Genomic DNA, 115,343 nt, shown 5'->3' with positions numbered 1-115,343 from the left:
CCAGCCAGCTTCCGGTCCTCAACTTCGCGGGAGACTTCGGCGATCTGGGCACCACCCCCGGCCACTCCCACAGCACCTTCACTGGGACAGGACAGCTCAGCGCCCCCATCCTCCAGATTGCCAAGACCCGCGGTCAGGAGCAGGTCGCCGAGGCTCAGTACGAACAGGCTCAGGCCCGCCTCTCCGATCAGGTTCAACAGGTCAACGCGGACGTCCGCGACAGCATCCTCGACGTGCAGGCCGCTGCGAAGCTTGTGGAGGCAACGCACTCCAACGTCGAGCTCGCCACTGAGGCTTTGAGCGAGGCGCAGCAGCGCTTCCGCGCCGGCGTCGCCGACAATCTGCCCGTCTCGCAGGCGCAGTCGCAGTCGGAGCAGGCCAACGACCAGTACATCAGTGCTCTCTACCAGCACAACATCGCCAAGCTGTCCCTGGCGCGTGCCCTGGGCGTCGCGCAGACCAATTACAAAGATTATCTCGGAGGGAAGTAACCGTGACTGAACAAGCAGAGCAGCAGCGAGAACAGACTGCACAACCCGGAAACAACCAGAGCAACACCGACAACGAAGCGCCGGAAAAAGCCTCTGGCCGCAAGTTCATCATCATTGCGGTCGTCCTGGTGCTGATTGTTGCCGCGGGCTTCTTTTACTGGCGCTCGACCTTCTCGGAGGACACCGACGACGCGCAGGTAGATGGCAATCTGTATCAGGTCAGCTCCCGCGTGGCAGGCCAGGTCATCAAGGTCTACGTTGACGACAACCAGACCGTGCAGGCCGGTCAGCTCCTGGTCGAAGTCGACCCCAAGGACTACCAGGTCGCCCTCGAGCAGGCCGAGGCCAACCTCGCCAGCGCCGAGGCCCAGTATATCCAGGCCACCGTCAACGTCCCCATCACCCGGATCACGACCGGAACGACCGTCACCAACAGCCGCTCCGATGTCCGTGGGTCCAGCGCTTCGGTCGCCCAGGCGCAAAAGCAGATCGAGGTCGCCCAGGCTCGCGTCGATCAGGCGAAGGCCAACGCCGAAAAGGCTCGCCTCGACGTGGAGCGCTACACCCCCCTCGTCCAGAAGGACGTCATCTCCAAGCAGCAGTTTGACGGCGCGGTAGCCACCGCTGCCGCCACCCGCGCCTCGGTCCTCGAGGCGGAGGCCCAGGTTCTCTCCTCGCAGGAGGCCCTCCGTCTCTCCCAGCAGCGTCTGGCCCAGTCCAACGCCCAGGCCCAGCAGGCTGCACAAAACGGCCCCTCGCAGGTCAAGGCCGAGCAGGCCGCCGCCAACGCCGCCAACGCCAACGTAAAGCAGGCGCAGGCCAAGGTCGATCAGGCGAAGCTGAACCTCTCCTACACGCAGATCAAGGCGCCCGTCGCCGGCATCGTCAATAAGAAGAACGTCCAGGTCGGCGGCAACCTCAGCATCGGCCAGGATCTTTTGACCATCATCCCCCTGACCGACCTGTGGGTCACGGCCAACTTCAAGGAGACGCAGATCCAGAAGATGCATCCAGGCCAGGAGGTTGTCCTCAAGGTCGACGCACTTGGAGGCCGTAAATTCCACGGCAAGGTCACCCAGATCGGCGGCGCGACCGGCTCCAAGCTCAGCCTCTTCCCGCCGGAGAACGCCACTGGAAACTACGTGAAGGTCGTTCAGCGTATTCCCGTCCGAATCGACTTTACCGACCTGAAGGATGAAAACAAGGACTTTGCCCTAAGGCCCGGCTACTCCGTCACCCCGGACGTCGGCGTCAAGTAGCAAAAAGTTCTTACGATAAAATAAGCCTTCGGCCAGGCGTTAGAGAGCATCGTTCTAACCTCCTGGCCGAAGGCTTTTCCTGTCGTCTGCGTTCATCGTAATAAAACAAACCGTGCCGCGGCATCTGGCATCGAATCGGTTGTAATAGAAATCTCGAGGTGAGACATGGCTGTATCCATCAAAAAAGCAAGTGTAAAAGATCTCTCCACTCCGAACTGGCACGCACAGGCCAAGGAGGTCCAGAAGTACGGCGAAGTCGCCCAGGATCTCCCCCACCCCCTCGACGCCAAGGTTCGCGCCGACATGGTCGGAAAGCTCAATCAGCTGCTCGCCGACTCCATCGTCCTTCGTGACATGTACAAGAAGCACCACTGGCAGGTGGCTGGACCGACCTTCTACCAGCTTCACCTCCTCTTCGACAAGCACTTCGACGAGCAGATCGAGATGGTCGACACCATCGCCGAGCGCATTCAGCTCCTTGGCGGAGTTACTATCGCCATGGGCGCGGATGTCGCCGAGATTACGCAGATTCAGCGTCCTCCGCGCGGTAAGGAAGAGGTTCCGGTACAGATCTCGCGTCTTCTGGAGGCCCATAAGATCATCATTCAACAGTGCCTCGACATCTCCGAGGCGGCTGACGACGCTGGGGATCAGGGAACCAACGACCTCGTCATCAGTGATATTCTGCGTCCCAACGAGCTGCAGGCCTGGTTCATCGGCCAACATCTGGTCGAGATGCCTCTGGTGCTCGCCGAGTAGTCCACCGCCAAAACAACGGATCGGACGATACCCGGCCTGCTCTGGACAGCAGGCCGGGTTATCATTTAAACGATCAAACTAGCATCGAACGCTTCTTCGCGCTCATCTATCGAGTACTGCCACGAGAGTCTGAGCCATGCCTATAGCAATCGTCTTCTTCGTCCAATACGCCTACGCGATCCTCTTCCTGTGGGTATTGGTGGAGCAACTCGGCATTCCCATCCCGAGTATTCCCATCCTGCTCACGGCGGGAACCCTCAGCGCGACCCATCGCGTCAGCGGCACCTATGCGCTCCTCGCCGTCCTTTTAGCCTGCGCGATCTCCGATAGCCTCTGGTACGCCTTGGGCCGCCGCTATGGCGGCAGCGTCCTCCGTCTCCTCTGCCGCTTCTCCTTTGAGGCGCAGACCTGCGTCAGCAAGACGGAGGGTTACTTCACCCGTCGCGGCCCGGTCACTCTGCTCTTCGCCAAGTTCGTCCCCGGACTCTCCACCGTCGCCGCGCCCATCGCCGGACAGACCGGCATGCCCTATGGCCGCTTCCTCATCTACGACATCGCCGGCTCCATCCTCTGGGCCGAGGCCTACCTTCTCGCGGGCCGCTTCTTCGGCGATATCGCCCAGCGCAGCGCGCCGTTCTTCCACTTTCTCAGCCGCTTCGCCTTCTTCATCGTCGCCCTCATGGTGCTCGGCTTCATCGTCTACCGGGTCTTGAAGCAGCGCAAGTTCCTCACCCAGGTTCGCGCCATGCGTCTGGAGCCGGCAGAGTTGAAGCAGATGCTCGACACCGCCGCCGAACACGGCAACATCCCTCCGTTCATCGTCGACCTGCGCCATCCTCTCGACTACCTGCCCGACCCGCGCGTTCTGCCCGGAGCCCTCCGCATCGGCCCCAACGAGCTCACCCAGCACAGCGAGGTCATCCCCCGCGATCGCGACGTCATCCTCTACTGCACCTGCCCCAGCGAGGAGACCAGCGCCAAGGTCGCCCTGCAACTCCACAAGATGGGCGTCTACCGCGTCCGTCCCCTGCGCGGAGGCTTCGACGGCTGGAAGCAGGCCGGCTACCCCCTCGAGGACTACGTCAAGGACGTCCCCACCTCCCCCGCCGGAGTTGACCTGGTAAAAACGGTCTCAGGGGTAGTAGTCACGGCTCCATCCCTGCCTGTCCTCGTAAGCAGTCAAAAAAAGTAATCAAAGCTCAACAAAATTACTAAAACAAATAAAGAAGGATAAAAATCGATAGGAGTGGAAGCGAGCCCATCAGCCCAATCCACTCCTATCAGGAGTTATCCCTCGAATCACCGTTACGCCTTAAATCGGTGTCATCGGCGGTAATCGGTGTTAAGCCTTCCTCTCCCTAACTCTGCAGCTTGAAGTTCACGGTGATCGTCGTCTGCACCTCCGTCGGCTCGCCGTTCAACTTGAACGGCTGATACCGCGCCGCACGGATCGCCTCCATCGCTGAAGCCCGCAGCATCTCCGGCCCGCTGACGACTCGTAGCCTCTCGATCAGTCCACCCTTGGAGATCACGGCCTCTACTACCACCGTCCCCTCCACCCTGGCTGCCTTCGCAATCACCGGATAGACCGGCCGAATCGGTGCCATCAGCAGTCCCGCCGAAACCCCGGACGAGATATTCAACGGCCCGCTCCTGGCTCGTGCTGGAGCTACCGTCACGACTCTTGCAGGCCCATTCCCAACCGAAGCGATCACCTCCGGCACTCCGCTCGGATCGCCCATCCCCGTGAAGCTCTGCACCGGAGCAGCACCGTCATCCTTCGCAATGTCCTTAGGGATAATCCGTGGCGGTAGCAGGGAACTGCCCTGCACCGGAATCGTCGGAATAGACGACAACGCGGTCGCCGCGGTCCGCTCCACCGTCACTGGCTTCACCTTGGGAACCCGCAGCTTCGGCAGAAGAGCGTGCGGCGCATCGTCACGGAACGGTATTCCTTCGGGATGCAGCAGAGGTAGCGCGATCAGAACCGCAGCCAGTCCAACCTGCACTGTGATGGAAGCAAGAGCAGTCCAACGCTGCCCCGCCGACGCATGACTCTGCTGGGAGATCACAAGACTTCGCTCAAACATAAGGCACCCTCCGAAACTCCGAATCAGGTGCGCATCTGCGAGGAATGCGTCCACTACGTTAGACACCCAGACCCACCAAAGGTTCCATAGAGCCAAGAGACGAATCCGGGTGCCCCACCCTTTTTGCAGCTTCATCGCAAATAGGGTGGGGTATCGTGCGAAGCACGACCGCCTTCCTTCCCCAACCTCAAATCTTCGGGTTCCCATCCCGAGCCCACCCGATCGCGCGATGGTTGGAGAACCACAACCCTCCCTTGCAGTTGCTTGTTCTACGCCGTCATCCTTCACTCAGTGAAGGGCCACTGTATTTGCCATTACTGTCACCATTGGGATTAAACCTAGGACTTTAGCCCTACGAAAGCCTCAAAAGAATCCTCTCGACGCGATGAACCCATAGCATTCAAACCAAACCTGAGCGATGATGGACACCATGCCCGGCGAAACCCTTGTGCCCTCACCCCGCGTCCTCTCGATCGACGTACTCCGTGGTCTCACCATCGCACTCATGATCCTGGTCAACGACGCAGCCGATGGCAACCACGTCTACTGGGTGCTCGAGCACGCTCCCTGGAACGGATGGACCCTCACCGATCTCGTCTTTCCCACCTTCCTCTTCCTCGTCGGCTGCTCCATCGTCTTCTCCATGGCGGGCCGCCTCGCCCGCGGAGCCGACCGCCCCCGCCTTGCCCTTCACGTTGTGCGTCGCAGCGCCATCATTCTTCTCCTCGGCTGGTTCCTCACCCTCATGCCGTTCTTCCATCTCACCACGCTGCGCTTCTACGGTGTCCTCGCCCGTATCGCCGTCTGCTACCTCTGCGCCGGACTCCTTTTCATCTGGGTCCAGCGTCCTCGCACCCTCGCCATCATCACCGCGGTGCTCCTTATCGGTTACTGGCTGCTGATGCGCTTCGTTCCGGTTCCGGGCGCGGGTATCCCAACCCACGATGTAGCGATCCTCGACCCCGACCAAAACCTCGTCGCCTGGCTCGACCGCCATGTTGTTGCCTTCACGCAGCAGTGGTTCCACACCGGCCGCCTCTACGAGAAGGTCCGCGACCCCGAAGGCCTCCTGAGCACCCTGCCAGCAGTAGCCACTACGCTCCTCGGCATCCTCACCGGCCTCTGGATGCGCTCCACTCAGACCGCGACCCGCAAGTTCGTCGGCATCCTCTCCTCAGGAGCGGTGCTGGTCGTCGCAGGCTATCTCTGGTCCCCCTGGTTTCCCTTCAACAAGAAGCTGTGGACCAGCTCCTACGTCCTGCTCTCCGCAGGCTTGGCGCTCCTCGCTCTCGCCCTGCTCTATTGGCTCCTGGACGTTCGGCAAGCCCAGACCCGCTCGAAGCTCGTAGCCGCCCTGATCTGGCCCTGGCGGGTCTTCGGCTCCAACGCCATCGCCGCTTACACCGTCTCCGTGGTCTTCATCAAAGCCCTCATCGACATCCACGTCGGGACGCAGCCCAACGGAAGACCCCTCGCCGCCATGGGCTGGGTCTACCGCAACGTCTTCGCCCGGAACGGATCAACCGAACTAACCTCCCATGGATTCGCTCTGGCCTTCACCATCCTCTGCTTCCTCCCCATCTGGCTCCTTTGGCGCAAACGCATCTTCCTCAAGGTCTGACCCCCACCGCCATGAAGCTCCACCCTGGCCTGATTGCTCCGCATCCCAGGCGCAGCCAAAACCCCTGCGTCGAATAAGGTCACAGCACACTTACAAGCTAAACTGAGAAGTGTCGAATCAGTAGAGACGAACATCAGAAAGCAGAACAGGGGAACAGGGAATTGGCCTACACCGATCTACGCGAATGGATCTCGCAACTCGATAAAACAGGCGAGCTGAAACGCATCAAGCAGGAGGTCGACCCCATCCTCGAGATGGCGGAGATCGCCGACCGCGCCTCCAAGCTTCGCCGCAACGGCGTCCAGTCTGGCGGCCCCGCGCTCCTCTTCGAGAACGTCAAAGGCTACCCCGGCGCCCGCGTCCTGATGAACCAGTTCGGCAGCGAGCGCCGCATGAACCTCGCCCTCCAGACCGACTCCCTCGACGCCATCGCCGACCGCATCCGAACCCTCATCAAACCCCAGACCCCCACCAGCTTCATGGACAAGCTCAAGATGCTTCCCATGCTCGCCGAAGTCGGCAACTTCTTCCCCAAGGTCGTCTCCGCCAAAGAAGCCCCCTGTAAAGAGGTCGTCCACCTGGGAGACAAGGTCAACCTTCTCGACCTCCCCATCCTCAAGACCTGGCCCCAGGACGGAGGCCGCTTCATCACCCTCCCCTGCGTCGTCACCAAAGATCCCAAGTCCGGCAAGCGCAACGTCGGCATGTACCGCATGCAGGTCTACGACGGCCAGACCACTGGCATGCACTGGCAGCGCCAGAAGGTCGCCGCCGAGCACATGCGCGACCGCCTCCGCGCTGCCTCCACCGACACCACCGCCGCCGTCGACCTTATGGCCCTCACCGCCGGAGGAACCACTTCCGCGGCCTCCCTCGACTCCATCCACCACACCACCCTCACGAAGATCCGTGGCGACCGCATGGAGGTCGCCGTAGCCATAGGCACCGACCCCGCGACCACCTTCTCCGCCATCGTCCCCGCCCCACCCGACGTCGAAGAGTATTTAATCTCCGGCTTCCTCCGCCAGAAGCCCCTAGAACTCGTCAAAGGCGAGACCGTCTCCCTCGAAGTCCCCGCCCACGCCGAGTACATCCTCGAGGGCTACGTCGAGCTGGGCGAACTCCGCACCGAGGGACCCTTCGGCGACCACACCGGCTTCTACACCATGCAGGACGACTACCCCGTCTTCCACCTCACCGCCATCACCCACCGCAAGAACCCCATCTACGCCGCCACCATCGTAGGCAAGCCGCCCATGGAAGACGCCTGGATGGGCAAGGCCGTTGAGCGCATCTTCCTGCCCCTCATGCAGCTCACCCTACCCGAGATCGTGGACATCAACCTCCCCTCCGAGGGTGTCTTCCACAACCTCATGATCGTCAGCATCCGCAAGTCCTACGCCGGCCACGCCCGCAAGGTCATGAACGGCATCTGGGCCATGGGGCAGGCGATGTTCACCAAGTGCATCATCGTCGTCGACGAGGACTGCGACGTGCAGGACGTCGCCGAGGTCACCCTCCGCACCACCAACAACATCGACCCCGAGCGCGACATCCAGTTCACCCTTGGCCCAGTCGACTCCCTCGACCACGCCTCCCGCCTGCCCAACTTCGGTAGTAAGATGGGCATCGACGCCACTCGCAAGTGGGCCGCCGAAGGCTTCAATCGCCCCTGGCCCCCCATGCTGGCCATGGACGCCGACGTCAAAACCCGCGTCGACGCCCTCTGGAAGAAGCTCGGGATCGAGTAACCAAAAGCGGCTAGGCCTTCACGGCTCCCATCGGCGAGATCAGCGTAAACGTAACGCTCCCCGAGGTGCTCCGCTTATGCGGAGTATTCCGCGGAATCACCAGCGTGTCGCCCTTCTTCAACGTCACCTTAGTGGCTCCTTCGGAGATCGGAGCGAGCCACTCGCCGGGCTTGGTGTTCCGCCCGTTCTTCGGGGTTCCACCCACCTCATACACCGTGGTTCCCTCAAGGATCTGCAGGATATGATCCCGGCCCTCATGCCACTCGAACTCCTTGGCGCTCTTGGCCGTCTCGGTGGTCAGAACCATCGTGAAGGGCAACGCGTCGGACTTGACCAGGCTCTTATCTCCAGGAGCGGCGTGCAGCGCCTTCTCCGCATCCTCAATCGACTGCGCGGTGAACACCTGAAACGGAACCGGGGCTGTAGCGGAAGCACTCTGTCCGCTATCGGCAGGCAAAACCGAGGCTGACAAGAATTGGTCAGTAAGAGAAAGGCTAACCGCTGCGGCGAGAGGGGCCGTGCGTAGGAAGGTGCGGCGAGTATGTGCGTTGACCATGTGAAAGTGAACCATAACTCCCGTGCGAAAAGCTAGACCCGCTTAAAAACTTTGCCGCCTCTCGCTTGCACGTCCACGAACCGCATCCGAATGCATGACAACAGGGGACATTGACCCTATGCGTGGCAGATTGTTCCGCAAGGCGATGCAGGCAGCAGTGAACCGTGGCTGGCGCGGATTCTTCGTGCTGGCCTTGCAGGGCGTCGCCCGCCGGCTGGGACTACGCAGCGCCCCAGCGACCCCAGAGCCCCAAACAATCTCCACCTTGCCTGCCGACAGCCTCCATCCCTTCGACGTGGAGTATGGGACGGATACGAGCGGGCTCGTATGGGGCGAGGACCTGCCCTCCGCGCATCGCAACGCTCTTTGGAGCACGGCCTACTACGGCGTCTCCCCGACCGGCTTCCGGCAGGTCATGGAAACCCTCGCCCTCGACTGGACTCGCTTCACCTTCGTCGATCTGGGCTCAGGGAAGGGACGGGCCTTGCTACTTGCCTCACGATTTCCGTTTCGCAGAATCCTCGGCGTGGAGCTGGTTCTGGAGTTGAGCGCCGTCGCCGCGGCCAACATCGCCCGGTTTTCAGCCGACTGGAAGAGGTGCGATCGCATCGAAGCGAGAAACGGCGATGCGACGGCCTTCGACTATCCTGCGGAGCCGTTAGTCATCTATCTCTATCATCCGTTTCTAGCTCCGGTGCTCAAGCGCTGCCTCCGGAGTCTGCGCCGCTCGGTAGAGCGGCATCCACGAGAGGTGTACATGGTCTACTTCAATCCAGCCTTCTCCGGTGTGGTGGAGAAGCAGTGGCCGGAACTGAAGCTCGTCTGGGAGCGCACCTTCTCGATGACAAAGGAAGATGCAGCGGCGGACCGGTTTGGATCGGCGGAAGAGAAGGTCGTGCTGTTCCGGTATGCGCCCTAAAAGAGCACTCAAATCATGAGCCAACAAGCTACGGGAATGGAAAGCCAGCGCTTCGCGATTTCCTCAAGTCCAATGGAATTTTCCTCGAATCTCCTTGTTTCTTCTGAAGCCGTTATAAACTGAGCAGCAACGGAGATCTCATGTCGTCGTCGACCCACCCCCTCTCTCCCGCCACGTCTTTCGAATACACTCAAGCGACCGACCGTACTCGAACATCGGCACGAACGGGCTCCATCCCCTGGTACGTGTGGCTCGGCGTTGCGGCGATCACCTCCGCCACCATCGGTGGAACTTGGGACGTCTCGTGGCACCGTTCAATCGGACGCGACACCTTCTGGACCCCGGCTCACGTCGCTATCTACGCTTGTGGTGTTCTGGCTGGCGTCATCTGCAGCTACTTGATCCTCGTCACGACCTTCAACAAGTCCGCCCCGCTCAGGCCTGCCTCGGTCAACGTCCTCGGCTTCCGCGCCCCTCTCGGAGCGTTCATCGCGGCTTGGGGTGGCATCGCGATGCTCACCTCTGCTCCCTTCGATAACTGGTGGCACAACGCCTATGGCCTCGATGTCAAAATCGTCAGTCCACCCCACACCCTGCTTATTCTGGGCACTCGAGCTGTCACAGTTGGCGTTCTCTTTCTCATCCTCGCCGCAATGAATCGTGCCTCCGAGGCCGGTCGGACTGACTTCAAGTCTCTCCAGCGGCTCTTTCTCTATGCGGGCGGAATCCTCGTCACCGGCCAGATGTTCTTCCTCTTGGAGCCCACCCGCAACATTAGCCTCCATTCGGTTCTGGCCTACTTCGCAATGTCCATTGCTGTTCCTCTTGTGCTTGCAGTCATCTCGCAGGCTTCGCGTTACCGCTGGGCCGCTACCGCCATCACTTCGATGTACATGCTCTTCGCCATCGCGGAGATCCTGATCTTTCCTTTATTCCCTGCATCGCCGAAGCTCGGCCCGGTATACTTCCCGGTCACGCACATGGTCCCCACGAAGTTTCCCGTCCTCCTCTTCGTGCCCGCGCTCGCCCTCGATCTCTTGTGGCAACGCACATCCTCCTGGAAGTTTTGGAAGGTTGCAATCGTCTCTGGCGTTCTCTTCGTCGCCGTCCTCTTCGCAGTGGAGTGGCCCTTCGCTAACTTTCTGCTCTCCAAGGCCAGCGAGAATCGCTTCTTCGGCACCATGTACTTCAGCTATGCCACACCCGCAGATAGCTTTAACCGCATGCGTCGGTTCGCTGATCCCGATCACGGGATGACACTTTATTTCGGACTTCTTCGCTCTGCAGTAGTTGGCGCGATCGGCACCTGGATTGGCCTGAGCTTCGGCCGTTGGATGCGGAGCGTCCAACGATGAAGTCGCTCCACCGCGTTCTAGGACTTCTACTACTTCTTCTCTCTATCCCACAACTCGCTCATGCCCACGTCGGCAGCAAAGATGTCTTCGAAGAAGCGACTGCTGGACCTTATAAGCTCTACGTGACCATTCGGATGCCAAACGTCATCCCCGGTCAGGCGGTCGTAGAGGTCCGTTCCAGCGGCGCACCTCTCAGTGGCGTTCACCTCACCCCTCTCCCGCTCACCGGCGAGGCATCGAAACATCCGCCCACCTCCGATGTCATGAAGGTCTCGGCGGACGATCCCGCCTTCTACACCGCCTCCACCTGGATCATGGCCGCTGGCTCCTGGCAGATCCGTTTCGACCTCGCGGGTGCTGCCGGCGACCGTACCACCTCGGTCCCCGTCCCCGCCGTTCCCATCTCCACCCTCCACATGGGCCGGGGCCTCGGCTCTCTCCTCACCGTGCTTGGCCTCTTTCTCGTGCTTAGCATGGCCGGTGTCGTCGCTGCCTCCGTCCGCGAGGCGCGGCTCCAACCGGGACAGAAGCCGGACGCCTCGCGTCGCCGCCGCGCCGTCTTCGCACTGGGAGGCAGCCTCGTCGTGATGGCTGTGCTCCTCTACGAGGGAGCACAGTGGTGGAACGTAGATGCTGCCAGCTACGACCAGAACATCTACCGGCCCATGCAGGTCACGCCGCAGCTTACCGGCAGTCGTCTCGACCTCAACATCAAGCGCTTCGAGTCAGAGGACGTCCACCGCGTTCGATCCAACAACGACTTCCTCCTCGACCACGGCCACCTGATGCACCTCTACGCCATCCGTCAGCCCGGCATGGACGCCGTCTTCCACCTTCACCCAGATCTCGCGGCTCCCGGCGACTTCCGTCTCGCCCTGCCCGCGATGCCCCCCGGCAACTACGCTCTCTATGGAGACATCGTTCACGCCAACGGCTTTCCCGAGACCCTCGTAACCACGCTGACCATCCCTGCCGGTCTGCCCCCGGCGCCTCCGGGCGTCGACGACGCAGCTGCACAGACCCAGCCACTCTCCGCGAATCTGCTCGGCAGCTCCTTCCGCCTGCCGGACGGCTACACCATGGTCTGGGACGCGCCTGCGAACCTCACCGCTGGAACCGCCTACAGCTTCCACTTCCACATGCTCGATCCCAACGGCAAACCTGCCACGGACATGCAGCCTTATATGGGCATGGCCGGACACGCCGCCTTCGTCAAGACTGACGGCACCGTCTTCGCCCACGTCCACCCCGAGGGCTCAGCCGCGATGGCCGCCCTCATGCTCGCCAACCCGTCTGCTATGGGTAATCCGGACTCCATGGCCGACATGCCCGGCATGACCGGGATGTCCCATCCACCGGGAGCCACAGCAAACTCCACCGACAACACCGTCGAGTTCCCCTACGGCTTTCCCACCCCTGGCCGCTACCGCATCTTCGTCCAGATGAAGCACAGCACCACCGTAGAGACCGGCGTCTTCGACGCAACCGCCCGCTAGAGGCTCTAACGGAGCAGCACACCGCGGGTGCCCCATCCTTTTTGCAGTCTCATCGCAAATAGGGTGGGGTATCGTGCGAAGCACGACCGCACTCCTATCCCTACCCTCATCGCCAGGGGGTGTCCCCCCTTGCCCGGGCGTAAACGGAATGGATGCAACGAGATGCGAGGTGGAATCCCCGGCAAATTATTCCAAATAAAAGGGTTACGGCCAAATAAGTGCAGCGGTTGAAGTTACGTGCTTAAAGAGCGAAGCCCCGGTTTAGCCGGGGCTTTCTTCTAATTCCTGTACCTATTTTATCAAGTTGTCCATAACTAACATGCCACTTTGGTTTATTTATTATCTCGTTTATTTTTATGGGTTTACTGGATTATTTCGATATTTGACGCTTGACAGTTTTGTCGGCGATTTTGGGTTGGCTGAGTGTGATGGGTCGGGATAGAGTGTCTGGTTACCTGGGTGGTTAAGCTGCCTCTAGACAGGACCTGAAGATTTGGGTGGTTGGGAAAGGAGAGCGGTCGTGCTCCGCACGATACCCCACCCTATTTGCGATGAGACTGCAAAAAGGATGGGGCACCCGGATTGTGCTGCTTCGTTGGGATGGCGACTGGCTCAGACGAGGTGGTCATGATCTTGCCGTCTACTCCGCTGTTTTCAAGGTGAGAGCCGTGAGATTCCGGACCCACCGCTGCGGTTTCTTATCCTCGCTGGCTACTAGTTTGAACAGGCCGTCCTCGCCCAGAGGCTTGCCGTCTTTTGCGATCGCGACGATGACGTCGCCGTTATGTTCCGAGCTCTCGATCTCGGTCGCGGAGTAGAGTACCCAGTACTTGTCCGTTCCGGTCGCGACGAGGTAACTGCGCAGCATTTTGGTGTGCGTCGTCTTGTCCACCGGGAAGTCGTACTTTGCCAGCAGATCTCCCAGCGGCACACCCGAGTAGCTCTCGTCGGTCTTCGTATGCTCGTTGTGGACGGCGATGGTCTTCTGCGGCATCGCCTGCAGCTCCACGGCCGAGAGCGTCGTAGCCTTGCCATCGACGGTCACGGTCAGGCTGGTCGACTGCGGACTCGCCTCGTGGGCGTGTGCTGTCATCGGTCTCTCGGCGGCCTGCGCATTTGCCCATGTGGGATTGGTCGTCGCCACGAAAACCCACGCTGCGACGGCAGCCAAGCGGGAGAAGGAACGGATCGCTGAGTTCATGGCTTTCAGCCTACCGCGCAGCCGTCGTATACTCAAGGAATGTCTATCGTCCGCGACGCCGCCGCCATTGCCAAGGGTATGAGCATCACCTTCAAGGAGATGTTCCAGCCAACCGAAGTCGAGAACTATCCCGACGGCAAGGGGCCCATGCGCGGCGCCAAGTTTCAGGAGCGTTTTCGAGGAAAACACCAGCTCCAGCGCGACGAAAACGGCCTCGAGAAGTGCGTCGCCTGCTTCCTCTGCGCCGCCGCGTGTCCTTCGAACTGCATCTACATCGAGGCCGCCGAGAACACCGAGACGGTCCGTATCTCCTCGGCGGAGCGCTACGCCAAGGTCTACAACATCGATTACAACCGCTGCATCTTCTGCGGTTACTGCGTCGAGGCCTGCCCGACGGACGCCATCACCCACGGACACGGCTTCGAACTGGCCTCGCTGAATGCAACGACCCTGGTCATGCGAAAGGAAGATCTCCTCGTGAGCATCCTCCCCGCCCCCAACTTCGTTCCAGGCTCCGCGCAGGATACGGCCGACTCCTTGCGCTAGCCGCGAAGCGAGAAGCGATTTTGTCGTGTAGCATACATAAGAAAGTCCCGACTTCTACTAAAATTGAAGAATAGTTCAAGACAGACACCGGTCGGCCCCTCGCAAGCCATCCTTATAGAAAGGCAAAAGGTTCGTGTGGGAGGTGCTCGTCGGTCGCTGTAGAAAGCATGGATTTTTTTGGAAGGTCTTCGGCCCGTTCTTCTACATATCTGTCGTCGCGAGATGCTTCGTCCTCTCCGCGACCAGATCCTTCGCCGCTCCGGCTACGAAGTAGACTCGACCCTCTCTCACGCCGAGGGTCTAGTTATGTTCAAGAATCGTCCCTACAACCTGGTCTTGATCGACGTGGAGGGCGAATCAGGCATCCACGACGCCGAGAACCTCTGCTCCGAGATCAGGACGCATCATCCTGGCCAACTCGTCGCCTTTGTCTGCAACTGGCGCGTCGCGGTTCTTACCGACTGCCCTGACGAGGTCCTGCGCACCGAGTTCGATCCGCAGGCCTTCGTCGACGGTGTTCATGCGATCGTCCCTCCGTCACAAGCCTAGAAGGCATACTTCAGAGAGAACTGGAAGAAGCGCGAGTCCGGAGTATTGCTCTGGAACAGGCGCGCCGCGGTGAGTACACCTCCGTTGGACGAGATGGTCGCATTGCCTGTAGTTGGATTGCCGTACCCCGGTGTGTTGAGTGCGTTGAAGATGTCCGCGCGGAAGGTCAAGTTCTGCTCCCGAAAAGAGGGAAAGGACTTGAAGAGCGACATGTCGACGCGTTCGTATCCAGGTCCGTAGGTTTGGCCACGCGGACTGCCGAGGTAGGCCAGCGCTGCCATTCCTGAGACTGAGCGGGGAATCAGAGTTCCATCGGGGTATCTGGAAGTGGTGTAGCCGATGTCGTCCGCCTTCGGGTTGGCGAAGGCGCAAGGGTTATACCAGTTGGTGACGGTACGCACTTTGGGAGCGCAGGTGATGCCTGGGTTGGAGCTGTTCGCTGAGCCACCTGCCGCGTTAGGATCGCCGATGCGGATCGCCTGGGCGGTCGCTCCGCCGGGACTGATGAGGCTGTTGGTGCCGATGGTGATCGGCTGTCCAGTCTGCGCGCGGAAGACGAGGCTGCTCGACCAGCCGCCGACGAGGTAGTTCACAGGACCACCCTTGTTGAGGAACTGGCGTCCCTTGCCGAAGGGAACCTCGTAGTTGCTGTTGAGGGTGAACCGCTGACGAACGTCGATTGGGGAGTTGGAGTAGTCGTTGCCGATGGGAACGATGTTAGTGCCGCGGTAGCCGGGGTCGTTCGTACTGCCGAGTGGAGTGGGAGCGTCGTCGAGTGTATGGGCGAAGGTGTAAGTCGCGAGGAAGCTGATGCCGTGAGAGAAGCGACGTTCCAGCTTACTCTGCAGGGAGTTGTAACTCGCTACACCGTCATAGGCGGTATAGGCGAAGCCCTGGAAGTGAGGGAAGGGCCGGAACGGATTGACCTTGTCTCCGGCTGCCGTAACGTAGCCGGTGAAACCGTTGGGGGTCAGTGCGGTCTGGCCGTTGGGGTTGGGGAACTGCTGGAGATGACGAGCGACCGAACCGACGTAGGAGAGCGTCGCTACCGTCGAGTTATTGATCGCATACTCTACCGTGAGGTTGTATTGCTGGCTGTAGGGAGTGCGTACCTTGGCCTCTCCGCCACGTAGTGTTGGCTGCTGGATAGAGTTGATCAGACCGGCGGCGAGCGCGGCGCTAAAGCCTGACGACAGCGTCATTCCGTTGTTGGGGCAGGCTCCGCCAGCGGTGCAACTGGGCGCGGCAAATCCCGAGTCAAACGCAAAGGGTACGTTGACGCCGAGGTTTGGATAGTAGCCCACGCTCTCGAGGCCACCGAAGAAGATGCCATATCCTCCGCGAACGACAGCTTTTTCAGTCAGCGTATAGGCGAAGCCGAGGCGAGGGGCGAAGTTTACCTTCTGAGGATCAATCAATTTGCGGTTGTCAGTGTACTGGACCGTAATGTTGTCCAAGGCAAGATACCGGGCGAATGAGGCAGGCAGGGCAAGACCTTGCTTGCTCTTCGGCAAGAGGTACAGACCTGTGCCCTGTCCGGCGACCGGTGCGCTGGTCATAATGAAAGCTGCCTGGTTGTCATGCCGTTCCAAGTAAGGCTCCGAGTAGTCGTAACGGACGCCGTAGTTCAACGTCAATTTCTGGCTGGCCTTCCAATCGTCTTGCAGATAGGCGGAGCGGTTCCAACGGACGTTGTCCGTGGTGAAGAGGTTGGAGATGCCAGCGTTGCCGAAGTTGCCAGTAAGGAAGTCCGCAGTGCCAAAGCCAGTGTTCGCTGTCCCAACCTTGCCGGTGTAGAAGTTCGATCCATTGTCGCTTGGTCCGCGGAAGTCGTAGGTGCCACGTCCCTGATCGGGCTGCAAGGTGCTGAAGCGGACGCGCTGAAAGTTCACGCCGGCTTTAAGGGTGTGGTTGCCCAGGACCTTGGTGATGTTGTCGAGGATCTGATAGACGTTCTCATACTCGTTGGTGACGTAGTACGTCGGTGAGCCGAAGAAGGAGAGACCGGTCACGTTGAAGGCAGGGAGTCCTCCGTTTTGTGGGCTGAACGGAATACCGCCCAATCCAAGCGTTGGGGCGATGTTGGTGTTGCCGTTTACCTGGAGGCCTCCGAAGTGGCCGTAGTTGTAACCGAAACGGAACTCATTGGTGAGGGTCGGAGAGAAGGAATGGGTCTCGCTGCCTGCGAAGTTTTCGCCGAGAGAGATGATTTGACCTGTGTCTCCGAAGCCACCTCCATCGAGGATCGGGCCCAAAGGTGGGGGATGGGTCGCGGGCTCGTGGTTATAGCTGAAGCGGGCGAAAGCCTGGTCCTTGGTGCTGGCGTTCCAATCGATGCGGACGTCCCACTGGAAGGTGTTGTCGATGGTGTTGGTTTGGCTGGTGAAGTTGTTGTACGTCTGTCCGGGGACGCCTACGTTGGGATTGGGGAAGAGGCTGAGAAGTCTGAGAGCGACCGGGTCGAGAGGGATTCCCGAGAGATCGAGACGGTTGTTGGGGATGGGCGTTGTGCCATTCGCTGCTGCGTTTGGCCGGTAGAGTTGGGCAGTGTTGCCGTTGACCAGACTTGGGTTTAGCAGCTCACTGAAGTTACCGGTCCGCATGAGTGCTGTAGGAACGCTGAGACCGCCGTGCGTCTCGCCAAAGACGATGCGGTCTGCTTCAAGATCTCCGAAGAAGAAGAGCTTGTTTTTAAAGATTGGCAGGCCGAGAGTTGCGCCGAACTGGTTCTGACGATACTTCGCGATCGGAGAAGAGCCTTGGAAGAACTCACGGACGTCGAAGGCGTCGTTGCGGATGTACTCCCAGAGGCTGCCGTGGATCTGATTGGTGCCGGACTTGATGCTGGCGTTGACGACTGCTCCGGCGGAATGGCCGAACTCAGAGTTATAGGCGCCGGTCTGTACCTTGAACTCGGCGAGCGCATCCGGTGGAGGACGCACGATGTAGCTGGCGGCGTTGAAGAAGTCGACGACGTTCACGTTGTTATCGACGCCGTCCATGATGTAGTTGTTCTGCTCGGAGCGCTGACCATTGGCAGAGAAGTCGCCTTTGCCCTGGCCGCGTGATCCGTTGGCGGGAGCGACGCCGGCGGTGAGTTGCGCGATAAAGATCCAGTTGCGGCCGTTGAGCGGAGTCTCATTGATCGTCTTGGATTCGATGACTTGTCCGGTGGATCCTTCCTGGGTCTGCAGAAGGGGAGGCGCCTCGGTGACAGTGATGGAGGTGTTCGTCTCACCTGTCTTCAGTTGCACGTTGATCTGGAGGTGATCCTGCACATGGACCTGGATATTCTCCTGCGTAGTCATGGAAAAGCCAGGCGAAGTGGCACTAATCTTGTAATTGCCGATCTTGATAGGGGAGAAAACATAGACGCCACTTCCATCGCTCTGTGCCTTCAAGGCAAATGCAGTATCCGTATTTGTCAGCGTTACCTGCGCACCTGCCACAACAGCACCCGAACTGTCTTGGACGATGCCACTTATGGCTCCTTGGTCTACTTGAGAGAAGAGGGGCGCCGATGTTGCTATAGAAAAGAACACCAGTAGAAGTACGTACATCGCCTTACGTATCTGCCTCGCATCAGCTTTTTGCCAGTGCCTAGTCATGGTTTGTCGTCCTCAGCGTTCAATCTGTGTGGTTCCATCGGATGTCGTTCTGGAGCAAAATATCGGGGAGTGGATGTAATCGATTTCAAAGACACCCGGCACACTACTTGTGGTCGTAGAGTCGTGTCAAGAAAAATATTGAATTGCAGAATTCGAACGCGTAAAAATGTAGCCGACAATTTTTCGAGCTATTACGGACACGACGCTAGATGCGAGTAGGCTCTCCGACAGGGGGCGTCGGCGGACACTCGCGTTTGTCGTTGCGCAGATTTGCGGACGTAGCCAAAAATTGGCAGCAGCCATCATTGACCCTGGCAAACTACGATTTGTATGGGAATCGATGCGTGTGTCAGCTAAGGCGGAAACCGGGAGAGGACAACGTTTTGACGCTTGCGATATATCGCTTCATTTATCGAAGCGTCAAAATGACGACGCAGTAGGGAATCGAACCTGCGGCCAATCTTCTCTGGTCTACATGCCAGCCTCGCCAGTCACCATCGGCTGCCCGGAGTGGAGGTCGACAAGCTATTGAGACTCCGCTCCTGGGCGGACGATGGCGACGTGACATCCTAGTTTGAATCTGGCGCTGTAGAGCGCCTGGCATCATTGTCCGAAACACAAAGACTATTCAAGCCTTGAGTAGAAAACGATTTCAACGAACTGTGTCCGTTTACGTATGGACCGCAGTCCGGTCTACTGCGCTAGTTCCTCTTCAAGGCACTCTCAATGGCAGCGATGACCTCAGGAGAATCGGGCTTGGTAGCTGGCTCAAAACGGCTCACCGGTGTTCCGTCGCGTGCTATAAGGAACTTGGTAAAGTTCCACTTGATATCGCCCGGTCCCGAGGGATTCGTGGTTTTGTCCGTCAGGTAGTGATACAGCGGCGTCTGGTCTGGACCGAGAACTGAGACCTTCGACATCATCGGAAACGTCACATGGTACTTGCGATTGCAGAAGGTCTTGATCTCTGCCTCCGTTCCCGACTCCTGGTTGGCAAAATTATTCGCTGGAACACCGATGACTACAAGCCCCTGGTCTTTGTACTTTTCGTACACGGCCTCGAGCGCGGAGTACTGCGGAGTGAATCCGCAGGCGCTCGCCACATTGACCACAAGCAGTACCTTCCCCTTGTAGGTCGCGAGCGAGGTCGGCTGCCCATCGATCGTCTTAAGTTTGTAGTTGTAGACCGGCTTCGCCGTTCCGGCAAACGCCGCGATAGTGGAGCCAAGCAATAACAGCATGAATCGTTTCTGCACTAGATTCCTCATTCCGCTGGCCAAGATTGGCCGGCTACGGGGATTATAAATCTTGCTTTTTCGAGAGGCGCTGCTCGCCAGGCAATGCGTATGAGTGGCGCGTTACTTATGGGTTCGTATAGCGGTTTTCCTCAGATTGCACTACTCGGTATCGGTCCTGACATGTTTAGTGCTGTATATATGGTCCATCCCCCGATTGCGAGCGAGATCCTTCGATGAAGGGCGTCGACCGCTCTCATGAAGACGGCTTCTGGGTGAAAGCGGAGAATCGGCTTCTAGCCATGATCGAATCTAGACCTGTGGCTCTCCGGGCTTTGTTCTTGACAATGCATATCTTGCTCCCGTAAGTTTTCCTTTACGGTAACGTAAACGTTATTTGATTCTCAAATGCTTTATAACGGGCCCCGCTTCAACGTGGTCCATTGTGCGACTAACTGGGATCAGGGAATGGGATATGCAAGAGCGGACGAATTTAGAAACTACCGGAAGTGTCGCCTCCAAGGAGGAGATGCGAACCAAATTGGTGCTTCCCAGTTCGCCGGATACGGAGAAAGGCCCCGTAAAGGCGTGGGAGGAGCCGGTTGTTATGTGGAGCTACATGCCAGCCGCTCCAGATCGCAATCCTTTATTCCTTGAGAAACGGGTCTATCAGGGGAGCAGTGGCAAGGTCTATCCGCTTCCGGTGATCGACAGGGTTGATACTGAGCCTCGGCTGCACTCCTGGAAGGCTGTTCACATCGAGAACGAAGCCATCCGTCTCATGATTCTTCCGGAGATCGGCGGGCGTATCCACGTCGGTTACGACAAGCTCAATGGGTACGACTTCTTTTACCGCCAGAATGTGATCAAGCCGGCACTTGTCGGTCTCGCTGGTCCATGGATCTCCGGTGGTGTGGAGTTCAATTGGCCGCAACATCATCGTCCTGCTACGTTCATGCCCGTTGAAGTTACGATCGAGCGCGACCCCGATGGCTCGGTCACGATCTGGTGCAGCGACCATGATCCAATGGTGCGGATGAAAGGGATGCATGGTTTGTGCCTCCGCCCGGGCAAGGCGTTTCTCGAGCTCAAAGTTCGACTGTATAACCGCACGCAGGACACTCAAACTTTTCTTTGGTGGGCTAACGTTGCGACGCGTGTCCACGAAAAGTATCAGTCCTTCTTTCCAACGGATGTACGCTTTGTCGCAGATCATGCCAAGCGTGCTATCACCGAATTCCCCCTGAGCCATGGCAAGTATTACGGAATCGATTATGGTCAGCGGGGCCTCGAGGGGGTTGCTGAAGAAGAGAAGCCGACGAAGTTTTCTCCGGATGGCTCTTACCCGGCGAACGATCTCAGTTGGTACGCGAATATCCCCGTCCCCACCAGCTATATGGTGGCCAACTCAAAGGGAGACTTCGCTGGTGGTTATGACCACGCGGTTGGCGCCGGTATGGTGCATGTTTCAAACCATCACATCGCGCCTGGGAAGAAGCAGTGGACGTGGGGAAATCACGAATTCGGCTATGCATGGGATCGAAGCCTAACTAACTCAGACGGACCGTATATCGAGCTTATGGCGGGAGTCTACACAGACAATCAACCTGACTTTTCCTTTCTCGCACCCGGTGAGACCAAGACCTTCAGCCAATACTGGTATCCGATTCGTGAGATCGGAGTGCCGGATATCGCAAACCTGGACGCTGCATTACGGATAGAGAGAGATGTACGTGGGGTGATCGTTCATTTGCTTGTTACGCGTGAGATATCCGATGCCATTGTCTCCCTGAGTAGCCACGGGAAGGATGTCGCTGAGTGGCGCGGGGAACTCGAGCCGAGCCGCCCATTGCATCTTGACTTTCCGGAGCTCGGAGAAGGCGAAGACCTCGAATTTTTGTTGAGAAGTGGTGGAGCACATGAAGAGATAGTGTTGCGTTTTGCTCCTAGCGAGATTGTTGAGGCCCCTGCACCATCGGTTGCAGTTGAGCCCGGACTGCCTGAGGAGATTAGTTCTAGTGACGAGCTTTATCTCATCGGGTTGCATCTGGAGCAGTATCGACATGCAACCCGGAGCCCAGAAGCTTATTGGTTGGAGGCGATCTCCCGCGACTCCGGCGACAGTCGCTCGAATCATGCCATAGGTCGATGGCACCTGAGGCGAGGAGAGTTCCAGGAGGCGGAGCAGTATCTTCGTACAGCGATTTCCCGCATGACGGAGAGGAATCCAAATCCGTATGATGGAGAACCGTATTACAACCTTGGGTTGTTGCTGAGTTATCAAGGCCGGACCTATGAAGCATATGAAGCTTTTTACAAATCTACTTGGAATGCTGCCTGGCGCGGGCCAGCCTATCATCGTCTAGCGGAGATCGATTGCAGTCGCCACGAATGGGCAAAGGCTCTCGACCATGTAGAAAGGTCGTTGCGTGCCGATGCAGATAATCTCAACGCTCGTAACTTGCGGGCAATTGTATTGCGACGATTGGGGCGTGGGAAGGATTCGGAGGACTGTGTCAGGGCAACTCTTGAGCTCGATCGACTGGATAATTGGGGGCGTTACCTCGACGCTGGCACAATTCCTAGCGACGGCCAACAGAGACTGGATCTGGCATTCGATCTCATGCGACCCGGCCTTCTGGAGGATGCGCTCAGTGTTCTCCGTAGCGACTTTGTGTCCAGGCAAGATGGATCGGAAGCGATGCTGCTCTATGCTCTCGCCCATGTCTACAGCTTGCTTGGGTTGGATGAGGAGAGCGCAGCAGCCTACAGACTCGCGGCCTCAGCGGATGCGGCTTATGTCTTCCCGAGTCGCCTGGATGAGATGGTACTTCTTCAGGCTGCAATTGAGAGGAACCCCACGGATGCCCGCGCGGAATACTATCTCGGGAACTTGCTCTATGATCGCCGTCGTCACGAAGAAGCCATCCAGCACTGGGAGAGGGCGGCGGAACTCGACCCCGAGTTTCCGACAGCTTGGCGAAACCTCGGCTTCGCATATTACAACGTCAGGCGAGATTCAAAGAAGGCGCTTCATTGCTTCAGACAGGCACGAGCCTTAGCTCCGAACGATGCCCGCATCGCTTATGAAGAAGATCAACTTTTGAAGCGAACGGGGGCCAGCCCCATATCTCGACTCAATGCACTTGGGGAAATTGCAGCTCTGGTCTCGACGCGTGATGACCTTACAGTGGAATTGGCTTCGCTCTATAACCAGGTAGGCCGGCCCAGTGAAGCGTTAGAGGTTTTACTGTCCCGCAGATTTCAGCCCTGGGAGGGCGGAGAAGGACTTGTTCTATCGCAGTATGTCCGTGCGAATTTGCTCCTGGGTCAGAGAGCACTAGCAGAAAATGATGCGGTGAAGGCCATCCAGAGCTTCGAAGGTGCGTGGAATGTGCCGGAGAGCCTAAGCGAAGCGAAACACCTTCTGATGAATTTAAGCATGGTTGACTATTGGCTCGGTGTCGCACATGCCGCAAATCAAAATCGAGAGCAGGCAATCCTGCTTTGGAATCGCGCCGCGGAGCAACGTGGGGATTTTCAGCAGATGCGGGTTCGCGATATCTCAGATATGACTTATTGGAGCGCGCAGGCGCTATCGAGTTTAGGACGTGTTGACAAGGCGCGAAATCTGTTCCAAGAGATCTACGACTATTCTCTGGAATTGGAACAGGAGACACCAAAGATCGACTATTTTGCCACGTCTTTACCTGCGTTATTGCTCTTCGACGAGGACCTGGGTCTCAGGCAGGAGATCTCTGCGAAGTTTTTGCGCGCGCAGGCTTTGCTGGGGCTCGGCAGATCAGAGCAAGCGGCGGCGTTGCTCCATGAGGTGCTCCGACTTGACCAAAATCACACTGGCGCTGCGGACCTTTTAACGATTATTGAAACGGCCGTGAGCTGAACGATGCAGATAGCTCCAATCAATTCTCGCAGCAGTGAGTCAGCCCCTGATGCTGAACATACGATTTATGTTTGGGGAATCGCTCTCGCAGCGGCGATGGGTGGCCTGCTCTTCGGCTACGATTGGGTTGTAATTGGTGGCGCTCGTCAGTTCTATGAGGCGTATTTTGGTCTCACTTCGGAGTATCTCATTGGATGGGCAAACAGTTGTGCTCTGGTTGGCTGCTTCCTGGGATCCTTTGTCGCGGGATATTTGGGAGACCGATTTGGCAGGAGGAGAGTTCTTCTTGTCTCCGCTATCCTGTTCGCCATCTCCTCGGGGCTGACCGGTTGGTCGTATTCGTTTTCGTCTTTCATTTTCTGGCGAATCGTGGGAGGCACTGCTATTGGGCTCAGTTCCAATATCTCTCCGATGTACATCGCTGAGATAAGCCCCGCACAGATCCGCGGACGGCTGGTCAGTCTCAATCAGTTCGCTATTGTGGTGGGTATCTTGTTGGCGCAAATCGCCAATTGGCGGATTGCACAGCCTATCCCTGAACACATTGCTCATGTGGCTTTCCTGCAGACATGGAACGTTCAATTTGGATGGCGATGGATGTTCTGCGCCGTGGTAGTCCCGGCTATCGCATTCACGATCATGTCTCTATTCATTCCAGAGAGTCCTCGTTGGCTGCTCTCAAAACGCATGGATGAAGCTGCATATTCGGTACTAACTAAAGTGGGTGGGCCGTCCTATGCGCTTGCCGAGGCTGACAGTATAAAGAGGACCATTCAGATGGAAGCAGGTAGTTCGGCGTCCTGGAGTGATCTCTGGCTTCCAGGCGTTCGGCGAATCGTGCTGATTGGAATGGCTCTTGCAGTCTTGCAGCAGTGGACGGGCATCAATATCCTCTTCAACTACGCTGCAGAGGTATACCGCAGCGCGGGGTATGGGGAAAACGACATCCTGCTCAACATTGTGATTACGGGGACGATCAACCTGATCTTTACTGTGCTCGCAATGTTGATCGTCGATCGAGTCGGACGTCGGCCCATGATGCTGTTTGGTTGTATCGGCATAGGCTTGTCCCACCTCTTTTCTAGCTTGGCTTACAGGCAAGGATGGCACGGAAGTGCGGTCCTGATTCTGACGCTCAGCGCGATCGCATGCTATGCGCTTACGCTCGCTCCGATTACATGGGTCTTGATCTCTGAGATTTTCCCTAACAAGGTGAGATCACAGGCTGTATCCGTAGCTGTGAGCGCCCTGTGGATCAGTTCTTTTGCTCTTACTTACACATTCCCACTTATCAATCGAGCACTCGGGAGTTCTGGAACTTTTCTTGGTTATGGCATTGTGTGCATCGTAGGTGCGCTCTTTGTTTTCTTCTACGTGCCAGAGACAAAAGGGAAGACGTTAGAGCAGATCGAGGCGAAGGTTCTTTCCAGTCGCTAGGAAATGAACTAGGAATTTATGTATCTGGCGCTTTGCTTTGTTTGAGGAAACGTACACGAAAATGTGAGCCGGATCGCCAGATTTCCTAATATGCCACGCGTTGGCTCCATCGCAAAAATTTAAATGCACTTGACAGTCTTTATATCGAAGGCATACGGTGATTTCCGGTAACGTACACTGCCACCCAGGGAAATCTTGATTCGTGACAAGCAGAGTTGAAAGTGTCCGGTCCTAAGAGACCTGTGTTGTCGGAGTTCATAGATTGATGCGGGGAGGAGTAGGAAGATGAAGAAGGGCAGCTTTCAAAAAACTAGATATCGGATCACGAAGAGTTGGGTGGGGTTGTTATGTATTGTCGGGATGGCTTTTTCAAGCCGAGTTGGAATAGCCCAGGTTGATCAGGGCGCAATTACAGGGATCGTGCAGGATAATTCGGGGGCTGTAGTTCCGTCAGCGAAGGTGGTTGTTACGAATGTCGATACGGGCCTGGTGCTGGGCGGCAGTACCAACGGGAGTGGTGTCTATGTGTTCTCTCCGCTCAAAATTGGAAATTACACCGTCAGCGCTTCAGCGCAGGGCTTTCAAACAACGACGCAGCAGAACGTCCATCTCGATGCCCAGCAGCGACTGAATATTGTCATCGCTCTCAAGCCTGGCTCCGTTTCTGAGACGGTGACTATCACTGACGCTCCACCCCTTCTCGAGACGCAGACGAGCGGAGTATCACAGGTAATCAGCAGCGAGACGATCAATAACACGCCGTTGAACGGCCGTAACTTCGTCTATATTGCCCAGTTGACGGCGGGTGTTGCTCCTCCCTTCGGAAACACGCGCGGATCAGGGTCGGGAGACTTCGTTGCGAACGGACAGCGGTCGACGCAGAACAACTTTATTCTGGATGGAGTCGACAACAATACTAATCTCGTCGACTTTCTAAACGGCTCCACCTATGTTGTTCGTCCGCCTCCAGATGCCTTATCGGAGTTCAGTCTCCAGACAAGTAACTTCAGCGCCGAGTTTGGGCATTCTGCCGGTGCGGTGTTGAGTGCCAGTATTAAATCCGGCACCAATCAGATACACGGTAGTGTATGGGAGTATGTCCGAAATACGAGCCTGGACGCAAAGAACTGGAATGCACTGACAATACCCGTGTACCACGAGAATCAGTTTGGAGCGACACTGGGCTTTCCGATTTGGAAGAACAAGCTCTTTTACTTTGGTGATGCAGAAGCAAACCGAATCGCCTTCAGCAATCCGGGGGTCTATTCCGTACCCACAGCACTGATGCGGCAGGGAAATTTCTCAGAGCTGCTGAACACAAATCTCAATGGTCAGAGCGTTCAGCTTTACCAGCCTAACTCAGGTGGTGGTGCCGCCAATAAGTTGTCATGCAACGGCCAGAATAATGTGTTTTGCCCTGGCCAGATCAACGCGGTAGCACAGCGCATCTTGAATCTGTACCCCTTGCCCAATACAAACGGTGGAAAGACGTTTAGCAATTATGTTGTCAATACTCCCACCCACAACAATACGTTCCAGTGGGATCAGCGTCTGGACTGGAATATTAGCGCGAAAGATCAGGCCTATGCGCGTTACAGCTACGTACATCAGATCACGGTCAACGGCCTGCCGTTGGGCAATCCTCTTGATGGCAGCCCATATGGTGGTCAAAATGACGTCAATCTGGCTCAGAATTTTGCAGCCAGTGAAACTCATATCTTCACGCCGTCGCTTACCAATGAGTTTCGCTTCAGTTTCAACGCGGGCAGATTCTCTTTTCTTCAGCCAAACGCTAATACCAATCTCGCGCCAACCCTCGGGCTGGGAGGCATTCCGTTTACGCCGAATGAGGGAGGCCTCCCACTGGCAACAGTCTCCGGATTAAGCAATTGGGGATCACAGGGAACGTCGAATGAATCTCAGAATGTTTATCAGATCCTCGATAACATTTCGAAGACTTGGGGAAATCACTCTCTAAAATTGGGTGTTTCGTTCCAGGCGATTCGATTCTTTGATCGGTACGCGCCATCGAATCTTGGTAACTACAATTTCAATGGGCTTTACACCAGCGATCCTAAGTCAACTACTACTTCGGGCTCTGGCATTGCGGACTTCTTAGCTGACCAGATGAATTCGGGATCCATCTCGAGCGCTCCAAACATCAATGACGCCCAATGGTATGACTCTGTGTATTTGCAGGACGATTGGAAGTTATCTTCGCGACTGACACTCAACCTCGGGGTAAGGTATGACTACTACGAGCCCCTCAAAGAGAATTCGGGAAGGCAAGAGAACTTCATTCCCGGTTCTCTGGGGATTGGCGCCGGAACCGGTACGGTGATTCTCCCTAAGAAGATTGAGAATTCTGTCGCTCTCGGTAGCGTGTTCCTGGGTATTTTGGCGAAGGATGGTATCGGGGTTCAGTACGTCGACAACGAACGCCTCGCAAGCGGTCAACTGACGAACTTTGCGCCACGCGTGGGACTCGCCTATCAGTTAGATCCACTTACCGTGATCCGCGCTGGCTATGGAATCTTCTACGGAGGACTGGAGAGCAATGGTGGAACGAACATTGGCGACAACTTCCCATTTCGCGGCCAGATCAACATCAATCCCAAGTCGTGCAGCCTTGGGAACTGCCCATCAAACGGCATTACCCTGGAGAGTGGGATGTCGGCCTTTCTGGGCAACGGCATCCTGAACGCAGTAACCTCGCCCGGTTTTCATGCCGTTGATCGTCAGATCAAGACGCCGTACACGATGAACTATAACCTATCGTTTCAGCGGCAGATGACTTCCAATTTGGCAACAACCATTAGCTATGTTGGAAACTCTTCGCGCCACCTCGGAACGTATGCCGATCCCAATGCGGTTCGAGCATTGTATCCAGCTGGAACTAGCACACAGCAGTTCCAACCCTTTCCGGATCTTGGGGGAATCGGCACAATTCGTTATGGCGGTGTGAGCACATATAACTCGCTCCAGGCGAAGGCGGAAAAGCGCGCGTCGCACGGCTTGAGCTTCCTCGCCACTTACACTTGGGCGCATGCCATGGATGATACCGGTTCCGCTGGAGGCCTCTCCAGCGGCATTGGAGACCGTCAACGCGCTCTTATTCCAATCATCGACGAACTGACTAATTCGGTCTACGACGTTCGGAACCGTTTCACGCTCAACGGCAACTATGTTCTCCCATTTGGTAAGGGACGCGCGTATCTGAACCATTCCGTATGGGCTGACGAAATTGTAGGTGGATGGTCGTCGAGTCTGACCTGGGTCGCCCAGAGCGGTACGCCTTTCACCGTATACGCGAACAACACTGGAGCGGCCGGCGCCACTGACACGAGAAGAGCGAATCTTGTGGGAAGTGCGTTCGCACCCGGTGGCTCACCAGACCCTTCCAATCCATCGCTGGCTGCTGCGGATTGTCCAACCTCCGTAAGGAACCGTACAAACTGGTATAACCCTTGCGCCTTTGCGAATCCATTGTCGGGCAACCTGATCACCACTCCCGTGACAGATCAAGCGACCGTGATTCAATATCTGGGCGGGAAGTCCAACCAGATCTATGGGCCGGGATACTACGGTATCAATATGTCACTGTTCAAAAACTTCAGAACGTGGCGTGAACAGTATCTTCAGTTCCGCGCAGATGGATTCAACGTACTGAATCATCCAACCCTCGGCAATCCGTCGACAACCAACAACAGCGCCAATGCGGGCAATATCACTGGGCCAAAGACATTTCAGAACAACACCCCGGATGCTCGTTTCTTTCAACTGTCACTTAAATACGCGTTCTAACTCATGAGCTACGCCCATAAAGTTGGAGTAACTCGAAAAGGGGTGAAGGGCCTGGGCGAAAACTCCCACCCTTCGCCCCGAACTGCTGCCTCCGCGCCGCTGCCATTTATCGAAAGGCTGTTCCTATGAGTTGGTCCTTGAAGAATTCGCATCTTGCCTTGGTTTTTCTCGCGACAACGCTGGCTTATGAATGCTTCGCGCAGTCGATCCCAGTGACCCTGTCGTCGCCGGATCAGCGATTGGCTATCCAGTTCACGACAATCGCTGCAAAGGAATCATCTTCTTCTGGCGGGAAGCTCGTGTACTCCGTGACATTTCGCGGGAAGCCGGTGCTTGATCAATCGGCCCTCTCTTTAGAGTTGGTTGGGCAACCTGCGCTCGGAGCCAATGTTCACCTCGTTGAGGCGGTCCCGGCGAAAGGGAGTGACGACTATAGCTTGCTGGCAGGCAAGGTGAGCAGCGTTCACGATCAGTACAACAGCGTGTTGCTACGAACCTCCGAGACTGGCGAACCTCACCGATTATTGAACATCGAAGCGAGAGCCTACAACGATGGCGTGGCCTTCCGCTACGTATTGCCCGAACAGGATGCAATGAAAGAGGTTCGTCTCAAGCAGGAGAATACCGAGTTTCGTATTAGCACCGATGCCACGACGTGGGCGTTGGCGCTTCCGAACTACCGAAGCAGCTATGAGAGCGAATACGTGAAGCTACCTATCACGGCCTTTAGCAATCAAGGTGGCGTATCGAGCAGCTTTCTCATTGGTATGCCTTTGTTGATGCATTCGCCCGGTATCGCGTGGATGACTCTGACGGAAGCAGATCTCGAAGGCAATTCCGGTATGTACGTGACGAACCCTTCGGGAAACTGGGCTGGTCACTATTTCGTATCGAAGCTTTCACCGCGGTTCGACGATGCTAACCTTGCTCTCTCAACGACACTTCCGCATCACTCTGCATGGAGAGTCCTCATCGTTGGAGACGAGCCGGGAAGGCTGATGGAATCGAACATTGTCTCCGATCTTAACTCTCCGAACCGCGTGCAGGATACGAGCTGGATTCGTCCTGGCAAAGCTTCCTGGAATTGGTGGGCCGGAGATATCGGACCGGATGGGAAAGCCGCTTACACAACGAAGAACATGGAGTACTACGTTGACTTCGCGGCTCAATCTGGCTTTCCGTATATGCTGCTCGATGCCGGATGGGCGGACGGGCGAGACATCCTGAAGCAGCGCGGCAACGTCGATGTGCCGGAACTTGTTCGCTATGCTGCTGCGAAGCACGTCAAGGTATGGATCTGGCTCTATTCGACGTCTGTGATGGATCAAATGAAAGATGCCTTCCCGCTCTTCGAAAAATGGGGAGTGGCCGGCGTCAAAATCGATTTCATCAATCGTGACGATCAAGAGGGGATCAAGTTCTACTATGACGTGGCTAGCCTGGCGGCGGAACACCATCTCATGGTGGACTTTCATGGCGCCAGCAAACCTTGGGGTATTGAAAGAACCTATCCGAACGTACTTAGCTATGAAGCAGTCCTAGGAGCAGAGAATAGTAAGGTGGCGAGACGAGACTCTCCGGTCGATCGGACAGTATTTCCTTTTACGCGCATGGTCGCGGGACCGCTCGACTATACGCCCGGTGGCTTCAACAATGTAACCGAGGATGAGTTCGTCGGGCGTGACCAAAGTCCCATGATTATGGGCACCCGAGCCCAACAATTGGGACTCTATGTTGTCTTTCAGACTCCGTTTCAGATGGTGTCTGACAGTCCCCAGGCGTATGCTAATCAGCCAGCCTTTAAATTCATTCAGGATGTGCCGACTCAGTGGGACGCAATGCACGTAGTGAACGGCGAGCCCGGGGAGTTCGTGACGATCGCCCGCAGCCATGGAAAGGAATGGTATCTCGGAAGCATCACGAATTGGACCCCTCGCGAGCTTCATGTGCCGCTCGACTTCCTTGGCTCGGGACGCTATACCGCGGAGATCTACGAAGATGCCGCGGATGCGGGAGTGCATCCGAAAAATGTCGCGATCAGAAAGCAGACCGTCCATAAGGGAGAGCAGTTGACGCTGCATTTAGCTTCGGGAGGGGGATGCGCTATCCGCTTCATCCCTGAGGCAGGGAAGTAAAACAGATCAGCGAGACCGCCAGACTATACCTGCGCGGTCTTACGATCGTCCCGGGTCAGCAAGACCGTCTAACCGATCCGTGAAGAGCGGGAGATTGCTGCGGAAGATAATATGCGGTGCAAGACGAATCATGGGAGAGGTCTTCCTCTCTTCGAGCAGATGGGTGATAAGGCTCTCGAACGCGACCTTGCCCTGCGTGTATGGGCGCTGGTACAAGGTCGCGAGAATCTTCCCAGTCTCAATCATGGGAACCAATTCCTGGAAAAGATCGGTAGTGACGACCTGGATCTTCCCAAGCAAGTCTTCTTCCTCAAGTGCGCGGAGGACAGGGAGGCTGTTCGCAGTGCTGATATACAAACCCTGCGGCTTCGTTTCTCCGTGGAGCAAGGCGATGGTTTGCCGGTACGCTTCCTTGGGACGTTCATGAGACTCGACCACAGGCAACAAACTGAGATGCGGAGCAAGCATGGCAAGGGTCGCGGCGAATCCCCTAAGTTTCTCGGCATGGTCGAACGTCGTCAACTCGCCAGTGATTGTCGCAACATGCGTCTTTCGCGAAAGTTTGTGGGACAGGAGTTCCGCGGCCAACGCGCCGCTGCTGTAAGCATGCGCGGAGACAAGACCGATGCGACGGCTGCCTGGGGCGTCGCTCGCGACACAAAGCACCGCAGTACCATGAGCGGCCAGTCGTTGAATGATCGACTCGAGTTTCCTGGGATTGCCGGGGGTAAAGATGATCCCGTCATACTTATCCTTCAATCTGGCTTCGAGCAGTTCCAAGTCGCCTTGTCCGAGCCGTGGATACTCGTAAAACGTGACTTTGATATGCATGCCGACGGTCGCGTCTGCGGCGGCGCGAATACCCGCACGCAACGGGTCAAAGAAGTGAGAGATCTGCTTCGGAAGAACAACGGCGATCTCCAAGCGTCGGTTCAGTTTCAGTGCTTGAGCAGCGAGGTTGGGCTTGTATCCCAATTTCTCTGCCATCTGAAGGACGCGTGCTTTGGTCTTTGGACTAACGCCCGTTCGCTCGTGCAGGGCTCGATCCACCGTGCCAATCGATATGCCAAGGGCATTGGCTATGTCTTTAATTCCGGAACTCTTGGAAGGGTTGTTCATAGGTCTCAATGTTCGAGTTATAGGCACGTCATTTATGTTGCGACGAACGATTCGTATAGTTTGGAGCAATTGCTCACGCCGAGCCTATCGGCAAAAAACACCACTCGTCAATGCTCGCACGATTAGCACAGCATGTAGGGAATAATTTCAGACTCGAGCGTGCTCGATAACGTCGAAGGAATCTGGTTTGAGGGTAAGAAAAATGGACTCTACAGAGAGAGCAATGATAGTTTACAGGCGGTCCAATGCGGGGATGCCCAGCGGAAAACTGGCGCAAGCCACCAGGCAGTTGTTCCTGATTCTGGTAATGGCAATATCGGGAATAACGAATCCGTTGCAGGCTCATTCGCAAGCTGGCGGCACGTCGATTCGTTTCGACAAGCAAACAAAGGTTTTTCGCATAGATGCTGCCGGGATGTCTTATCTCTTCGGGATCAACGAAAAAAAGGAACCGCAAACTATGTATTGGGGGAAGCGGCTACCCTCAATGGACAGTTTTGCTGCGCCGCACTCGGACGGCGGGCTCTCTTCCTTTGACGACTCGATCAATACAACGCGGCACGAGTTTGCGGGTTGGGGAGGCGGTCTCTATGTCGAACCGGATCTGAAGATCACGTTCCCGGATGGAAATCGCGACCTGGTGCTGGAGTATGTTTCTCATGCCATCGCTGGGGACCAGCTAACCATTTTGCTCAAAGACATATCTCGAGAAGTCTATGTCGAGTTGCTCTACCAGGTAGACCCTAAGACGGGCATCCTGCGGCGATCTGCACAGCTCCAGAACAAGACAGCAGAGTCCTTGACTATCGAACAAATGGCGTCCGGCACTTGGAATCTGCCGCGCGGAGTCGACTACAGATTGCGATACCTCACAGGCCGCTGGGCGGGAGAGTGGAGTCTACATGAGCAGATGATCCAACCAGGAAAGACCATTCTCGAGAGCCGTAGAGGTTCAACGGGCGATCAAAACAACCCCTGGTTCGCAATTGACCGTGCCAGTTCGAACGATCAGGATCAGGGTGATGTTTGGTTTGGCGCTTTGGGATGGAGCGGATCGTGGCAGATCAGTGTGGAACAGGATCAGCTACAGCAGATCCGCGTAACTGGAGGGCCGAATGCCTTCGACTTTGGCTATCGATTGGTGCCTGGCCAGCATCTTCAGTCGCCTGACTTTTACGCTGGTTTTTCGGACAAGGGAGTAGGCGGTGCGTCAAGGCTCCTGCACCGCTTTGAAACTTCCAGCATCCTCCCGCACGCGCCAAGCCCGAAGCTTCGTCCGGTTCTCTACAACTCCTGGGAAGCGACTGAGTTCAAAGTGGATGAAGCGGGGCAAGAGACTCTTGCGGAGAAGGCTGCCACGATCGGTGTGGAAAGGTTCGTAGTCGACGATGGCTGGTTTGGCAAACGAGTGAATGACCGTGCGGGTTTGGGTGACTGGTATGTGAACCCGGTGAAGTTTCCCCACGGACTAAAGCCATTGATCGATAAAGTGCATTCACTCAACATGGACTTTGGTCTATGGGTCGAACCGGAGATGGTGAACGCAGACAGCGATCTCTACCGAAAGCACCCCGACTGGGTGCTCAACTTCACCGGCCGGCCACGTACAGAGGGCAGAAATCAGATGATGCTCAATCTGGCTCGTCCCGACGTGCGCGAATATATCTATCAGTTTCTCGACAAACTCCTGAATGAAAATGATATCGCTTTCCTGAAGTGGGACTACAACCGCAACTGGTCCGAACCCGGATGGCCAGCCGTCGCAGTCGAAGATCAAAAGAAAGTGTACGTTGACTATGTACAGAATCTCTATTCGATCCTTGCGGAGCTGCGAGCGAAATATCCGAAGGTAGAGATTGAAAGTTGCTCTGGTGGCGGCAGCCGTGTTGATCTTGGGATTATGAGACTGACGGATGAAGTCTGGACCTCGGACAATACGGACGCCTTCGACCGCCTTCTGATGCAAGATGGCTTCAGCTATGCTTACGCTCCAGGTGTAATGATGGCGTGGGTTACGGACTCTCCCACCTGGGTCAATCAACGTGTGCTCTCGCTTGAATATCGTTTTCTCTCCGCTATGCAGGGATCCCTTGGTATCGGAGCGAATCTCAATAATTGGAAGCCAGAGGACTTCGCTACTGCGAAGAAGATGGTGAATCAATATAAGCAGATTCGCGAAACCACACAGCGTGGTTCGCTCTATCGGTTGATTTCACCCCAGAAGGGAAGCGAACAGTCTGTGACGGAAAGTGTCTCCGAAGATCAGGGCCGAGCTGTCACCTTTGCGTTTCTGCACTCGAGTCAAATGCTTTATCGATACCCGCGGATACATCTCAGGGGACTGAGACCGGACCAGCTGTATAAGATCACCGCTCTCGATGGTAAGTTATCTGCGAATACTCCATCTGTTGCCAGCGGCGCTTTCTGGATGCAGCAAGGAGTGGACGTTGAACTGCGGGGAGACTTTCAAGCTGCGGCCTTCTCGCTCGAATCGACTAATCGCTAGTTCTTTTTTTGATGACTCTTCGTCAGTCTGACTCGTTCGTTACTTTGGTGTCACAGGAGCTTCGGTAGGAGGTTGGGCAGGAGGTGTGGATGGTTTTGCCGGATCGGGTGTGGGAGGCTGGCTCTGTGGGGCTGGCGCAGGGTGGCCATCGGGAGCTGTGTTCGAGTCGGGTGATGGCGCTGGTGCAGGTGCAGGGTTCTCAACGGGTGTGGGGAGCGTCATGGTGGCCACTGCATCGGGGTTATCGCGTAGTTTGAGGTAAAGCGTCTTTCCATCTGCCGGTGTGGGCACGCTAAAGGTGCTCTCGGCGAATCCGGTTGGCACTTCGGCTGGCTTTGCGAAGTCTTTGTCTGCACCGAAGGACTGAACAAGAAACATGTTAGTACCTTCGACGGTACAGGTGGGCGCGTCTGGGGTGGTGCAACGGATGACTGTGATTTGTGGCGTGCGGACGAGGGTGCCTAGCGAGGTCCAATCGCCCGATGTGCCATCTTCCGCGACTGGGCGCATCTGCAGCTTCCCGAAGGCAGACTGACCGAAGGCGGTGAGTGGGTTTAGCGTGGCGATGGCGGTGTGTTCGTCCTGCAATATGAGATTGCTGGCAGCAATCGATAGGCTTGTATGGACCAGGCCGCTTCCTGTGGAAACTTCGACGGTCTGTGTGCGAGGAAATACCTCTTTCGTTTGCACGACAAAGGTCAGCTTGCTGCTAATTGGGATCTCATCTTTCATTCCCAAACTGATAGGAATGGCTCCACTTTGTTGTGTCGGAGTGTCGTTGAAAGAGAGCAGTGTCAGAGCTGGACGGGCGCCTTCGGCGGAGATTTTTACGGTCATCGTGCGACCGTCTTTAAGCTTTACCGTCGCATCTTTGCTCTCGCCGAGCGAGACTCCGGCCTTGGCGTCAAGATGCACGGTCTTGTCGTCATTGCCGCTGGGTGCGGGGGTGAAGGCTTGATCGGCGATTTGTGCTGAGACGACATCCTTAAGGCCCGCTCCGGTGAGTATGGCTTTGTTGTCGCCTTGGTGAATCTTGATACCCTCAAGGTGAATGTCGCCGGTGTATGCGGTTAGCGGGACGTTATTTTTGTCGGAGCTTCCATACTGCTGGATGGCGAGGGAGTAGCCGCCGGGCTGCACCTTTTTGAGCGGGACCTCCAGATCGAGAGTGTTGTTTGCATCCTTGCCTTCGTTGGTTCCTGCAGGCTTGAAGGTGACCTCAACGTCCTTGTCCTTGTTGTTTGAAAGCGCGATATGCTCGACGCAAGCGGTTCCATCGCCTTTAATCGTGAGGTGATTATCCTGTCCGGCGAGGAGTTGGGTATCGCCAACGATCTTCCAGTTTTTGCCATCAACCTGCTGGAGGGTGAGGGTGGGACCTTCAAAGGAGTCGAAACCAAAGTAGCCGCGGACGGTGCCGGTGATGGTGAGATCGCTGCTTGTGCCGATCTTCACGTCAGTCTTCGCTGCTGCCGCGCTGTCATCGTGTCGTTTGGTATCTTGCAGTGACTCGCGTTGCTTTTCTTTTGCGACGATGAGGCCGCCTTCGAACGCTTCGGGAGTAAGTGGAATGTCGGTGGCAGCTCCGGTTCGGTTGAGGTGCAGAACGAGATCGTGAGCGAAGCTGGTGGAGAAGACGAGAGGCGCGCCTTCAAGGGGCAGAATCATTCTTGGCTGCAAAAGGCATGCGACCTGATTGATGTCGTGAGGATGCAACGGCGGCAGCTTGGTCTTTTGGATTGCGGGCAATCCGATAACGATGACGGATTCGGGTTTATGGAACGAGGGTGGAGCATTGAGCTTCAGATTAAGCGTGGAGCCCTGAGGGAAGCTGATTGCAGGAATGTACTGGTACTGCGCGGTGTGCATCAGGGTGACAAGATGGACGAGGTCCACTACGGCACCCACGTAGGCCGAGTAGAGGCCGGCTCCTCCTGGTTGTGTATAGGAGGCGGCGTTGATGAAGTCCGACGACGGGCCAGTGGAGAGAGATTCGGCGATGCTCTGGCCGTGGCCGTCGTCGAGCAGCACCGGAGCGCTGGACTGGGTGAGGCAGTTCACCTGCTGCTCGACGGACTGTTTGAAGCAGTCGGCGTTGGGCTTGAGAGCGAGTGTAGAGGCCAGCTTTGCGGAGCGATCCTGAATGGCTTTCTGGTCGTTCTGGGGAACTGTCTTCATCGCGGCGAGATAGCGTTCGATGCGCTGCTGCTCGAAGGAGGCTTCATTTAGATCGACATCGGCACGAATGAAGAGACCTGGTTTGCCTTTCACAGCGGAGCGCAGGGTATTGAAGTCGCCACCGGTTTCAGGAGCGACGAAGAGAATGGCCTGCTCGGCTTCGGCTGGAACAGTAATCGTCGTGCCTTCAGCGGTCTTCTTGTCCCAGGTTTCGATCTTTGTGAACCAGTCGTCTGGCGGCGCGTTAGTGGTGCCGCGAAGGAAGGTGACGATGATGAGCAGATGGTTGGCCTGGCTCGCTGGGAGATCAGCCTTCACCCATATTTTGTCGCCTCCCTGCAGATTGGGAACTTCAGCGATCGGCAAGGTGATGGTTCCGCGAGTGACGCGAACGTCGATTTTGGGACCAACCAGGTCGAAACGTGCATTGTCCGCACGAAGGGTCACCGCCAGGAGCGCGGCGAAAGAGCAGGCTGCGACTTTCGAGAACTTCATTTCTTGTAGGATGCTGGCGTTATCCCGGGGGTGGTTACGAATGAAGTGAAATCTCAATACAGGACACATGATCGCAAACGAGGATTCTCTTCCTGAGCTAGTCAGCCGTTGAACCTAAATTAGAGCAGAATAGAGCATCTTTTTCTGACTGGAAGTATGAAGATCTGTGAACCATCAGGCAGTGGCCAGGTGAGCTTCATGTGCAGCTCGAATGTCATGTGGATCTCGCCCCAGGCACTTTAGAACACTCGAATATCTTCTGTTACTGCGGACAGCGCATCAGTTAGGAATAACTCGCGGTAGTTCATAGCGGCTAGAAATCTGCAGTTTGTCTTGTTTCAACGCAATGAAGGTCAAGGAGGAACGATGACTTACTGGAAAGCTTTCACGTCTGTAGCGATCGGTGCTGTGTTTGTCTTCAGTACGGCAGTGACACCGGCTCAAATTGCGATTGGCATCGGAGTTGCGCCTGTGTGTCCCTACGGGTATTACGATTACGCGCCCTACAGTTGCTCTCCCTATGGCTACTACGGCACGGATTGGTTCAATGGCGGAGTGTTTATCGGGGCTGGGCCTTGGTTCCACGGCTCTCGCGGCTTCTACGGCCACGTCGATAATCGCTATGATCCTCGCCACGGTTATGCTGGGCCAATGCCGGGGCGCGGAGATCGCGCTTTTAATCACTTCCAGGCAAACGAAGCACGGGACGGACAGGGCCATGTGGGAAATGCAGGCCACGACGGCGGACGTGAGCACAGCGCGGGGGCGCAAGGCGGAAATCGCGGCGGTGGTGGGGATCGCGGAGGTGGCGGAGATCGTGGAGGCGGTCACCGCTAGGTCTATCTCATTTGTAAGGGAGGGAATCTCGTGTTCATGCGGTTCTGTAGGTTGACCACTCGTTGATTGGGCCGCCACGGCCTGGTGTGGGTGAGTTCGCGCTCCATGGCGGTGGGCTGGCCCCCCTGGGGGGGCCTTGCCTACACCCCCTCCCCCCGGGTTTTTGCGCAAAATCTTCATGGGATGGGGCTTGGGCCTGGACTTTTCTTATCGCCGTGGGCTTAGATCTGATCGATCTTGGGTGGATGACTTGGCAAGGAACGGCTACTGTTTCGCACTGAGCGAACTTTACTTCTACTTCTATTTTAGAGAGTGGATCATAACTAAAGTGCCACTTCGATCTCTCAGATTTGAAACAGGTTAGCTTGTTTTAGGGGTTGACAAGGTGTTTTGCTGGTGTTTTTGGGGCATAGGTTTGTAAGTGATAGTTTGGATTGTGCTTTGGACCAGGGATAAAGTTTGTCAAAACTTTGGAGGCGGCTTTGGATTTCATCGAGACCATCACGCAACGGAACGACGCATTTGTGAGCGCTAGGCACTCGGCCAGTTTGAAGATCATACCGTCGACCAAGACCATTTTGATTGGGTGCCTGGATCCCAGAGTCGATCCGATGGACGTGCTTGGACTGAAGCCGGGCGAAGCAGCGATCATCCGCAACATCGGTGGCCGGATGAACCCTGCACTGGTCGAGACATTGATCTTGCTTCCAGCCGTTGCGAAGGCCGCAGGGCAAGAGATGGGTCTGGGATGGAATCTGGTTATCCTCCATCACACCGATTGCGGGATCATTGGTTGCTACAAACTTGCTCCTGATCTTCTCGCAGCTCACTTAGGTGTGACGCGGTCTGAACTCGACTCCATGGCGATCACGGATCCGCGTAAGGCAGTAGCCATGGATATCGCAGCCTACAAGGCTAACCCCGCTCTTCCGGCTGGTTTCATGATCTCTGGCCTTGTGTACGACATCTCCACCGGCAAGATTGAGGTCGTGGTTCCTCCCAGTCGTTTGCGTTTGGAGAGCTAGGCGGATCATCCTCAGAGCAATTGATAAAAGGCCATCGATTGGGAGTCTCTCCTATATACCCACAGGAGAATTGCTCTAGGGTGACAGTGAGCCTTGACCACTGTTCTGTACTTTGTATTTCAACTCGAAGCGGATGGCGTGCAGAGGTTTCCCTGACGGAGTGCCAGATCCAATAGCCTTATCCAGGGATGCGAACGGAACTATCCTGTCGCCTTTTGATACACCACTATCATCCGACATCTGTTCTTGCCTGGCCTTCAACTTGGGAAAATAGTAGAAGCCCGGAAGATTTGCGGGAAGTGAATGTTCTCCGCTGGTGATCCGCACGTCGGTCACTCGAACATCGGCGTCCTCGTAGAGGATTCGATTGGTATGGGCAGGATCAGTGCCAACTAGTGAACTGCTTGATTTGAGTTCGGAAGAGTCTGAAGCAATTCCGCACCCGGGATGTTTCAGTTCAACCCGCAACCCGACGAACATGTGCCGGCTTAGGTTTTGAGTGGAGTAAGGCCCAGATGGGCTGATGCGGATAACCTTCGGTTGGAAAGGCTTCTCTTCTTCGTGTTCGAGTGGATCCGTTATATCGGGCGAGAAGGTCTTGCTGCGCACACTATTCCGAAGATAAAGAATCGCCGGCCGCGTGAAGCTATGCATGGCCTGGGCGCCATGGGGAGGGATAGTCGCTTCCAACACCCGCACGTCTTCAGTTTCATATAAGAGTTTGAAGTTCTGTGGAGATTTGGCGAGGCCATCGTTGGGATCGACTGGGATGTTCTGGCAGATTTGACCTACCGCTCCTCTACCAAGAAATAAGAGAGCACCAAAGAAGAAGACTTTGCCGAACGATCGAAAGGCTTTCCCCCTGTCCCGTTCCTTGGCCAACTCCATCTCTGTATTCTGTTTGGCGGTCTTCGATGCTTGAAAAGCAAATCCTATGTTGCCCATATCTTCCCCTTTCTACTCCGTTCGTTGATCCTTTCGGACTTGACCAAAATCTACGCATGGCCCACGGTCAACCTGGTTCATTGCCACACGGCATTTTCCCTAAAGACATATTTCAGATTGTCCCTGCAGACATGAAGGTGCAATGTTTTCCTTCCTGGCCGAAGGCGATACGTAAGTCTCACTCATTCTCTGCGCATTCGTTGTGGGCGGTTGACGACAAGAGCTCTTCGGAGAAATGGTTTGACTGATGAGATGGAATGCCCTGAGACTCTAGAACGATTTCGTTTGACAGGCTGAAGTCCTGGTTCCAGGATAAGTAGCTGGTATTCATTCTCCGATCGAAATGTATAAGGACGACCTTTATGTCTGATCCCGCTCTCTTCAGTCGGATTCGCATTGGTGATCTCGATCTTGCAAACAGAATCGTGATTGCCCCGATGTGCCAGTACTCCGCTGAAAACGGATGCATGAACGACTGGCACTTGATTCATCTCGGCCAGCTTGCGCTTTCGGGAGCCGCATTACTCACGATCGAGGCGACGGCGGTCCTTCCCGAGGGGCGCATTACCTATGCCGATGTCGGATTGTGGAACGACGAGACGGAAGGGGCTATGCGTAGAGTTCTCGAAGGGATTCGACATTGGTCGAAGATGCCTATCGGCATTCAGTTAAGTCATGCAGGCCGGAAGGCTTCCATAGAAGTTCCCTGGAAGGGAGGAGGACAGTTCGCTCCAGATGCCCCCCTGGGTTGGCCTACGGTAGGGCCGTCGCCGATCCCCTATGCGGAAGGGAATGCCTCTCCCACGGCGCTGGATCAAAGTGGACTGCGTGCGGTGAGAGATGCCTTTGTCGCGTCTGCTATTCGCGTGAAACGACTTGATCTCGACCTGATCCAACTCCACGTAGGACATGGATATCTGCTGCATCAATTTCTGTCCCCGTTGTCGAACCATCGTGAAGACGAATACGGCGGCTCTCTCGAGAAGCGGATGCGTTTTCCGTTGGAGGTTTTTGATGCGGTTCGGCATGTGTTCCCACCTGGAAAGCCGGTGAGTGTGCGTGTTTCGGCTACAGACTGGGTCGACGGAGGTCTGGATATCGATCAGACGATCGAGTTCGCGCGTGCGCTGGAGCGGCGCGGATGCAGTGTGATTCATGTTTCCAGCGGGGGAAGTGATCCTGCACAGAAGATTCCGCTGGGGCCGAGCTATCAGGTGCCACTCGCACGGGCGGTGAAGGCGGCTGTCGGTATCCCGGTTGTGGCCGTGGGACTGATCACTGGCTTTGAGCAGGCAGAGTCCATCGTCGGAACCGGAGATGCCGACCTGATCGCATTGGCGCGCACCGCTCTTTTCGATCCGCGGTGGCCCTGGCATGCCGCAGTTGAGTTGGGTGGCACGGTACATATGCCCAACCAATATTTACGCTCGCAGCCCCGACAGGTCAAAGCTTTGTTCGAGAGCGAGTAGCTGTTTTCTTTTCATGCCTGCTGGCGCCAAGTGGTTGGCGTCACGCCGGTGCTCTTGCGAAACATCTTCGAGAACTGGCTTACATCTGTAAAGCCGATTGCGGAGGCGATCTGGCGGATATTCCACTCAGGCCGCACGAGCAGCTTCTTGGCGCTTTGCATCCTCTTCTTCAAGATGAATTGATAAGGGCTTTCGCCTAGACTTTCCCGGAAGGACCTGGCGAAGTGGAAGAGGCTGAGGCCGCTGAGGGCTGCAAGCTCTTCTAAGCGAATGTCTTTATCGATATTCTCTTCGATATAACCAAGCACTGCCCTGATATGAGAGCGTGACAGGCCACCTTTCAACTGCGGAATGTAACTGGCTGTCTCTCCGTACTTCTTAATCAATGCGACCGAGAGAGACATTCCGAGTAGATCTCCGTAGAGAGAGCCCATGAGCCAACCAGATTTCATCTCGCGGTTCATTTCAGTCAGCAACAAAGACAACTGCTCGTCGCGAAGAGACCAACGAATATCGAAGTCGCAGAATCCTCTGATGCCCATTTGTTCCGCTGCTTCTTTGAGCATAGCGGGCTCAATCGAGGCGACGACTCTTTCTGTAGAGGCATGCCAGATGACGCTGTCGCGGGTGCCGGCTGGGAGAAGCAGCATGCTTCCTGGAGTCGATCTCTGCCGACCTGATCGTCCGGAGCAGAACCATTCCATATCGACTTCTCCGCCTGTCTGAAGGTGGAGAGCCAGCGTTTCGTGATCGTGGACGGGAATCTCGCAGCCTTGGTGATGATGTCTCTCCACGACCAGACCAGTCCAAGGCGAACGCGCGCAATCCAAGACAGGGCTCTCCGGAAATGGAGATACCATGCTGGCTCCGACGCGGACGTAAAAACGCTTAGCCGCAGAAGATGTGGAACCTTGCGGGGTGCGGCTGTGTTCTCCGATTTGGCGTTGACTTGATTTGCGGTCTTCCATTTTATTTCGATTCGCTCTGCTGATAAATCCGCAAGAATCCACTAGATACAGCAAGGATGCCTGCTTGCATGGTTGCCTTCTCTATTAATTCTAAGGAAGGGGTGATGATTATGGGATTCATAGAGTGTATTGTCGATGCATTCATTACGCCGGGAAACCAAAAGTTTACGAGGCGTGGTGAGGACGCAAGGCAAGACGCAGCAACCTTATTCACCTGCTGTAGGCGAGGTCTAAGCGAGAAACCCGGTGGATAGGGATTCGCGCTCAAGCTGACTCTAGCTGACTCGCTGTTGACCATCGACGACTTGGTTCCGGCCCCTGACGAACGATAATACGCTCGGTTTCTCTTTGAGCCGATGAACAGATACCTCTCCTGCTTGGCGGGGTCGGTCGTTCGTCGCTCAATCATCCATATCAAAATTAAAAAGGAGAACGACATGGCAACCCAAACCGTAGTTCCAGTAAGTGAACTTCCAGTTCACTATGGCACCGCTAAGATCGATAACCTGGATGTCTTCTATCGCGAGGCCGGACCGAAGGATGCTCCGGTAATACTGCTGCTTCACGGGTTTCCAACCTCTTCGAATATGTTTCGCAATCTGATTCCACGCTTGTCGCAGTCTTTCCGAGTGATCGCGCCGGACTATCCCGGTTTTGGAATGAGCAGCATGCCCGATCACAAGGAGTTCGCCTATACCTTCGAGAATCTGATGAATGTGGTTGATGGCCTGGTCAATCACCTTGATCTGAAGAAGTATTCGATGTACGTCATGGATTACGGCGCGCCGATCGGCTACCGGCTGGCCTTGCGGCACCCTGAGAGGGTGCAGGCGCTTATTATTCAGAACGGAAATGCTTACGATGAAGGGCTGCTGGCTTTCTGGGACCCGATCAAAAAGTATTGGAACGAACCGTCCCAGGAGAATCGCCAGGCCATTCACTTCCTGACAGAACCGAAGGCGACGAAGTGGCAGTATGAGAATGGGGTGAGCGATACGAGCTTGCTTGATCCGACCACCTGGACTCTTGATCAGCTCGGAATGGATCGGCCGGGGAATGACGAGATCCAACTGGATCTGTTTTATGACTACAGGACGAATCTTCCGCTCTATCCGGAGTTCCAGGAGTTCTTCCGGAAGTACCAGCCTCCGACGCTGATTGTGTGGGGAAAGAATGACTTCATCTTTCCGGCGGAGGGTGCTCCACCCTATAGCCGCGACCTCAAGAATATCGAGACGCACATGCTCGATACGGGACACTTCGCAATCGAAACACATGGTGCTGAGATTGCGGAGCGCATTCAGGACTTTCTCCAGAAGAACAACATCAGAGGCAAGTAGGACGATGCGAAAGGGAGCGAGCCGGTGCGATGTCGGCTTGCTCTGTCCTTTTGAGATAAAGCGTGAGGAGGACCGGGTGTTGTGCGTCTGAAATGGCCAATGCATTTCAACCTAGCTCGTTAAGCGAGGACGTATGCACAAAAAGATAACTGCGGACGATCGGACTCTATCTCCCATCAATCGCCGAAGGTTTGTGCAAGGATTGGCGGTCGGGGGAGCGGTGGCAGCTCTCGGCTGGGGTGGAGCGCCTGTCTTCGGAGAGACACAGACTCGGACACTGGATACGCTCACCGGAAGCAACTTCCAATTGATGATTGACGATCTGCCTGTGAACATCACAGGGCGACGACGAGTGGCCACTGCGATAAACGGCTCCGTGCCGGGGCCGACCTTACGTTGGCGTGAAGGTGATCTGGTTACCCTGGCCGTAACTAATCGCCTGAAGGAGCGAACCTCCATCCATTGGCACGGTGTTCGTGTGCCTTCGGAGATGGATGGAGTTCCGGGGGTTAGTTTTGCTGGAATTCCGCCGGGTGAGACGTTTGTCTATCGCATACCCGTTCGTCAGAGCGGGACGTATTGGTATCACAGTCATAGTGGGGCACAGGAGCAGACTGGGATGGCTGGCGCGCTGATCATCGAGCCGAAAGATGGCGAGACGATCGCGTACGACCGGGATTATGTGATTTTTCTTACAGACTGGACGGATGCGAATCCGGAGACGATCTTTAGCAACTTAAAACAGGACAGCGAATACTACAACTTTCATCAACGAACGGGCAGGACCTTCTTGTCCGATGCCAAGGCGAAGGGGTTGGGACCGACGATCTCTAACCGGCGTATGTGGGGGCGGATGAATATGACGCCCACCGATATTTCTGATGTAACGGGATCGACCTATACCTACCTTCTGAACGGCAATACTCCCGCTGCGAACTGGACAGGGCTTTTCAACGCGGGAGAGCGGGTACGTCTTCGTTTTATCAACGGATCTGCGATGACCTTCTTTGATGTCCGTATTCCGGGTCTGACGATGACGATGGTGCAATCCGATGGCAATGATATTGAACCGGTTGTGGTGGACGAATTTCGGATTGGGAACGCGGAGACCTACGACGCTATCGTAGAGCCCCGTCAAGATATGGCCTATACGATCTTTGCTCAGGCTTACGATCGCACTGGCTATGCGCGGGGAACACTCGCTCCAAGGCTGGGTATGGCCGTCGAGGTGCCTGCGATGGATCCGCGGCCCGCACGCACCATGGTGGACATGGGCATGGGGATGGCCGGGATGAAAGGCATGAAGATGCCTAATGCGAACTCATCGGGGACCTCTTCCAAGGCGATGCCAGACATGCCGGGGATGGGCGATTCCAAGGGTGATCCAATGCCGGGGATGGGGACTGATAGCCCGCAACGATCGGCGATGACCGACATGGACGATAGACGTGACGAAAGCGCTATGCAGCCTATGTCAGAGATGGAGATGGGTAACGCAGCAGGAACGACACCCTTTCCACAACCGGGGCCGCACACGATGCCTCTTCTTCACGCTGCAACTAGCTTAGAGATCGTAAGGGCGAAGCGGGCACACCTTCATATTGGGCCGCAAATCGATAACCTTTCGATGGCCGTCAGTGAGCGGCTTAGCGACCCGGGAGACGGTCTGCAGGGAAACGGACGACGTGTGTTGACTTACTCCGATCTTCGGGCACGTTATCGAGGTGTCGATGGGCGTCCTCCTACCCGGGAGATCGAGCTTCATCTGACAGGCAACATGCAGCGCTATATCTGGGGGTTCGACGGAAAAAAGTTTACCGATGCGGGACCGATTGAGTTGAAGCTCGGTGAAAGGGTCCGTTTTATTCTCATCAATGACAGCATGATGGATCACCCGATCCATCTCCATGGGTTGTGGAGTGAGGTGGAGACCGGACACGGCGAATTCAATCCTTATAAGCACACCGTGATCGTCAAACCTTCCGAGCGGGTCAACTACCTGGTGAGCGCCGATACCGCCGGCCGATGGGCGTTCCATTGCCACCTGATGTACCACATGCAAGCGGGCATGTTTCGAACGGTGGTGGTGTCATGAAAGCGGGCGCGAAGGGCCACTATCGGAGACATGGCATAGGATCCATATCGCATGTTGCGGTCGTCCTCGCTGTCGGTATGACAACATGCTTTTGGGTGCCAGACGTACGCGCGCAAACGCCCAGAGCACCGGACACCCTGCCTGCTACACCAAAATCGACTGGATGGAAACCGCCCGTGACTAACCAGGTCTTCACCCACTTCCTGTTCAATCAACTTGAAGGTCGTACGGGCGGGGCTGGCAGTGAGCTGCGCTGGGACGGTGAGGGCTGGATCGGCACGGATATGAATCGCTTGTGGATCAAGTCCGAAGGGGTATTCGAAGACGGCTCTGCGAGCGACGGCGATCATGAATTGTTTTACGACCGGCCGATACCTCGACTGCGGTACTTCGACGCTCAAGTTGGGATCAGAGAAGACCTGGATTCAGGCCCGAATCGTACCTGGGGCGCGGTGGGCATCGAAGGGTTGGCCCCTCACTTCTTCCAGTTGGAGTCTACGTTTTACTTCCGCGATAGCGGTCATGTTGCGGGCAAGGTCACTGGCGCTTACGACCTGAAGACAACCCAACGTCTTATTGTTCAGCCCCAGTTGGAGATGAATTTCTATGGGAGTCCCGATCGAGCCCGTGGGCTGGGAACTGGTCTCACTGATCTCGATACCGGCCTTCGGTTGCGTTACGAATTTAGCCGCAAGCTGGCTCCGTATATCGGCTTTGCGTATACCAACCAGTTCGGCAGTACCGCTGCTTATTCGCGTCAAGCTGGGGAATCTGTGGCTAATCCCAGATTCATCTTTGGAGTTCGTGTCTGGTATTAGGAAACTCGTCAATCGATCGAGTTTGCGGTATCGGCTGAAACATGGTCGGTTGGAACGCGACGTACAGGGCCACAGCTTAGTAGCGGTAAATTCCTGAAAGATTGGAGTGAATGGTGGACGCGGTAGGGATCGAACCTACGACCAGTCGATTAAGAGTCGAATGCTCTACCAGCTGAGCTACGCGTCCAATTTGGGTTTCCCACGTTGTTGCGGGGGCCGTTGAGTGACGCTTGCGGTCGCAAAGAGGTGCTTGCTGCGCTCAACTGACTTGTTAAAGATAGCACAGCTTGCGGCTGGTGAGAACGCCGCAAGCGTGCTTCTTGAGCGGAATTAGCCGATGAAGTCCACATGAGCGCGGTGAGGAATGATGCCGCGGTCGAAGCCCATATCCAAGATCTTACGAATCGCTTCCTTGCCGTCGGCGCCGTAGTCCAGGGTGCGTTCGTTGACGTACATTCCGACGAAGCGGTTGGCCATGGTGGTGTCGAGGTCGCGGGCGAACTGCATGGCGTAGTCGAGAGCGGCTTCGCGGTTGTCGAGGGCGTGCTGAATGCTGTCGCGGAGGGCGTTGGTGGTGGTGAGCATGGTCTCTTTGCCGAGCGAACGGCGGATGGCGTTGCCGCCGAGAGGAAGCGGAAGGCCGGTCTGTTCGCGCCACCACTGGCCGAGGTCGAGGAGCTTGACGAGGCCGTCGTTGGCGTAGGTGAGCTGGCCCTCGTGGATGATGAGGCCAGCGTCGAACTCTCCGCGTACGACGGCGGGGATGATCTCGTCGAAGGGAACAGTGACTGTCTCGATGTCGGGGGCGAAGAGCTTGAGGGTGAGGTAGGCGGAGGTGAGAGTGCCTGGGACGGCGATGCGGGTCTTCTTGACCTCGTCGAGGGTGAGCTTACGAGGGGAGACGATCATGGGGCCGTAACCGTCGCCCATGCTGCCGCCGCAGGACATGATGGTGTAGTTGTCCTGCAGGTACGGATAGGCGTGGAAGGAGATGGCGGTGACGTCGTAGAAGGCCTCGTCGATGGCCTTGTGGTTGAGGGTCTCGATGTCGGTCAAGGTGTGGGTGAACTTGAAGCCGGGGACGCGGACCTTGTTGGTGGCCAAGCCATAGAACATGAAGGCGTCATCGGAGTCGGGGCTGTGGGCGATACTGATCTCTTGTACGGTAGTTCCTGTGGTGGTCATTGTGTTCTGTTTCCTTCTGGAAGCTTTACGTCTTGGTAAGATGCACGACAAAGGTCTGCGGACTTAGAGATCAGTCGCAGATACGGTGCGGCGTCAACGATGGATGATTGGAACTTTAGGAGCGGGCCTGACGCCAGCGCTGCGTTGCGCTGAAGATTCCAGCAGCGGCTGTGATTTTGATGAGTTCGCCGGGGATGAAGGGCGCGATGGCTACGTGCCACACGGTGGTGGTGTGAAGGTGTGCGAAGTAGGCCATGGACGTCGCGCCGAGGACGAAGATCGGAAGTGTCGCGACGATTCCGCCGAGGATGCCATTCGTAAAATTGGAGGACGATGGACGAAGGCTGCGGGTGAAGAGACCGGCGCAGGCGGCGGCGAGAGGATAAGAGAACAGGTAGCCTGCGGTGGGACCGATCAGGCGGACGATTCCAGCGGGTCCGTAGGGAGTGAAGACTGGAAGTCCAGCAGCGCCTTCGGCGAGGTACAGGATCATGGAGCAGAAGCCAGCGACTGGACCGAGGAGCGTGCCGATAAGGATGACGGCGAAGGTCTGGAGGCTGAGCGGAACGACCGTGAAGGGTAGCGGCAGAGAGGTGTGCGCGCAGATCGCTATGAGAGCCGTGGCTGCTACAGAGAGCGCCAGACGAGCGGGCAGGGAGTTCTGCAGCGCTTTGGAGGGCTGAGCGATCGGCAGGGAATTAGGCAAAACGGATTGCATACTGCAGGTCCTTTCGACGGCTACTAATACTTAATACTTGCTTGAAGCTTTTACTTAATAATTGCTCGAAGCTTTCATCCGGCCGTTTGCATGAAGGCGGGGCGGTTGATAGGGATCGGTGAGATCGCCCATATCCTTGTTGAAGTATGTGGGATCCAGCAACTCCATGTTACCGTGCCGCGTGGGCTGCGGTGGCTTGCGGAGATCCGTATTGGGAACGAGCATGCTTTTTGGCGGCTCAACGCGATGCACGATGGTGCGCTGTGCGCGAGTCGGTTGAGGCGGCATGCTCCATTGCTTGTTTGCTGCGATGTCGCGGACGGACTGGTTGAGCTCGGCGATACGGGTGCGCTGGACTGGCGCTTCCGGAGTCAAGGCGATCCTAGGAGCGGCGGGGCTGAGAGCAGCGATCTCGGGGGCTGCGAAGAGATGTTGCTTGAAGTCTGGCCGCGGCAAGGTTGAGCGAGTCGCCGGAACGATGGAGAGCTTCGGGCGAGGACCTCTCTTGATGTGTTTCGCAAATGCGATCGCGACCCAGACTACGCCGAGGAAGCTGAGGATCGAGATGGCGAGGAGCGTTTGCATGTCTCAGGTGCAAGGATACCAAGGCGCCGCAAATTCGTGCACTTTATTCGGATGAATCGACGGTAAAGCCGTGCAGGGTGAAGTTTAAGGGTATGAACTAGATACCTTCGGGGCTGCAGGGGGTTTTCCACTTGACCCGCGTGTTCTCAGTGGTTGTACTGAAGAAGATGGCGAAGTCTGCGACAACACGGAAAGAGAGCCTGCTTGCCTCGGTTACGAGGCGTTGGCAGGAGCACGGACTGGGTTGGCGCAAAGTTGCAACCGTTGCAGCGGCGGTGGTTGCAATGGGACTTGGATACCATGTGATGTTTGGGCAGAACGGCCTGACGGCGTATGAGCAGAAGCGTCAGGAGGCTCGGGCGCTGAACCGTCAGTTGCAGAGTCTGCAGCGGGAGAACGAGCTGCTGAAAAACCATGTGGACCGGTTGCAGAGTGATCCGAACGCAATCGAGCATCAGGCGCGTGAGGAGCTGCACTACACGCGGCCAGGCGAGGTGATCTACACCATGCCGGATGCTCCTGGGAAGCCTGCTAAGACGCCTTAGCCCGGGTGCCCCTGCTGGGTGCTTCAGGAAGCAGATGCCAACAGAGCATCCCAGGGCATAAAGCCCGGAGATGGTTTAAGTTTGAGAAAATAAAGGGCATAGGCGAGTCGCCCATGCCCTTTCGATGCATCACGCACAAAGAAGTAAGTCCCTTGTTGCGGGTTATAGAGCGCGCATGAAGACTACCAAGTCCTTCTTCTCCTGTTCGGTGAGCTTGGTGCCCAAGACGAGGTTGAAGTATTCGACGGTGTCATCCAAGGTAAGGAGGCGGCCGTCGTGCAGGTAGGGTGGGGTGTCCTTGATTCCGCGTAGTGGGAAGGTTTTGATTGCGCCGTCGCGGGCCATCATCATGCCGTTGACCATGTGCTGCTTGTAGAAGCGCTCGGCGTGCAGGTCGTGCATGGTGTTGTCGGTGAAGTACGAACCGGAGTGGCAGGTCGCGCACTGTCCCTTGCCGAAGAAGACCTCCTGGCCGTGGAGTTCGGCGGGGGTGGCCTTGGTGGGGTCGAGCTTGCCGTCCCAACCCAGCTTGGGGGCGGGAGGGAAGTCGAGGATCTCTTCGAACTCGGCCATGAAGTGGACCTGGCTTCCACGATCCAGCACGTTTACGCCCTTCTTCGCAGCGATGACGTGGTCGCCGTCGAAGTAGGCGGCTCGCTGTTCAAACTCGGTGAAGTCTTCGACTGTCTTAAGGGCGCGCTGGGAGCCGAAGAGACGCTGAATATTGACGCCGCGCAGGGCGGGGGTCTCGATGCGGTGGCGGAACTCCTGGGGGCGAATGTCGCCGACGAGATGGAAGGCTCCGTTGGTTCCGCCGTTTTGATGGCAGTCCAAGCAGGCGACTCCTCGGCTGGCTTTGTCGGAGCGGCGGTCGTTGGTCTGGTTGAACTGCTGCTGGGGAAAGGGGGTCAGCAAGAGGCGCAGACCTTCGATCTGCTTGGGGTTCAGGATGCCGCTGAACATCTCGTAGTAGTTGTCGATGGTGACGAGCTTGCCCTGCGAGACGTCGCCGAGGTCGGGTCGAGTGCTCAGGTAGATGGCGGCAGGGAACTCGGCGAGGAAGCGGTCGGGGATGTCGAAGTCGAGGTCGAAGCGGGTGAGGTCGCGATCTTCCTGTTTCTTTAGTTCATCGATCTCGGTCTTTGGAAAGACCATGCCGCCCTCGGGATGGTTTGCGTGGGGCAGGGGCAGGAAGCCCTGGGGGAAGATTCCTTTCTGGAGGATCTGATCGGGTGTCTGGCGGGATAGCTCGGTCCAGGTCACGCCCTGGGGCAGCTTGACGCGCACACCTTCCTGGATGGGCTTGGTGCGATCCATGACGACGCCGGCGGCGGGACGGTCGCTGAGGTCGTAGCGTTCTGTCAGTAGATCCATCTGGCGTTGCATGATTGCAGGCTTGGCGGCGACCATGCGGCTGTGGATTGAGGCGAAGGTCTCTTTGTCGTCTACAGGCTGATAGCTATTCTTTACGGGTTGCGCTTCCTGGCCCGCGGCTGAGACGATTTTGCCTGTAAGCAGGCACGCCCCCACGATGCCGGCGGCGATCGGCCCGGCGGTTTTTATGACTTGTTTCAAGGTGCTCATGGACCCTCACTCTGTAGTGGTAGATGAAGTTGGGGAAGACGGGTGGACGCTTATGGCATGTATCGCCTTGCGACACGGATGCAAAGAGATAACTGATGTCAGATGATAACTTATATTGTGTTGGAAAAAGACGAGGCGATTGCCTTCGTGCTCTGTGACGTAGTTTGAAATCTTTCTCAGAGCGTGAAGTGTTGACCAGTTGTGGCTTTCAGCCTATGCCGAGCTCTCGCTTATTCGGCTTGTCCTATATCGAGACGATGTATTTTTCCTGTTGAGCCGAGCTGGAATCTGAAGTAGCTCCGGAAGTCTCCCCACGCTTCCGTGTGAAACTCGCCCTCGATGTCGAGTCCGTTGTTTTCGATTTTGTCGATGGAGGTGAAGCGCTCGTGACCAAGGGCGTCGTTGGTGAACTTGTCCAGGTTGCGAGGGTTGCCGTCGTCGTAGAGTTTGGCATTGGGTTCAAAGAGAGCGGTCCAGGCTTCGCGATCTCCGTTTTGTAGCGCTTCGATTGCGGCTTTGACAGTGGGATTTTTTAGGGAATTGGTTTGCATGCGCTTCTCCTTTCTGTGTTGGTTTTATTATGTCTGGAAAACTGTAACAAGATATTGGGCTGTGGGAGAGCAGAGAATCCCACCCTTCGCAAGAGACAGAGGCGCGAAGGATGGGGCACCCGGGCTGTTGGGTTTGGGAAGGAGTGCGGTCGAGCTTTGCCCGATACCCCACCCTATTTGCGATGAAGCTGCAAAAAGGGTGGGGCACCCGGTTTTGTGGCTTCCGGTGGAGGTGTGCTGCAACTTGTTCGTTGCGGTTGTTTTTTTAGAGGGCGCGGAGGATTACTACGGTTTCGTCGTCGAAGTGTGCGGTGCCGGATTGGAAGGCGGCTACGGCGTCGAGGATCGCTTCGGCGGCGGTGGCGGCGGTCGTGGGCTGGGCCTGGGTTTGAAGGACCTCGGCGAGACGCTCCTCGCCGAACATGTCGCCGACCGCGTTCTGGGCGTCGACGATGCCGTCAGAGAAGAAGACGATGAGGTCTCCGGGTTGGGTGGAGAGGGTGAACTCTTCGTACTCGACGTTCGGGAAGAGGCCGAGAGGGAAGCCTTCGGCGTGAATGGTGCGGACGCAGACGCTGCTGGTGACGACTGGCTCTGGCGGGGGAACGGGGTCCTTGGTGCGGGTGGTGGGGAGGCAGGGGACGGACGCGTTCTGCACGGTGGAGACGAAGAGAGGCTGGACGGAGCCGGCGTTGGCGATCTGAAGGGTTTGATTGGAGTCGTCCCAGACGGCCATGATCATGGTGACGTATTGGGAGTCGAGCTTACGCTCTTGAAGCTGATCGTTGAGCGCGGCGAGCATGGCGGCGGGAGAGAGGTGCTGGTTGGCGAGCGAGCGCAGGATGCCGCTGACCAGGGCGGCGTAGAGAGCGGCTGGGGCGGCCTTGCCGGAGACGTCTCCTACGGCGAGGGCGACGCGTCCGGGGCCGTAGTCGAGGAAGTCGTAGATGTCTCCGCCGATGGAGCGGGCGGCCATGAACTTAGCGGCGATCTCGGCGCGTTCGAGGGTGGGAGGAAAGGGAGGCATGAGCCGAAGCTGAACCTGTCGGGCCATCTCGAGGTCGCGCTCCATGCGCTGCTCCTCTTCGTGGATGCGCTGATAGAGGCGGGCGTTGGCAATCGAGATGGCGACCTGCGCGGCGAGGGTGGAGAGCGTGCGCTGGTGGTCTTCGGTGAAGTAATTGACGCGGGTGTGTTCGAGGTCGAGGACGCCGATGACGTTGCCCTTATAGATGAGCGGCACGGAGAGCTCGGAGCGGGTCTCGGGGTTTTCGGAGACGTAACGGGGGTCTTTGCGGACGTCGGGTGCGAGAACTGGCTCACGGAGTTGGGCGGCGGCGCCGATAATTCCTTGACCGAGGGAGACGGTGCGCTCGCGCGCGATTCGCTCACCGTAGCGGGAGGAGAAGCGATGTTCGAGGCGTTCGCGGCGTTCGTTCCAGAGGAGGATGGTGAACATCTGGAAGTCGATGACGCGCTTGACGAGGTGGCCGATGCGCTCGAGGAGGTCGTCGAGGTCGAGGATGCTGGTGATCTCGCGGGAGATCTCGTTGAGGACGGTGAGGGTTTGGGCCTGACGGGAGACGCGGGTGTAGAGGCGGGCGTTTTCGATGGCGACGGCGACGCGGGAGGCGACGAGCTCGAGCAGGCGCTGGTGATCGGTGGTGAAGAAGGAGGGGTACTCGGACTGGATGTCGATGATGCCGATGACTTTGTTCTTGATGATGAGGGGGACGGCCAACTCCGAGCGGACGATGGGGTTGCCCTCGATGTAGTGCTCGATGTAGTTGCCTGGGGTGCCTACGTCGTGGATGAGGATGGACTTGCGATGGAGAGCGGCTTGTCCGACGATGCCGCGGCCGAGCTTGATGCGCATGCGCTCGGTCTCGGGGCTGTGGCCGGTCTGAAAGCGCATCCAGAGCTCGTTGGTGCGGTCGTTGAGCAAAAGGATGGCGAAGATGCGGAAGTCGATGACGGCACGGGCGAGGTCGGCGACCCGGTGCATGAGGGTATTGAGATCGAGGGTGGCGTTGAGGGCGTCGGCGAGGCGGTGGAGAAAGTCGATCTGGAGGGGCTCGACGCGGATGTTGGAGAGAGCCGGGGTGGGGGGCGCGGGTTCTCCATCGGGAGGAGGCGCGGGCCGGTAGTCCCCTTCGAAGTGGTCGCCGGGATGAGGGGTGTCGCCGGGATGAGGGGTGTCGCCGCCTGCGGCAGTGGGTCGGCGCGGTTTGTTAGCGGAAGACATTGAAGTCTTGATGATACTACCCGGGCCCATGTGGACGGCTGGCGACGGGGGTATCGTCGCGGAGGCGGGCAGGGTTGATTTTAGTAGCCGGAGGGTGCGTTGTCGGAGGGAGCCTGGCCTGCCAGTTCGGCGAGGATCTTGACGCTTGCGCTGGCTCCGATGCGGTTGGCTCCGGCATGAAGCATGGCGGAGGCGTCGGCCAGGGAGCGGATGCCGCCGGAGGCTTTGACCCCGGCACGATTTCCGGCAACGCCGCGGAGGATAGTGATGTCGTCGACGGTGGCTCCACCGTTGGCGAAGCCGGTGCTGGTTTTGAGGAAGTCGGCTCCGGCGGAGAGGGCGATCTCGGAGGCGCGGAGTTTTTCTTCAAAGGTAAGGAGGCAGGTCTCGAGGATGACTTTGACGATCGCTCCGGAGGCGTGGGCGAGTTCGGCTACACCGTGGATGTCGTTGAAGACGGCTTCGTAGTCGCTGGGCTGGCCGGATTTAAGCAGGCCGATGTTGAGGACCATGTCTACGTCGTGGGCGCCTTGTTTGAGGACGCGGACGGTCTCGTCGCGCTTGGAGCTGGAGAGGGTTGCTCCCAGGGGGAAGCCGATGACGACGCCGACGGGTACACCGGTTCCGGCGAGGGCGGAGGCGGCGACGGCGACCCAGGTGGGGTTGACCATGGCGCAGGCGAAGCCATGCTCGGCGGCTTCGTGGCAGATCTGGAGGACCTGGGTGCGGGTGGCGTCGGGTTTGAGGAGGGTGTGGTCGAGGACGGCGGCGAGGTTCTTTCGCGAGGACAAGGTGTAGGCGGCGAAGGCTGCGGCGTCGAACGAGGGGAGGGTGGAGGCCATGATCTCGGGGCTGGTTCCGGGGGTTGGGAGGGTGCTCAAGTAGTTCTCCTTGCTGCAGCTTACGGCGGCAGATCGGTAGTTGCGGGCGAAGTCTGCCGAGCTCTGGTGGAGGGTTCTGGCAGGGGCCTGTAGGACCCGGTACTTTCTATCATACGGCGGTGGCGGCTGGTTTAAGGGCAAGGTGGGCGGCGTGGGCCAGGTCGGTTTTAAAGTGCTCCAACATCTGGTGGCGGGCCTTCTCGTCGGGGGCGCGGAGGATGGCGGAGGGATGGAAGGTGGCGATGACTTTATCGGCGAAGGGAGTGCTGTGGACTTTGCCGCGGTCGCGCATGAGTCCGAAGGAGCCTCCGAGGAGGGATTTGGAGGCGGAGGCTCCGAGGCAGAGGACGACGCGGGGCTTGAGGGTGGCGATCTCAGCCTGGAGCCAGGGGCGGCAGGCGGTGAGCTCGGAGAGGCGGGGGTTCTGGTGGATGCGGAGCTTGCCGCGCTGCACGAATTTGAAGTGCTTGACGGCGTTGGTGACGAAGAGGAGAGAGCGGTCGATGTCGAGCTCGGCGAGGGTGCGGTCCAGGAGCTTGCCGGCTGGACCGACGAAGGGGAGGCCCTGGAGGTCTTCCTGATCGCCGGGTTGTTCTCCGACGATGAGCAAGGGGGCGTGGGCGGGGCCGCGGCCGGGGACTACCTGGGTCGCGTGGCGGTAGAGGTCGCAGCCCCGGCAGGTGGGGAGCGCCTCCTGGATGGAGCGGAGGGTTGGGTGAGGTGGGACGAAGGGCTCGGCGGATTGTTTGGGTTGGGTACGTGGGGCCATGGGCAGGACTCTGGGCTTGGGTTTAGGGACGGGGTTGAGGGGGATGGGGGTTGCGATTTCGGCGTAGTGGGTGCGCCAGAGGTCTTCCAACTCTTCTTCGGATGGTGCGGTTTCGCGTGGTATGCCGGGGGCGGAGGTGAGGGTCTTCGAGACTGGATTCCAGGAGATGATGGCGTCGGGAGTGAGGATCGTCCAGCGGAGGATGGCGAAGCGCTTGGCGAAGAAGGGAGCGGCAAGTGGGAGGATGCGATGTTCGGGCTGGTACCAGGCGATGAAGTACTCACAGTCTTCGTCGGGGGCGGGAGGCTGGTTGGGTGGAGGTTCGGCTGGGAGGCATTGTTCCAGTTCGGTCTTATTCGTTCCGAAGGGGGTTGGAGTGGCGAGGACGAGGTGGTGAGGCTCGGGTTGGTTCGGGCTGGGTGGAGGGAGGGTTTCGTCCAGGACTACGGGACGATGATCGGAGAGGACGAGCTCGCCGGCGCGGAGGACTTTGCGGAACTGCACAAAGACCTGCATCTGGTGTATCTCGCGCTGGACCTGGGCGGAGAGGCGGAGGAGCTCCGCTACGTCGGGGTCGGATTCTTGACTGAGCAGGACGCGGTCGGTCTGGAGGCGGTAGAGAATCCGATAGAGGAGGTTCCAGCGGTCGGGATTCCGATTGGCGGCGGCGAAGACGGCGGTTTCGAGGAAGGCTTGCGAGGTGTGAGGGCGGGGAAAGGAAGTTCCGGTGGGGGCCTCGCCGGTATCGAGCGAGAGAGCGAGGGAGGCGGAGGCTGTGGCGTCCTGGAGATCGAGATCCTGGGGCGCGTAGCCGGAGTGAAGGGCCTCGCGGGCGGCTTCGCGCCAGGCTTCGAAGTCGGGTTGGAGGAGAACCTGTCTCATGGAATGGTCTGGCGTTTGGATGCAGGAATGGTAGATTTTTCTGGATCTTGCGGAGAAATTTAAGGCTAGTGGGAAAAGTTAAAACGTTTTAGGCCGATAGTCCTTCTGTGCCGCACCCTGAACAGCCTATGTCGAATACACTCACGGCAGCACCGTAAAACCACATTCGACCCTTCGCTCGCTTGAACCGCGTTCGTTCGGCGAACTGAGCGGTGGAAGTTGGGACCCTATGCACTTGCTTCAGTCCATGTTGACTGCGCTGGATGCCACGTCCATTTTAATTGTCGGCTTTATCCTGCTCTTTTGCTGCAGCCTAGGGCTGCTGGTGGTACGCCTGACGAATCCACGGCTGCTGGGGCTGGGCTGGCTGGGTTCGGGCTTCGCCTCGGGTGGCGTGGGGGCTTGGCTGCTGACGATGGGTGGGCAGGTCCCGCCGTTTTTCTTCGTAATCCTCTCGGATTTTCTGATTCTGCTGGGTGTCGTGCTGATGCATGTCTCGACCCTCTCGATGAGGAAGTGGGGGCGGGTGTTCCCGCGATTCGGGGCGTGTCTGTTGCTGATCCATCTGTCTGGCTATTTATGGATGACGTATGTCTCCCCCTTGAGGGCGGGGCGGATCGTCTTGATGGGTTTGCTGGTGGTGGCTCAGGTCATTCAGACGGCTGTGCTGTTGTTTCGAGAGAGAAAGCGCAGCGTACGATTGCCGGCGTATTTGAGCGGAACGATCTTGTGCTGCTTCATCGCGGTCAACTTGTTGCGGAGCTTTCTGTTGATCTTTCATGCATCCTTTATGAATCACGAACGACTCCTCGCGCTGCAGAAGGTGGTATTTCTCTCCTACCTGGTTACGGCGATGGGGCTTGCGTTCAATTTTTTCTGGATGACTACTATCGATCTCGCTGACGAGCTGGAGAAGATGGCGAGCAAGGATCCTTTAACGCGGATCTACAACCGAAGGGTCTTCCGGGAGTGGTGTGAGCAGGAGCTTCTAAGAAGCCGGCGTAGTGCGCGACCGTTTTCGCTGGTGATGGCAGATCTGGATCATTTCAAGCAGATCAACGACCGCTACGGACATCATGGGGGAGATGAGGCCTTGTGTGCGGTGGTGGAGAAGATGCAGGATTCCGTCCGGGGAGTCGATGTGCTGGGGCGATGGGGCGGCGAGGAGTTCGTGGCCTTACTTCCGGGGGCGGATGCGGAGGCCGCGGTGCTGGTGGCGCAACGGGTGAGGTCGAATATTGAGACGCTGATTCTTCCGAGCTGCCTAGGTTCCTTCGCAGACGACAGGGAAGAGATGCGTATGACGCTGAGCCTCGGCGTTGCCACTTACCGGGGAGGGGAGGACGACCTGGATCAGATGATTCGACGTGCCGATGCGGCGCTGTATGGAGCGAAGGCGGCGGGGCGAAACCGGGTGTTAGCTATGGCTTAGGGGCTGCGGTGTATGGGTCGATTCGGGGTGGGCGACATCTAACAGGGCATGGCAGATTCGAAGGTGGAAGGAAGTTTGCGGTTGTCGGTACTGGACCAATCGCCGGTACCGGCCGGAAGTACGCCGGGAGATGCACTGCAGAACTCGATTTCGTTGGCGCGACGGGTGGATGCACTGGGGTACACACGGTTCTGGATGAGCGAGCACCATGCGATGGATACGCTGGCGTGTACGGCTCCGGAGGTGATGCTGGCGAGGATCGGCGCGGAGACGCAGCGGATACGGATCGGGTCGGGCGGGATCATGCTGCCGCACTACAGCGCGTTCAAGGTAGCGGAGGTCTTCCGTATGCTGCACGCACTGTATCCGGGGAGAGTGGATCTGGGTCTGGGGCGGGCTCCGGGGGGCGGGCCGGTGGAGGCTCTGGCGCTGCGGCGGGACCGGAAGGCACGGCAGGAGGATGACTTTCAACAACAGGTGGCGGAGTTACTGGCTTATTTTGAGAGGACCTTTCCGGCGGGCCACCCGTTTGCCGGATTGAGAGTGTCTCCGGAGGTGCCGGGCGCTCCGGATGTGTGGATGTTGGGGTCAAGCATGTGGAGCTCCGCGGCGGCGGTGGAGTTTGGATTGCCGTATGCCTTTGCGCATTTCTTCAGCCCGGTCCATACGCGGGCTGCGATCGAGGCCTACAAACGGAACTTCCAGTTGGTGGATCGTCCTGGAGCCAGGCAGGCGCCGGAGGCTACAGTGGCGGTGGGTGTGATCTGCGCGGAGACGGAGGAGGAGGCAGACTATCTCGCTTCGAGCGTGCGGTTGTTGCAGAGACGGATTCGTCAGGGGGATCGCCGGCCGATTGCCGCGCCCAAAGATGCCCTGCAGGAGTTGCAGGTATTTGGAGATATCGCTGTGGAGGAGGGGGAGTGGCCGCGGTACTTTGTGGGAACTCCGGAGAAGGTGGCGAACCAGTTACTGGCGATGGCTGGGGAGTTAGGGATCGGGGAGCTGGTCGTGAACACGATCGTCTGGGATCATGCGGCTCGATTAAGGAGCTATGAGTTGCTGGCTGCGAGTCTGGGAATTCGTTGAGGGTTGTTGTTTCTGGAGTTCGGCAGGATCAATTTATTTTTTGACAGAATGGACGTCCCAAAAGTGACGGCTATAAGGGACAGGCTTGCTTATTTTAGCTAAACCACCTAGAATGAATATGCGGACTTGCGTCTAGCGGCAGAAATTTGCCGTGGGAGTCCGAGTCAACAGACTTTTATTGAAGAGGGAAACACCAATATGGCAAAGCGTCGTGGAAATCCGAATTGGGGTAAGCCTGAGCCTATAGGGCCGGTTACGCCAACGGTGACATCGTTCGAACAGGTCGTGAAAGAGTATAAGTTGACGCCGGACCAGTACATCCGGTCGACGCGGCTGCGGGAGTGGGCGCGCCGGAACAAGAACTCGAAGTACATCCCAGAGGCGTTGCTTGAGGCGTGGGGATTTGAGATTGAGTCCACGCTGTAAACTCTGAGACGATCCTTATATGAGACGCCGCCCAGATGGGCGGCGTCTTTTTTGCGTCCCGGTATGATTGTGAGGAATCGGATCTAGGTTAGGTTTACTAGCTGGAGGTTGAGATGTTCGCAGATGTGAAAGACGCGATCGCGGAGTTTCGAGCGGGACGGATGGTGGTCATCGTCGATGACGAGGATCGCGAGAACGAGGGCGACCTGACGCTGGCGGCGGAGTTCGTGACTCCCGAGGCGATCAACTTCATGGCGAAGTTTGGCCGCGGGTTGATCTGCCTGACGTTGACGGAAGAGCGCGCGGACTATCTGCGGCTGGGGCCGATGACGCAGGACAATACCTCGCGGTTTGGAACGGCGTTTACAGAGAGCATCGAGGCGCGGGAGGGTGTGACGACGGGGATCTCGGCGGCGGACCGGGCGCATACGATCCGTGTGGCGATCGATCCGGCTTCCACGGCGCAGGATCTGGCTCGGCCGGGACATGTCTTTCCGTTGCGTGCGCGTAAGGGTGGGGTGCTGGTACGGGCGGGGCAGACGGAGGCTTCGGTCGATCTGGCCCGGATGGCAGGGCTGGTTTCAGCGGGGGTGATCTGCGAGATTATGAACGACGACGGGTCGATGGCGCGGGTGCCGGACCTGATCAAGTTCTGCGAGACGCATGAATTGAAGATGTTGACGGTGGCGGATCTGATTCGGTACCGGCTCCAGAATGAACGGTACATTCGCCGGGTGGCGGAGTCGGTGATGCCGACGGAGCATGGCGACTTCCGGATGATCGCGTACGAGAGCGAGGTGGAGGGTGGGGAGTCGCATGTGGCGCTGGTGTTTGGCGAGGTGAGCGGCGAGGATATCGTACCGGTGCGGGTGCATACGCATTGTTTGGCGGGCGATGTGTTTTCGACGTCGCTTTGTGACTGCCGGGCGGTGATTGGGGAGTCGTTGCGGATGATTGCAAAGGCTGGGAAGGGTGCTCTGGTTTATCTGCACAATGGGACCAAGGGCTTTGGGATCGACCGCACTTTGGAGCCGCACCGGATTGTGTTGCACCGGGAGCAGCGGGCGAGGGAACGTGGTGGGGAACGGAACGAGAGGACGCTGCGGCAGGTGGGGTTGGGCGGGCAGATTCTTTCCGATCTGGGGATTCAGAAGATACGTCTGTTGACGAATACGCCGACGCATGTGCCGGCGCTGCAGGGGTTCGGGATCGAGATTGTGGAGCAGGTTCCGGTAGCGCTGGGGCAGAAGGCTAAACGCTAGCTGGTTTGGGCTGCCGGCTCCGCGGGCGCGAGACGAAGCAGGGAGGTGAGGCCGCGGCTTTCCATCTCCTGCTCGAAGCGGGCGTGGTCGAGGTGGTATTGGATGGCCTGCATTCCGGCGGCGATGGCGGCCTCGATGTTGTCGAGGCGGTCGTCGATGAAGAGGATGTTGGCGGGTGGGGTGTTGAGGCCTTCGGCGGCGTGGCGGTAGATGGCGGCCTCGGGCTTGGCGAGGTTGAGGGTGTGGGACCAGACGCGGTGATTGAAGTGGGCGAGCCAATCGAAGCGAGCAAGTAGCCCGGCGGACATGGCGTCCCCGATGTTGGAGAGGATTCCGGTGGGGAAGCCGGCGCGCTGGAGGGACTGTGCCCACTCGAGCATTGGCAGATTGAGCTGGCCCCAGAGGTCGACGTCGGCTGCGATCAGGGCTTCGATTTGGTCGGGGGTAAGGAGGATTCCGGCGTCGGTGGCGACGTTGCGCCAGTAGGCTAGGCCGGTAAGGTCGCCGCGATCGTAGGGGTGGCGGTGGGCCCAATAGCCGCGATGGAGGAGCTCTTCGCTGAGGCCGGTGATGGAGCGCATCTGCGCCCAGGCTGTGGGATCTATGGGGCCGGAGAGGACCATGCCGTAGTCGAAGAGGACTGCTTTTACGGGAATCATTCTGGAGATGATTTTACAGGTCGGCAGGCTGAGGGATTCGGGCGATAGCATGGGAGGGTGAGAGAGCAATTTTCGAAGCGAACGGGTTGGGATGTGGGGGAGAGTGCGTACGCTGCTGCGGTGCGTGAGGCTCGGGCGGAGGAGCTGCTTGGCGGGCGGAGGTTGGTTGACCTGACGGTTTCGAACCCTACGGTGTGTGGGTTTCGCTATGACGCTGATGTGGTGTTGGGTCCGCTGGGGGATGTTGGGGCTTTGGTCTATGATCCTGATCCGCGGGGGATGTTGGCTGCCCGGGCAGCGGTGGCGGAGTATTACGGTGGGCATGGGGCGAGGGTTGATCCAGATGCGGTGGTGCTGACGACGAGTACGAGCGAGGGGTACGGGTATCTGTTTCGGCTGCTGTGCGATGCGGGGGATGAGGTGCTGGTGGCGCAGCCGAGTTATCCGCTGTTCGACTTTCTGGCCGATCTGGAGGATGTGCGGCTTCGGCCTTATCCATTGTTTTATGACTATGGATGGTGGATCGACTTTGCGGAGCTGGAGCGGAGGGTTGGGCCTCGGACGCGGGCGATCGTGGTGGTGCATCCGAACAATCCTACGGGGCATATGACGCGGGCGGCGGAGCGGATGCGGTTGGAGGAGATCTGTCTGCGGCATGGGCTGGCTTTGATTGTGGATGAGGTTTTTCTGGACTATCCGGTGGAGCTGGAGGAGACGGGGCTCTCGAGTTTTGCGGTCGGGCCGCATCCGGTGCTGACCTTCGTTCTTAGTGGGATGAGCAAGATTGCAGGGCTTCCGCAGATGAAGGTGGGTTGGGTTGCGGCGTTCGGGCCTGAGGAGATTTTGGGCGAGGCGTTGGGGAGGCTGGAGGTGATTGCGGACACCTTCCTGTCGGTGAACGCGCCGATGCAGATGGCGCTTCCGGCGTGGCTCGCTGGGCGCCATGGAATTCAAGGGCAGATTCTGGAGAGGGTGCGGGGGAATCTAGCGGCGGCCGAAGGGGCGGGGTTGGATGTACTTTTGGTCGAGGCGGGGTGGAGTGCTATTTTGCGGCTGCCTCAGCGAGGTCAGGGGGAGTTGGCTCTGGAGTTGTTACGGACGATGGGGGTGGTGGTGCATCCGGGATTGTTTTATGGCATGTCTGAGGGGAGCAGGGTGGTCGTCAGTTTGATCTGCCCGACGGAGGATTTTGGGGAGGGAGTTCTGCTGCTGGGTGAATGGAATGGTTGAACCCAGATAGTTACTAGTTCAACCGATGCTCCTATAGTGTTTCTTGAGATTTAGTTCTCAAGTTATTGATTTATAGATTACTGAGGAAAGGGTTGTCTTCGCGTTCTTCGCCGATCGATGTTGCCGGACCATGTCCCGGGATAACGCGGACTTCGTCGGGAAGGGTGAGGAGACGGTCGTGGACGGATTGTAGAAGCTGGGTGGTGTTGCCTCCGGGGAGGTCGGTGCGGCCTACGGAGCCGGCGAAGAGGGTGTCTCCGGCGATGAGGAGGGCGTGTTCGGGAAGGTAGAGGCAGGAGCTGCCCTGGGTGTGTCCGGGAGTGTGGAGGACGGTGCCGGTGAGGCCGACGATGGAGACGGTCTGGTTGTCGGCGAGGTCGGCGTCGGGTGGGGCGACCTCAGGGGTGGCGATGCCTAGCCAGCCGGCTTGAACGTCCATCATCTTGACCAGGGGAAGATCGAGCTGGTTGTAGAGGATGGGGGCTCCGGTGAGGCGCTTGAGTTGCTGGGCTCCGGCGATGTGGTCGATGTGAGCGTGGGTCACGACAATCTGCTTGAGAGTGAGTTGGTGCCGGGCCAGGGTGGCGACGATGCGGGAGATGTTGTCACCGGGGTCGACTACGATGGCCTCGCGGGAGGTTTCATCGCCGAGGATGGAGCAGTTGCACTGGAGGGGGCCGACTACGAGGACTTCGTGGATCATGGTTTGGGGCTCTCTGGGGATGGGGCGGTTTGGGGCTTGAGGGCGGCGATGCGGTCGTACTCTTCCTCGGTGAGGCTTACAAAGGATCCGTGACGGAGACCGGCGGGGAAGGTGATCTGGTTGGTGGCGTCGGTCCAGGGAGAGGTCAGGTCGGAGGAGAAGAGGGCTCCGTAGTGTTGGGGGGTACGGTAGTGGTCGTAGTAGGCGAGGAAGCCGCCGTGGACTGGAATGATGGCTGCTCCTTCGGACCAGGTCTCGGAGATGGGTGGGCTGATGTGGGTCCAGGGGCCTTCCGGGGTGGGGCCGTCGGCGGTCTCGAGGTACTTTTTTAGCGGGGTTTTGCGTTCGTCTTTGAAGATGAGGACGGATTTTTTGTCGCTGCCGGGCTGGATGAGGCTGGCGTCGATGACGCTGTAGCCGGGATCGAAGAAGATCTTTGCTGGAGTGAAGGAGGTGAACTGGGTGGTAGTCGTGGACCAGATGCGGTGATTGAGACCGCCGTCTCCTGAGTCGTCGCCGGGGAACCGGCCCGGGATGGTGGAGGACCAGAAGATGAGCCAGCGCTTGTGGTCGGGCTCGTAGGAGAGAGCGGGAGCCCAGACGTTGAGGGCGGTGGGTTCGTTGGCCATGACTGGAAGTTGCTGGTGGCGGGTCCAGTGGATGAGGTCTTTGGAGGTGGCGTGTCCTACGACGGTGGGCGTGCGCCAGGACCATGTCCAGACCATGTGGAAGACGCCGTCGGGACCGCGGGCGATGAAGGGATCGCGCATCAGCTCGTTGGGTTCGGTCTGGGGGACGACGGGTTTGCCGCCGTTGGCGAGGATCCAATGATAGCCATCTGGAGAGAGGGCGTAGTAGACCCCGTCCTCGCTGTTGCCTTTGAAGCCGACGAAGAGCCACGGAGTAAGGGCCGCTATGTCTGTCCGTTGGGTCTTCGCCAAGGGTGGGATGGGGGATTGCGCCGAGCCGCAGAGAGGCAGGAGCAGAAGTGCGGCGGCCAAGGGTGCGACTCGGAGGAGCTTCGGCATGAGGTGATTATCGTTACGCATAAAAAATGCGCAAGCCATGGGCTTGCGCATTCGGTATCTGGAGCCGGAAGGCTACTTCTTCGCGGGGGTGGTCTGCGTGGTCTTGGTGCCGGAGAGGACCGAGTGGTCGGAGTTGGCACGGGCCAGCATGATAGTGAGGCTGATGGAGGTCAGCATGAAGCAGATGGCGGAGTAGGTGGTGAGCTTGGTGAGCAGATTGGCTGCTCCGCGAGGTCCGAATGCTGTCTGCGAGCCCTGGCCGCCGAAGGCACCGGCGAGATCGGCCGACTTGCCCTGCTGGAGCAGGACGACGCCAATAAGGAACAACGAGACGACGACGTGGAGGATAACGACTAGATAGACCATCGGGTTGAGCTTGAGACCTCAGTTTTGTACCGGAGAGAAGTCCGGAAGATGTGTGGATTGTGCGGGGAAGGGACTTAAACCCTTCGGGTAGTAGCGCCTCAATCTATTGGTTAGTGTACCACTCGCTCGGAGCGTCCAAGCTGCACCCTCGACGGTAGTGAGATATCTCCGATGATTCTTCGCATGGGTCGGACGTTTCGGCTTGACTTGGATATCGGACCAAAGTAGTCTGCGATCAAGTGAGTGCTGCGGAGTCTTTTGGCGAAGCCCGCAGCGACTCAAGAGATCGATCAGGTTGGCGTGCTTCTTACTGTTGCACGTCCAGTCACAGGGAGCGACAGTATGAGTGAGGCGAAGAAGTGGAAGATCCAACGCTCGTTGGGTCTCGAATTACCAGGATTGGGTAAACCCGGAGCATTAGAGAAGCGCAACTATCCGCCCGGGCAACATGGGAAGAGCCGCAAGCCGAAGATCTCCCAGTTCGGAGCGCAATTGAAAGAGAAGCAAAAGCTGATCTTTCATTACGGCATCCGCGAAGAGCAGCTGCGCCGGTTCGTACGGGATGCGAAGAGCATTCAGCCTTCAAACTGGATTGAGGCTTTGATTGGGCTGCTCGAACGGCGGCTGGATAATCTTGTCTTTCGGCTGGGCTTTGCGCGGAGCATGTCGGCTGCGCGGCAGCTGGTGTCACACGGCCACATCCTGGTGAATGGAAGGCGAGCGACGATCGGCTCGATGGTTCTTCGCCCCGGTGCGGTGGTTCAGCTTACGGAGAAGGCGAGCCAACTGGCGGCGATCGAGGCTGCGCGTAAGGCTCCCCGGCTCCCGATGCCGTCTTTTTTGCAGTATCAAAATCCGGATACGACCGATCGAGGAATTCTGTTGATGATTCCGGACTCGAGTCATATTCCGTTTGAGTTCAATGCGAATCAGGTTGCGGAATACTACGCCAAGCGCGGAGTTTAGATCTGTATCGCTAGCTTTGGACCTTTTGATGGGCACGAGGAATTTTCAAGGAGTATTCATGAAGGATTTCAATATCATTCTTGCCGACCGTCCTGGGCTCGGCCGCGTCCATATGTGCGAGTGCAGGTCGATTCATCTGAAGCTGGGACCGGTTACGGTTACGCTTGCGCCGGAGGCGTTCGCACAGGCTGGGCTCCTGATACGGGATGCATTGGAAGAACTCACCAAGATCGTTGCGGATGAGGAGATCGATTCGGACTCCTTTCACGCGCATGACCCTCGTCACCTACGATTCACTCATTGATATTTAAAATTAATAACGAGGTACATGATGAGGCGGTACCTGCTCTGTGCGGCGATTCTTGTTTGTCTCTTAGCTGGAAGCTGCCTGGGAGCACAAACCAGCACTTCAGGTAAGCCGGAGGTGAAGGCCAGAAGGGTTGGCGTGTTGCTGCTGGCGCATGGCGGCCGCCTCCTCTCCTGGAACGAAGAGGTGCATCATGTCGCCGACCAGGTGGATCTTAAGATTCCAACGGAGATTGCGCTGGGGATGGCGACGAGATCTTCCATCCAGGGAGGTATCGACCGTCTGACGGCTCGGGGGGTGACTGAGATCGTCGCGGTTCCACTGTTTGTGAGCTCTCACAGTTCGGTGATCGATAGCACGGCGTATCTGCTTGGTTTGCGTCCTACCGCGCCTGAGGAGTTAGAGATGTTCGCCTCAATGGATCATGGCGGGGGTATGACGATGGATCATGGTACGACTACCCATGATGGGACTTCGACGGGCGAGGCGTCCAAGCCCATCCGTTCGAGCGTTCCGATTCGGATGACTCCTGCGCTCGATCATCACGCTTTGGTAGCGAGCATCCTGAAAGAAAGGGCTGCCACTATCAGCCAGGACGCCAAGAGAGAGGTGGTCATTCTAGTGGCACATGGCCCTGTTCCGGACGATGAGAATGTGTTGTGGCTGCAGGATATGAAGATCCTGGCGGATAAGATCCAAGGCGAGACGCAATATGCTGGCATCGAGTTTCTGACGTTGCGCGACGATGCTGACGATAAGGTTCGGGACTTGGCTACGAAAGATCTGCGTCATCGGGTGGAGCAGGTGAATCTCTCGCAAAAGACTGCTCTTGTTGTTCCGCTGCTGTTGTCTTATGGAGGAATCGAGGACGGGCTACGCGAGCGGCTACACGGGTTGGAGTACCGGATACCGTCTCAAGGGCTGCTGCCGGATGGCCGTATCGTCGAGTGGGTAATAGCTTCGGCGAAGTAGAAAATGCTGGGGGGCCTATGTGGAGAGAGTGGAGGTCATACTGTCTCCATCGACGACATGGGAGCCTCGATGTCTACCAGTCTTTTTTCTTCGTACATGCGTAGATCGGCGATCTCACAGAGCTTTGTTGCCTCCGTTGCGTCGTGCGGAAAGAGCGCATAGCCCACACTGCAACTGAGGCTGTAACGGCCTCCTGACGCCGCTCCGACGGAGGAGACTGCTACGCGCAGACGTTCGGCGATGAGATCGTAGTTTTTTGACCCGGCTTCATCGTTTGAAATGACGGTGAATTCGTCTCCTCCGCAACGCGCGAGTGTGTCGGAGGCGTGGACGGTTGCGCGCAGCTCCTGCGCGACGAGCTTGAGGGCCAGATCGCCCTCATGGTGGCCGTATACGTCGTTGATCTGCTTGAAGCCGTTCAGGTCGAGGATGAAGACCGCGATTACGCTATTGTGGCGGCGGGAGTGGTCGATGGCTCGGCTGAGGCGGTCGTCGAAGAGTCTGCGGTTCGGCAGACCTGTGAGGGAGTCGTGCAAGGCATCCTGTTCGCGCTGGCGGGTCTGGTCTTCGAGGAGAACCAAGAGCATGCCAATAATCACGAAGAACTTTTGCATATCCCAGATCTGAGAGAAGAAGGGATCGTAGACCTCCACGTTGCGTACCAGAGGGTGCAAGAGAAGGCAGAGAGCCCAGATGGCGAATCCGCATACGATCACGATTCCGCCCATTCCGTCCCGCCTTACGCGGTCGCGGAAGGATGCGGCGACCAGCATATAGATGTAGGCGAGACCGTAATAGACCGTCCATCGAAGGGTGCCGCGATGAGCCATGGCCAACATGGGAAGCCACATTGTGAGATGGATCGCGATGAGCCGCGATTTGTACTTTATGTCTGCTGGAACGCCGACCAGGATATAAGCCATGCCCAACAAAACACTGGTTGCGACTATAACCACGTAGAACGTTGGCGAGGTCTCCTCCAGACCATACGCGGTCGTAATCAGCAATAGGGGCAGGGAGGGAAGCAAAAGGATCGGCAGACGGAGCGTACCCGGCAGAATATCCTGATGCGAGGCGCTACCGAAGGTTACTGCTGCGAGCAGATACGCGCCCAGTGCAATTGCGTGAAGGCCGGAGTGGAAGAACTGGGAGTTTTTGTAAAAGGCGACGGCGACGCTCTCCGTGAAGATGAACGTTAGGCCGAGCAGCCATAGATTGACGCTCTGATCGCGATATTTCGTGCGAGCCCAAGCTAATACACCCATGAGGATTAGCATGCCGACGAGATCGGGAAGCGGGAGGATATTGATCATTCAACGAGCCAGTCGTAGTTCCGATAGAGCTATAGCCAAAGTCAGCTGACCCAGGGTGATTCTATTGATGCGCTGCATCCGGATAAGTTAGATAATACGGGATTCTTCCGAAGGTTTTTGCTCGCGAAGGCCGCGTCGTTTTGAATTGAGTTAGCGATCGACCAAGTTTGCGAAGTTCCGTTATACCATCGCGCATCTTCTTTATCCGAGAATGTCGCTGAGCTTCTTTGTGCGTAGTTTCACTTCCGTACTCGACTGGCTTTGGGGGCCGGTCTATAGCGATTTTTCGGGGCTATTGGGGTATCTTTTCGGCAACTTCTGTGAACGTTTCGACGAAGTGAGCAAAACGGAGCAGATTATAGCCTCTTTTTAAGCTAATTCTGTCCTAATTGGAAGAATGCGAGGGATTGTCCGTGGCGAAAATGAGGTAGAGATCTTATGGCGGTAGCAGCGTAAGATACCGCTTTACCTTGAAGCGGCTATTTGATGGGTAGTTTTCTGCCGTGCGCAGCGACATGCTGGCTGGAGGAGGCATGGTTCATGCCATTTAAGCCGCCTGGTGTTGGTTCCTCAGTTGCCTAGTTGCTGCAGTCCAGTACTGTCTGATGGAAAGGACTTATGAATGGGGCATCTACCTGCAAGAGGATCGTTGCTCACCAACGAGGGTGCGAGCCGCCCCGAGGGACTGCCGATGGGAAGCATAGGTTTATCTACAGAGGCTATGGAAGGGCGTTCCATAGCCTCCGAGCCTAAAGCAGTTCGGACCTTCGAAGAGAGACTGGAAGCCGCGGAGCAGGAAGCACGCGCCATTCATGAACGATGGAAGGCCATTCAAGAGGCTCATTCCTCCAAGCCTACCCTTACGCTCGTGACACAAATGCATGTAAAGCCGGTTGATGGCCTGGCGAGAGCATCGCAGGTTCAATATAACCACGACATCGAATCCGCCGACGAGGAGATCCTTTCGAACCTCGAAGAGGTTCAGCAGTTCAATAGAGCGCTCGAAATAGCGCAAGAAGAGGCACGTTCCATCAATCAAAGATGGGGGTCCTCCGAAGAGGTTTTACTCACTAGCCCCTTCGATACCCAAGACCTGGATTTGGTGACGTCGATTATGGAGGTCGTGCGCGAGCCGCTGCTTATTTTGGATAACGCGTTATGCGTTAAGAAGGCCAACCGAGCGTTTTACCGGACGTTCAGCCACATCGAAGAGGATACGGAGACTCGCTTCATCTACGATCTGGCGCATGGCGCGTGGAATATCCCAGTTCTGAAAGAGCTGCTCGCGAAGGTACTGCTTACTCATCGAGCTTATGAAGAGCTGGAGATCGAGTCGGAGTTTCCCCTGGCTGGGCGCAAGACACTACGTTTAAATGTGCGGCGGCTCAGTGGTGGAGAGATGATCCTCATGTCGATTCGCGATGTGACTCCACGCAGACGTACCGAAGTCGAGTTGCGCCGTGTTCAGGATGAGCTGCGGCAAGGGCAAAAGATGGAGGTCATTGGCCGGTTGGCTGGAGGAGTGGCCCATGACTTCAATAACATTCTGACTGGAATCCTGGGATTCAGCGAAATATTGATGGGTAGCCTGGAGAAGGGAAGCGATTCCTTTCGTCAAGCGATGGAGATCAAGAAGGCAAGTGAACGAGCGGCGGCGTTGACGCAGCAGTTACTGGCGTTCAGTCGCCGCCAGGTACTTCGTCCACAGGTCGTCTGCTTGAATACAGTGATTCTGGAGCTGAAGGAGATGTTATGCAGATTGATTGGCGACAACATCGAATTGAATCATGTGTTCGATGAAGATCTGGGAGCGATGCTTGCCGATCCGGGGCAGCTGGGGCAGATTATTCTCAACCTTGCGCTGAATGCTCGGGACGCGATGCCTGAGGGCGGTACGCTGTCCATTCGAACTGAGAATACCGGCGTGAGTGAAGGCGGGCGGCGTATTCGAGGCCTGGCTGCGGGCAGTTATGTCAGTCTGACAGTGACTGATACTGGAACGGGTATGGATCTCGAGACGCAACAGCATATCTTTGAGCCCTTCTATACAACGAAGCCACAGGGGTCGGGCACTGGTCTTGGATTGGCCACAGTATTTGGCATCGTCGAACAGAGTGGGGGAACAATTCGATTTTTCAGTGAGGTAGATTCCGGAACGACCTTCTGGATCGACTTTCCCCGCGTCGAAGGAACTACCTCCGTTGAAGCGCCGCGGGAGCGCACGGAGATGCTGCGAGGAACTGAGACGGTGCTGGTTGTAGAAGATGATGATCTGGTTCGGGATCTTGTGGTCCTGATATTAGAGAGGCAAGGCTATACGGTTCTGGAGGCGACCCAAGCCAGCCAGGGATTGGCGTTATGTCGACTGTATCCAAATCAGATTGATCTGATGATTACGGATTTGCTGATGCCAGGGGGAATGGACGGGCGGCAGTTGGTGGAACAGGCTAGCAAGATTCGCGGGGGGATGAAGGTCCTTTTGATGTCAGGCTATACGACGGATGCCTTGGTGCTCTATGGGGTGGGGGACGGGGCTGCTCCGTTCCTGCAGAAGCCCTTTACGCAACAACAACTCGCGGGCAAGATACGAGATGTCCTTGATGGCGGGCTCTCGTCTGCTTTGGTGAACTGAAACGATAATGGTGGAGATAAGTCGAGTTTGCTGAGGCTATTCACGGGCCTTGAATGAAGGCGCTATATACTACGAGGTAGAACGCACATGCAAGTAAAGGAGACAAACATGTTTCTGTCCTCTTTTTCCTGCCCTCGTTGTAAGTCCCGGGATGTCCATCGCTCGCACCGCCGGGGTATGGACTGGCTCCTGTCGGGGATGGGTTTCAGGCCTATCAAATGTCTTTCTTGTGACCACAGGTTTTACGTGCGTTATTCAGTGGTCAAAGGATTGGAGCACCCCGAGGCGGAGGTCGAATAATTGCTAGGGGCTGCCCAAGCGATTATTCTGAGAGAGTGAGATTTTTTGTAACTCTTGTCTTTCGTAATATGAACCTAAGAAGACTCAACCAAAGCCCAGTGAACCTTATAGCTAGAGAGTAGAGCCGACTTAGATGGCGCGTCTTCAACGCCACAACACCTGGATTATTGTTTTGCTCGGCGCGTTGTGTGTCGTGACTCCCTTTGCGGTCGACATGTATCTGCCGGCTTTTTCGACTATAGCCGCCGAGTACGGGTCGACTACGCCGGAGATCTCGCTCTCGCTTTCGACTTACTTCGTGGGCTTTGCCCTGGGGCAGATGCTTTATGGTCCGCTGCTGGATCGTTTTGGAAGAAAGCGACCACTCTATTTTGGACTAACGATTTACATCCTATGCTCGGTCGGTTGCGCGACGGCTCACAGTCTAAAGGCGTTTGTCTTACTGCGATTTTTTGAAGCGTTGGGTGGGTGCGTGGCGCAAGTTGGCGCCATCGCGATGGTGCGGGATTTCTTTCCGGTGAAGGAGAGCGCGAAGATCTTCTCGCTTCTTTTCTTGATGATCGGTGTTTCGCCGCTGCTGGCGCCGACGATCGGAAGCCTTCTCATCTCAGGGTTGGGATGGCGGTGGATCTTTGGGCTACTTGCGATCATCGCGTTTGTGATCCTGACGGTGACATTTCTATTCTTGCCGGAAGGGCATGAGCCGGATCATTCGGTCTCGCTTCGTGCGGGACCCATGTTGAGAAGCTTCTGGGGCATTCTGAAGCAGCGGCAGTTTTTGACCTACACGCTCGCGGGCGGGTTCTCTTTTGCTGGACTCTTTGCCTTTGTGGCCGGATCGCCCATCATCTTCATGGATGGTTTTCATATGGGGACAAAGGCCTTCGGGATTGTATTCGCGGTGCTGGTGATGGGCTTCATCGGCGGCAATCAGATGAATGTCTTTTTGTTACGCCGTTTCACAAGCCAACGGACCTTCTTTGTCGCGTTGGTGGTACAGGTTCTTACAGGAATACTTTTCTTTGCTGGACGGCTCAGCCATACGGTGGGACTGGCGGCTACGCTGGTGTTGTTCTTCGTCTTTCTTTCCTGCATCGGCCTGACCTACCCGAACTCGGCTGCATTGGCGCTTGCTCCCTTTTCGAGCAATGCCGGCCGGGCGTCGGCGTTGTTGGGTTGTCTGCAGACGGGCACAGGAGCCTTGATTTCCATGGGCATCGGTATGTTAGGAGCGGGGTCCGTGGTGTCGCTGCTCTCTTCCACGGCTCTGGTTGCGCTGGCAGTCCTTCTGGTGGGGCGAAAGGGCATCAACCAAGTAATGGAAAGCGAAGAGCGGGATACTGTTGTCTTGCATTAGGTTTTCAACCTGCGATTCAGGATGAGAAGCCGCCGTCTGCCTTGAGGAGTTGTCCGTTGATCCATGCTCCTTCGTCGGAGAGGAGAAAAGAGACAAGATTCGCGATGTCCTCAGGAGTTCCGAGTCGACCTGTCGGTTGGCGGGCAAGGCATGCGGTTCGGATGCTTTCGTCCATCCAGCCGGTATCGATCGGTCCCGGATTGATGAGGTTGGACGAGATCTTCAGATCTCCGAACTCACGGGCCGCCGCTAGTACGATTCGATCCAATGCTCCTTTACTTGCTCCATACGGTAAGTTTCCCACGGTGTGATCGCTTGTCAGTGCGACGATTCGACCTCCCGTCGGGGGGATCTGCAGGGCGAACTCGCGAATGAGTTGCCAGCTTGCGCGGGTGTTTACCGCGAAGTGGCGCTCGAAGCTCTCCAAGGTTGTGCCGAGGATGCCTGACTCGACCGATTCGCAATGGGAGAGCACAAGCGCGGAGATAGGGCCGTGTGCGCTTCGCACAGTGCTCATCAGCGAGGATGCGGCGGCGGAATCTTCGAAGTTAGCAGAAGTGGCAGTTACGCGTGCACCGGCTTCGGACAATTCATTCCTAAGAGCTTCTACATCGGAGGTTTGAGATCCCCATGGCATGCGCTCGTCGTAAGCGGACCAGTACGATAGCGCCACATCCCAACCGTTGGATGCGAGCTTCCGCGCGATTCCAGCACCGATTCCGACTGTGCGCCCGACTCCCGTGATGAGAGCAGTTGGCCTATTCATAGACAGATCTTAGATGAGATAGCGCCGGTCTACAGTTGGAACGGCATCTTCGACTTAAGTTGCGCGATTGGTTTACATGTCCTTGAGATCGGGGAGAATTGGGCTCTTCCACTGCTCCCGAAAGGCTTTCTCGGCGGCGGTTGCCGGTGCTCCAGGACTGGTTATCTTGAGTGTCTGCCAGAGACCGTAGAGGGAGCGGGAGTTGTTGGGATGCAGCTTCAGGTCTTCCCGGAAGGCACCATCGGCGGCGGTATAGTTGCCCTGGAGATAGAGTGCGGCACCGTAGGTTTCGCGTGCGGAGATGTACCAACCGGGCGGCTCGTCGTAGTTGAGGAGGTCTTCGGACTCGACTCCCAGCAGGGCGAACTGAGTTGCTGCATCCTTGAGACCTTTGGTGCCGGCGATGCGTTCGAGCATGCGCCAGTGCACGACGTTGAGGATGTCGGTGGCGGTATTGTTGCCCCAACCGAGGCCTACGCCCTGCACGCAACCCTGGGCTAGCTGAAAACGGGCTACGTCGCTGTCTGTCGGCTGGCCGAGTGAGGCGTGACTCATCGCCTGGCCGAAGTACCATATGGCGGAGGCGAGCTTGAGGTGCAGGTGGGAGCAGAAGTTCGGATCGGTTGGTGAAGGCATGTCTGGCTGCGGCGGTGGAAGGTTGGCGAGCATCTGCCACTTGCCGAAGTGGACCATCATCATGACCTTGGTGGTGAGGTAGTGCTCCAGACCAGGTTGAGTACCGATATAGGTGAGGGTGTTGGCTTCGAGTTGGCTGGCAAGTGGAAGGACCTGCTCCCAGAGGCCCTGGTTGTTATAGCCGACATCTAGGAAGAGCATGTCGTGGCTATAGTAGTGGCCGACGAGGAGTTCGTTGCAGGTCGGAGCGAAGGGAGCCGACGCGCAGGCCTTCGCCCAGGGTTGGTCTGCGGTGACAGCTTTCAGGTTGGTTTTGACTACTCCGTCCCAATCGCCGAGCAGAAGGTAGGTGTGTGAGGGCATGTGATTCAGGTGAGGGGTGATGTAGGGCGCTTTATGAAAGAGGAGATCGGCGGAGCGTTTGGACTTGACGGCGTCGGCGACGGGCGCTTCTTCCGAGGCGTGGATCAGGGCGTGATTAAGCCCGATGTGCTCCGGGAAGAGACGGAGACCGAAGTCCAGTGCCGCGATGGCTGCAGTAATCTCTGCGGAAGGGCGGCCCCAGATGGTCCACCAGAGCCAGGGGCGCAGACTCATGAGGCTGAAGGCGTAGAACGTGGATGAGTCAGGATCGGTGGAGCGAAGTTTTTCGTAGACCTCCTTCATTGCGAGTGCATAGTAGACGCTGAGCTGTTGCGGATCGCGGACGGGAGCATCGGCGCCGGGCGTTGGCCGGCTGGCGTAGCGGGAGGTGAGGGCTGTGATGTAAAGTCGGTCTGCTGCAGAGGCAGAGTTGAGCAGGCTATAGGCCTTCGCGCTCTGCTCGACGGCGAGGCGCATGCAGGGGTCGTCGATGGGGATGTTAAGGTCTCCACCTGCAGCGAGGGCAACTCCCCAGTACGCGATGCCGAGATTCGGATCGGCTACTGCAGCCATGTGGAAGGAGCGCATGGAGGACTCAGAGTCAAAGCCGTAGAAGAAGGTCAGGCCCTGGTTGAAGTACTGCTGAGCTTTGGGGTTTGTCGTGTTGACATGGTGAAGAGGTTTCCAGACTCGGCCTGCGGGTAGAGCTGGATAGGAAGGTCGAAGCGGCCGGGAACGCAGTCGGAGGGGCCTCCCACAGCACTGTGATCGTGCATTGCGAGAGAGTGCTGGCCATAGGCAGAGGTAGAGATGGCGAGAGGAAGCAGCAGAAGGAGTGCAGGAGGGAAGCGCTCCACAGGTGGCCTTTCGTTGGAGACTATTCTCGTGTGTTCGTGTGGGAGCGTGTTCCGCACATAGCTCCGGCGCGAGCCTGGAAGCTCGCTGATGGCGTTGCTTCCTTGCCGCACAGCTTGATGCGCCTTGTAGCCCATCATTTTCAAGTCAAACTGGGAGTAGATGACAGCAAGTGGAGCTTTTTGCGACGCATCCGGATCGATGCTGCGGTGTGCGGAAAGCATAACCTATCCTTTGCATCCCTGCGCGCCGCCCTTGTAATTTTTCCAATTTACAACGTGCAAGCTGGGTATCGTAGGAGACAGTTTTGTCTGTGGTTTTTACGTAGTCAACGTTCCCTCTCTGAAGTAAGACGAATGAAATAATGGCTTCAGGAGAAATTCATGAGTGTAGGTAAAGTAACGTTTTTGGGTCTTGGTGCCATGGGATCACGCATGGCCGCCAATCTTATCGCTGCAGATTTTAGGCTTTCTGTGTGGAATCGTTCCGCGGGCGGGAGCCAAGGTATAGCGGCATTAGGCGCACATGTAGCGAACACCCCAAGGGAGGCCGCCGAAGCGGCGGATATTGTTATCTCGATGGTTACGAATGATAAGGCGTCCTCAGAGGTTTGGGGCAATAAGGAGACGGGAGCACTTGGAGGTATGACCGCGGGTGCGATTGCAATCGAGTCCAGCACGGTTACTCCGGAGTGGATTGAGCAATTGGCGAAACTGAGTGGGGAGCGAGGGATTCAGTTGCTGGATGCGCCCGTCTCCGGGTCGCTTCCGCAGGCGGAAAGCCGACAACTTGTCGTGATGGTTGGTGGGGAGAAGGCTGTGTATGACAAGGCAGAGCCGGTTCTCTCCGCGGTTGGTTCACCGCATTATATTGGTGGGAGCGGACATGGCATCATCATGAAGTTGGCCGTCAATGCGCTTCTCGGCGTCCAGATTGGGGCGTTTGCTGAACTACTGGTATTTGTTCAGAAGAATGGGTTGGATGTTCAACGTGTGTTTGATGTACTTGCGACAATGCCAGTTGCGAGTCCTACGGCTGCTGGCGTCGCGAGGCTGATGTTGAATAAAGACTTTGCTCCGAGGTTTACGAACGATCTTATCGCGAAGGACTTTACGTACTTTAGCGATCTAGCCAAGCGCAGCGGAAGCACAGTGCCGGTCTCCGACGCTGCTCGTGAGGTCTTTGAAAAGGCCTTGTCCGCTGGCATGGGCGCGGAGAATGTATCGGCGATCATTCGGATGTACACGCAGCAGTCCTCTTAGTCGGCTTGCGATAAGGTGACGCGGAGGGATGCTCGATAGCGATCTCCGCGATAGCGGGAGAGGGCGAATTCCAAGGGGCTTCCATCGGAGGCCATGAGGGTGCGGCTAATGCAGAGCAGGCTTGCGCGATTCGGAATAGTGAGAAGTTTCGCCTCGTCTGCTGCTGCGAGCATAGCCTCGATGGTCTCATCTGCCCAGCCAAACTCTATACCGTAACGGTCATGCATCGTTTCGTAGAGGGAGCAGGTGGAGAAATCAATCGATTCCAGGCCTTGAAATCGCTTGAGGGGAATGTTGGACTCTTCAATTGCTAGTGGAACTTCGTTGGCTAGACGGAGGCGGCGAAGGTAGAGGATACGGTCGCCGGGAGAGAGCTTGAGCCGTTCGGCAAGTTCGGGGTCGGGGCTCGATACCTTTTGCTGCAATAAGCGCGAGGATGGTGTGATACCTTTTTTGCGGATCTCTTCCGTGAAGCTTTCGAGCATCAGGATGCTCTTACTCAGCTTCGGCTTCATGACAAATGTGCCCCGGCCCCGTTCGCTTACGGCGTAGCCTTTAGCCTTCAGGCCTTGAAGGGCCTGGCGTGCGGTCATGCGGCTGACCAGATAGCGGCGTGAGAGCTCTTCTTCACTTTCCAGCATGTCTCCTTCCTTCAACTCACCCGAGGTGATGCGATTGAGAAGTGTCTGCTGAATCTGGTAATAGAGCGGGACAAAACCCCGTTTATTGAGAGCATCCATAGCAACCGACATAGAAGTGGGTCGTCCTCGCCTAGTGAGTTGGGCTGAAAAGGAGTTAGCAGGGGTCATCATACAGCGACGTGCGGATGTAACTCAGTCAACCCAGATACAAAATATATCTTGCATCAGAGCCATGTGTACATGTATATACATTTTTACAACCATGAAATACTGCTCGATTTGGGCAGGGGGCCTGAGCCGTTCTAAGCAAAGTATTCGCGAACTCGGCATAACCAGACCTACACTGAGCTTGACCTGGTAGAACGATTCGTACTTGTTCACCCCTTCTACTGTCTCCAATTTATGGGGACATGAAATGAGGTTCGACATGCGCGTTCCATCCACTTACTCTGTCCCATTGTGTCTTGTCACGTTTGTGCGCGGAGCGTTAGCCGTACTGCTGCTAACCTACACCGCTGTTGCAGGCGGGCAGGTTACAACGGGAGATATTCTTGGCACTGTGCGAGATGCAAGCGGCGCGACGGTGGCGGGCGCTAAGGTTGTCCTCACACAGGTGGATCGGCAACAGGAACGCACTACGGTTACAAATGCGGCAGGGGAGTACACCTTTACGTTGCTGCAGAATGGAAGTTATAGCGTTGTGGTTGAAGCCCAGGGCTATGGACGCTACGAACTGAAGTCGTTTCTCTTGAACGGCGGAGATCGCAGGCGCGTGGATGTCGCATTGTCGGTGGCCGGCACCCAGCAGCAGGTCGAGGTGAGTGCAGCGCCACCTGCTTTAGATACAGATACTACGGCACTGAGTACGGTTGTCAACCAGCGTGCGGTGGAAGATCTTCCGCTAAATGGCAGGAACTTCGTGCAGTTGGCTCAGTTGGCGGCGGGTTCGAATGAAGGAACGCCTTCGGCGATTTCGAATGGAAACCGACCCGACGATCGCCGGCAGACCTCTTCTGTTGTGGCGAATGCGCAGTCCGATACGCTGAACTACGAGATGGTGGAGGGGGTCGACAACAACGAGGGAACGGTGGGTACTATCGGCGTTCGACCTTCGGTGGAGGCTATTGCGGAGTTTCGTGTGCTGACCAACATCTATCCTGCGGAGGTTGGCAAGACGCCGGGAGCGGTGGTCAACCTCATTACAAAGTCTGGAACCAATTCGTTCCACGGATCGGTGTATGAGTTTCTTCGGAACGACTTTTTCGATGCCCGAAATTTTTACGCTACGCGAGCCATTGTAGGCAAGCAGCCTGAGTTCCGGCAGAACCAGTACGGCGCGAGCCTTGGTGGTCCGGTGTTTCGTCGCAAGACCTTCTTCTTCGCGGACTTTGAAGGATATCGCCGTATCGATGCCACGAATGCGTTGGTGAACAATACGGTTCCGACTGCTTATGAGGTGGCGCACCCTGGTGACTTTTCGGACCGCGGCGGTCCGACCCTGACCACATCTCAGATCAATCCTGTAGGGGCCAAGTACTTCGCGTTGTATCCTGCTCCGAACAATGGCTCATTTTTTACTTCTTCCTATCCTCAGACGCAGAACAGTACTACGGCCGATGGGCGCCTAGACCATAGATTCAATGAGAGCAATACTATATTTGGGCGTTGGACTTATAACAATGTAAATACAGTTACGCCCACGGCCTTGCCTAATGTGGGCGGCGTCGACCCAGGTGGATCAGTATCATTTCCCGGACCCGCTTCGCAGCAGGCCCAGCAGGCGCTTCTGGATTACACGCACATCTTCAGTCCTACCCTGGTTCTGGAGTTGAAGGCCGGATACACATATGTGAGTAATGTGTCCTTGCCGTTGAACTACGGTAAGAATTTTGGCAATGCGTTCGGCATTCAAAACTCGAACGTTGATATCTTCACCTCCGCATTACCTTCAGTTGCAGTTACAGGGTATGCCCCGTTGGGAGATTCAAATTCGCTTCCGTTGTTCGATCGCGACAATATCTTCCAGTACAGCGGAACGTTAACGCAGGTGAAGGGACATCACTCCCTAAAGTATGGAGCGATGTTGATACGACGTCAGATCTTCAACGAGCAGCCTACCTCTGGTGCTGGCTCCTTCAGCTTTACGACGAATCCGGCGTCTACTACTAACTCCGCCATTACCCCGCTGGTGAACCTACTGGAAGGAAATGTATTCCAGGTGTCGCGGGTCGTGCAATTATTTCCTCGATATCTGCGTAGCTTTGAGCCTAGCTTCTTTGTGCAGGATGATTGGCGGGCGGTTCCGAATCTAACCTTCAATATAGGCCTGCGCTACGACATCATCACGCCCGATGTGGACACTGGAAACCACATCTCACACTTCGATCCAGTGTCGGGAACGTTTCGCGTCGCGGGTCAGAATGCCTCAAATACCGCTGATATCAAGACGTATTACAAGTCGATTGCTCCGCGCTTCGGCATCGCATTCAATGTCCTTCCCAGGACGGTATTGCGTGCCGCGTATGGCATCGTATTCTTTCGCGACAACACAGGTCCTTCCGTGCCATTTGCCGATCCGCCGTACGTCGGAACATACTCTCCCAACGTGAATACGACTACGTTCTCTACTCCGCTACCTCTACCTACGCAAGCCTCCACGACGTCACCTGCAGGTGCGTTGCGCGGTATGCAGCTTAGCTATGCGAACTCTTATGTTCAACAGTTCAATGCTAACGTACAGCAGGATATTGGTTTCAATGCAGTTGTAACCGTTGCCTATGTGGGAGAGTTTGGACATGCGCTGCGAACCAGCCCGAACGTAAATCTCGGACCCTTGGGGCTCACAGTAGCGAACGCCTACACTACGTTGCGGCCTTTCTATAAGCAGTTCCCAAACGTAACAGATATCTACAATATCCAGTCGAATGGCTTCTCCAACTACAACTCGCTGCAAACAACTATTGTCAAGCAGGCGGGCCATGGCTTGACGTTGCAAGCGAACTACACTTGGGCCCATGCGCTGGGCGATACGCAGGGCTTCTCGCAGGGTGGTCTGTACACCAGCGCGGACCCTGCCAATACAAAGACTGTAGAGTACGGCAACAGCGAGCTTGACGTTCGCAACCGATTTGCGATGATGTTGAACTATCGGATTGGCTTTGCGGATCAATGGAATGGATGGAAGGCTGTGTGGGCGAAGGGATGGCAGGCGAATGCGATCGATGTCTGGGAGACCGGTCAACCCTTCACAGTCTTGAATTCGAGTCCGCGTACGAATGCGGGTATCGGTTCGGATAGGCCGAATCAACTCCGAGTGCCACACGTTCGCACAAAGACGAATGCGATGTGGTTCGATACTGCTGCCTTTGCGGCGCAGCCCCTGGGACAATTGGGGACCACGGCACGGAACAGTATTTATGGACCCAGCTTCCGGCACTTCGATGTCTCACTGTTCAAGGATTTTGATCTGACAGAACGCGCGAAGCTCCAGTTCCGCACGGAGGCGTTCAATATTTCGAACACTCCGAACTTCGGTCTGCCCGGTTCAACACTGGGGACTTCAACGTTCGGGGTCATCAGTTCGTTACGAACCAATGCGCAACCACGACAGTTGCAGTTGGCTCTGCGGCTCTCCTTTTAGTGTTCTGGAATCTTAGGTAAGGAAGCAAATCGGAAGGAGAAGAGATGAAGCTGCTGATGCTTTCACTGTTTGCTTCGATAATCGCTCTGCCTGCACTGGCAGAGGTCGAGACAGGTATTGATGTATTGGAGTCGGATAATTTCGCGCCATTACGAGAGATGGTCGCAAAACACGGCGGACACCTTCGCCTGGGACTTATGACGGATCAGGCGGGCTTGGATATCAAGCAACGGCGTACGGTGGATGTGTTGCAGAAGGATGCGGTGACCGCAGTGCCTGGCTTGAGTCTCGTGGCGCTTTTCAGCCCGGAGCATGGTATCAGTGGTGTCTTGGACCGGTCGGGGATCAGCGACACGAAGGACGAGGCCAGCGGACTTCCAGTGACTAGCCTCTTTGGAAGCGATGAAGCCTCTAGGCATCCGACAGAAAAGCAACTTGAAGGTGTGGATGCGGTGGTGATCGATCTGCAGGATGTCGGAGTTCGCTACTACACTTTTGAGACTGTGGTTGGCTACTTTGTGGAGGCCGCTGCGGCATATCACAAAGAGGTAATTGTTTTGGATCGTCCCAATCCAATTGCTGGCCTCGATGTACAAGGGCCACTTACGACGGCGGGTAGAGAAAATTACATCAGCTACTATGCTGAGCCAGTACGACAGGGTATGACGATGGGCGAGTTGGCAACTTTCTTCAATGGAGAGAAGCATCTCAATGCCTCGCTGACTGTAATCAAGATGACGGGATGGCATAGAAAAGATTGGTTTGATCAGACGGGATTGCTTTGGATAAACCCGTCGCCGAATCTGCGCAGCTTGACGCAGGCGATTGTGTATCCGGGCATTGGCTTGTTGGAGGGAAGCAATTTGAGCGTAGGACGCGGGACGGACACTCCCTTCGTGCGGCTTGGAGCGACCTGGATTCACGGCGTTGAGCTCGCGGCCTATCTAAATGCGCGAAAGATTCCCGGTCTTAGCTTCATTCCTGTGTTCTTCACTCCGGGGGGCGAGCAGAAGTATCCCTATCATGGCGAGCGGTGCGAGGGCGTTGAGATCTTGGTGAACGACCGAAACATTGTGGATGGTCCGGAACTCGGAATGGAGGTCGCCTCGGCTATTTGGAAGCTTTATCCTTCGAGCTTCCAGATCGATCGGGTCGACCGGTTGCTCTTGAATAAGGATGTGCTGGCACAGATCAAGAACGGTACCGATCCACGGAAGATTGCAAGTGGGTGGCAGGCGGAGCTTGATTCCTTCAAGAAGCGCCGTGCTAAGTATCTGCTCTACAACTAGCGGCCATACATTCCTCAACGAGAGACGGAGCCTTTGTATCTCCGCGGACTAAGGTGCGACAGAAGACCATTCTTTGCGAATGCGTGTAGCGATAAGACCTGCGATCAGGAATCCTGAGGAGGTAAGCATCAGGCCAAATGCCATTCCGCGGCTTTGGGCTATATAGCCTACGAGGAAGGGAGCAGCGGCACTTGCGATTCGGCCGAGGTTGTATGCGAAGCCCATGGCACGTCCTCGAAGCTCGGTTGGGAAGGCTTCGCTGGCGATGACGCTGAATCCGCTGAAGTAGCCCGAGCCCCAGAATCCGACGAGCGGCCCAAGCAGAAGGACCATCATAGGAGTGTGAGCTAACGCATAGAAGGGAACGAGGGTGCCTGCAACCAGAAGAAAAGTGATGTACACCCGCTTCCGGCCGAATCGATCGGCAAGCATCCCGAAGCTGATATAGCCGAGGAAGGTTCCAACCTGCATGAGCACTGTGAAGGATGAGGTATGGAGGATGTCCAGGCCATGACCGCCCTTCGAGACGGGGAGTGAAAGGAACGATGGGACCCAGGAGAATAGGCCCCACCAGGCAAAAAGACTCGCGGCGTTCATCGCTGTGATGACTAGGGTGCGGCGGCCCAGGTCCCCTTGAAATAGACGACGCGCCGAGACCTTTGGTGCGTGGTTCCAGGTGTCTGGTTCTTTCACCTTCCGACGGATCCAGATGGTCACAAGGGCGGGGAGAAGACCGACCAGGAAGACGGCGCGCCATCCGAAGTGAGGCATTACTACTGCGACGACAGCAGCCGCGAGAGCATAGCCGATCGCCCAGGCGCTCTGAACAAGACCAAGCGCTTTGCCGCGATGTTTTGTAGGCCAGGTCTCCGCAACGAGGGCGGCCCCTGCGGCCCATTCGCCTCCCATACCAAGCCCGAGGAGCATACGGCAGAGCGCAAGTTCAGGCACGTTTTGCACGAAGGCACATAGCCCGGTGAAGACGCAATAGATGAGGATGCTGAGGGAGAGCGCCCGCGTGCGTCCGAGGCGATCTGCAACGAAGCCGAAGAAGATACCTCCCGCTGCGGCCGCGATGAGGGTCAGGGACATTACAAGGCCAGCTGTAGCTGAACTCATATGCAGATCCCGCTGGGCTGCTGGAATCACCATCGAGTACAGCATGACGTCCATGCTGTCGAGCATCCATCCAAAGGATGCAGCGAGTAGCGCGTTACGGCGGAAGGGCTCTCGCGCAAGCTCCCAGAAGGACGCCTCTTGCCCAGGTGCGTACGCGTTAGTGAGGGTCCCTGCCATTGACCTATCGGTCTCCTGACTAGTGCTGGGGTTGAGAGGGCGTTGAGGTAGTCGGCTCAGGCGTGGGGGTTGGATTGGTGTTGAGAGGCTCCCCGGCTATGCCTGTCGGTGCTGCAGTCTTCGAACCGTCCGGTGGCGTAGGAGCAGTGGGTGCAGTTGTGGGGTGTTCCTCGGGCAGCACTGGGCGATCACGATTCACCTGCCACTGTATGCCGTCGAAGAACTCCTTCTGTGTTCGCTTCATCTTGAATTTACCGTCTGAGAGGTATTTTAGATGGGCGTGGTCGTACGCAAGCCCTGCCCCCGCGACGAGATGCAGCCATGGGCCGCGTGCTGTCTCATCTGGAGCTTCGGTATATCCGTCGTCGTAGGTTACATCAGGAAAGCGTGCGCTGAAGGCAGGCGAACGTGGCCCCGGAGTGCTGCCCGTGACCGCCATGTAGACGCGAACGCCTTTATAGATGGGCTGTTGAAAGGCGCGCTGATCCCACTGCTGTCCATAGCGGAAGTAGTTGGCGTTCATGCGGGCGTTCATATCGAGTACTCCAGGCGCCTTTGACATGGAGTCAACAATATAATCGCGGAGCGTGTAGGTGACGGTCTTGCTAAGAGGATGATCCTCATCTTCGAAGTAATTCAAGCTGGTAAACCATCCACGGGGAATCCACCAGGCGCGTCCCTGTTCGGCGCCGGTACGGGTGATAACCCAGGCGGAGTACTCAGAGAAGGGTTGTACCCATTCGTGTGACGGGTATCCGTGCGGATTGAGAAAGCCATCCGGAAGCCAGGCCTCCCAAAGCTGCCGTCGCGTCCTCGACTCGGGATAGACCGGATCCTGGTCCCATTGGCCCGTGACCATGTCGGCGGTGAGGGAGGCGTGATACCCCGCATGCAGCATGTTGTCCGGAGTGATCTTTGCAAGGTCCATTGCCAATTCCGCGCCGTCCGGGTTCGTTATGGGGTGCAGCACTACATTGACTTTGTTGAGCGACTTTCGCGTCTCCGGATTCAATACCAACTCTTCGGCCAGCTTTTGTATGTGGCTAGTGCTCGAAACTTCGTTTGCGTGCTGTCGGCCTGAATACACGATGGCCGCTTTGAGTGTGGTCTCCTTCGCCATGGAGCGAAGTGCAGAAGGTGTGGGCAACATGACATCCGCGGCCCAGATATTGTTTCCAAGGTAGCTGCGTCCCATCCAATAGACGTTTACGCCAGGGAAGGTAGAAAGGCGCGAGAGAAGCTGCTCATTCTCCTCCAGACCGATCGGCTGATCCCATTGGACGTAGGTCTTGTCGGCCTTTTGTGTGGCGGGCTTTACGTCGGCGATCTGCGGACGAGGATGTTCCGGTTGCTTTACCGCGACCTGAGCGAAGGCAATCTCATGCTTTGTGTGCTCCGCTGGATGGAGCTCAAGTGGAAGTAAGAACTCGACGCCAAGCGATGCGAGATGGGGATAGGCAAAGCGAGCTCGATAGAGTCCAGCAGTATGGAGCTTTTCAATCCATGCTAACTGCTCCTTTGCTTGTTCCGCGGAGAGTACGGTGTGCTCGAGCGACTCCTCGTTCACCAGGCTTCGCCACTCTTCAAATTTGTCATCGGAGCTCGCGACTGGAAGCTGCCAGATCAGCGAAGAGACGGTGTCGGAACCGGCCTTGACGCGTGCCGCGACGAGCCTGGGATCGCCTGTCGTGATGGCTGGAAGATCGCGATGACGCTCTTGCTCGACCGCGTTTGGACTCTCTTTCCATGTCATCTGAACGCGGGGATGGGCCGCGTCGTTGGCGTAAAATTCGATCCTTACGCGGCTGTCTTGACCCTCGTCTGAGAGATGTGCCACAGGGAGGATGCGGCCCATGTAATCCATCGCCCCTGTCGAAAAAGTGTTGCCGAAGATGTAAAAGCCGTTCTGCGTGGCGAAGAGCAGATCTTCCTGTAGACCTTCGAGTGCGGAGATGCGCTCCTGGTCGAGTCCGAGCTGATAGTCCGGCTCGCTCATGTGGAAGTCGATCTTGATGGTATCGAAGAGGGGCTGGTACTCGAGCTTCGGTTTGCCGTCGTTCTGCGCCAGGACGGAGTTGTAGATCTTGGGCAGCGTCTGGTTCTGGTAGTGATCCCAAAACTCTTCCAGATCGGTTGCGATTCGCTCGTTCGCAATGGACTTGTCGTTGGCGGAGATCTTAATCCATCCCGTCTCTATACCAACCTGCTCGTAGTTGCTGAACTCCTTCGAGTAGGGCTTCGGCGCGAGATGCTCGGTGAACTCACGCGTCAGGACCTCAGTGCCGTCTGCACCGTATACGTGGACGCGATATGTAGGACCTGCATCGGATGGCATCTTGGCGAGAGTCACGCTGGCCAAAGGCAACTTCAGCTTTGTCGCGAGCATGGCGTCAACGGGATAGAGCTCCTGCACCCAACGCTCTTCCGAACGCATGGTAGATCTTCGATTGGGATCCATATAGGGAGCAAACTCGATCGTTACCTTTGCGACAGACTTGCCTGTAAGAGCAGGTGCAATACTATCCATCAACCAGCTATAGCCTTGTTTGTATGCGCAGAAAACTTCGACCTCAGCGTCCTTCGCTCCGGCGCTCGCAAGCATCGTTCTAAGCTGTGCCGTAAGCTTGATGCGTTGTTCGGGTCCTTCGCTCACGCCGGCTTCGAGCTTGAGGTGAGCACCGGAAGGAAGTTGCTGCATCGCTTTTGTCGCGGCAGCAAGCAATCGTTTACCCTCCCACTCCAGGGTAAGATCCTCGGCGAAGGTCGGCGCCGCCGGCTTGAAAGGGATGATGTCCGACTGGAGATGCTGGGGAACCTCGCCGGCACAGCACTTGATTCCGGCGTGGAGATTTCCGGTAATGACATCGATTTTGTCGGCGTGTAAGTTCGTCGCAAGTAGCTTCTTCGCGAAGCCCTGGAGAGCGGGGTCCGACTGATCGACATCGATCTCGGCATGGACACTGGCAAGCTTCCCTGGATGCTGCTTGGCGAGTTGTCGACTCCATTGGTCAAGATGATAGAGTGCGGCCGTCGCCTGACCGATGTCTGACTTTAGCCCAAAGAGGTGGCGCAGGTCGTCACGAATCTCTTCTGTGGATGCGAAGCGCTTGTTCGCCTCCCACAAGTATGGAAGATGCTCAGAGGCATAGCTAAGTGCGGCTGAGGCTCCCGCCTCATCGCCGCGAACAAAGATCGCATCGGCCTTGCCAAAGCCATGTTCCACCACGCGCAACTCACCCTCGGATGAGGGAAGTGCAGTCAACTTAGTGGAGGTCTTATAGGATCCGGGGGATAGCTTATCTAAGTCCGTATTGCCTGTGGCGGAGAGAATATCTTTCAAGTGATCCGCCGCGGGAGAACCATCCACAACAATCGAAGCGCCCTGGATCTGCGAGGCGGCGAGGCCCGCGTCCGGGAAGGCGATCGGCAGCGTGATCCCGACGGTCTCAAGTCCGATGCGAGCGGCCAGGTTGGCCATAGCTACGCCTTGTATGCCGGCCGGCACATAGAGCTTCGCGGCGGTACCGGAGGGGATCGGCTTCTTGGCGCTTCCTGTCAACAGCCCTTTGATGGTGTACAGACGTGCAAGATCCAGCGATCGGGTCTCGCCACCAGATGTATCGGGCATGGCCGGAAGCGCTGCAGGTCGTGCAGTTATATTGCTGCTGGCCAGAGTAAGCGGGGTATCGCCGATCATGATCTCGACCTCCCGGGCCGACGAGAACGATACTGGCGTTCCTTCTTCGGGACGGAGCAGTTTTCGCACTGCGATCGCATCCGCGTTGCCTTGAAGTCGCAGCACAGCGCGACGTGGTCCCGACGCCCCCTGTGCGAAGACTAGCGCCGTAAGCTCCACCGACAAGCTTTGTTTTGCCTTGGTGAAGGCATCATTGGCGTTCTTTGCGAGCGTCAGTATCTTGTCTCCGGGGATAGCCCAAAGATAGGGAGCCCGTGCCGCATAGGCATCTGCAGCAGCAAGAAGACCGACAGGATCTGGTGCAATCAATGCAATGCCGCCATCCACCGCGACCACCGCACCTTCACCTAACCCCAAGGACCCAGAGATTCGTTTCACTGAGACGACGGCTTCGAGGGAGAGCGAGCCCAGGCCGATCCAGATGTTTTTCGCGGTTGCTGGGCAGCCAGGAATGGGTTTAACCGCACCCTGCACGACGATCGGTAGTGTGAGCGCGGAGCTTTCGTATCCAACCCGTGCCGCCAAGTTTGCTGCTGCCGCATTCTCCGCGGCTGAAGGCGTCGTAGGAACGATTATGTGCCCACACACAGCATCCGGAATGTTGTCTCCATTGGTGTCCTGAAGAAAAGTCCCGAGATGAAATGGATTCTCCAGGAAGCTCTCTTTCTCCGTAGTTCCGGGAGGCGTTCCCCCAGATTGAGGTCGGACGTTTGCGGTGGCAAACGAAGCAACGAGTAGGACTGTAGCGGCGAGAGTGTATCTCTTCATTGAGTCGGATCCTCATTCGCGGGTTTTGCATGAGTGGAGGGCGGAAGGGCTTTCGCAGGACCGGCAGGCTGTGGCCCCGCGTGCCGCGCAGCCCTCAGATATAGGACGGCATAGGTGCCGAGCCAATGCGAGCCGAGATAGCCAGCCTCGAACAGCGCTCCAAAGCCATGGCTGGCGTTGAGGGCGGCCAACTGGTGGAGCACTGGAACGCGCGGATCAGCAGGCGGAAGCGCATCGGCGATCTTCGACATCGCCATGGCGCGTTGGAAGGCGAGTCCAATCAGGTGCGATTTGCCCGCGAACTCTTCCTTCGAAGTGATCGACGAGACATCAACGGCCTTGGCTAGTGTCTGGAACTCAGGCGAATCAAACTGAGGAAGAAACGTATCGATCCACGCGGAATATTTGGCCGCAGGAAGAATGCGGATCATCAATTGTGCTTCGGCGAGACATGGAGAGAGAAACTCCGTACCGCCTGGCTCGAATGCCGTTGGGCATTGACGATCCGCCATGAACAATCGCTTCGCGTTGCGGAGCACGGCGTCGTTGAGTTTCTGGTCCGGCACGGTATCTACATAATCCAACACCAGCGTCATTGAGAGCGCAGTGTTCGGATGGACGCCAGCCCGCGAGGCGTAAGGAAGATGGTCAAAGTACTCGATCAACTTGCCCGAGAACATTTGAACAAGCGGTTCTAGATTCGTTGCGATCTTCGCTGCATCGGGATCGTTCCAGGTCTTCAGTTCGGCATCGAGCTTTAACAGCCAGGCATATCCGTAAGGTTTTTCGAAGGCCTTGGCCTGTTTGAAGAATTCGAGTTCTCCCGCGATATTCTTTTGATCGAGATGCTCGATCAGCTTTTCACGCATAAGTGAAGCCAACGCAAGGTTGGGATAGTCCTTAGAGAGCGCCACCATCATCCACATCGAGTTAACTGCTGAATGCCAGTCGTAACATCCGTAGAAGGCTCGTGTCTTGTCGTAGTCGGCAGGGAGCTGAGGACGCGATCCGTAGAGCCAGAGGTATTGCGCACCCTCTGGGGCAGCCTGGGGATGGTCGATGCAGGAGAGGGGCCAAGCTGCAAGAGCGACAGCTTCTTCGGGCCCAAACTTTGGGACGGTTGCGTGGGGAAGAGTGCGGCCATAGGCGGCCATGCGGTTCGAAAGATCGGTGTGGACTTGCGCAGACAACGTCGAGCCCCATGGCAGGAGACACAGAGTCGTTATGCAGGCTACACCGATCTTCGGCAGTTGTAGGGTCATCTCAATCTTTCTGCTTTGATCGTCGGATCGATTGCATCCCGTTGTACAAATAGTAGAAGGGAATTAGAAGATGAAGCGGGCACCTAGCTCGCCTTGTTGCATGTTGCCTGCCGCGGATGCCTGGCCGAAGGTCGCCGATGTAACTGTCGTGGTGATCGTGGAGTTTGTGTAGTTGACATGGCCGAAGAGATTGAACCCCTGTCCATAAAGTTCGAGACGCTTACGCTCATTCAGCCTTATCGACTCCAGAAGCCTGAAATCGAAGGACTGGTAGTTGCTGTTCTGAACTGTCGATGCATCGATCGCGGCGAGGCCTCGCGTGGCCCGGTACGCATTGATCGCGGTAAAGGAGACGTTGCGATTGACCTGATTGCGCGTGGTTCCGGCTACATACTGGCTGGTCGAGTCCAAATTGACCAAGCCGCTATAAGCGCTGAGAGGTTGTGCAGAGCGCACGGTTAGGATGCCGCTGGCCACCAACCCGAAAGGAAGTTGCACCGCGCCACTTGTAACAAGAGAGTGATGCCGATCGTTGCTGCCAGGCCCCCAATCAAGGCCAGGGTTGAGCGGATTCGTAACGGTTGCCTGGGGATTGTTATCTCGCGTTGAGGATAGTGTGTACGCGACGGTATACATATACCGGTGCGCCATACGCTTATCCAGACTGACAAAAAGTGCCTTGTACTTCGCCGCTCCGATGGGAGCGCGAAGATTGATGATATTCCAGCCCGCAACCGGACGAGGCGTCGCGGTGCTGTAGTTGAGATCAACCGTTCGGTAGTCGTGGAGGCTATAGCTGTAGAGTCCATCGACACTTAGTGAAAGGTTATTGCTGATCTGGCGCGAATATCCCACTGAGTATTGTTGTGCGTAGGGATTCTGGAAGTTCTGCGCCATAAAGGAGACGGTAGGCTTGTTCGCGCTACAGAACTGCGCTGCTGTCTTTCCCGCGAATGGATCGGGATAGCTTGGGTTGGCGATGCTGATGGAGCAGCTCAGTAGGTTGCGTGGCTCGGAGAAGTTTTGCAGGGTCTGGATGTTGTTGTAGTAGATGCCATATCCAGCGCGAATTACATCTCGCCCCTTGCCCGAAGGGTTCCAGACGAGACCCAGGCGCGGCGCGAAGTTATTGCTGTCTCCACGAGTCTTCGGATTGTTCATGAAGGGAATCGCTGCCTGTGCAGGGGTCAAGTTTTCACGCTCGTTGAACGAACCGAACTGCCGCTCCCAACGTAGGCCAAGATTGAGCGTGAGGCGTGACGCTACCTTCCACTCATCCTCACCGTAGATACCGAGCGGTGTCGTCGGGATCTTTGTGGATAGAAAGGGAATGGTCTGCGTGTAAGACGTAGGATTCTTCAGAGCGGCAATGCTGGCTGCATCTTTGGGATTGAAGGCTTGGTCTGTGCCGAAGGTCCAGGAGCCGTTGTAGTTGCTCGCCGCGCCATCGGTGAACGGTATATAGCTCACATCGAACCCGGCGCGCAGATTATGCTTGCCCCGCGCGTAAGATACGCTGTCGAGTACCTGGAAGCGGCGCTCAACACCAGTATCGGCGTAGCCGAATCCGTAGCTAAAGCTTGGAAAGACGTAAGCCGTCTGCAGATTGTTCAGGACAGTCTGCGAGTAATTTGTGGGATCGCTAGGAATGGGGGCGTTCGGCGGTCCAAGCTGATACGACGCATACGCATACTGAAATCGCAAGTCATTAAGGAGGGAAGGAGAGAGCGTCCACGTATGGCCTGCGACGATGGACTGCCGTGGGATCTGGCCGTTGTAGCAATTTCGCACCGTCCGACCGCCACAGCCCTGGTAGGAGAGGAGATTCCACTCCTGCGCATAGCGTACGAACAACGCCTGCTTATCGCTGAGTTGATGATCGATTCGACCTGTGAGCATCTGATCGTGGCTGGGCTTGTCGAAGATGCCATCATTGCTCGCATACAGGGGCGAACCAGTTGCGATCGTGTATGTCTCGGTTGTTTGGGTCCGCTCGAATGCCGCGTAAAAGTGCATCCTGTCTTTGAGGATGGGACCACCAATGTCGCCGCCGAACTGATTGCGATTGAAGTCGGGGTTGGTCGTCTGGAATGGAGTAGGGCGGTTCATGAACTTATTACGGAAGAGTTCAAACGCTTCGCCATGAAAGCCGTTTGTGCCGCTCTTGGTCACAACCGAGATCAGTCCGCCCATGGAGAGCCCAAACTCCGCTGGATATTGGGTAATGTTTACCTTGAACTCCTGTACACCGCCTTGGGGAAAGTTCTGCCGTGGCTCTCCCATCTCAGCGAAGATGTTCGAGACGCCGTCCACGACAAAGCCGTTCGTATAGTAGCCGGAGCCTCCGGCAATCTGAACATTGTTATAGAACGATCGGGAACCATCCTGGCTTGTACCCGGTACGAGCAACGCAAGATTCAGATACTGGCGTGTATTGACGGGGAGTTTGTCGATCTCGTCCTGGGTCACCACGCCACCGACCGTGTTGGACTCGACGTTCACTTGTGGAGAGTAGCCGTCCACTGTAACGCTCGTGCTTGCTGCGCCGACCGGTAGGCCGATCTCCTGCTGAAGATGACCGTCAAGTTCAAGCGTAAGCTTAGTGACGGTCTTCGAGGCAAATCCGTTTGCCGACGCCGTGATTTGATAGTGAGCGGGAAGGAGCGCCAGAAAGCGATACGTCCCGTCTTTCGTCGTCACGGTGTTCGTGACACCCGTATCGGTATTCGTCAATGTGACCTGCGCGCCAGGAATCGGGCTTCCGGAGGGATCGGACACACTCCCCGAGATATCTCCAAACGTATTTTGCGCCGAGGCGAATGAAGCGGCGGAGAAGATCAGGACAAGGACAAACCAAAACCTGTTTCCAAGGGATAGACGCATTGCATCCTCCTGGCGCTGCCGCTTCACGGGGCGCCATATTTATGTAATTTTCACAACGGTGTTTCTTGCTTATACCGTCGTGCATACTATGTGTCAACATATTTCTAATCAGGCGGTGAAATTGGATTATATTGAGATGAATGAAGAAATCGGAGCTTTCTCTGAGGCTCCTATTGTCGCGAGAACGAGTCCTGTATACAGATCGTATGTAGAGGTGGATGGGTATGACGGAATCGCTCCGTATCTATGTGGCGCTGAGAAACGACATCATTAGCTGCGAGCTCAAGCCAGGCGCCTCTCTCTCGGAGTCTGAACTCTGCGCCCGTTATAAGGCGAGTCGAACCCCTATTCGCGAGGCATGCCGCCGTTTGCAGGAGGAGGCACTTCTTCAGATCGTACCTTTTCGTGGATACTTCGTCGCTCCGCTTACCTTCGATGAGTTTCGCAACCTGAACGAGATGCAGCTTGTGCTCGATCCTGCGGCTGCTGCCATGGCCGCTGAGCGTGCCACCGAAGAACAGATCGCCAACATCGAGCGCTGGGCAAACTATGTCTACCACGCAGGTCAGAAGAAGAGTTACGAAACCTTCCTCGAATGGAATCGTAACCTGCACGTTGAGATCGCGGCCGCCAGCGGGAATGAGCTGATGGCCGAGATGACTTCGCATCTGCAGACACGGCTCATTCGTTATTTCTATCTTGTTATCTCTATGTCAAGCTACGGCAAAGAGCTCGTGGACGAACATCACGCTATCGTCCGTGCTATCAAGGCACGCCGACCCGATCAGGCACGCGACCGCGCAACGGAGCATGTTATTCGCACGATCGAACGCACGTCTCGCGTCACCATCCCGAGCGTGGGTTACTCTCGAGATGCCGCGTCCAGTCCGGCCGGCAGCACTTCCACTCCAACTCCGTCGCGAGCGTCTGGCGGACATCGCACAACCCACTAGCTTGCCTGTAGGATTTGATTTTGCACGAGTCGAATGGAGTCTTGGTCGTATGCGAATAGCAATTGATAGCGGTGGCACCTTCACCGACTGTGTCTACCTGAAGGATGGTGAGGTGCAGGTGCTGAAGCTCTTTTCCACTCCTCAGGATCCTGGGCAAGCCGTCCTGCAGTGTGTTACACAAATTGCTACAGGTGGCGATACTCTCGAGGTCCGGCACGGAACGACGGTAGGGACGAACGCCATGCTTGAGCGCAAAGGCGCGAAGGTCGCTTTTGTAACTACTGCTGGCTTCGAGGACACTATCGCAATTGGACGTCAGGCCCGCACCAGCCTCTACGATTGGTTCCGCTCGCCGCTTCCGTGTGTCATTCCGCCGGAGTTGCGCTTCGGCATACAGGAGCGTACCAGCCCGGCCGGGGAGATTCTGACAAGCCCGTCACTACAGGCACTTACTGAGTTAGCCGCAGCGATTCGCCGAAGCGGCGCAGAATCGATCGCCATCTCGCTTTTGTTTTCCTTTGCGAATCCGCAAAATGAACTCCTCATCGCTGAAGCGCTCGCGCCTCTTGAATTGCCCATCTCCATCTCCCATCAGATCCTGCCGGAGTTCCGCGAATTCGAACGTGGTTCGACCGTTGTTACAAATGCTTACCTCGCTCCCAAGGTCGGTACGTATCTGCGGCGGTTGGAAGGTGCTTTGACCGAGGGGTTTCCCGATAGTTCCATCCATGTCATGCAATCGTCCGGTGGAATCGTGTCAGCACGTCTTGCAGCGAGGGAGCCGGTTCGAACCGTCTTGTCCGGACCCGCCGGCGGTGTTATCGGCGCATATCAACTCGGCCGGATGGCGGGCTTCGACAAGATTATTGGCTTCGATATGGGCGGCACCTCCACCGATGTTTCGCTCATGGACGCCTCTGAGGGAGGTCCCCGTACTACCAGCGAGGCCGTCGTCTCTGAGATGCCCGTCAGCGTCCCCATGCTCGACATTCATACTGTCGGCGCGGGCGGTGGCTCGCTCGCACGTTTCGACCAGGGCGGCATTCTCCACGTCGGGCCGGAGTCAGCCGGATCCATCCCCGGCCCCATCTGCTACGGACGCGGCTTGAAGCCAACCGTGACCGATGCCAATCTCGTTCTAGGGCGTCTCGATCCTGAGCTCTTCCTGGGCGGCGGTGTAAGGCTAGAGGCAGATCGCACCCGCGAGCTGATGGATCAGGCCAAAGAAAGACTGACTACGGTTGAGCAGTTTGCCTCCGGAATTCTTTTGCTGGCAGAGGCGGCCATGGAGAAGGCGGTGCGTGTCATCTCGATCGAGCGCGGTTACGATCCACGCGAGTTTACCCTCGTCAGCTTCGGAGGCGCGGGTCCGCTGCACGCCTGTTTCATGGCGAAGTCATTGAGGATCAGACGTGTTCTCGTTCCTCGTATGCCAGGCGCGCTGTCTGCACTGGGCATCCTTATGGCCGACACGGTGCGGGATTACTCGCGAACCGTGATGCTATCGCAGGCGACTCGCGAGGAACTTCAAACCTTCTTCCTCGAACTCGAAGAGCGTGGCAAAAAGGATCTCCTGGAAGAGGGATTAGAAGGCAAGACTCTTCGTTCCGCCGACCTTCGCTATGCGGGTCAGGGATACGAGTTGAACATCGCCGAGACGCCAACCATATTTAGCGATTTTCACGACACACACGAAAAGCGATATGGATACGCGAACCGCGACGCGGAGGTCGAAGTCGTCAACGTACGCGTACGTTTCGTCGTTCAGAATAAGCCCGTTCACCTTCCTGTGAGTCGAGCAAAAGCGGGCGACGGAGCCCAGGCGATCCTCAAGTCTCGTCGCATCTACTTCTCCGGCGCATGGCTGGAAAGTACGGTGTATGGCCGGGACCTACTGGTTGCGGGAGATACAATCTCGGGTCCAGCACTCATTACCGAGTACAGCTCAACGACCGTGCTTCCTCCGGGTTGCGTGGCAACCGTCGATCTCTACGGAAACCTGATCGTTGAGGTGAATTAATCGATGCCACTTTCCACTGATCTGCATCAAGTCTCTGATACATCCTTCTTCGGGACGGAGAGCGATCCGATCGAGCTAGCAGTCTTCAAGAGCGCCACTCATTCGGTAGCGGAAGAGATGGGCGCCGCACTCCGCCGTACCTCCTTCTCTCCGAATATCAAAGAGCGTCGTGATTACTCCTGCGCAGTCTTCGATGAAGCAGGACACGTCATCGCCATGGGCGACCATATGCCGGTCCACCTGGGATCGATGCCTATGTCCGTCAAAGCCGTAATGGAGGCGATGAAACTTCGTCCGGGAGATGTCGCCATCCTGAACGATCCCTACGCTGGTGGAACCCACCTGCCGGACATCACGATGGTTCTCGGCGTCTTCCCACCCACTGCACCTGAGACTCCTCTCCTATATATCGCTGTCCGCGCACATCATGCAGACGTGGGGGGGATGTATCCGGGCTCCATGGGGCTCTGTCGCGAGATCTATCAGGAGGGCCTGCGCATTCCGCCTGTGCGCATTCTGGAAGAAGGTACTTTGAACGACAGCATCCTTCAGATGATCCTGCATAACGTTCGCACTCCGGATGAACGTCGTGGCGATCTTATGTCCCAGATCGGAGCCTGCCGCGTCGGCGAGATCCGCCTTCACGAGCTGATAGAGAAGTACGGCATCCAATCCATCCGCAAGCTTTCAGCCGATCTCATGGACTACTCCGAACGGCTCATGCGCGCTCAACTCGCAGAGATAGCAAGCGACAGCGTTACCGCGGAAGACTTTCTCGATAACGACGGCTTCAACGATGTCCCCATCTGCATACGAGTCACGATCAAACTCAATGCAGAGGATCGCTCGGTCACCGTAGACTTTGCTGGGTCCAGCCCGCAGGTAGCCAGCAGCATCAACGCTGTCTACGCCATCACCTATTCGGCGGTCTATTACGTCATGCGCTGTCTTCTCCCCGAAGACGCCCCAGCAACTGCAGGTCTGATGAGACCGGTGCAAGTGATCACAGAGCGGGGAAGCATCGTCGACGCAGAGTTGCCCGCCCCTGTCGCGGGAGGAAACGTCGAGACCTCGCAACGAATCGTCGATGTGCTGCTCCGAGCATTAGCTCAGGCCCTTCCTGGGCGAATTCCGGCGGCAAGCTCGGGAACGATGAACAACCTTACGATTGGCGGCGTCGATACCCGTACGGGGAAGCCTTTCGCCTACTACGAGACCATCGCCGGCGGTATGGGCGCACGACCGAACGCGGATGGCGTCTCCGGCATACACACGCACATGACAAATTCGCTCAACACACCGGTTGAGGCGCTCGAATATGCCTATCCCTTCCGCGTCCGTTCTTACTCCTACCGGCCGGACTCCGGTGGGGGCGGGCTGTATCGTGGAGGTGATGGCATCATCCGCGAGATCGAACTCCTGAACTCGGCCAAGGTGACCATGTTGATGGATCGCAGGATCTTTGCACCCTACGGACTGGCCGGCGGATCTTCCGGCGCACTTGGCAAGTCGCTGCTTCTTTTGGACGAGAAAGCAACTGCCCTGCCCGGTAAATGCAGCTTCGACGCGCCTGCGGGTGCCGTGATCCGTGTTGAGACGCCAGGAGGTGGCGGATGGGGAAGGCAAGAGGAGTGACGCCTGACTCAATACGGCCCAGCACGTTCGTCAAAACATACCGGGCCGGCCATCGAGGGTGACACAACATCTCTGCGCTAAGTGCCTAGACAGCTTTGCGCTGGAACGTCGTCTTCTTCGTGTTGGCAAAAGAGTCTTTTGCCTTAAACGAGGCCACGGACGCTCCGGGAACTGGTTTCGCGCCACTGTTTATCTGGGCGGCCTTTTCGCGTGCTGCCTGTAGCTTCTGCGCTTTTCGGCCTAGACCGCCAATCTTTACTCCGTTTGCTTTAGGAATAAAATCACTCATATAGAAATTTTCTCATGCTCCGAGGATTCTGGCCTGGCAGGTTGCGATCCAATGTGCATTTTTGACGGTTACTAACCGGGACTCGATGCTTATTCATCGAAAGGGAACGAACGAATGAGCTCGCTGATCTCCCCGATCTCGGCTACGCATCGCCTCGCGCCTGCCTGAAGCAGAGCCTCTGGAAGGGTATAGCCATAACCGGCAGCGATGAAGGGGACGGAGGCGCGCTTTGCTGCTTGAATATCTCTGATCTCGTCTCCCACGTAAAGGGATTCCGCTGGTGCATAGCCACTCTTGGAGACCAGCCTTCGAAGCTTGTGTGCTTTGCCGAAGATCGATGTTCCACACTCGACCAGGTTGAAACGAGCCAGATTGCGAAGACCAAGGACGGTGGTCACGTTCTCAATCGAATTCGATGTAAGCATCGCGAGGGTTAATCCCATCTCGTGCAGCGTCTTCAAGGTGTTCTCAACGCCTGGAAAGAGGCTTACGGTACTCATCTGCTGTGCCATTGCCTTCCGCATCCACCGAGTAATGGATGGCACCTTCAACAGGGGCACATGGTGATGCGACAGGATCTGGCGAGCATCCAGACTGCGCAGATACGTCATGTTTTTCTCGTCGAAGTGACTGAAGCTGTAGATGTCGGCAGCTTTGTTGAAGCAATTCAAGAACAGATCCAAGGTATCTGCAATCGTTCCATCTAGGTCGAAGATGACAAGGCGCGGCTTAACAGTCATCCTTCCAATGTATTTCAATCAATATCGCTAGCGGCAGTATCGTTCTACCGCTTCACGCAAACGCGATGATGATGCCGGGTTCTCCAGACGCGACAGGGACGGCGGTGTTGAGCATAGGTGCTGCTGGTAAACAGCAGAATTAGCGCTGACAAGACGACCTTTTTCATAGGATTCTCCTGCCGATAGGATGCCACACCGAAACCTCACAGGTTATCACTAAGGCTAAACGTCGGTTATGATTTCAGTCTTTTCTTTGAGCTGAGCTTTGATCCTGGTGATTCTTTCCTGGATCAAAGCAGTGGTCTCGCGCCAATCCTTCATCTTCGTAGTCGTAAAACCGGCGCTGAATTTAGGGGAATGGGGGTTTTTTGCAGCGGACAAGCGCACAGCCTCTTCCAGCTTTGCCTCGAAATATGTCAGGCGTTCCTGTAGGTCGATCTGACTCATAAGCTTAAGGCTACCATTCGTGTTAGCAGATAGGTTAATAGTCTGGTTATCGAGGCCGTACGAATTCGACGATTATGAGCAAAGCGATACATCTTTTGTGTTTCGCCCGGCGTAGGCTTCGGCAATCCGTTCGATAGACGTTGAAGGCAGCGATATCAATTCTGCCGACAGGTCTGCTGGGTTACAAATTCCTCTCTCAATGCACCGCTGACCTATATCGCTAGGTCGGAACGTCAAGCTGGCTTCCAGCATGTCGTTTCTCCATCGCGACTATAGGTTTTCACCGGTATCGAGTAACACGAGAGAGGTACTCCTAAATGCGTCTCCATTCCGCGCCCCGTCGTTCCATTGGCATCCCTTCTCTCCGAAGCAGACTGAATAAAGTGTTGATTGCGGTAGGCATGCTGACGTCTACGGCCATGCTTCACGGTCAAGAGATAAGCTTCGCCGGTTTGCAGACAACCTTGACTGTAACTGCCCTGCCTTCCCCAACAGCGATCGCGATCGACTCGTCCGGCACTCGCTATCTGGTGGACAACAATTCGACCGACATCACAGTGTTGAATGCAGTAGGCACTCAGACCCTGATCAGCTCTACGCTCCTCAATCCCAGTGCCATCACATTGGATAGCGCAGGAAATATTTACGTAGCGGACTATGGAAACAACCGTGTCCTTAAGATTCCGGTAGGAGGCGGCGCGCAGATTCCAGTAGGAACTGGCCTGTTGCAGCCAAATGGCGTCGCCGTCGATAGCCTGGGGAACGTCTACATCGACGATCAGGGAAATAGCCGCGTTGTGAAGGTGACGACCGGCGGTACTCAAACACAAGTTGCGGCAGCCTCCATCAACTATCCCACGTCAGTCGCGGTCGATTCAGCAGATAATCTTTACGTCCTGGACTCTGGAAACCGGACGATCGAGAAGGTCACGCCCGACGGAACCTTCTCCATGGTCATGCCTCAGAACTCACTTGAGAACTATCCACAAGCTCTGGCATTAGACAAAGTTGGAAATGCTTATGTCACTAACAGCGGTTACCAAACCGTCCAGATGTACTCTCCAAGTGGCAAGGTTCGTTTCTTAGGGAACGGGATGTCGACCCCAGCGGGTCTTGCGATCGACAGCACAGGAAATGTGTACGTCGCAGACTACAGCGGCGGCTCAGTCAAGATCATCTCTCCGGGCGCTGTAGCTCTTGGGTCTGCCAACTTGTGCCCAGCTTCCGCCACTCCATCACCTTGCAGTCAGACCGTCACGCTTAACTTCAATGTCGATCCAAACAGCGACTTCTCCACGGTTACAGCTCGCGTGGTGACACAAGGGACTCTGAATCTGGATTTTGTTGTGACAAGTGATACCTGCACCGGGTTGTTGACCCAAGGCAGTACCTGTTCTGTAACAGCTACCTTCAAACCTTTGGCGCCTGGCATCCGGCTGGGAGCGGTACAAGTATCGGGTCTATCGGTACCGAGCAACAACTTTGTCTCACCGCGGGGCTCTGGCACGAGAAACATAGTCCTCCCCAGAGGCGAACCGCCAGCGGCAGGCCTGCTGGCAACGGTGTATCTACACGGTCAAGGGATTGGACCGCTCGCCGGCTTCGACGCGGGAGTCATCAACACATTACCGATAGCCCTACAAACCGGCGGCTTTCCTCGTGGGATAGCAACCGATAGTGCCGGAAACGTCTACACATCAGACAATCAGAACTGCGTCGTCCAACAGTTTGCAGTTGCGACGAGCCTCACCAGCACCATCGCGGGAAGTGGAGCGTGTGGTCCTCTAACGGGGAACGGAGGGCCGGCGATCGGAGCCACGTTCCAGGATCCCCTGCGGATCGCAATCAGTGGAAGCGGTGACATCTATATCGCCGACGACAGCAGCTGTGTCATCCAAAAGGTGGATGCTCTCACCGGAATCATGACGACGGTAGCAGGCACTGTGGGCGTCTGCGGTCACACGGCAGATGGCGTTCAAGCTACGAGCGCCACCCTGACCCAACCTGGAGCGGTGGCGGTCGACGGGACTGGCAACATCTACATCGCAGATGTAGCTGAACATCTCATACGGAAGGTAGATGCCAGCACCGGTATCCTGAGCACTGTCGCTGGAAATTACGTCAGTGGGATAGGCTTCAGCGGCGATGGAGGAGCAGCCACAAGCGCTCAATTATCCTCTCCGGACGGTATCTCTCTCGATAGCCTCGGCAACCTCTACATCACCGACAATGGAAACAACGTCGTCCGTAAGATCACGGTCGGTACCGGCATCATCACAACGATCGCTGGCATAGCTCCCACAGATGCCGGTGCTGCTCCTGGATCGACCTGCGGTTATTCGGGCGACAATGGCCTCGCGACACTCGCCGCCCTATGCGATCCCGAAGGTGTCTCTGTCGATGCTGCGGGAAACGTCTATATCGCCGATTCATCGAACTTCATCGTGCGGAAGGTCAGCGCGAACACAGGTCTGATCACCACCGTCGCCGGTGTTTATAACGGTGGTGGCAGGACTGGAACGGAGGCGTACACAGGAGACGGTGCGGCCGCCAATCTAGCAGGCCTCAGTTACCTGGAAGACGTCACGGTGGATGGCAGCGGAAACATCTACATCGCCGACAGCGATAACAACGTCGTCCGCAAGGTAGCCGTGGCAAACGGCGTTCTTAGCTTCGGAACCGTGACCGTAGGCGCCTCCTCTCTCGCCAAGGACGTGATGGTCACGAACAACGGAAATGCTTCGCTGAATGTAAGTAGCTTGCTGGCTTCAGCCAATTTCAACCTTTCGGGCGCACATACAACCTGCAGCGCAAGCTCGACCCTAAGTTTGGGCGCAAGCTGTGTATTGGGCGTTGAATTTCTTCCCACCGCAGCGGGAGCACTTAACGGCACTGTGACCCTCGCCGATAACGTCGGAAACGATCCAACCTCGATGCAGTCGGTAACGGCGAACGGTACGGGCACCTACATCCTTCAATTGAAAGGTATCCCCGCAACGATAGCCGCAGGAGGGAACCTGGGCACCATTCAGGTCTTAGTGGAGAGTAGCGATGGCACTGTGGTTACGTCTGCCAATGCTCCGATCACACTAACCATCACTGGACCCGGCGGTTATTCGCAGACGGTGACGACGACATCCGTGAACGGTGTTGCGACCTTCAATTTGAGTAGCACAACCTACCCCGCGGTTGGGACCTACTCCGCGACAGCATCGAGTCCCGGCGTCACTTCCACAGTCCCGGTGCAATTCATCGTGACGCTTCCTGCTACGCAACTGGCCCTGACAGGAGTCGCCCCGACGGTCGCCGCAGGAGGGAATCAGGGCACCATCGGCGTCTCGGTCGAGAGCAGCGACGGCGAAGTCGTTCCAAGCGCGAACTCCGCGATAACCCTGACGATTGTAGGTCCCAACGCTTACTCTCAAACCGTAACCGGAGTAGCGGCCAATGGGTTGGCGGTCTTTGATCTCAGAAGCCTCAGTTATCTCACGCCCGGTAGCTATACGATGACCGCGTCAAGTCCAGGTCTCACATCCGCGACAGCGCCCTTTACTGTGACACCCCCCGTGGCATCTCAGTTGGCGGTCACTGGAGTTGCGCCGACCTTGACCGCTGGAGGGAGCCAGGGCACTGTCGGAGTTGCAGTACAGAGCAGCAATGGCACTGTCGTATCCACGTCTAATGCCTCAATCACACTGACGATTACCGGGCCGAACGGATTCTCCCAAACCGTAACAGCCGCGGCAGTCAATGGATTGGCCAGCTTCAATCTAAGTGCCATACCGTACCCCACTGCCGGCAATTACACGGTCACGGCATCGAGTACAGGTCTGACATCAGCAACAGCGCCGTTCGTAGTAACACCTATAACAGTACAAGCCACAAAACTCGCTCTTACAGGAGTTGCAGCCACCCTCGTCTCAGGAGGCAATCTCGGAGTAGTCAACGTCGCGGCACAGAGCGCAAATAGCGCCGTCGTTCTAACAGCGAACATCCCCATTTCTGTGACAATCACAGGTCCAAACGGCTTTACCAGGACTGTAACCGCAACCACTACAAATGGTATTGCCGCAGTGAATCTTAGCGGTATCAGTTATCCAACCGCAGGAAAATATCTAGTCACGGCTTCCAGTACAGGTCTCACCTCCTCGACTGCCACCTTCGTCGTTACGGCTGTCGTACTGGATTTTTCGCTGAATCTCGCCGGCACGCCATCCACGCAAACGGTAGTTCCAGGCGCAGCAGCGGTCTACGTCTTCACCCTGGCTCCGACTAACGTTGTCTTCCCAGGAGCCATTACGCTCACCGCCTCAGGACTCCCTCCAGGAGCGACATACAGCTTCGTGCCGCCAACGGTAACGCCAGGCCCCACCGCCGTTAGCACAACTCTTACAATACAAACCGCGAAGCCTGTAGCAATTGCTGGCTCTATCGAAGGTCTGGGAGGTATTATCCTCGCACTCTTGATTCCGCTGACCGTCTCGCGCAGAGTCCGTAGGGCATTCAGTAAAGTCCGCCTCTTGACTCTGCTGGCCTACGTCTTCTCTGCAGGAGCGCTCATTGGATTAAGCGGATGCGGATCGAACAACGGTTTCTTCGGGCAGCCGCAACAGACGTTCACCATCACCATCACAGGAACCAGCGGGTCTCTACAGCATTCAACTTCTGTCGTTCTCAACGTGCAATAACTGAAGGAGAAGATAATCATGCGCAATTCGCTCCGCAATCTGATCCTATGGGGTGTCGCAATCGTCCTCGTCGCAACGCCGGCCCTGATAGGACAAACAACCTCTCCGTCCCACAAAGAGGTTGACATAGCGCTGACCTATGCTGCCCAAAGAAGTAATCTCACCACGGGGAACGTCTTTTGGATGCAGGGGGGAACCTTTGAACTATCTGCAAACGTCTCCCATGGGTTCGGCCTCGCGATGAACATTGCTGGTTCTGAGGCGTCGAACATCCTCGGTACTGGCATCGATCTGAACCTGCTGACCACAACCTTCGGCCCGCGCTACACATGGAACAAGCGCTCAGGAAAGTTCGCTGTCTTCGGACAAGGTTTAATCGGCGAATCGCATGGATGGAATAGCCTCTTCCCAGCCACTGGTGGAGCTACCTCTGACTATAATTCCTTTGCCTTGCAGGTTGGCGGTGGCGTGGACGTTCGCCTTAGCCGGCACTTTGCAATTCGTGCGATCCAGGCGGACTGGCTCCGCACGCAGTTTCCGAATGCCACAACAAATGTTCAAAACAACCTCAGACTCGGCGCAGGTGTAGTCTTTCGGATCCCACAGTAGCTCTAGTTTCAGCGCGACCGATCCAGGATGAGATCGAAACACTGCCTGCGGCAGCGTCTCTTCGTGTACGTCTCAATACGAGAAACCTATCGCCAAAGGCTCCTTATTCCCGCTACAATCTTTCCGTTATTGAATCGTCTCAATCGGAAGGCACGAACTTAATGTTTGCATCGCGTTGCTCCCGTATACGTTTCATGTGCCGCTCATTTTTGCCGGTCACCGTGCTAAGTGCCTTGCCTTTAGCGCTTCCTGCTGCTCTCATCGCTCAATCCGTGCCGTCGGCGCTGGAGTCTCCTGCTGCGCGGCCCCCTCAGACGGGTTCGCAAGGGGAGAAGCTCCTGGGCATGCCGAAGTTCCATGACCCCACGCCATATGACATCGACGAGCACACCGGATACAAGCAGATCTTCGACGGCAAAAGCTTCACCGGATGGGACGCCGACCCCAGCATCTGGCGCGTAGAAGACGGACTTATGGTGGGGGAGACCCTCGACGGCAAGCCCAAGGGCAACAACTACATCGTCTACCGTGGCGACAAGACCCGCGACTTCGACCTGAAGCTGCAGATGAAGATCGAGAAGGGCGGCGGCGGTGGAATACAGTACCGCAGCCTCACCGGTGTTCCGTGGACGCGGCCGCAACCCGCCGGCCAACCACCTTATGATCTCAAGTTCATGCTGACCGGTCCACAGGCCGACTTCTGGTTTCCAGTCCGTGCACAGTCTGCGTCGTACACCGGTCAGTGGTACTCAGAAAATACGATGCAGGGAATCCTCGCCTACCGCGGCCAGGTAACACAGGCCCTGCCAGGCCAGACCAATCGCCTCGTCGCCAACATCGGCGACAAGCAGGCGCTCGGTGGCTATGTGAAGGTGAACGAGTGGAACGACTATGAGATCATCGCCCGCGGCGGCGTCATGATGCACATCATGAACGGCCAGTTGATGGCCGTCTTCATCGATGACAACAAAGACTCGGTCAATAATCAGCCGGGACTAATCGGCTTCGAGATCGAAAGCCAGCCGTGCAAAATCTCCGTGCGGGACATATGGCTTAGGAAGTTCGACTAGAGGACTACCTAAAGTATCTTCAGATACTCGATGATCGCCCACCGTTCCGCCTCCGTCAGTTGCGGTCCAATCACACCTTTACCGGACCCATTCCTGAACTCATGCCCCGCATTCGAGTTTCCCGGATGCGGATCTCCCGGCTGATCTGTAGAGAACAAGAAGCCGCCATCAATCTTCGATTGCTCATACCCAACCCGCTTCGGATCGAACTCGCGGCTCCCTCGATAGAACGTCTTCGATCTCTCCTCAACCGGAGACAGCAACTCATACAGATTGGGCACAGACCCGTTGTGCAGAAACGGTGGCGTCGCCCACATTCCTTCCAGCGGTCTCGCGCGATAGGCCAGGGGAGCCGTCACTCCATCCTCCCGGTAGCCGTTCCACTCCATCCGCTGCTCCTGCGAAAAGTTCATCTTGTCGTACTCCAGATCGCGGACCTTCGCAGTCACCAGGCGCAACCCAACGGTCGCGGGCACGGTTCCCAGTCCAAGCGCACCCGTCACGGCAGTGCGGTTTGCCCAGTCGATAGCCTCGCGAGGATCTGTACCGATCTCCTCGAGTGGAATGAGCTTCAGCTTCAGAAAACGTCGGCCCGCGAGGCCCGGCTCCCAGTACGCAGCATCCTGTATGTCGGGCGACTTCACCGACGGCAAATGGCACTGCTCACAGTGTTGCTTATAGAGCGACGCTCCCTGTGCTGCCTTCGCCCGGTCGATCGGGCCCAACACATCCTCCGGCCACGCCGGGGCCTTCAACCCCTCGAACATCTTTTCGCCCGCCAGCAACTCTTCGATATCCCAGAGATCTTTGACACTCACCGTCGACTCAAACAGCTTGGCCCGATCGGTAAGATTCACCCGGGCCCGCACCCCCAGCGACTCACCCACATTGCGCGACATCGGCTGCTGGATCGAACCGTTGTACTGCACCCATCCAAACCAGCTCGTGTACCACAGCGGCGGCAGCTTCACCGGCGCGTTCGCTACCCGCAGGTTAACATTGTCCAGTTCCGTGCCGAAGACAAAATTCCCAATCCGCCCCAGCGCATCCGTCCTCCCAAACCCTGAAGAAGCATAGAGCTTTCTATCTTCATCCAGTTTGAACTCAGTTTGCCCCGCACTGATGAACGCCCGCAACTGCTCCCGGAGCCTCTTCTTCTCCTCGCTCGATGCATCTTCGCCCAGAACCCGCTTCGCAAATCGCCCAAAGCGAAACGGAATCTTATCCGTAAATCCGACCGCATACGCGACCTCGTTCTGAAAGGCCGAGAGGTCCGCTGCCGCCGATCCGCCATCGATCCGCACTCCTTTGCCTCGGTACTCCACCTGCCCTGTATGGCAAGCCGCACACGTAAATCCCACCACATCCAGCGCGACACCCGTATGGGGATCGACGATAGAAGCCTTCGCAAACCCCACCGGCAGACCATCGGGATTACCCGCATCCACACCGTTCGGCAGAAACCCGAATCGCGCCATATAACTCGTCTCGGCAAACATCGGAACTGTCCCAAACACCTTGATCCCCGGCTGCTCCAGCGCAAGGAACCACTTGTAGGGCATCACTTCGGTTCCTTGTGGCGTGTGGTAAAAAGTCTGTCGCTGCGATCCGCTCCAGTGCTGATCCAGGAACCGGACATCCACCGGCTTATACGCGGGCAGATCCTCGCTTGGACGCTTGGTAAACAGCACCTTCAGTTGCGACACCTGTTGGCAGCCAACCATCAGTTCCAGACCGGCGCTAAGCGCGATAACACTCACAAGACGCTTCGTTCGCATCTTCATGCAAGCTCCTGGCGAAACATAGATGTAGAGAAGGGACCCCACCACAGAGTGCACATTCTATTGCGCCGCCAGCTTACTCCGTACCGACAAGAAAATCACGCAACATTATTTATCGGTAGTATTTCCGGCCCAGCCGAAGAATCCGGCGCGCAGAATATTGCCATTACAATGAGCATATGCAGCCAGAACGCCCAGGGGAGACCGATACACTCGACCACGCCGCTTCAGTCTTCGTCGGGGTGCGCCCCAGGTTGTTCGGAATTGCGTATCGCATGCTCGGAAGTTCGGCCGAAGCCGAGGACCTCGTGCAAGACGTCTGGTTGAAGTGGCAAGCCACGGATCGCAGTGTGGTCCTGGATGCGGCGGCATTCCTCTCTACCATGACCACGCGACTCGCCATTAACGTCGTCCAGTCCGCCCGCTCCCGTCGCGAAACCTACGTCGGGCCGTGGCTTCCGGAGCCGGTGGACACCAGCGCCGACCCCGAACTGGGAGCAGTACGGGGTGAAGCACTCCAATTCGCGGTACTGTTGTTGCTGGAAAAACTCTCGCCCACGGAACGGGCTTCGTATGTTCTCCGGGAAGCCTTCGACTACCCCTATCGGGAGATAGCTGACATCCTGCAACTGAGCGAAGCAAACACCCGCCAACTCGTCACTCGCGCCCGCAAACATATCGCCGACGAGCGTAGCGCCCGCGTCACCTTCGCTGAGCAGCGACGCCTTCTCGAAGCCTTCATCGCCGCGGCCCGCAAAGGCGATACCGCCTCCCTGGAAGCTCTCTTCGCATCCGATATCGTTTCCTACTCGGATGGCGGCGGAGTCGCGCGCGCAGCGCGAATCCCGATCCTCGGCCGCGCCCGCGTCGCCGAGTTCATCTCTGCCTTCGCCTCCCATTTCTGGACCGGTGTGACGCTATCCTGGATTGAAGCCAATGGACAGGCATCCGTGCTCCTCTCGCGGGACGGTGTCGTCTTTACCTTAGCGACGGTTGACGCCTCACCCGAGGGCATCGACCAGATCCTGTGGATGATGAACCCTGCCAAGCTCGCCGCGATCTCATCACCAAATGTCGTGCCTGGGCCACAAAAAAACTCCTCCAGTCACTGAGTGGCCGAAGCAAAAAACAATCGCAATAGACCTCATTCGCAGAATCGTGTCACAAAACGATCCCGTGCCCTGTCATAGCTGGTACACGAAGCCGATCTGCTCGGTGAGTGCCTCGGAGGACGAGGGAAAGGAGTCAAAATTGAAAAGAATATTGATAGTGCTATGCCTCATATCCAGCACGCTCATGGCGCAGGAGACGAAGGTCACCTCACTGCTGTCGAAAGACCTCACGGACATCCCCGGCAAGGAAGGCCTGATGATCACAGTAGAGTATCCGCCCGGCGGGTCCGATCCCATCCATCGCCACAACGCGGATGCATTCCTCTATGTGTTGGAGGGCTCCATCGTGATGCAGGTGAAGGGCGGAAAGCCAGTAACGCTGACGCCAGGACAGACCTTCTATGAAGGCTTCGACGATGTCCATATCGTCGGCAGGAACGCAAGCAAGACTAAGCCCGCAAAGTTCCTCGTCTTACTGGTGAAGGCCAAAGGCGCGCCGGTATTGGTGCCGGCGAAGTAACGCAACACCCAGGCAAACTCGCATCGGAACCACAAATTAACCGAAGACGATCTCGGATCAAACTCGTCCAGCAACGGACAAGCGAAAGGTCACCATGAAAATCGTAGTAATTGGCGGAAGCGGACTTATCGGAAAAAAGCTCGTGAACAAGCTTCGCGAACACGGGCACGAAGCAGTAGCGGCGTCACCCTCCTCTGGCGTCGACACCCTCACCGGAGCAGGACTTCCCGAAGTAATTAAAGGCGCTCAGGTCGTCGTCGATGTGGCGAACTCGCCATCCTTCGAGGACACAGCCGTATTGAAGTTCTTCGAAACCTCAGCCCGAAATATTCTCGCCGCAGAAGCCGCCTCTGGAGTACGCCATCACGTAGCTCTCTCCGTCGTCGGCGCCGATCGTATGCCTAACGTCGGCTACATGCGCGCCAAGGTCGCTCAGGAGAGGCTGATCCAGGCCTCATCCATCCCTTACACCATTCTTCGCGCAACGCAGTTCTTCGAGTTCATCGGACAACTCGCCGACGGGAGCACCAACGGAAACACGGTTCTCCTGTCGTCTGTCGTCATGCAGCCCATCGCAGCCGATGACGTAGCCGCCGCACTCGCCCGCGTAGCTCTGGACCCGCCCGTAAATGGAATCGTCGACGTAGCCGGCCCCGAGCCGCTCGGCCTCGACGAATTCGCTCGTCGACTCCTAAGCTCCAAACACGACCCACGACAAGTGACCACGGACACCCAGACAATCTACTTCGGGGCAAAGGTGGACAAGAACTCTCTAACCCCCAGCGATAACCCGCGCCTCGGCCCAACCCGTTTCGAGGACTGGCTGAGTCACTCCACAATCCAGAAGTAAGCCAAATCCAGCCATGGTCCGTCTAACGTAGACCGGACCATGGCTGGGCCTTTGTGTGCGCCCACTATCAGTTGGAATAAATAAGTAAGCTCAATGTTTTGTCTCCAGTGAACGGCTATCGAAACAATCCATAGCAGCCAATAGCACATCCAATGCTCAGATCGATAAGATCGTAGTTGTCATAAGACACGACTACGATCTCACGATGGCGCCTATGAACTCCATCTAGATCCTTCACAAAGGGAAGAAGACATCAATGAGAAAGCTACACGTTATTTGTCACATGAGTGCGACGATCGACGGCAGGATCGACCCCTCAGCAGCGAACCAGATCGCCACCCCCGGAGACTACGAAAAGCTAGGCAGCCAGCTTGGCGGCGACGCCTGGATCTGTGGACGAGTCACCATGCAGAAGCACTTTGCTGACGCCGAGCCATTCGTACCAACTGAGAACTCCCCGTCCGCAGGCCCGCAAGCTCCCTATGTCGCGACGCGCGCCAAATCCTACGCCATCGCAGTCGATACGAAGGGAAGCCTCCGCTGGAACAAAAGTGATTTCGATGGAGATCACCTCGTATGTGTGCTCAGTGAACAGACCACGAAGGCCTATCTGGATTACCTGCGCGACCGTGGCATCTCTTATCTTGTCTGCGGCAAAAACTCCGTCGACCTACCCGCAGCCCTGGATCTGCTTGGCGAACACTTCGGCATCCAGACCCTTTTGCTGGAGGGCGGCGGACACATCAACGGCTCGATGCTGCGCGCAGGCCTTGTAGATGAGATCAGCCTCATCTTGCAGCCAGGTATCGACGGACGTTCCGGCATCGCCACCCTCTTCGATGGAATCTCCGCGGACTCCAAGGAGCAGGACGATTTCCGAGCCGTCCCCTTGAAACTCAAGTCAGTAGAACAACAGAGCAACGATGCGCTTTGGATACGCTACCAAGTTATAAAACCAGCGCAAAGTTAAGCTATAAGAACCCATCGTTATCGAAGTGCATAAGCACTTACAGCATATCCAGGGAGGGGTCTCGTCATCCCTGACATCCTCTCTGAGAGTTCCTTCCTAAGCACCGCGACCTCCGCATTCCGGTGTATCGCTTGCAGAAAGTCGCAATACTCAAACGTAGCCGCGATCACCATTGGATTGTTCTCTCCCAGTCGCTCCCGCATGATGCTCAACCCGTCCTTCATCGACTGCTCGGCCTCTGCAATCTGCCCCATCTTCCACTGTGCCGCCCCAAGCGCCATCGATACATGTGCCCGCTCCAAGGAGTTCAAAGAAAACGCGCTCTCAACCAGCCGTATAGCTCTCTCGGCATGCTGCAACGCATCCTCCTGCTTCGACTGCATGCACTCGGCATACGTCAGGCTCACTAGCGCGGATAACTCCGAAGTAATATTCGACCTCCTATCTGCGGCTCCCGTCGCCGACAATATCTCTAGCGCTCTCCGCGAGCCTCTCGCCGCATCCTTATAGCGATGCTGGGAGAGTGCAACCTCAGCCATATGCTGTTCGCTCTTCGCGATGTCGATCGGGTTTCCGATCTCCGTCCGAATCTCCAAGGCTCTCTTCCTGACCTTCTCTGCCTCAGCGATTCGTCCGTACTCCAAGTACAACGCTCCCAGATTGTCCAAAGATGTAGCATAATTCGATCTGCTCCCAGGATCCTTCGCCAATAAGTGCAGAGCGCGCTCATACGCATCCAACGCCCTCGCGCCATCCGCCGCATCTTGATATTGAGACGCTAGTACCGACCACATATATCCGAGCTTCGCCGTAGACAATCCCGCCCGCTCTCCAGCTTCAATCTTCTGTAGTTGCTGCGCGATTCGAACGGATATCCCATTCACGCCGGAAGTTACATCTTGCGCCAGCGCAGACGAGTGGAGTAAAGATCCAATAGCTACGAAATACAAAAAGAAAGCACAAGTAAGTCGAAGACTTAGCGTGAATGCCGATAGACGGGTTTTGATATTCATGGCTTTGACCTCGGAATCAGTGGGATGAGTTATCAAATGCAATCCCATAGTGTGCCGGCATAGAAAAAGCCACTACCCTTTTTGTGCCAATAACCTGCTTTCAATGGCGAATGGTACACACAGCTTGGTAAGCCGCCGATCCGGGGCCAGTCAGGAGTTTGTATGGACAAACGGCATACAACCCTCTCATTCAGAAGACAGCACGAACGTTCGCCCTCCCCAGAGTGCTGTTCACCACCGCCGGAAGCATCTCAGGCCAAATTGCGTCGGTTAGGCGCGATTTTTTGTGCCAGAATTGAGCGAAGAGCATAATCTTCAAACAAAGTTGAGATCCAGGATGCGCATCGTGAACATGCAGTCGACAGTTCGATACACGCGCTTCGGCACGTTGTTGTTAGCCTGGACGTTGCTCGGCAGCATCACGTTCGCCCGCCATCTTCTCCTGATGTGTAACTCGCACGAACGCCTTCTGATCGGCCTCGCCGGATGGCTAACTTCCTTCTACCCCTGGGCCTTTCTTACGCTCCTGGTATTTCGCCTGGAAGAGCGATTTCCACTCAGGCGGTCGGCATGGTTCCACAATCTAACCGCTCTCGCCCTCGTGGGGATACCCTTCGTGTGCCTTGCGCACGTCATGACGGTTGCTTTGAGCACGGCCTTGTGGCGAGCTGTTCACGAGTCGATAATGCCCCTGCCGACCCTGTGGTCCATCTCAAACTGCGAGCTGATGATGCAGGGGATGCTCTATTTTTCCTCCGTCATAGGTGCATGCATCCTCCGCAATTTGATTGATCTGCAGGAGAGTGAGCGTAGAACCGCACAACTAGCGCTGGAGCGCGCAGAGCTTGAGAGCAGCCTGCGCCGGGCGGAACTGGCAACACTCCGCATGCGTCTCAATCCTCACTTCCTCTTCAATAGTCTGCAGAATATCTCGACGCTGATACGTCACGACCCAAGGATCGCGAGCAAGATGCTTACGCGTCTGGGGGATCTGTTGCGTTCTTCCCTTGGCAAAGGAGCGGAGGTGGAGACCACTCTCTCCGCGGAGATAGCCTTGACCAAAGCGTACGTCGCCATGGAAGAGATGCGTTTCAGCAACCGGCTCTCGGTCTTGTTTGAGTTGGAACCCGGACTGGAACAGGCAGTGGTTCCCAGCTTTATCCTTCAGCCTCTTGTAGAAAATGCGATGATCCACGGACTGGGAGGAAAACAGCAGACCGGCCAGATCAAGATAGGCTGCCTACGCAGATCCGGTGAGCTGGTGTTGACCGTAACCGACAACGGCATCGGCCTGTCGAAGCAGAATCTCGAAGACCTGGAGATGGGCATCGGGCTCGGATCGACCTGCGAACGTCTGGCACGGATGTACTCTGACCAGCACACATTTTCTATCCATCCACTCTCGGAGGGAGGCACAGAGGCGCGCATCGTCCTTCCGTTACGAATGAAGGATGCACCTCCTGAGGCGTCTTTGCATGAATTCACTTCGTTTGCTCATCGTTGACGACGAGCCCTTGATCCGCGCCGGTATTCGCAACGGGCTATCGTCCATCGAGGGAATCGAGATCGCACGGGAGTCTTCTTCCGTGGCTGAGGCCATGCAGGCTCTCGAGTCAGAACAATTCGATCTGGTCTTGCTGGACGTGCAGATGCAAGATGGCACCGGACTCGATGTGGTGCAGGGAATTGGCCCGAAACGCATGCCGCCCGTCATCTTTGTCACTGCCTACGACGAGTACGCGGTCAAAGCGTTTGAACTGAACGCGGTAGATTATCTCCTCAAACCATTCGACGATGAACGCCTATGCCATAGCGTGCACCGTGCACAGGAACGCATCGCCGAACAGCGGCAGGCAGCACTCGCCGATCACCTGCAGGCGCTGCTCGACACGCGTCCCCGCCGATGGCCGGAGCGCATCGCGGTCAGACAAAGAGAGCAATTCGACCTTGTCCCGGTCGAGTCGATCGACTGGATAGAGTCGGCCAATAACTACGTCCAGCTACATTGTGGGCCAAAGCAATACCTGCTTGGCGAGAGCCTAACTCACATCGAGAGCAGGCTCAATCCCGCCAAGTTTCTTCGCATCCATCGTTGCCGCATCGTCAATCTCTCTCGCATCCTCGCGATTCACCCGATGCTCAGCGGCACCTATGAGATGGAGCTACGAAGCGGCATACGTCTCGCTACAGGCAGACAGTATAAGGACGCCGTTCAGGCTCTTCTTCATAACTAAGCACCTGAGATACACACGGCTGTGCACGCGCAGCGGTTTGCCTCATACAGCCAACCCGCGATGAAGCATATCGGGCCAACTCCATCGCGCAACCACCACCCTCCAGCTACAATTTCAGCAGATGTCTCTTGCTAAACGCCGCATCCTCATCACCCGCACCCGTCAACAAGCCTCCACGCTCGCAACCCAACTGGAAGCCCTCGGCGCCACGCCGATTCTCATCCCCACCATCGAACTCGCTCCGCCCGAGTCCTTCAGCGCCCTCGACGCCGCCCTCGCCGCGATCCGCTCCTACGACTGGCTCATCTTCACCAGCGCCAACGCGGTCGACGCCTTCCACCGCCGCGCCCAGTTCCACCATCTCACCGCCATTCCTCGCCGCATAGCCGTCATCGGCCCGGCCACCGCCCGCGCCGTAGAAGCCATTGGCTTGCAGGTAGACCTCATCCCATCCCGCTACGTAGCCGAATCCTTGGCCGAAGCCTTGCTCCCGCAGACCGGCCTCTCGCCCGACGCTCCCGCCAACATGCTCCTCGTCCGCGCCGAGCAAGCCCGCGACACACTCCCCGAAGCCCTCACCGCCGCCGGTGCTCACCTCACCATCGCCGACGCCTACCGCAATCAGGTCCCACCCGACGCCGTCCCAGCCCTGCAACACCTCTTCGCTTCCCCACAGAACTACCCCGACGCCATCACCTTCACCAGCGCCTCCACCGCCACCAACCTCTTCGCTCTCCTTGAAGCCGCGGACCTCACCCTACCGCCGTCAGTCGCCCTTGCCTCCATAGGCCCCATCACCTCCAGCGCCCTCCGCGACCTCGGCTACTCTCCCCACCTCGAAGCTACCGAAGCCACCATCCCAGCCCTGGTCCAAGCCCTCCAAACCCACTTCGCAAAATAACAATGCTGCCGAAATTTTAGGCCCCACCACAAAAACGGGTGCCCCACCCTTTTTGCAGCTTCATCGCAAATAGGGTGGGGTATCGTGCGCAGCACGACAGCCTTCCTTCCCCAGTCTCAAAAGCAAGATCAGACCGGCAGCTAGTGCGAGCTCCAGGTCTTATCCGAAGAATTACAAAGCCTCTCCAGCGTGCAATCCGCACACCTAGGCTTCCTCGCCACGCAGATCTGCCGCCCATGATGAATCAGCTCATGTGAGAACGCGATCCACCGTGTCTGCGGAATGATCTTCACCAGATCCCGCTCCACCTTCACCGGCTCAGTCTCCTTCGTGAGCTCCAACCGCCGCGTCAACCGCAGCACATGCGTATCAACTACGATCCCCACCGCAATCTCAAACCAGCTCCCGAGCACTACATTCGCCGTCTTCCGTGCCACCCCCGGCAGCCGCAGCAACTCCTCCATCGAGTTCGGAACCTTCCCTCCAAACTCCTCCGTCACGATGCGCGCCGCGCCCTGAATGTTCTTCGCCTTCGCCCGAAAGAACCCCGTCGTCCGAATCAACTCCTCGATCTCTGGTAGGGAAGCGGAAGCCATAGCCTTCGGCGTAGGAAACGCCTTGAACAGCGCCGGAGTAACAAGATTCACCCGCACATCCGTGCACTGCGCCGAAAGAATCGTAGCAACAGTCAACTCCCACGCACTCTTGTGATTCAGCGCGCAAACCACCCCGGGATACGTCTTCGCCAGCGCATCCAGAATCGCCGCCACCCGCTCCGGAGCCAGCGGCCGCACCGTCTTTCCGCGTTTAGCCTTTGGAGCCACAGGCTCGCTCTTTGCAATCGCCCGCGCCTTCGCCCCTTCGGGTCCCATCCCGACCCGTCTCACTGGTTGAATCACCTGCTTCGTCGCCATCGCACCCTTATCCCAGACGGTTCAACATCTCCATCGCCGGCAGCCGAACGCAGCTGAAGATCGGCGTGTCCTGCAGCGTATACATGCTGATCTCCGTCTCCCGAAGCTGCTGCACCAGGTCCAGAAAGTCTTCCGGAAAGTTCGTCTCGAACGCCACCACAAACTCCTGGTCATCGATGCCGAACGAATAAGTAGTATTCAGCTTCACCCGCGGATACAGCAGCCCAATCCGAATATGCTCATCCATCAGCCGCTTCCGCTCCGTCATCGGCAGCAAGTACCACGGCCTCGTCTTCCAGAACGGATAGATGAAGATGTACTTCTGTCCACCCGGACGAATCGCCCCGCGTCCTTCGCCTTCGCTCTCATCCTCACGGTCGATCTGGTACTGCGACCGCTTCGTCATCGCCAGGAAGTTATGCGGCGAGTTCAAATACCCACCCAGCGCCGTCCCTAATAGCTCGCTGCGCATCTGGTTCAGCTCATCGACGGCATACCCAATCGACCAGACGCACATATCGACATCGCCTCGCGTCCCGATCGTCGAATACGTCAGCGAAAGAAACTCTCCCGGCTTGTTCCACTTGGCCAGCGCCGCCGCAAAAGCCTCCTTCTGCGCTGCCTTCTCCTCTGCCGGAAGACGTCTCCACTCCGGCATCACCTTATAGAAGCTGAAACACACAATCTGCCGCTTCACCGGTGGCTTGGAAGGATCATGCGGCGCCGCGCCATAGCTGCTAGCCG

86 protein-coding genes and 1 tRNA gene (2 of these 87 cut by a window edge) are annotated in these 115,343 nt (G+C 56.8%); 49 read left to right on the top strand and 38 right to left on the bottom strand.

Annotated features, from left to right (window positions below; all coding sequences use genetic code 11):
• The 4 genes from HB393_RS19055 to HB393_RS19040 form a co-directional block, all read left to right on the top strand.
• A protein-coding gene (locus HB393_RS19055) for a TolC family protein (RefSeq protein WP_255551356.1) crosses the window boundary here: on the top strand, positions 1-491 show its end. The gene continues 1,123 nt to the left of window position 1, outside the view; 491 of the gene's 1,614 nt are visible here — the last part of the coding sequence; its start codon lies off the left edge, out of view; its stop codon occupies positions 489-491.
• Positions 492-493: 2 nt separating this feature from the next.
• Positions 494-1,750: an HlyD family efflux transporter periplasmic adaptor subunit gene (locus HB393_RS19050; protein WP_213806782.1), complete on the top strand. Its 1,257-nt coding sequence runs from the start codon at positions 494-496 to the stop codon at positions 1,748-1,750.
• Positions 1,751-1,915: 165 nt separating this feature from the next.
• Positions 1,916-2,509: a DNA starvation/stationary phase protection protein gene (locus HB393_RS19045; RefSeq protein ID WP_213806781.1), complete on the top strand. Its 594-nt coding sequence runs from the start codon at positions 1,916-1,918 to the stop codon at positions 2,507-2,509.
• Between the two features lie 136 nt (positions 2,510-2,645).
• Positions 2,646-3,701 (top strand): VTT domain-containing protein, encoded by a 1,056-nt coding sequence (locus HB393_RS19040; protein ID WP_213806780.1) that lies wholly within the window; start codon positions 2,646-2,648, stop codon positions 3,699-3,701.
• A 166-nt stretch (positions 3,702-3,867) separates the two neighbouring features.
• Here the strand turns inward: HB393_RS19040 and HB393_RS19035 are convergent, their stop codons facing one another.
• Positions 3,868-4,599 (bottom strand): energy transducer TonB, encoded by a 732-nt coding sequence (locus HB393_RS19035; protein ID WP_213806779.1) that lies wholly within the window; start codon positions 4,597-4,599, stop codon positions 3,868-3,870.
• 430 nt (positions 4,600-5,029) lie between these two features.
• Here HB393_RS19035 and HB393_RS19030 point away from each other — a divergent pair, with 430 nt between their 5' ends.
• Positions 5,030-6,220, top strand: a complete 1,191-nt coding sequence (locus HB393_RS19030) for a hypothetical protein (protein WP_255551355.1) — start codon at positions 5,030-5,032, stop codon at positions 6,218-6,220.
• Between the two features lie 161 nt (positions 6,221-6,381).
• On the top strand, positions 6,382-7,971 hold the full coding sequence (locus HB393_RS19025; RefSeq protein WP_213806777.1) for a UbiD family decarboxylase: 1,590 nt from the start codon (positions 6,382-6,384) through the stop codon (positions 7,969-7,971).
• Between the two features lie 10 nt (positions 7,972-7,981).
• Here the strand turns inward: HB393_RS19025 and HB393_RS19020 are convergent, their stop codons facing one another.
• Positions 7,982-8,542 (bottom strand): hypothetical protein, encoded by a 561-nt coding sequence (locus tag HB393_RS19020; RefSeq protein ID WP_213806776.1) that lies wholly within the window; start codon positions 8,540-8,542, stop codon positions 7,982-7,984.
• 103 nt (positions 8,543-8,645) lie between these two features.
• Here HB393_RS19020 and HB393_RS19015 point away from each other — a divergent pair, with 103 nt between their 5' ends.
• From HB393_RS19015 to HB393_RS19005, 3 genes are all read left to right on the top strand, one after another.
• Positions 8,646-9,446 (top strand): class I SAM-dependent methyltransferase, encoded by an 801-nt coding sequence (locus tag HB393_RS19015; protein WP_213806775.1) that lies wholly within the window; start codon positions 8,646-8,648, stop codon positions 9,444-9,446.
• Positions 9,447-9,586: 140 nt separating this feature from the next.
• A complete protein-coding gene (locus HB393_RS19010; protein ID WP_213806774.1) occupies positions 9,587-10,801 on the top strand; it encodes a hypothetical protein in 1,215 nt (404 codons plus the stop codon).
• Positions 10,798-12,297 carry a hypothetical protein gene (locus HB393_RS19005; RefSeq protein WP_213806773.1) on the top strand — a complete coding sequence of 500 codons (1,500 nt, stop codon included), beginning with the start codon at positions 10,798-10,800 and terminating at the stop codon, positions 12,295-12,297. Before HB393_RS19010 ends, HB393_RS19005 begins: the two co-directional genes overlap by 4 nt.
• 640 nt (positions 12,298-12,937) lie before the next feature.
• Here HB393_RS19005 and HB393_RS19000 read toward each other — a convergent pair.
• Positions 12,938-13,498 (bottom strand): hypothetical protein, encoded by a 561-nt coding sequence (locus HB393_RS19000; protein WP_213806772.1) that lies wholly within the window; start codon positions 13,496-13,498, stop codon positions 12,938-12,940.
• A 39-nt stretch (positions 13,499-13,537) separates the two neighbouring features.
• On the opposite strand from HB393_RS19000, the gene nuoI reads away from it, so the two are divergent.
• Together nuoI and HB393_RS18990 are read left to right on the top strand one after the other, a co-directional pair.
• Positions 13,538-14,044, top strand: a complete 507-nt coding sequence (gene nuoI / locus HB393_RS18995) for an NADH-quinone oxidoreductase subunit NuoI (RefSeq protein WP_213806771.1) — start codon at positions 13,538-13,540, stop codon at positions 14,042-14,044.
• Between the two features lie 222 nt (positions 14,045-14,266).
• The gene (locus tag HB393_RS18990) at positions 14,267-14,593 is read left to right on the top strand and encodes a response regulator (RefSeq protein ID WP_255551352.1); all 327 of its coding nucleotides are present in this window, start codon (positions 14,267-14,269) and stop codon (positions 14,591-14,593) included.
• Here the strand turns inward: HB393_RS18990 and HB393_RS18985 are convergent.
• Both HB393_RS18985 and HB393_RS18980 read right to left on the bottom strand, forming a co-directional pair.
• Positions 14,590-18,201, bottom strand: coding sequence for a TonB-dependent receptor (locus tag HB393_RS18985; RefSeq protein ID WP_213806770.1), 3,612 nt, complete (start codon positions 18,199-18,201; stop codon positions 14,590-14,592). The genes HB393_RS18990 and HB393_RS18985 overlap by 4 nt on opposite strands.
• 701 nt (positions 18,202-18,902) lie before the next feature.
• On the bottom strand, positions 18,903-19,442 hold the full coding sequence (locus HB393_RS18980; RefSeq protein WP_213806797.1) for a glutathione peroxidase: 540 nt from the start codon (positions 19,440-19,442) through the stop codon (positions 18,903-18,905).
• 469 nt (positions 19,443-19,911) lie between these two features.
• Between HB393_RS18980 and HB393_RS18975 the strand changes: the two genes are divergently transcribed.
• The 4 genes from HB393_RS18975 to HB393_RS18960 all read left to right on the top strand — a co-directional run bounded on the left by HB393_RS18975 (position 19,912) and on the right by HB393_RS18960 (position 30,716).
• Positions 19,912-23,340 carry a DUF5107 domain-containing protein gene (locus HB393_RS18975; protein WP_255551351.1) on the top strand — a complete coding sequence of 1,143 codons (3,429 nt, stop codon included), beginning with the start codon at positions 19,912-19,914 and terminating at the stop codon, positions 23,338-23,340.
• A gap of 3 nt (positions 23,341-23,343) precedes the next feature.
• Positions 23,344-24,777, top strand: a complete 1,434-nt coding sequence (locus tag HB393_RS18970; RefSeq protein ID WP_213806769.1) for a sugar porter family MFS transporter — start codon at positions 23,344-23,346, stop codon at positions 24,775-24,777.
• Positions 24,778-25,137: 360 nt separating this feature from the next.
• Positions 25,138-28,581, top strand: a complete 3,444-nt coding sequence (locus HB393_RS18965) for a TonB-dependent receptor (RefSeq protein ID WP_255551350.1) — start codon at positions 25,138-25,140, stop codon at positions 28,579-28,581.
• 137 nt (positions 28,582-28,718) lie between these two features.
• Positions 28,719-30,716, top strand: coding sequence for a glycoside hydrolase family 97 protein (locus HB393_RS18960; RefSeq protein WP_345945310.1), 1,998 nt, complete (start codon positions 28,719-28,721; stop codon positions 30,714-30,716).
• Positions 30,717-30,755: 39 nt separating this feature from the next.
• Here the strand turns inward: HB393_RS18960 and HB393_RS18955 are convergent, their stop codons facing one another.
• Entirely contained in the window at positions 30,756-31,835 is a 1,080-nt protein-coding gene (locus HB393_RS18955; protein WP_213806766.1) for a LacI family DNA-binding transcriptional regulator, read from the bottom strand.
• Between the two features lie 307 nt (positions 31,836-32,142).
• Between HB393_RS18955 and HB393_RS18950 the strand changes: the two genes are divergently transcribed.
• Positions 32,143-34,341 (top strand): alpha-galactosidase, encoded by a 2,199-nt coding sequence (locus HB393_RS18950; RefSeq protein WP_213806795.1) that lies wholly within the window; start codon positions 32,143-32,145, stop codon positions 34,339-34,341.
• A 39-nt stretch (positions 34,342-34,380) separates the two neighbouring features.
• Here the strand turns inward: HB393_RS18950 and HB393_RS18945 are convergent, their stop codons facing one another.
• Positions 34,381-37,014: a hypothetical protein gene (locus tag HB393_RS18945; protein WP_213806765.1), complete on the bottom strand. Its 2,634-nt coding sequence runs from the start codon at positions 37,012-37,014 to the stop codon at positions 34,381-34,383.
• A 366-nt stretch (positions 37,015-37,380) separates the two neighbouring features.
• Between HB393_RS18945 and HB393_RS18940 the strand changes: the two genes are divergently transcribed.
• Both HB393_RS18940 and HB393_RS18935 read left to right on the top strand, forming a co-directional pair.
• A complete protein-coding gene (locus HB393_RS18940) occupies positions 37,381-37,851 on the top strand; it encodes a hypothetical protein (RefSeq protein ID WP_213806764.1) in 471 nt (156 codons plus the stop codon).
• A 482-nt stretch (positions 37,852-38,333) separates the two neighbouring features.
• Positions 38,334-38,876: a carbonic anhydrase gene (locus HB393_RS18935; RefSeq protein ID WP_255551349.1), complete on the top strand. Its 543-nt coding sequence runs from the start codon at positions 38,334-38,336 to the stop codon at positions 38,874-38,876.
• Positions 38,877-38,951: 75 nt separating this feature from the next.
• On the opposite strand, the gene HB393_RS18930 is transcribed toward HB393_RS18935, so the two are convergent.
• Positions 38,952-39,821, bottom strand: a complete 870-nt coding sequence (locus HB393_RS18930) for a hypothetical protein (protein WP_213806763.1) — start codon at positions 39,819-39,821, stop codon at positions 38,952-38,954.
• A 362-nt stretch (positions 39,822-40,183) separates the two neighbouring features.
• Between HB393_RS18930 and HB393_RS18925 the strand changes: the two genes are divergently transcribed.
• Positions 40,184-41,290, top strand: a complete 1,107-nt coding sequence (locus HB393_RS18925; protein WP_213806762.1) for an NADH:flavin oxidoreductase/NADH oxidase — start codon at positions 40,184-40,186, stop codon at positions 41,288-41,290.
• An 11-nt stretch (positions 41,291-41,301) separates the two neighbouring features.
• On the opposite strand, the gene HB393_RS18920 is transcribed toward HB393_RS18925, so the two are convergent.
• On the bottom strand, positions 41,302-42,150 hold the full coding sequence (locus HB393_RS18920) for an AraC family transcriptional regulator (protein ID WP_213806761.1): 849 nt from the start codon (positions 42,148-42,150) through the stop codon (positions 41,302-41,304).
• A gap of 545 nt (positions 42,151-42,695) precedes the next feature.
• Here HB393_RS18920 and HB393_RS18915 point away from each other — a divergent pair.
• The 3 genes from HB393_RS18915 (at position 42,696) to HB393_RS18905 (ending at position 46,511) form a co-directional block, all read left to right on the top strand.
• The gene (locus HB393_RS18915; protein WP_213806760.1) at positions 42,696-43,598 is read left to right on the top strand and encodes an alpha/beta hydrolase; all 903 of its coding nucleotides are present in this window, start codon (positions 42,696-42,698) and stop codon (positions 43,596-43,598) included.
• A gap of 133 nt (positions 43,599-43,731) precedes the next feature.
• Positions 43,732-45,693, top strand: a complete 1,962-nt coding sequence (locus HB393_RS18910; RefSeq protein ID WP_213806759.1) for a copper resistance system multicopper oxidase — start codon at positions 43,732-43,734, stop codon at positions 45,691-45,693.
• Positions 45,694-45,869: 176 nt separating this feature from the next.
• On the top strand, positions 45,870-46,511 hold the full coding sequence (locus tag HB393_RS18905) for a copper resistance protein B (RefSeq protein WP_345945309.1): 642 nt from the start codon (positions 45,870-45,872) through the stop codon (positions 46,509-46,511).
• A gap of 111 nt (positions 46,512-46,622) precedes the next feature.
• On the opposite strand, the gene HB393_RS18900 is transcribed toward HB393_RS18905, so the two are convergent.
• From HB393_RS18900 to HB393_RS18885, 4 genes are all read right to left on the bottom strand, one after another.
• A tRNA-Lys gene (locus HB393_RS18900) sits at positions 46,623-46,698 on the bottom strand.
• A 143-nt stretch (positions 46,699-46,841) separates the two neighbouring features.
• Positions 46,842-47,696 (bottom strand): MqnA/MqnD/SBP family protein, encoded by an 855-nt coding sequence (locus tag HB393_RS18895; protein WP_213806758.1) that lies wholly within the window; start codon positions 47,694-47,696, stop codon positions 46,842-46,844.
• Between the two features lie 115 nt (positions 47,697-47,811).
• On the bottom strand, positions 47,812-48,414 hold the full coding sequence (locus HB393_RS18890) for a biotin transporter BioY (RefSeq protein ID WP_213806757.1): 603 nt from the start codon (positions 48,412-48,414) through the stop codon (positions 47,812-47,814).
• Positions 48,415-48,468: 54 nt separating this feature from the next.
• The gene (locus HB393_RS18885) at positions 48,469-48,999 is read right to left on the bottom strand and encodes a hypothetical protein (protein WP_213806756.1); all 531 of its coding nucleotides are present in this window, start codon (positions 48,997-48,999) and stop codon (positions 48,469-48,471) included.
• Positions 49,000-49,166: 167 nt separating this feature from the next.
• Between HB393_RS18885 and HB393_RS18880 the strand changes: the two genes are divergently transcribed.
• Positions 49,167-49,544 carry a septum formation initiator family protein gene (locus HB393_RS18880; protein ID WP_213806755.1) on the top strand — a complete coding sequence of 126 codons (378 nt, stop codon included), beginning with the start codon at positions 49,167-49,169 and terminating at the stop codon, positions 49,542-49,544.
• A 162-nt stretch (positions 49,545-49,706) separates the two neighbouring features.
• Here the strand turns inward: HB393_RS18880 and HB393_RS18875 are convergent, their stop codons facing one another.
• The 5 genes from HB393_RS18875 to HB393_RS18855 all read right to left on the bottom strand — a co-directional run bounded on the left by HB393_RS18875 (position 49,707) and on the right by HB393_RS18855 (position 56,456).
• Positions 49,707-51,128 (bottom strand): hypothetical protein, encoded by a 1,422-nt coding sequence (locus HB393_RS18875; RefSeq protein WP_213806754.1) that lies wholly within the window; start codon positions 51,126-51,128, stop codon positions 49,707-49,709.
• A gap of 230 nt (positions 51,129-51,358) precedes the next feature.
• On the bottom strand, positions 51,359-51,679 hold the full coding sequence (locus tag HB393_RS18870) for a hypothetical protein (protein ID WP_213806753.1): 321 nt from the start codon (positions 51,677-51,679) through the stop codon (positions 51,359-51,361).
• Positions 51,680-51,944: 265 nt separating this feature from the next.
• Positions 51,945-53,924 (bottom strand): SpoIIE family protein phosphatase, encoded by a 1,980-nt coding sequence (locus HB393_RS18865; RefSeq protein ID WP_213806752.1) that lies wholly within the window; start codon positions 53,922-53,924, stop codon positions 51,945-51,947.
• Between the two features lie 80 nt (positions 53,925-54,004).
• Complete coding sequence (deoC, locus tag HB393_RS18860; protein ID WP_213806792.1) at positions 54,005-54,766, bottom strand: deoxyribose-phosphate aldolase; 762 nt, start codon at positions 54,764-54,766, stop codon at positions 54,005-54,007.
• A gap of 148 nt (positions 54,767-54,914) precedes the next feature.
• Entirely contained in the window at positions 54,915-56,456 is a 1,542-nt protein-coding gene (locus HB393_RS18855; RefSeq protein ID WP_213806751.1) for a UdgX family uracil-DNA binding protein, read from the bottom strand.
• Positions 56,457-56,685: 229 nt separating this feature from the next.
• On the opposite strand from HB393_RS18855, the gene HB393_RS18850 reads away from it, so the two are divergent.
• From HB393_RS18850 to ribB, 4 genes are all read left to right on the top strand, one after another.
• Positions 56,686-57,888 carry a GGDEF domain-containing protein gene (locus tag HB393_RS18850; protein ID WP_213806750.1) on the top strand — a complete coding sequence of 401 codons (1,203 nt, stop codon included), beginning with the start codon at positions 56,686-56,688 and terminating at the stop codon, positions 57,886-57,888.
• A gap of 48 nt (positions 57,889-57,936) precedes the next feature.
• Positions 57,937-58,974: an LLM class flavin-dependent oxidoreductase gene (locus tag HB393_RS18845; protein ID WP_213806749.1), complete on the top strand. Its 1,038-nt coding sequence runs from the start codon at positions 57,937-57,939 to the stop codon at positions 58,972-58,974.
• Positions 58,975-59,172: 198 nt separating this feature from the next.
• A complete protein-coding gene (locus tag HB393_RS18840; RefSeq protein WP_213806748.1) occupies positions 59,173-59,400 on the top strand; it encodes a hypothetical protein in 228 nt (75 codons plus the stop codon).
• Positions 59,401-59,513: 113 nt separating this feature from the next.
• Positions 59,514-60,662, top strand: a complete 1,149-nt coding sequence (gene ribB / locus HB393_RS18835; protein WP_213806747.1) for a 3,4-dihydroxy-2-butanone-4-phosphate synthase — start codon at positions 59,514-59,516, stop codon at positions 60,660-60,662.
• Here ribB and HB393_RS18830 read toward each other — a convergent pair.
• Positions 60,659-61,321, bottom strand: coding sequence for an HAD family phosphatase (locus HB393_RS18830; protein ID WP_213806746.1), 663 nt, complete (start codon positions 61,319-61,321; stop codon positions 60,659-60,661). The genes ribB and HB393_RS18830 overlap by 4 nt on opposite strands.
• A gap of 57 nt (positions 61,322-61,378) precedes the next feature.
• On the opposite strand from HB393_RS18830, the gene HB393_RS18825 reads away from it, so the two are divergent.
• Positions 61,379-62,551: an aminotransferase class I/II-fold pyridoxal phosphate-dependent enzyme gene (locus HB393_RS18825; protein WP_213806745.1), complete on the top strand. Its 1,173-nt coding sequence runs from the start codon at positions 61,379-61,381 to the stop codon at positions 62,549-62,551.
• A 70-nt stretch (positions 62,552-62,621) separates the two neighbouring features.
• On the opposite strand, the gene HB393_RS18820 is transcribed toward HB393_RS18825, so the two are convergent.
• From HB393_RS18820 to secG, 3 genes are all read right to left on the bottom strand, one after another.
• Entirely contained in the window at positions 62,622-63,254 is a 633-nt protein-coding gene (locus tag HB393_RS18820) for an MBL fold metallo-hydrolase (RefSeq protein WP_213806744.1), read from the bottom strand.
• Positions 63,251-64,282 carry a glycoside hydrolase family 43 protein gene (locus HB393_RS18815; RefSeq protein WP_213806743.1) on the bottom strand — a complete coding sequence of 344 codons (1,032 nt, stop codon included), beginning with the start codon at positions 64,280-64,282 and terminating at the stop codon, positions 63,251-63,253. The genes HB393_RS18820 and HB393_RS18815 overlap by 4 nt, the downstream gene beginning before the upstream one ends.
• A 72-nt stretch (positions 64,283-64,354) precedes the next feature.
• Entirely contained in the window at positions 64,355-64,648 is a 294-nt protein-coding gene (gene secG / locus HB393_RS18810; RefSeq protein WP_213806742.1) for a preprotein translocase subunit SecG, read from the bottom strand.
• A gap of 258 nt (positions 64,649-64,906) precedes the next feature.
• Here secG and rpsD point away from each other — a divergent pair, with 258 nt between their 5' ends.
• The 3 genes from rpsD to HB393_RS18795 are packed head-to-tail and all read left to right on the top strand — an operon-like array spanning position 64,907 to position 66,893.
• Complete coding sequence (gene rpsD / locus HB393_RS18805; RefSeq protein WP_255551345.1) at positions 64,907-65,614, top strand: 30S ribosomal protein S4; 708 nt, start codon at positions 64,907-64,909, stop codon at positions 65,612-65,614.
• A gap of 58 nt (positions 65,615-65,672) precedes the next feature.
• A complete protein-coding gene (locus HB393_RS18800) occupies positions 65,673-65,918 on the top strand; it encodes a hypothetical protein (protein WP_213806741.1) in 246 nt (81 codons plus the stop codon).
• Between the two features lie 24 nt (positions 65,919-65,942).
• Entirely contained in the window at positions 65,943-66,893 is a 951-nt protein-coding gene (locus tag HB393_RS18795) for a CbiX/SirB N-terminal domain-containing protein (RefSeq protein WP_213806740.1), read from the top strand.
• 35 nt (positions 66,894-66,928) lie between these two features.
• Here HB393_RS18795 and HB393_RS18790 read toward each other — a convergent pair whose 3' ends face one another.
• Complete coding sequence (locus HB393_RS18790) at positions 66,929-68,206, bottom strand: GGDEF domain-containing protein (RefSeq protein ID WP_213806739.1); 1,278 nt, start codon at positions 68,204-68,206, stop codon at positions 66,929-66,931.
• A 622-nt stretch (positions 68,207-68,828) separates the two neighbouring features.
• Between HB393_RS18790 and HB393_RS18785 the strand changes: the two genes are divergently transcribed.
• Complete coding sequence (locus HB393_RS18785) at positions 68,829-70,838, top strand: ATP-binding protein (RefSeq protein ID WP_213806738.1); 2,010 nt, start codon at positions 68,829-68,831, stop codon at positions 70,836-70,838.
• Positions 70,839-71,271: 433 nt separating this feature from the next.
• The gene (locus HB393_RS18780) at positions 71,272-72,495 is read left to right on the top strand and encodes a multidrug effflux MFS transporter (protein ID WP_213806737.1); all 1,224 of its coding nucleotides are present in this window, start codon (positions 71,272-71,274) and stop codon (positions 72,493-72,495) included.
• A 16-nt stretch (positions 72,496-72,511) separates the two neighbouring features.
• Here HB393_RS18780 and HB393_RS18775 read toward each other — a convergent pair whose 3' ends face one another.
• The 3 genes from HB393_RS18775 to HB393_RS18765 form a co-directional block, all read right to left on the bottom strand.
• Positions 72,512-73,261, bottom strand: a complete 750-nt coding sequence (locus HB393_RS18775; RefSeq protein WP_213806736.1) for an SDR family oxidoreductase — start codon at positions 73,259-73,261, stop codon at positions 72,512-72,514.
• Between the two features lie 72 nt (positions 73,262-73,333).
• On the bottom strand, positions 73,334-74,848 hold the full coding sequence (locus HB393_RS18770; protein ID WP_213806735.1) for a hypothetical protein: 1,515 nt from the start codon (positions 74,846-74,848) through the stop codon (positions 73,334-73,336).
• Between the two features lie 32 nt (positions 74,849-74,880).
• Positions 74,881-75,339, bottom strand: coding sequence for a hypothetical protein (locus tag HB393_RS18765; RefSeq protein WP_213806734.1), 459 nt, complete (start codon positions 75,337-75,339; stop codon positions 74,881-74,883).
• A 159-nt stretch (positions 75,340-75,498) separates the two neighbouring features.
• On the opposite strand from HB393_RS18765, the gene HB393_RS18760 reads away from it, so the two are divergent.
• Positions 75,499-76,377 (top strand): NAD(P)-dependent oxidoreductase, encoded by an 879-nt coding sequence (locus HB393_RS18760; RefSeq protein ID WP_213806733.1) that lies wholly within the window; start codon positions 75,499-75,501, stop codon positions 76,375-76,377.
• On the opposite strand, the gene HB393_RS18755 is transcribed toward HB393_RS18760, so the two are convergent.
• Complete coding sequence (locus tag HB393_RS18755; RefSeq protein ID WP_213806732.1) at positions 76,374-77,129, bottom strand: GntR family transcriptional regulator; 756 nt, start codon at positions 77,127-77,129, stop codon at positions 76,374-76,376. The two genes, HB393_RS18760 and HB393_RS18755, sit on opposite strands and share 4 nt — an antisense overlap.
• 316 nt (positions 77,130-77,445) lie before the next feature.
• Here HB393_RS18755 and HB393_RS18750 point away from each other — a divergent pair, with 316 nt between their 5' ends.
• Positions 77,446-80,658 carry a TonB-dependent receptor gene (locus HB393_RS18750; protein WP_213806731.1) on the top strand — a complete coding sequence of 1,071 codons (3,213 nt, stop codon included), beginning with the start codon at positions 77,446-77,448 and terminating at the stop codon, positions 80,656-80,658.
• A 44-nt stretch (positions 80,659-80,702) separates the two neighbouring features.
• On the top strand, positions 80,703-81,947 hold the full coding sequence (locus HB393_RS18745; RefSeq protein WP_213806730.1) for a DUF1343 domain-containing protein: 1,245 nt from the start codon (positions 80,703-80,705) through the stop codon (positions 81,945-81,947).
• Between the two features lie 48 nt (positions 81,948-81,995).
• On the opposite strand, the gene HB393_RS18740 is transcribed toward HB393_RS18745, so the two are convergent.
• From HB393_RS18740 to HB393_RS18725, 4 genes are all read right to left on the bottom strand, one after another.
• Positions 81,996-83,243, bottom strand: coding sequence for an MFS transporter (locus HB393_RS18740; RefSeq protein ID WP_213806729.1), 1,248 nt, complete (start codon positions 83,241-83,243; stop codon positions 81,996-81,998).
• 19 nt (positions 83,244-83,262) lie between these two features.
• Positions 83,263-87,708: a M14 family metallopeptidase gene (locus HB393_RS18735; RefSeq protein ID WP_213806728.1), complete on the bottom strand. Its 4,446-nt coding sequence runs from the start codon at positions 87,706-87,708 to the stop codon at positions 83,263-83,265.
• Positions 87,705-88,970, bottom strand: coding sequence for a DUF2891 family protein (locus HB393_RS18730; RefSeq protein WP_213806727.1), 1,266 nt, complete (start codon positions 88,968-88,970; stop codon positions 87,705-87,707). The genes HB393_RS18735 and HB393_RS18730 overlap by 4 nt, the downstream gene beginning before the upstream one ends.
• A gap of 63 nt (positions 88,971-89,033) precedes the next feature.
• Complete coding sequence (locus HB393_RS18725; RefSeq protein ID WP_213806726.1) at positions 89,034-91,853, bottom strand: TonB-dependent receptor; 2,820 nt, start codon at positions 91,851-91,853, stop codon at positions 89,034-89,036.
• Positions 91,854-92,077: 224 nt separating this feature from the next.
• On the opposite strand from HB393_RS18725, the gene HB393_RS18720 reads away from it, so the two are divergent.
• The 3 genes from HB393_RS18720 to HB393_RS18710 are packed head-to-tail and all read left to right on the top strand — an operon-like array spanning position 92,078 to position 96,461.
• Positions 92,078-92,806 (top strand): GntR family transcriptional regulator, encoded by a 729-nt coding sequence (locus tag HB393_RS18720; protein WP_213806725.1) that lies wholly within the window; start codon positions 92,078-92,080, stop codon positions 92,804-92,806.
• 49 nt (positions 92,807-92,855) lie between these two features.
• Positions 92,856-94,826: a hydantoinase/oxoprolinase family protein gene (locus HB393_RS18715; protein ID WP_213806724.1), complete on the top strand. Its 1,971-nt coding sequence runs from the start codon at positions 92,856-92,858 to the stop codon at positions 94,824-94,826.
• Between the two features lie 3 nt (positions 94,827-94,829).
• Positions 94,830-96,461 carry a hydantoinase B/oxoprolinase family protein gene (locus tag HB393_RS18710; RefSeq protein WP_213806723.1) on the top strand — a complete coding sequence of 544 codons (1,632 nt, stop codon included), beginning with the start codon at positions 94,830-94,832 and terminating at the stop codon, positions 96,459-96,461.
• Positions 96,462-96,546: 85 nt separating this feature from the next.
• Here HB393_RS18710 and HB393_RS18705 read toward each other — a convergent pair whose 3' ends face one another.
• The 3 genes from HB393_RS18705 to HB393_RS18695 all read right to left on the bottom strand — a co-directional run bounded on the left by HB393_RS18705 (position 96,547) and on the right by HB393_RS18695 (position 97,937).
• Positions 96,547-96,750: a hypothetical protein gene (locus HB393_RS18705; RefSeq protein ID WP_213806722.1), complete on the bottom strand. Its 204-nt coding sequence runs from the start codon at positions 96,748-96,750 to the stop codon at positions 96,547-96,549.
• 89 nt (positions 96,751-96,839) lie between these two features.
• Complete coding sequence (locus tag HB393_RS18700; RefSeq protein WP_213806721.1) at positions 96,840-97,490, bottom strand: HAD hydrolase-like protein; 651 nt, start codon at positions 97,488-97,490, stop codon at positions 96,840-96,842.
• Positions 97,491-97,712: 222 nt separating this feature from the next.
• Positions 97,713-97,937, bottom strand: coding sequence for a hypothetical protein (locus HB393_RS18695; RefSeq protein ID WP_213806720.1), 225 nt, complete (start codon positions 97,935-97,937; stop codon positions 97,713-97,715).
• A 383-nt stretch (positions 97,938-98,320) separates the two neighbouring features.
• Between HB393_RS18695 and HB393_RS18690 the strand changes: the two genes are divergently transcribed.
• The 3 genes from HB393_RS18690 (at position 98,321) to HB393_RS18680 (ending at position 104,304) form a co-directional block, all read left to right on the top strand.
• Positions 98,321-102,625, top strand: coding sequence for a choice-of-anchor D domain-containing protein (locus HB393_RS18690; RefSeq protein ID WP_213806719.1), 4,305 nt, complete (start codon positions 98,321-98,323; stop codon positions 102,623-102,625).
• Positions 102,626-102,643: 18 nt separating this feature from the next.
• The gene (locus HB393_RS18685; RefSeq protein ID WP_213806718.1) at positions 102,644-103,234 is read left to right on the top strand and encodes an outer membrane beta-barrel protein; all 591 of its coding nucleotides are present in this window, start codon (positions 102,644-102,646) and stop codon (positions 103,232-103,234) included.
• Positions 103,235-103,428: 194 nt separating this feature from the next.
• The gene (locus HB393_RS18680) at positions 103,429-104,304 is read left to right on the top strand and encodes a DUF1080 domain-containing protein (protein ID WP_213806717.1); all 876 of its coding nucleotides are present in this window, start codon (positions 103,429-103,431) and stop codon (positions 104,302-104,304) included.
• Between the two features lie 8 nt (positions 104,305-104,312).
• Here HB393_RS18680 and HB393_RS18675 read toward each other — a convergent pair whose 3' ends face one another.
• On the bottom strand, positions 104,313-106,088 hold the full coding sequence (locus HB393_RS18675; RefSeq protein WP_213806716.1) for a di-heme-cytochrome C peroxidase: 1,776 nt from the start codon (positions 106,086-106,088) through the stop codon (positions 104,313-104,315).
• 176 nt (positions 106,089-106,264) lie between these two features.
• Between HB393_RS18675 and HB393_RS18670 the strand changes: the two genes are divergently transcribed.
• The 4 genes from HB393_RS18670 (at position 106,265) to HB393_RS18655 (ending at position 109,537) form a co-directional block, all read left to right on the top strand.
• Entirely contained in the window at positions 106,265-107,197 is a 933-nt protein-coding gene (locus HB393_RS18670) for an RNA polymerase sigma-70 factor (protein ID WP_213806715.1), read from the top strand.
• Positions 107,198-107,336: 139 nt separating this feature from the next.
• Positions 107,337-107,717 (top strand): cupin domain-containing protein, encoded by a 381-nt coding sequence (locus tag HB393_RS18665; protein WP_255551343.1) that lies wholly within the window; start codon positions 107,337-107,339, stop codon positions 107,715-107,717.
• A 94-nt stretch (positions 107,718-107,811) separates the two neighbouring features.
• Positions 107,812-108,567 carry an SDR family oxidoreductase gene (locus tag HB393_RS18660; protein WP_213806714.1) on the top strand — a complete coding sequence of 252 codons (756 nt, stop codon included), beginning with the start codon at positions 107,812-107,814 and terminating at the stop codon, positions 108,565-108,567.
• Positions 108,568-108,823: 256 nt separating this feature from the next.
• The gene (locus HB393_RS18655; RefSeq protein WP_213806713.1) at positions 108,824-109,537 is read left to right on the top strand and encodes a RibD family protein; all 714 of its coding nucleotides are present in this window, start codon (positions 108,824-108,826) and stop codon (positions 109,535-109,537) included.
• A 17-nt stretch (positions 109,538-109,554) separates the two neighbouring features.
• Here the strand turns inward: HB393_RS18655 and HB393_RS18650 are convergent, their stop codons facing one another.
• Positions 109,555-110,421 carry a tetratricopeptide repeat protein gene (locus HB393_RS18650; RefSeq protein WP_213806712.1) on the bottom strand — a complete coding sequence of 289 codons (867 nt, stop codon included), beginning with the start codon at positions 110,419-110,421 and terminating at the stop codon, positions 109,555-109,557.
• 466 nt (positions 110,422-110,887) lie between these two features.
• Here HB393_RS18650 and HB393_RS18645 point away from each other — a divergent pair, with 466 nt between their 5' ends.
• From HB393_RS18645 to HB393_RS18635, 3 genes are all read left to right on the top strand, one after another.
• On the top strand, positions 110,888-112,054 hold the full coding sequence (locus HB393_RS18645; protein WP_213806711.1) for a histidine kinase: 1,167 nt from the start codon (positions 110,888-110,890) through the stop codon (positions 112,052-112,054).
• On the top strand, positions 112,026-112,784 hold the full coding sequence (locus tag HB393_RS18640) for a LytTR family DNA-binding domain-containing protein (protein ID WP_213806710.1): 759 nt from the start codon (positions 112,026-112,028) through the stop codon (positions 112,782-112,784). The genes HB393_RS18645 and HB393_RS18640 overlap by 29 nt, the downstream gene beginning before the upstream one ends.
• 121 nt (positions 112,785-112,905) lie before the next feature.
• Complete coding sequence (locus HB393_RS18635; protein WP_213806709.1) at positions 112,906-113,685, top strand: uroporphyrinogen-III synthase; 780 nt, start codon at positions 112,906-112,908, stop codon at positions 113,683-113,685.
• A gap of 140 nt (positions 113,686-113,825) precedes the next feature.
• Here the strand turns inward: HB393_RS18635 and nth are convergent, their stop codons facing one another.
• Together nth and HB393_RS18625 are read right to left on the bottom strand one after the other, a co-directional pair.
• Positions 113,826-114,599: an endonuclease III gene (nth, locus tag HB393_RS18630; protein ID WP_213806708.1), complete on the bottom strand. Its 774-nt coding sequence runs from the start codon at positions 114,597-114,599 to the stop codon at positions 113,826-113,828.
• A 7-nt stretch (positions 114,600-114,606) separates the two neighbouring features.
• A protein-coding gene (locus tag HB393_RS18625; RefSeq protein WP_213806707.1) for a chlorite dismutase family protein crosses the window boundary here: on the bottom strand, positions 114,607-115,343 show its 3' portion. Its footprint extends 97 nt past the window's final position; the window shows 737 of its 834 coding nt (coding positions 98-834); its start codon lies off the right edge, out of view; it ends in the stop codon at positions 114,607-114,609.

The organism is Granulicella sp. dw_53 (genome assembly GCF_018449545.1).
Classification (GTDB): Bacteria; Acidobacteriota; Terriglobia; order Terriglobales; family Acidobacteriaceae; genus Edaphobacter.
This window is presented reverse-complemented; position numbering and strand designations above follow the sequence as displayed.

Coding starts and splice junctions, on each gene's coding strand:
- HB393_RS19045 (WP_213806781.1), top strand. CDS start 1,916: ATGGCTGTATCCATCAAAAAAGCAAGTGTAAAAGATCTCTCCACTCCG.
- HB393_RS19040 (WP_213806780.1), top strand. CDS start 2,646: ATGCCTATAGCAATCGTCTTCTTCGTCCAATACGCCTACGCGATCCTC.
- HB393_RS19035 (WP_213806779.1), bottom strand. CDS start 4,599: ATGTTTGAGCGAAGTCTTGTGATCTCCCAGCAGAGTCATGCGTCGGCG.
- HB393_RS19030 (WP_255551355.1), top strand. CDS start 5,030: ATGCCCGGCGAAACCCTTGTGCCCTCACCCCGCGTCCTCTCGATCGAC.
- HB393_RS19020 (WP_213806776.1), bottom strand. CDS start 8,542: ATGGTTCACTTTCACATGGTCAACGCACATACTCGCCGCACCTTCCTA.
- HB393_RS19015 (WP_213806775.1), top strand. CDS start 8,646: ATGCGTGGCAGATTGTTCCGCAAGGCGATGCAGGCAGCAGTGAACCGT.
- HB393_RS19010 (WP_213806774.1), top strand. CDS start 9,587: ATGTCGTCGTCGACCCACCCCCTCTCTCCCGCCACGTCTTTCGAATAC.
- HB393_RS19005 (WP_213806773.1), top strand. CDS start 10,798: ATGAAGTCGCTCCACCGCGTTCTAGGACTTCTACTACTTCTTCTCTCT.
- HB393_RS19000 (WP_213806772.1), bottom strand. CDS start 13,498: ATGAACTCAGCGATCCGTTCCTTCTCCCGCTTGGCTGCCGTCGCAGCG.
- nuoI (WP_213806771.1), top strand. CDS start 13,538: ATGTCTATCGTCCGCGACGCCGCCGCCATTGCCAAGGGTATGAGCATC.
- HB393_RS18990 (WP_255551352.1), top strand. CDS start 14,267: ATGCTTCGTCCTCTCCGCGACCAGATCCTTCGCCGCTCCGGCTACGAA.
- HB393_RS18985 (WP_213806770.1), bottom strand. CDS start 18,201: ATGACTAGGCACTGGCAAAAAGCTGATGCGAGGCAGATACGTAAGGCG.
- HB393_RS18980 (WP_213806797.1), bottom strand. CDS start 19,442: ATGCTGTTATTGCTTGGCTCCACTATCGCGGCGTTTGCCGGAACGGCG.
- HB393_RS18975 (WP_255551351.1), top strand. CDS start 19,912: ATGCAAGAGCGGACGAATTTAGAAACTACCGGAAGTGTCGCCTCCAAG.
- HB393_RS18970 (WP_213806769.1), top strand. CDS start 23,344: ATGCAGATAGCTCCAATCAATTCTCGCAGCAGTGAGTCAGCCCCTGAT.
- HB393_RS18965 (WP_255551350.1), top strand. CDS start 25,138: ATGGCTTTTTCAAGCCGAGTTGGAATAGCCCAGGTTGATCAGGGCGCA.
- HB393_RS18955 (WP_213806766.1), bottom strand. CDS start 31,835: ATGAACAACCCTTCCAAGAGTTCCGGAATTAAAGACATAGCCAATGCC.
- HB393_RS18950 (WP_213806795.1), top strand. CDS start 32,143: ATGGCAATATCGGGAATAACGAATCCGTTGCAGGCTCATTCGCAAGCT.
- HB393_RS18945 (WP_213806765.1), bottom strand. CDS start 37,014: ATGAAGTTCTCGAAAGTCGCAGCCTGCTCTTTCGCCGCGCTCCTGGCG.
- HB393_RS18940 (WP_213806764.1), top strand. CDS start 37,381: ATGACTTACTGGAAAGCTTTCACGTCTGTAGCGATCGGTGCTGTGTTT.
- HB393_RS18930 (WP_213806763.1), bottom strand. CDS start 39,821: ATGGGCAACATAGGATTTGCTTTTCAAGCATCGAAGACCGCCAAACAG.
- HB393_RS18925 (WP_213806762.1), top strand. CDS start 40,184: ATGTCTGATCCCGCTCTCTTCAGTCGGATTCGCATTGGTGATCTCGAT.
- HB393_RS18920 (WP_213806761.1), bottom strand. CDS start 42,150: ATGGTATCTCCATTTCCGGAGAGCCCTGTCTTGGATTGCGCGCGTTCG.
- HB393_RS18915 (WP_213806760.1), top strand. CDS start 42,696: ATGGCAACCCAAACCGTAGTTCCAGTAAGTGAACTTCCAGTTCACTAT.
- HB393_RS18910 (WP_213806759.1), top strand. CDS start 43,732: ATGCACAAAAAGATAACTGCGGACGATCGGACTCTATCTCCCATCAAT.
- HB393_RS18895 (WP_213806758.1), bottom strand. CDS start 47,696: ATGACCACCACAGGAACTACCGTACAAGAGATCAGTATCGCCCACAGC.
- HB393_RS18890 (WP_213806757.1), bottom strand. CDS start 48,414: ATGCAATCCGTTTTGCCTAATTCCCTGCCGATCGCTCAGCCCTCCAAA.
- HB393_RS18885 (WP_213806756.1), bottom strand. CDS start 48,999: ATGCAAACGCTCCTCGCCATCTCGATCCTCAGCTTCCTCGGCGTAGTC.
- HB393_RS18880 (WP_213806755.1), top strand. CDS start 49,167: ATGGCGAAGTCTGCGACAACACGGAAAGAGAGCCTGCTTGCCTCGGTT.
- HB393_RS18875 (WP_213806754.1), bottom strand. CDS start 51,128: ATGAGCACCTTGAAACAAGTCATAAAAACCGCCGGGCCGATCGCCGCC.
- HB393_RS18870 (WP_213806753.1), bottom strand. CDS start 51,679: ATGCAAACCAATTCCCTAAAAAATCCCACTGTCAAAGCCGCAATCGAA.
- HB393_RS18865 (WP_213806752.1), bottom strand. CDS start 53,924: ATGTCTTCCGCTAACAAACCGCGCCGACCCACTGCCGCAGGCGGCGAC.
- deoC (WP_213806792.1), bottom strand. CDS start 54,766: ATGGCCTCCACCCTCCCCTCGTTCGACGCCGCAGCCTTCGCCGCCTAC.
- HB393_RS18855 (WP_213806751.1), bottom strand. CDS start 56,456: ATGAGACAGGTTCTCCTCCAACCCGACTTCGAAGCCTGGCGCGAAGCC.
- HB393_RS18850 (WP_213806750.1), top strand. CDS start 56,686: ATGCACTTGCTTCAGTCCATGTTGACTGCGCTGGATGCCACGTCCATT.
- HB393_RS18845 (WP_213806749.1), top strand. CDS start 57,937: ATGGCAGATTCGAAGGTGGAAGGAAGTTTGCGGTTGTCGGTACTGGAC.
- HB393_RS18840 (WP_213806748.1), top strand. CDS start 59,173: ATGGCAAAGCGTCGTGGAAATCCGAATTGGGGTAAGCCTGAGCCTATA.
- ribB (WP_213806747.1), top strand. CDS start 59,514: ATGTTCGCAGATGTGAAAGACGCGATCGCGGAGTTTCGAGCGGGACGG.
- HB393_RS18830 (WP_213806746.1), bottom strand. CDS start 61,321: ATGATTCCCGTAAAAGCAGTCCTCTTCGACTACGGCATGGTCCTCTCC.
- HB393_RS18820 (WP_213806744.1), bottom strand. CDS start 63,254: ATGATCCACGAAGTCCTCGTAGTCGGCCCCCTCCAGTGCAACTGCTCC.
- HB393_RS18815 (WP_213806743.1), bottom strand. CDS start 64,282: ATGCCGAAGCTCCTCCGAGTCGCACCCTTGGCCGCCGCACTTCTGCTC.
- secG (WP_213806742.1), bottom strand. CDS start 64,648: ATGGTCTATCTAGTCGTTATCCTCCACGTCGTCGTCTCGTTGTTCCTT.
- HB393_RS18800 (WP_213806741.1), top strand. CDS start 65,673: ATGAAGGATTTCAATATCATTCTTGCCGACCGTCCTGGGCTCGGCCGC.
- HB393_RS18795 (WP_213806740.1), top strand. CDS start 65,943: ATGATGAGGCGGTACCTGCTCTGTGCGGCGATTCTTGTTTGTCTCTTA.
- HB393_RS18790 (WP_213806739.1), bottom strand. CDS start 68,206: ATGATCAATATCCTCCCGCTTCCCGATCTCGTCGGCATGCTAATCCTC.
- HB393_RS18785 (WP_213806738.1), top strand. CDS start 68,829: ATGGGGCATCTACCTGCAAGAGGATCGTTGCTCACCAACGAGGGTGCG.
- HB393_RS18780 (WP_213806737.1), top strand. CDS start 71,272: ATGGCGCGTCTTCAACGCCACAACACCTGGATTATTGTTTTGCTCGGC.
- HB393_RS18775 (WP_213806736.1), bottom strand. CDS start 73,261: ATGAATAGGCCAACTGCTCTCATCACGGGAGTCGGGCGCACAGTCGGA.
- HB393_RS18770 (WP_213806735.1), bottom strand. CDS start 74,848: ATGCGCTCCTTCCACATGGCTGCAGTAGCCGATCCGAATCTCGGCATC.
- HB393_RS18765 (WP_213806734.1), bottom strand. CDS start 75,339: ATGCTTTCCGCACACCGCAGCATCGATCCGGATGCGTCGCAAAAAGCT.
- HB393_RS18760 (WP_213806733.1), top strand. CDS start 75,499: ATGAGTGTAGGTAAAGTAACGTTTTTGGGTCTTGGTGCCATGGGATCA.
- HB393_RS18755 (WP_213806732.1), bottom strand. CDS start 77,129: ATGTCGGTTGCTATGGATGCTCTCAATAAACGGGGTTTTGTCCCGCTC.
- HB393_RS18750 (WP_213806731.1), top strand. CDS start 77,446: ATGCGCGTTCCATCCACTTACTCTGTCCCATTGTGTCTTGTCACGTTT.
- HB393_RS18745 (WP_213806730.1), top strand. CDS start 80,703: ATGAAGCTGCTGATGCTTTCACTGTTTGCTTCGATAATCGCTCTGCCT.
- HB393_RS18740 (WP_213806729.1), bottom strand. CDS start 83,243: ATGGCAGGGACCCTCACTAACGCGTACGCACCTGGGCAAGAGGCGTCC.
- HB393_RS18735 (WP_213806728.1), bottom strand. CDS start 87,708: ATGAAGAGATACACTCTCGCCGCTACAGTCCTACTCGTTGCTTCGTTT.
- HB393_RS18730 (WP_213806727.1), bottom strand. CDS start 88,970: ATGACCCTACAACTGCCGAAGATCGGTGTAGCCTGCATAACGACTCTG.
- HB393_RS18725 (WP_213806726.1), bottom strand. CDS start 91,853: ATGCGTCTATCCCTTGGAAACAGGTTTTGGTTTGTCCTTGTCCTGATC.
- HB393_RS18720 (WP_213806725.1), top strand. CDS start 92,078: ATGACGGAATCGCTCCGTATCTATGTGGCGCTGAGAAACGACATCATT.
- HB393_RS18715 (WP_213806724.1), top strand. CDS start 92,856: ATGCGAATAGCAATTGATAGCGGTGGCACCTTCACCGACTGTGTCTAC.
- HB393_RS18710 (WP_213806723.1), top strand. CDS start 94,830: ATGCCACTTTCCACTGATCTGCATCAAGTCTCTGATACATCCTTCTTC.
- HB393_RS18705 (WP_213806722.1), bottom strand. CDS start 96,750: ATGAGTGATTTTATTCCTAAAGCAAACGGAGTAAAGATTGGCGGTCTA.
- HB393_RS18700 (WP_213806721.1), bottom strand. CDS start 97,490: ATGACTGTTAAGCCGCGCCTTGTCATCTTCGACCTAGATGGAACGATT.
- HB393_RS18695 (WP_213806720.1), bottom strand. CDS start 97,937: ATGAGTCAGATCGACCTACAGGAACGCCTGACATATTTCGAGGCAAAG.
- HB393_RS18685 (WP_213806718.1), top strand. CDS start 102,644: ATGCGCAATTCGCTCCGCAATCTGATCCTATGGGGTGTCGCAATCGTC.
- HB393_RS18680 (WP_213806717.1), top strand. CDS start 103,429: ATGTGCCGCTCATTTTTGCCGGTCACCGTGCTAAGTGCCTTGCCTTTA.
- HB393_RS18675 (WP_213806716.1), bottom strand. CDS start 106,088: ATGAAGATGCGAACGAAGCGTCTTGTGAGTGTTATCGCGCTTAGCGCC.
- HB393_RS18670 (WP_213806715.1), top strand. CDS start 106,265: ATGCAGCCAGAACGCCCAGGGGAGACCGATACACTCGACCACGCCGCT.
- HB393_RS18660 (WP_213806714.1), top strand. CDS start 107,812: ATGAAAATCGTAGTAATTGGCGGAAGCGGACTTATCGGAAAAAAGCTC.
- HB393_RS18655 (WP_213806713.1), top strand. CDS start 108,824: ATGAGAAAGCTACACGTTATTTGTCACATGAGTGCGACGATCGACGGC.
- HB393_RS18645 (WP_213806711.1), top strand. CDS start 110,888: ATGCGCATCGTGAACATGCAGTCGACAGTTCGATACACGCGCTTCGGC.
- HB393_RS18640 (WP_213806710.1), top strand. CDS start 112,026: ATGAATTCACTTCGTTTGCTCATCGTTGACGACGAGCCCTTGATCCGC.
- HB393_RS18635 (WP_213806709.1), top strand. CDS start 112,906: ATGTCTCTTGCTAAACGCCGCATCCTCATCACCCGCACCCGTCAACAA.
- nth (WP_213806708.1), bottom strand. CDS start 114,599: ATGGCGACGAAGCAGGTGATTCAACCAGTGAGACGGGTCGGGATGGGA.